This window comes from Paenibacillus sp. B46(2026) (assembly GCF_056786355.1).
On record NZ_CM165907.1, the window covers coordinates 1 to 115,343 of the forward strand.

A 115,343-nucleotide genomic window follows, 5' to 3' on the forward strand; every position below is an offset into this window, starting at 1 on the left:
GTGGACAGCCATACTTCTGATTTATGGCAGCAAATTTTATCAATCATACAAAACAAACTCAGCAAACCCAGCTTTGACACCTGGTTCAAGGCAACCAAAGCAACGAAGCTGAATGACCGTTCAATCGTCATTTCCGCGCCAACTACGTTTGCCGTCGAATGGCTGGAGAGCCGTTACACCAAATTGGTTGGCTCGACGGTATACGAGTTGCTTGGCAAACAAGTCGATGTGAAATTTGTCATCGAAGAGAACAAGCCTGCTGAACCGGACCCGCAACTGCCGGCACCAACACCTACAGTTGTACAGGAAGAAGCGGTACTCAGCATGCTGAATCCGAAATATACGTTCGATACATTTGTCATCGGGCCGGGCAACCGTTTTGCCCATGCCGCATCGCTGGCGGTCGCTGAAGCGCCCGCCAAAGCTTACAATCCTCTCTTTCTGTATGGAGGAGTAGGTCTCGGTAAAACTCACTTGATGCATGCAATCGGACATTACGTTCTGGAGCATGATCCGGGCAGCAAAGTCGTTTATTTGTCGTCTGAGAAATTCACGAACGAATTCATTAACTCGATCCGTGACAACCGCGGGGAGAGCTTCCGTAACAAATACCGGAGCGTCGATATTCTGCTCATTGATGATATTCAGTTCTTGGCGGGAAAAGAATCGACACAAGAGGAATTTTTCCATACGTTTAATGCGCTGCATGAGGAACGGAAACAGATCATCATCTCCAGCGACAGACCCCCGAAGGAAATTCCGACACTGGAAGAACGACTTCGTTCTCGCTTTGAATGGGGGTTAATTACGGATATCCAGCCTCCAGATCTGGAGACACGGATCGCTATTTTGCGTAAGAAAGCACGTGCGGAAAACCTGGATATTCCGAATGAAGCGATGATGTATATCGCCAACCAGATTGACACCAACATCCGTGAACTGGAAGGTGCACTGATTCGCGTTGTTGCTTATTCTTCGCTGACTAATCAAGATGTAACCACTCATCTGGCAGCTGAAGCACTGAAGGATATTATTCCTTCCAGTCGTCCCAAAATGATCACTATTCATGACATCCAACAAAAGGTCGGCGAGTACTATAGCCTTAAGCTTGAAGATTTCAAAGCACGGAAACGGACCAAGGCAGTTGCTTTCCCAAGACAGATTGCCATGTATCTCTCTCGTGAACTGACAGACTTTTCTCTGCCCAAAATCGGGGAAGCATTCGGAGGACGAGATCACACCACTGTCATACATGCTCACGAAAAAATCTCCCAAGCGATTAAAAACGATCAGGATCTCTATAAAGTTATCAACAACTTAACCGAAAAAATAAAGAATCCAACCTGAACAAGTCCCAAGCCTATGCACAACGTATACACATGTGGATAGGCTTGGGTGTACGGGTTTATACCCACTTATCCACATATTCAGTGCCCCTATTACTATTATTACTAAAAAGAACTTAAAGATATCATCTCCAAAATAGCCATTTCGGAGCTTAGCCTTCGGCCTTTGAAAAACACCTTTTAACACCCCAACACCCAAAAAATCAGCTAGGAGTGAAACCATGAAAATCAGCATAATGAAAAACTACTTAAACGATTCCATACAGCAAGTATCCAAAGCGATCTCGAGCCGTACAACGATTCCGATCCTGAGCGGTATCAAATTCGACGTGAATCATCAAGGTGTAACGTTGACAGCAAGTGACACCGATATATCCATTCAATCCTTCATCCCGCTTGAAGATGGAGATAAAAGCGTAGTTCAGGTAGATCAACCGGGCAGTGTAGTTTTGCCAGCCAAGTTTTTCGTGGAGATCATCAAGAAGCTGCCATCGCAAGAAGTGCACATGGAAGTCAAAGAGAACTTCAACACCTTTATCTCCGCAGGTGCTACCGAGATTCAACTGGTAGGTCTTGATCCGGAAGAATTCCCGGTACTGCCAAGCATCGAAGAAAACCAAACGGTCTCCATTCCAGGAGATTTGCTGAAAAATATGATCAAACAAACCGTCTTCTCCATTTCCACACATGAGACCACTCCAATCCTGACAGGTGTACTCTGGAGTTTGGGTGACAACGAATTGAAATTTGTGGCAACAGACCGTCACCGTCTTGCTACTCGATCAGCAATGCTGGATAATGCAGAAGGTATCCGCTTCAACAACGTGGTCATTTCGGGTAAAACGCTGAACGAACTCAGCAAAATTGTTCCGGATCAAAATACCCTTGTGGATATCGTTGTTGCAGATAACCAGGTCCTGTTCAAAATCGACCGTGTATTGTTCTACTCCCGTATTTTGGATGGAACATATCCGGATACTTCTAGAATTATTCCAACGTCATACAAAACAGAACTTGTTTTAGATACAAAAAAATTAAGTGAATCCATCGACCGGGCTTATTTGCTGTCGCGTGAAGAGAAAACCAACATCGTGCGTATGCAAACCATGGATTCGGGATCTGTTGAAATTTCTTCAAGCTCTTCCGAGCTAGGTAAAGTAAGAGAAGAAATCGAACCTGCCGAGTTTACAGGAGATCCGTTAAAAATCTCGTTCAACTCCAAATACATGCTGGATGTGCTGAAAGTTGTTGAAAGTGAGCAGCTGATGATCGCTTTTACAGGAGTTATGAGTCCAATCATCTTGAAACCGCTGGATGACAGTCACAGCCTATACGTGATATTGCCATATCGGACGACCAACTAACGAAAGGAAGATCACAGTGAACCAAGTTACGATTCGTACGGAATATATTAAGCTTGATCAATTTTTGAAACTGGCTGATTGCATCCCAACTGGAGGTATGGCCAAAGCCCTGCTTCAGGAAGGTCTTGTACGTGTGAATAAAGAGCCTGAGGAACGCCGGGGACGTAAGTTATACCCTGGGGATATCGTTGAAGTGGACGGAGAAGGCACATTCGAAGTTGCTGCAGAATAAGAAGACCAGTTCGATCCTGCTGCCTCCTGACGGACGGGATAAAAGGGAGGTTACCGCGTGTTTGTGAACAGCATTGATCTGCAGAATTTCCGCAATTATGAACATCTGAGACTGGATTCTTTTGGTCCCGTAAACTTGTTGATTGGGCAAAATGCCCAAGGCAAGACCAATCTTGCAGAGGCGATTTTTGTACTCGCACTCACCAAGAGCCACCGTACATCCCGTGACAAGGAGTTAATCCGTTTCGGTGAGGAACGTGCCAGACTTGCAGCAGAGGTCGACAAAAAGTACGGATCGGTCAAGCTTGAACTATCTTTGTCGCAACAAGGCAAAAAAGCAAAAATTAACGGCCTGGAGCAGCGCAAGTTAAGTGATTTTGTCGGAGCGCTCAATGTCGTGATGTTTGCACCGGAGGATCTGGAGATTGTAAAAGGCACACCGGGGGTCCGCCGCCGGTTTCTTGACATGGAGATCGGGCAGGTAGCACCAGGTTACCTGTATCACCTGCAGCAATACCAAAAAGTGCTCGTCCAACGAAACAATTTGCTTAAGCAGCTTTGGGGACAAGGGGCATCAGCCCAGACGATGCTTGAGGTGTGGAACGAACAACTGGTCGAGCATGGTGTTAAAATCGTCAAAAAAAGGAAACAATTCATAAAGAAACTGCAAAAGTGGGCAGAAACGATTCATCAGGGGATCACCGGAGGCGGAGAAGTCTTGCGGCTGGCCTACCTTCCGTCCTTCAGCGAAGCGGCTGAAGAAGATGAAGCTGTCTTAATGGACCAATTTATGATAAAATTATCACAAATGAAAGAGCAGGAGATTCGCCGAGGCACAACCCTTAGTGGGCCGCATCGGGATGACCTGTCCTTTTTCATTAACGATCGGGAAGTACAAACATATGGCTCGCAGGGGCAGCAGCGCACAACAGCGTTGTCCCTTAAACTTGCGGAAATTGAACTGATTCATGAAGAAATCGGAGAATATCCAGTTCTGTTGCTGGACGATGTCCTGTCCGAGCTGGACCCTTTTCGCCAGACGCAGCTGATCGAAACGTTCCAGAGCAAGGTGCAAACCTTTATTACGGCTACGGGGATTGAGAGCCTGAACGTTGACAAGCTCAAAGATGCCAGTATTTATCACGTTCATGCCGGACAGGTTGAACGCTAAGGAGTGAGGGCTTATGTACATTCATCTGGGCGGTGAGAAGATCATCCGTTCTTCCGAATTGGTCGCTATTTTTGATATATCGATTGAAAAATCCTCAAAGATCTCCAAGCAGTATGTCACGCATGCCGAGCAGGAAAAAACAGTGGAACACATCGGCGAAGAGGAAGCCAAGTCCATTGTGGTGACCAAAAACATTGTGTACTACTCGCCTATTTCCTCAGCTACGCTGAAGAAGCGGGCTCACATTTTTCCTGATCTCTAGCGTTTGTGTGGCATAAAGGTGTGTCTTTTGCTGATTGTCTTTAATTTGGACAGCTGGCTGAAATGAAGGACGTTGCCTGTTTCAGCAAACATTCTTAGTTAACGCATATTTACGATATTGAATCTATAGAAGTAGGTGAAAGGCATGTCTATGAATCAACCGTCATATGATGCGAATGAAATTCAGGTCCTTGAAGGATTGGAAGCGGTACGGAAGCGTCCGGGGATGTATATCGGTTCCACCAGTTCCAAGGGCCTGCATCATCTGGTCTGGGAAGTAGTGGACAACAGTATCGACGAGGCGCTTGCAGGTTACTGTGACCACATTGAGGTCAGTATCCATGAAGACAACAGCGTGACTGTAGTCGATAACGGTCGGGGTATTCCTGTCGGCGAACATACCAAAATGAAACGTCCTGCACTTGAGGTAGTTATGACTGTCCTCCACGCAGGGGGGAAATTTGGCGGCGGCGGATATAAAGTATCCGGTGGTTTGCATGGTGTCGGTGTATCCGTTGTGAATGCTCTCTCTGAAAAAGTGGTTGTAACGGTTAAACGTGAGGGACATATCTACCAACAGGAATATCGCCGTGGAGCTCCACAGTATGACCTGAAAGTAATCGGTACAACTGACGAAACGGGAACAACAGTTAGGTTCCATCCAGACCCTGAAATTTTCACGGAAACGAGAGTTTATGAATATGACATCTTGCTTGCCCGTATTCGTGAGCTGGCGTTCCTGAATAAGGGCATTGGTCTTACATTGACGGATGAGCGTACGGGTGCAACCAACTCGTTCCTGTACGAAGGCGGCATTATTGAATATGTCTCCTTCCTCAACCAGAAGCGCGAAGTACTGCATGAAAATCCAATTTACGTCGAAGGTTCCAGAGACAACATCCAGGTGGAAGTTGCGCTGCAATACAATGACAACTACACCGAGAATATCTATTCCTTCGCGAACAATATCAACACGCATGAGGGCGGAACCCATGAATCAGGTTTTAAGAGTGCCCTTACACGGATCATCAATGACTACGCCCGTAAGGCAGGGGTAATCAAAGACAGCACGGGGAACCTTTCCGGGGACGATGTGCGTGAAGGTTTGACGGCTATTATTTCGGTCAAGATTCCAGAACCGCAATTTGAAGGACAGACGAAGACCAAGCTGGGCAACAGCGAAGTGCGTGGGATTGTCGAATCCTTGTTTGCCGAGAAACTGCAGGAGTTCCTGGAAGAGAATCCTTCCGTATCCCGTCGCATTTTGGAAAAAGGTCTGCAAGCAGCACGTGCTCGTGAAGCGGCCCGTAAAGCCCGGGAACTGACACGTCGCAAAGGTGCACTGGAAGTAAGCTCTCTTCCAGGTAAACTGGCCGACTGTTCATCCAAGGATGCTTCAATCAGCGAATTGTACATCGTCGAAGGTGACTCTGCAGGCGGATCAGCTAAGCAAGGTCGGGATCGACATTTCCAGGCGATTTTGCCGCTCCGTGGTAAGATTCTGAACGTGGAAAAAGCTCGTCTGGACCGGATCTTGGGTAATGCGGAGATTAGAGCGATTATTACGGCGATGGGTACAGGTATTGGTGATGACTTCGATATTGCCAAAGCCCGCTATCACAAAATCATTTTGATGACAGATGCCGACGTCGATGGTGCTCATATCCGAACACTGCTTCTGACATTCCTGTATCGGTACATGCGTAAAATCATTGAGGCTGGTTATGTATACATTGCGCAGCCGCCATTGTTCAAGATTGAGCGTAACAAAGTGATTCGCTACGCTGGTTCCGAGAAAGAGCGTGATGAAATTATTGCAAGTCTCGGTGAAAATGCGAAGTTCAACGTTCAGCGTTACAAAGGTCTCGGTGAGATGAATGCCGGACAATTGTGGGAAACAACGATGGATCCGGAGAGTCGGACTATGATGCAAGTATCGATTAATGATGCCATCCTTGCTGATACCATGTTTGACACCCTGATGGGGGATAACGTTGAACCGCGTCGTGACTTTATCCAGGAAAATGCGAAATACGTGAAAAACCTCGACATTTAACATATTCGAAGAGGCGCCTGCGAGGGCGCCTTTTTATATTAGGGGAAGTATGGAATAGGGAAGGCAGTAGACATAGACTTCCGTATCCCTTTGTTATCTGCGAACACGTTTTTTGGCAGACGAGGCCTGTGCTTTAGGGGATGGACGAGAGGTTCTAACCTTTTTGGAGGGTAAACGACCGTAGGCAATCGCATAACGTTTGATCTTCCGGTATGCCTCCTTGTCCGGTAATAAGCCAAAGGCATAAATGCCTGGCAGTGTGTTGACTTCAAGAATCCAGGGACGCCCTGCTTCGTCTAGCGCAATATCAATACCAATCTCTTTGAGTCTTGGAAATGATGTTTGCAATTGCACAGCGGTATGAATACCTAAGCGGTACAGCTCAGTGCGAAGTTTTTTGAAGTCCTCCTGGTGAAGATGGGGGAGTACGAGTTCTTCAAACGTGGCCAATCGCCCACCGCCATGAATGTTGGTGATGATTTTGCCCGGCGCAGCAACACGTCCAAGCACACCTGTTGTTTCCCAGTTGTGTTGCAGATTTTTTTGAGTTAACACACGCAAGTCAAAAGGCAAATCTCCATGCTTCATCAGCGAGATTCCCTGTTGAATGATATAATCACGTTCCTGAATGCGATCATTCAGTGCTCGTTCGAGTTCGTCCAGGGAATGAAATGATCTCTCCTCTGTACCGTATTGGAGTTGATATGTTGTTGTGAGATAGGTAGATCTGGAGGTAACAGCACTTGCTTCGGGTTCATCAGCCAGGTTCCGATCATTGGTTTCTTCCGAAACCTCTGCATCTGTGGTGGAATCTTCGGAATTAACAACAGGTTGGTATAAACGGGTTGTTTTCACCCGCATAACGCCATTACCGTAAGTACCACGGTCCGGTTTGATATAGTTGGACTCAAATAATTCAGTCATTCGTTCCAGAGTTTGACGGCTATATTTTCGGGTCACTGGGATATATTCATTCACAATGCGACTGCGTTGTAACACAGCTGTTTTGGCCCATTTACTGGAGACGCGTTGGATACCCAAGATTCATCAGTCCTTTCATGTTTTGCTCAGTTCTAAAGAGGGAAAGACACGGAGAAATCAAAGGACAAGAGACGATTTCAGTGGTATAATAGAGAAATATGGCGTTTTGTGCGATGAGCTGCACAATTTGCAGTTTGATCGTAGGACGGGAATGGCTTTAGCCTCGGTAGGCACAGTACATATGCCGTTTTTCTAGCATTGTATGTGCAATTGGGGAGGAAGGCAGGGCGTATCCCCAGACACGCAGAAGTTCCCGGAAGAAAGGCTATTGCCCAGCGGACGTTTAATTGTGTAACTTTTGTGAAAGTAATATAATAAAGAGTAGCGTTCTTGCGCGGTTTTAGCCTTGTTAGGCTTTTCACATATAATCAATTTTTTTGTATGACGGAATGGAACGTTTGTTGAAGGACAAGAAGGAGGTCCAGCATGGCGGAAGAAATGAACTCTCAGATTACAGATCGGGATATAGGCGTCGAGATGCGTGAATCGTTTATGGATTATGCGATGAGCATCATCGTTAGCCGTGCCTTACCTGACGTGCGTGATGGATTGAAGCCGGTTCACCGGCGTATTCTGTACGCGATGTCAGAGCTCGGCATGACACCCGATAAACCACATAAAAAATCAGCCAGAATCGTCGGCGAAGTTATCGGTAAGTATCACCCACACGGTGACTCTGCTGTTTACGAGACGATGGTACGGATGGCACAGGATTTCTCCCTGCGTTATATGCATGTAGATGGACATGGTAACTTTGGATCGGTCGATGGTGATATGGCAGCAGCCATGCGTTACACCGAAGCACGTTTGTCCAAGATTGCTATGGAAATGCTCAGAGATATCAACAAGGATACGATTGACTTCCAGCCAAACTATGACGGTGAAGAACATGAACCAATCGTTCTGCCTGCTCGTTTTCCTAACTTGCTTGTCAATGGGGTCGGCGGAATCGCGGTAGGTATGGCCACCAATATTCCTCCTCATAATCTGGGCGAGGTCATTGATGGTGTACAGGCCATGATTCAAAATCCGGACATTACATCCATGGAGCTCATGGATTACATTCAAGGACCAGACTTCCCTACGTCCGGCTACATTTTGGGCCGCTCAGGCATTCGCCAGGCGTATCAGACCGGACGTGGTTCCGTAACGATGCGGGCTAAAACCAACATCGAAGAGAACAACAACAAGGCGCGAATTATCGTTACGGAGCTGCCTTATCAGGTAAATAAGGCGAGACTCGTTGAGAAAATCGCCGAGTTGGTACGTGATAAAAAGATTGATGGCATTACAGACCTGCGTGATGAGTCTGACCGTAACGGCATGCGCGTTGTAATTGAACTCCGCAGAGACGTGAATCCGGGGGTTGTTCTGAACAACTTGTACAAACATACATCGATGCAATCCACTTTCGGGATTAACATGCTTGCGATTGTAAATAAAGAGCCTAAAATTCTGAACCTGCGTGAAGTGTTGTATCACTATCTGCAGCATCAGATCGAGGTTATTCGCAGACGTACGCAGTTTGAACTGAAAAAGGCTGAAGCTCGTGCACACATTCTGGAAGGCTTGCGTATTGCACTGGATCATATCGATGAGATAATTACGTTGATTCGCTCATCCAGTAATGCGGATGCAGCCAGAGAAGGTTTGATTGAGCGTTTCTCACTCAGTCATGATCAGGCTCAAGCTATTCTCGATATGCGTCTGCAACGCCTTACAGGTTTGGAACGTGAACGTATTGAGAACGAATATAACGAACTGATGGTCAAAATCAGGGAGTATCGTGAAATTTTGGCCAATGAGCATCTCGTACTTGAGATTATCAGTACGGAGTTGCAAGAGATTCGCGACCGCTTTAGCGATGATCGCCGTACAGAGATTACTGTAGGTGAAGAAAGTATTCTGGATGAAGACCTGATTCCGCGTGAAGAGGTTATCATCACGATTACCCATACAGGCTACGTGAAACGTCTGCCGGTATCCACATACCGCAGCCAGAAGCGTGGTGGGCGTGGGGTTGTGGGGATGGACACCAAAGATACCGACTTCGTTGAGCATCTGTTTGTGACCAACTCTCACAATTACCTCATGTTCTTCACAGACAAAGGTAAAGTGTATCGTCTCAAAGCTTACGAGATTCCAGAGCTTGGACGTACCGCACGTGGAACGCCGATTATCAACCTGATCCAGATTGAGCAGGGCGAATCGGTCAATGCCGTAATTCCGGTTCAGGAATTCGAAAGTGACAGATACTTGTTCTTTGCTACCCGCCAAGGGGTTGTGAAGAAGACGCCACTTGAGGATTACACCAATATTCGCAAAGGCGGCCTGATCGGTATTTCCTTGCGTGATGATGATATCCTGATTGATGTTAAGCTGACCGATGGACAGCAAGAGATCATTATGGGTACAGCTCACGGAATGTCCATCCGATTCTCGGAAGGTAACGTACGTTCCATGGGACGTAGTGCAACCGGGGTTAAAGGGATCACATTGGATGAACAGGATGCCGTTATTGGTATGGATGTAGTCGATAAAGAGCTTGATGTTCTGATCGTTACAGCCAAAGGTTACGGTAAACGTACACCTGTCAGTGATTATCGGATGCAGACTCGTGGCGGTAAAGGGATCAAGACCATTAATGTTACAGAGAAGAACGGTGCAGTAGTCAGCCTCAAAATGGTTAAAACTGAAGAGGATCTGATGATTATCACATCTAGCGGTACTTTGATCCGGATGAGCATGGAAGGCATATCCACTATGGGTCGATACACGCAGGGTGTGAAACTGATTCATATTCGTGACGAGGATTCCGTAGCTACAGTCAGCCGAATTGACAAAAATGAAGAAGAACCAGACGACGAATTGCTTGAAGGCTCGGAAGGCGGGGATTCCCAAGCTCCTGCGGTAAGCCTAGAAGAAGGCACCGTTGCTGACGCTGAAGTTGAGGGCGACGATTCTGGTTCGGAAGCATAAGATAAAATTTTCTAAAGACCAATCTCTTGGTGATTGGAACAAGATTTTAAAGGGCTCCTACTGGGGGCCCTTTTGTTGTATAAAGGAATGTCCATCTTTCCTTCCTCAGAATCTGGGATGTACAGCCTGATTTTTGAGTAATATAATGGGAAATATCAAGAAAAACCGGGACTATGGTCTTGTTTTGTTATTAACATAGAAGAACGATGAGCGAGGGGAATCAACATGGGATTAATCACCCTGTCAGAGGTCAAACCAGGACTCAAACTTGGGAGTGATGTACAAACGCTTCGCGGCAACGTCCTGCTTCAGAAGGGCAAAGTCATTTTACCTAAGGATATGGAAGTGCTCAGAGCTTTTATGATTCACCAGGTGGATATTGAACAAGAAAGAACGGTAGCGGGCAGTACAGGCACCAAAGGTGCAGTTGCGTCCGCAGGAAGTACAGCAAGTGAGAAGAATGGGGAACCGGCAGGTAAGGCAGGAAACACCGTCACAGCTTCTGCAGCAACGTCTCTACAGGATGAGTATGAGAAGATGGTCGGATTAACCAAAAGTGCATTCCTGTCCTCTCTCGCGGCTGAATTGCCTGTATATGAGTTGCGTACACAGTTGGAGGCTTTATTTGTACATCTCAAACAATATAATCTGCTTACCTTTAGTCCACGAGTAATGAAAGAACATGATTATGTATATCACCATGCTGTACTGAGCGCGATCACATCGTATCAACTGGCTCAATGGATGGATCTCCCCTCCAAGGATTGGATGCAAGTTGCTTTTGCAGGCTTGTTCCATGATATTGGCAACAACAAAGTAGATCCACAGATTCTTCATAAACCATCCACGTTGACAGTTACAGAGCAGGAAGAGATCCGGCAGCATACTAAATATGGCTATCAGATTCTTAAACAGGCAAAGGCCATTAATGAGGGAGCTAGACTTGCAGCCTTGCAGCATCATGAAAAAGTTGATGGATCGGGATACCCATTGCAGCTTAGCGGAACGCAGATTCATATCTACGCCAAAATTGTAGCTATCGCTGATATTTTCCACGCCATGACGCTGGAGAAGATCTACCGCAAGGCACAATCACCGTATCTAGTCCTGGAACAGATCCAGAGTGAAGCGTTTGGGAAATTAGACCCCGCAATTGTAAGTGTATTTGTTCAACGGTCAACCCAGATCCATAATGGCATCCGAGTAAAACTCAGCAATAATCAAATTGGGGAGATTGTATTCTCTGATCGAGATCATCCTACACGGCCAATGGTGTCGGTAGAAGGAACCATCATTAACCTAATGCAACAAAGGCAGCTTCACATTCAAGAGGTTATTGGTTAACTATAAATACTAGAGCAGCTTGATGAGAGGGTCTTTCTTTTATAGAGGGGCCTTTTTATGTGAGATAAAAGTGGTAATGTAGATATATCACAAAGATTATAGAAAAATTTATAATCACCAAAAAAAGACTTGCAATGTAGATCTGTACATGGTATATTCTAATTCCGGCCAAGAAAACACGGTTCACACGGTGCGGCAAGCGAAACGGATAAGCTTCGAAAGAAACTTAAAAAAAGAGCTTGCAAAGTTGGTTCGGAAGTGTTATGATATAAAAGTTGCTGATGTGAACAACGCTCGGTAACGAAATGAGTTTGATCTTTGAAAACTGAACAACGAGTGAGTAAACATTCTGCTTGCAGAATGAACGCGAAAGTTTGAGACAAGCCTTGGCTTGAATCGACTGGAGCACAAATGAGATTTTTAATCTCGTCAGATTCAAAATGAGCTTATCGCTCTTTTCAATTTATTGGAGAGTTTGATCCTGGCTCAGGACGAACGCTGGCGGCATGCCTAATACATGCAAGTCGAGCGGAGTTGATAGGAAGCTTGCTTCCTTGATGCTTAGCGGCGGACGGGTGAGTAACACGTAGGCAACCTGCCCTCAAGTTTGGGACAACTACCGGAAACGGTAGCTAATACCGAATAGTTGTTTTCTTCGCCTGAAGAGAACTGGAAAGACGGAGCAATCTGTCACTTGGGGATGGGCCTGCGGCGCATTAGCTAGTTGGTGGGGTAACGGCTCACCAAGGCGACGATGCGTAGCCGACCTGAGAGGGTGATCGGCCACACTGGGACTGAGACACGGCCCAGACTCCTACGGGAGGCAGCAGTAGGGAATCTTCCGCAATGGGCGAAAGCCTGACGGAGCAATGCCGCGTGAGTGATGAAGGTTTTCGGATCGTAAAGCTCTGTTGCCAGGGAAGAACGCTTGGGAGAGTAACTGCTCTCAAGGTGACGGTACCTGAGAAGAAAGCCCCGGCTAACTACGTGCCAGCAGCCGCGGTAATACGTAGGGGGCAAGCGTTGTCCGGAATTATTGGGCGTAAAGCGCGCGCAGGCGGTCATTTAAGTCTGGTGTTTAATCCCGGGGCTCAACCCCGGATCGCACTGGAAACTGGGTGACTTGAGTGCAGAAGAGGAGAGTGGAATTCCACGTGTAGCGGTGAAATGCGTAGATATGTGGAGGAACACCAGTGGCGAAGGCGACTCTCTGGGCTGTAACTGACGCTGAGGCGCGAAAGCGTGGGGAGCAAACAGGATTAGATACCCTGGTAGTCCACGCCGTAAACGATGAGTGCTAGGTGTTAGGGGTTTCGATACCCTTGGTGCCGAAGTTAACACATTAAGCACTCCGCCTGGGGAGTACGGTCGCAAGACTGAAACTCAAAGGAATTGACGGGGACCCGCACAAGCAGTGGAGTATGTGGTTTAATTCGAAGCAACGCGAAGAACCTTACCAGGTCTTGACATCCCTCTGACCGGTACAGAGATGTACCTTTCCTTCGGGACAGAGGAGACAGGTGGTGCATGGTTGTCGTCAGCTCGTGTCGTGAGATGTTGGGTTAAGTCCCGCAACGAGCGCAACCCTTATATTTAGTTGCCAGCACTTCGGGTGGGCACTCTAGATAGACTGCCGGTGACAAACCGGAGGAAGGTGGGGATGACGTCAAATCATCATGCCCCTTATGACCTGGGCTACACACGTACTACAATGGCCGGTACAACGGGCTGCGAAATCGCGAGATGGAGCCAATCCCAACAAAGCCGGTCTCAGTTCGGATTGCAGGCTGCAACTCGCCTGCATGAAGTCGGAATTGCTAGTAATCGCGGATCAGCATGCCGCGGTGAATACGTTCCCGGGTCTTGTACACACCGCCCGTCACACCACGAGAGTTTATAACACCCGAAGTCGGTGGGGTAACCGCAAGGAGCCAGCCGCCGAAGGTGGGATAGATGATTGGGGTGAAGTCGTAACAAGGTAGCCGTATCGGAAGGTGCGGCTGGATCACCTCCTTTCTATGGAGAATCGTTTCCTGTAACGGAAACATTCAAATCAGCGGGTTCTAAGAACCTGCGACAGCGATTCATTTCGGTCCATCACTTCGGTGTGGATGAAATGAAGAGCACAACACTCACTCGTTGCTCAGTTTTGAGAGCTCAAACTCTCAAACAGCTTGCGTTTGCATGGAGCTTGTTCTTTGAAAACTAGATATCGAAACGAAACAAACGCGAATTAGAACATTCCTTTTTAGCTGAACTTGTGTTAAAACAAGTTTCAATAAAAACGGTAGATTGCTGGAGCGAGTGATCGAAATGGAGCGACTTTTGGATTTGGACGCAGTCCAAACCAAGCGGAGCGACAGCTCGAACACGAGCGCAATGGTTAAGCTACTAAGAGCACACGGAGGATGCCTAGGCGCTAGGAGCCGATGAAGGACGTGGCGAACAACGAAACTGCCTCGGGGAGCTGTAAGCAAGCTTTGATCCGGGGGTGTCCGAATGGGGAAACCCAGCTGGGGTAATTTCCAGTTACTCACAACTGAATACATAGGTTGTGCAGAGGCATACCAGGGGAACTGAAACATCTAAGTACCCTGAGGAAGAGAAAACAATAGTGATTCCGTCAGTAGCGGCGAGCGAACGCGGAGAAGCCCAAACCAGAGAGCTTGCTCTCTGGGGTTGTGGGACGTCTCACATGGAGTTACAAAGGAACCGGTTAAGCGAAGAGGTCTGGAAAGGCCCGCCAAAGAAGGTAAAAGCCCTGTAATTGAAAGTTGGTTCCCTCCGAGACGGATCCCGAGTAGTGCGGGGCACGTGAAACCCCGTATGAATCCGGCAGGACCATCTGCCAAGGCTAAATACTTCCTAGCGACCGATAGTGAAGCAGTACCGTGAGGGAAAGGTGAAAAGCACCCCGGAAGGGGAGTGAAATAGAACCTGAAACCGTGTGCTTACAAAAAGTCAGAGCCCGTTTTAGGGGTGATGGCGTGCCTTTTGTAGAATGAACCGGCGAGTTACGTTCCCGTGCAAGGTTAAGGTGAAGAGCCGGAGCCGCAGCGAAAGCGAGTCTGAATAGGGCGAGTGAGTACGTGGACGTAGACCCGAAACCGGGTGATCTACCCCTGTCCAGGGTGAAGGTGCGGTAACACGCACTGGAGGCCCGAACCCACGCATGTTGAAAAATGCGGGGATGAGGTGGGGGTAGCGGAGAAATTCCAATCGAACTCGGAGATAGCTGGTTCTCCCCGAAATAGCTTTAGGGCTAGCCTCGGAAAACAGAGTCGTGGAGGTAGAGCACTGATTGGGTGCGGGGCCCGCAAGGGTTACCAAGCTCAGTCAAACTCCGAATGCCATAGACTTACTTCCGGGAGTCAGACAGTGAGTGCTAAGATCCATTGTCAAAAGGGAAACAGCCCAGACCATCAGCTAAGGTCCCCAAGTGTGTGTTAAGTGGGAAAGGATGTGGAGTTGCACAGACAACCAGGATGTTGGCTTAGAAGCAGCCATCATTGAAAGAGTGCGTAATAGCTCACTGGTCGAGTGACTCTGCGCCGAAAATGTAACGGGGCTAAACACACCACCGAAGCTATGGCTTGATGCTTTGCATCAGGGGTAGGGGAGCGTTGTGTTGGGGTTGAAGGTGTACCGTAAGGAGCGCTGGACACAACACAAGTGAGAATGCCGGTATGAGTAACGAAAAGATCAGTGAGAATCTGATCCGCCGAAAGCCTAAGGGTTCCTGAGGAAGGCTCGTCCGCTCAGGGTAAGTCGGGACCTAAGGCGAGGCCGAAAGGCGTAGTCGAAGGACAACAGGTCGAAATTCCTGTACCACCGTAAGCCGTTATGAGCAATGGGGGGACGCAGTAGGGTAGTGACGCGGACTGATGGATGTCCGTCTAAGCAGTAAGGCTGATGTGTAGGCAAATCCGCACATCGTAAGGCTGAGCTGTGATGGGGAGTGAAAATTACAGTAGCGAAGGTCATGATCTCACACTGCCAAGAAAAGCCTCTAGCCAGGTGATGGTGCCCGTACCGCAAACCGACACAGGTAGGCGAGAAGAGTATTCTAAGGCGCGCGGAAGAACTCTCGTTAAGGAACTCGGCAAAATGACCCCGTAACTTCGGGAGAAGGGGTGCCCCGGTAGTGTGAATAGCACGAGGGGGCCGCAGTGAAAAGGCCCAAGCGACTGTTTAGCAAAAACACAGGTCTGTGCGAAGCCGTAAGGCGAAGTATACGGGCTGACGCCTGCCCGGTGCTGGAAGGTTAAGGGGAGTGGTTAGGGACTCGTCCCGAAGCTGTGAACCGAAGCCCCAGTAAACGGCGGCCGTAACTATAACGGTCCTAAGGTAGCGAAATTCCTTGTCAGGTAAATTCTGACCCGCACGAATGGCGTAACGACTTGGGCGCTGTCTCAACGAGAGATCCGGTGAAATTTTAATACCTGTGAAGATGCAGGTTACCCGCGACAAGACGGAAAGACCCCATGGAGCTTTACTGCAGCTTGATATTGAATTTGGGTACGATCTGTACAGGATAGGTGGGAGCCTTTGAAGCAGGAGCGCCAGCTTCTGTGGAGGCAACGTTGGGATACCACCCTGATCGTATCTAGGTTCTAACCTGGTACCGTAAACCGGTGCGGGGACAGTGTCAGGTGGGCAGTTTGACTGGGGCGGTCGCCTCCTAAAGAGTAACGGAGGCGCCCAAAGGTTCCCTCAGAATGGTTGGAAATCATTCGAAGAGTGCAAAGGCATAAGGGAGCTTGACTGCGAGACCTACAAGTCGAGCAGGGACGAAAGTCGGGCTTAGTGATCCGGTGGTACCGCATGGAAGGGCCATCGCTCAACGGATAAAAGCTACCCTGGGGATAACAGGCTTATCTCCCCCAAGAGTCCACATCGACGGGGAGGTTTGGCACCTCGATGTCGGCTCATCGCATCCTGGGGCTGAAGTAGGTCCCAAGGGTTGGGCTGTTCGCCCATTAAAGCGGTACGCGAGCTGGGTTCAGAACGTCGTGAGACAGTTCGGTCCCTATCTGTCGTGGGCGTAGGAAATTTGAGAGGAGCTGTCCTTAGTACGAGAGGACCGGGATGGACGTACCGCTGGTGTACCAGTTGTTCCGCCAGGAGCACCGCTGGGTAGCTATGTACGGAAGGGATAAACGCTGAAAGCATCTAAGCGTGAAGCCCCCCTCAAGATGAGATTTCCCAGTATGTAAGACCCCTTGAAGACGACGAGGTAGATAGGCTGGGGGTGGAAGTGCAGCAATGCATGGAGCTGACCAGTACTAATCGGTCGAGGGCTTATCCAAATATGCAAGTTGTAATTCGCAGGTTTCGTTTCGAATCTAGTTTTCAGAGAACAACCACTCTGATATGTAAGCTAAGCTATGCGTTTGGTGGCGATGGCGGAGGGGTTCCACACGTACCCATCCCGAACACGACCGTTAAGCCCTCTAGCGCCGATGGTACTTGGACCGCAGGGTCCTGGGAGAGTAGGACGCCGCCAAGCAAAGAACCACTGCCGATGTTATTCGGTAGTGGTTTTTATTTGTGTATAAAGAATAAATTCAATGAGCGGAAGCTTTAACATGATCGTCAATTGAAGGTAACATTTTTGTTACGGATAACATCGGTAAAACCAGTATAATAGGACTATGTTAAATATGCTAAAAGTACCTGACCACAGAGCTGGAATGTGCAGCTGTGAAAAGGAGGGTGTGTGTGTTAAGTTGGCGGAGACTTGGACTACAATCATTTCTGTTGCTTTGTCTGACAGTTGTTCTGGCAGGATGCGGTGAAGCTTCAGGAGCTGTATGGACTTCATATGAAGGTGCGGTTAACGAGAAGAGTTTTCCGGTGCCTAAAGTAGCGAATAAATCTGACCAGTCCGAAAACAATTCGGATATGGATTATGTTCGATATACGCTGTCTGGTATTAGTGAAAGTACTAGTTTGCCTGAGGTATATCTAGACGAGATCAAAAGCTGGGGTTGGACAGAGAGGCAAGCCAAGGGTACATCCAATGAATCCAGTACCTTGCGTGTATTTGCAAAGGAAGGACATACTGTGCATTTAGCGGTACATGATGGTTCCTTTACACTAATGGTTCCTAGAAGTGATGCTACTCAAACGAAAGTTAAATCATTGGATGAAGATGATTAAGCTACTGCGAGTATGGTTGGTATGAATAATTAACGCTGTGATGTTCCTTATATAGTAAGCTCCCGTGTACTTGATCGGGGGCTTTTTGTTATTTTGCGGAAGTAGGCTTTAGTATTGATGGGAATACCTATCGCGTAATGCGCAGGAGAAGCTATAAAAGGTACAGAGGATTTGGAGTAGACATTGTCGTACAGAAAAGCAGATATGTGTTGCTTGATCTCTAGGGGAGTGCTGAGTTTTAAAGGTGAGGTAGAGATATAGGGAAGTAGAGTTTTAAGTTTTATAAAGGTATTCTGAGGTAATGAATGGCTGGTGGAAACGGCTTAACCAGAAGGGATCGAGCTCAGACTGACCAAGAGATCGTTTAAAGGTGTAAGATATACAAGATAACTGGGTCATGAGATATGGAGAAGCGGAGAAAAAGATGAGGAGGAGTGAAGCCAGGCGTGGGGATAACATATTTAACTATACCCATGCTGTGGATAAGGAAAGAGAGGGGGAAGACAAATAAATGTTATCCACAGTGGATAACATTTATTTGAACATATAAGGCTGAGTTAATAGAGGATACGAGTAACATGGCTTTGTATCAGAATATCCGAAGGGCTCAGCCATTATGTATTACAGGTAAGTGAGATACAGTTACTATTGGATGAACGAAGGATAATTATTGCAGATAGTATGAAACATCTTGTTCATTCAATTTGATGAGTCCATCTTTGCGCTCGCGGGAGAGTACCATTACAACATATAAGCGAGGGCCCAGCAACCACAAATGCCAGAAGATCAGCGAGAGGGTGAAGGACAAGGGTGACCATATCAAACATACTGTAATGATACATAGTCCAATCCAGCTCATGTTTAGGTGTACCCGGACAAACATGCGGAAGCTGAAATGCTGATCAGGGATATAACCTAACCAGGGCATACGCAGATTCCAGCGCCACCGTTTGGCATAAGAGGTACGGACCAGAAGTAATATGGTTCGGGCGATGACATAATGAATCCAGATGGTGATTGGGCCTGCCAGTACAAAAAAGAAGAGGCCAGTCCAGGAGAATGCGAGTAGATTGAATAAGAGCATGATGACCGGCAGACACAGATAGCTATAGATGACACTACGGGCGATAGCCTTTTTTTTCAGAAGCCGGTATTGATAAAATGTTGCTTTATTCTCCGGTTCGGCGATCATACGATTATATATCCTCCTTCGGATTCACGTTTGTGTGGGGCAGGTATTCATTTTTCTTACACGTGTAAAAGGGAATGAATCATGTATGTATATATGAACCTTGTATCTCACGCCATGACGATTGTACAAGATATTGAGATTCGACGGAGCTTATCTCAGTATACTCCCGAATGCAAGGACTGTCAGGCTTTGATATCGTTATCATGTATTATATATCGGCTGAGATTCCAAGTTTTTTTAAGAAAATTTGAATATAAGTTTTAAGTCAGACCAAGGCATACGTGATTTAGAGGGAAATGCGATGGAATGCAGGATAACTGTGTAGACATAAGCAAGTAAATGCTTTTGTAAGAAGCATGAATGTATTTTTCGGTACAGACACCCAAGAGGGGGTGAGCGAATATATATATTTTATAGAAAGAAAGCACTATGAAAATGTTTAAAATAATAGAAACTGTGCAATACTGATAGTAAATGTAAAACAAGGTGGGATGGTTCATGGAAGAACATGCCGAACACACATGTATTATCTGCGAGCAAAGAAAAAGAGAAGGCATTTTTATTGTATCTGAATTCATATGTGACGCTTGTGAAGCAGAAATGGTTCATACCGATGCGCAGGATGCCAAGTACAATTATTTTATCAATCAGATGAAACAGATTTGGGTGCAAAAAAACGCATAATCAATGTTGCTATAGAAGTAGAAGTTAGAACATCGCAATGATGCTGATGTTTGTAGAGGCCCAATGGGCCTTTTTCTGTTTCTAGGAGAGATCGTCTTGTCTCCCATCTAAGGAAGGCGTATGCTGATATAATGATATGGATAGTTTACAGTAGAGCATGTGGAGATGGGGAAGAAAGACGCTCCTTAGATTAGGAAACATTTTGGAACGCATCGGGCTCACATTATATATGTACAGGATGGTTATTTCATGGATCATAAAACTAAATCAAGTAGAGCCCCTTTATATGAAGCGTTGCTTGCGTATCGTGATTCGAAGCAGCGTTCTTTTCATGTGCCTGGGCATAAGAATGGACAAGCTTACCGACATTTGGTGGAAGAAGCAGAATCAGAACAACCTCCCGTTAAGGAAATCGTTGATGAGAAACACCAGCACAACGGAGAGATTCACAACGGTGCAGGAGAGATTGTTAACCAAAGGGTAGAGCAATTCAGTTCAATGGAGGAACATGGGGCTGATCTGGAGAGCGGGAAACGTTTTGGTGACGAAGGGAATCAGTCGGAAATAGGATTGGTACCGGTTCGTTCATTTCTGGAGATGATGGAGATGGATATTACGGAGATTACGGGTACCGATGATTTGCATCATCCTGAAGGTGTGATCCAGGAAGCACAGGAGCTTGCTGCAGATTGTTTTGGAGCGGAGGAGAGTTTCTTCCTTGTGGGAGGCAGCACGGCAGGTAATCTGTCCTTATTACTCACCGTGTGCGATGAGCCGAACAGTATTGTACTGGTGCAGCGGAATGTACACAAGTCCGTTATTCACGGGTTAATGCTGGCAGGCGCAAGAGCTGTATTTCTGGAGCCGTGGGTTGATCCTGTGTCTGGACTTGCGGTCATGCCGTCGGTGGAGACGGTTCAGGCTGCTGTCCAGTCCTATCCTGAGGCAAAGGGAGTGCTAGTCACGTTGCCCAATTATTACGGCATGGGTGCTGATCTGACACCCATTGCCAAGATGTGCCACGATGCTGGCATGCCACTGCTCGTGGATGAAGCGCATGGCGCGCATTATGGGCAGCATCCGGAGCTGCCTGTCTCTGCACTGTCATGCGGAGCAGACGGTGTAGTGCAGTCGACGCATAAGATGCTGACGGCCTTCACCATGGGTGCCATGCTGCACATTCAGGGGCCACGGTTAAACCGGTCCCTGTTAAGGCAGCGCCTGGCCATGGTGCAAAGCTCAAGCCCATCATACCCGGTGATGGCTTCGCTCGATCTGGCGCGCCGCCTGCTGCACGTGCAGGGCGCGGACACGTTCACGGCGGGGCTCGCCGCCGTAAACGCCTTTAAGCGCGGCCTCGCGGAGCTGCCGCGCTTTCAGTTGCTACAGCCTGCACAGCCGCTGCAGCAAGAACCGCCAGCCGGAACAGCGAAGCCGGCTGGCATGCCCGTGTCCGCTGCACAGCAGACACGGGAGGGCCTGACCGCGGCGGCGATGCTATCTGCCGCGGGGTATACCGCTCATGACCCATTCAAGGCCGTCATCTATGACGGCACAGGGGTGCAGAGCGGTTATGGGCTACAGCAGCAGCTGGAAGCATGCGGCTGTGTGCCTGAGATGAGCGACGAACGGTACGTCGTCTTGCTCTTCAGCCTGGGCTCAACGGTGCAAGATGCTCAGCACCTGTTGCAGGCTTTACACCATATCAGCTCTGCCAATGGGCATGAGCAGGTCCAATCCAATGGAGAGCCATCTCAACAGCTTACAAAAGGCTCCGCGCAATATATTTCCACGTGGAACAATTTACAAGAAAACACACGCTACTCGGAACCGATCTCCTTTACACTGCAACCGATTGTGGAGACGGATACGATCAATGTTCCAATAGAAGAAAGTGCGGGCTGTCGATCAGCTGAGATGGTTGTCCCATACCCTCCAGGGATTCCGCTTGTCTATCCGGGTGAACGTATGAGTCCAACAATGGTGGAACGTATACAACTTCTGCGTGATGAAGGAGCAAAGTTTCACGGGATATCAGATGCATCTCTACAGGTATTGAAGGTCATGAAGGATTGAAAGGAAATCATGCAAATCTGAATTGCATTCAGCAATAGGTAGTCTATATGACCAATACGGATAGCAATTATCGGACCCTACACATGTGAGGGTCTCTTGGTCATTACTCTAATTGCTATTAGTGGAAAAATCATTTACAAGTACGGAGAGGCCAGAAGAAATCTGAAAAAGCGAAGCGTGCGCCTAAAAGCTTTATGGAAGAAAGCTGCATCGAAAGCATACGCTTATACCCGGATTTTCCCTTTTAGAAAAGGGAATCGAAAAATCTGGGGATAACAGCGATTGGAAGGTTATTCTGTCATCGTAGTGCCTGTGTAAATAATCTTTAGTTCAACTTATATAGATAGACATAAGAAAGAAGGGAACACTTTGGGGATTCCACTAAAAAAATATACAGGAATAGTTCTGCAAGTTTTGTTGATGTACGGTTTTTATTGGATTGGAAACTTGATTCAAGCTGTATTACATCTGCCGTTAACAGGTAGTATTGTGGGCATGCTGGTATTGTTTATCACCATTCAACTGGGATGGATCAAAATGAGCTGGGGAGAAGAAGGGTCGACGTGGCTTCAATCTCATCTGCAATTGTTGTTCATCCCACCTACTGTGGGCATTATTAATCATTTTGATTTTTTTCGAGTCAACACATTGTTATTGGTCCTGGGTTTGATCGTTAGCACATTAATCACATGTCTGATATCTGCCAAATTAAGTGAGTGGCTCATGACATGGAGATCGTCTCATTCAGGTAAAAAGGAGGCGATCACTTGTCAGCATTCATCCTCGGAATTGTAATGATCGCGCTAACCATCGCTGTATATATTCCAGCCACTCGTCTATATAAAAGATTGAAATGGCCGATACTTATGCCTGTACTCACAACGACTGCCATACTGATTCTGATCTTGGTGATTTCCGGTATAAAGCTGGATACGTACATGCTGGGTGGCAAATGGATACAAGAACTTTTAGGCCCAGCAGTTGTATCTCTCGCTTTTCCCTTGTCCAGACATCTGCATGTGCTGAAGCAAAACATCATTCCAATTGTGGGTGGAACGATCGGTGGCAGTATTACAGGTATCGCCACAGGTGCCTTAATCGCGATTCTGCTTGGCTATCCTCAAGAGATGGTCATCGCTTTATTGCCAAAATCCGTGACAACTCCTGTCGCTATTCAACTTGCTAATCAGGTTGGAGGGAATGCCTCATTCACATCGCTGTTTGTGATGATTGCAGGTTTCTCAGGGATATTACTGGGGCCAATGCTCTTGAAATGGTCCAAAGTCCGCAGTAAACATGCCTATGGAATCGGACTGGGTTCAGCATCTCATGCCCTCGGTATGGCAAGGTCTTTCGAATATGGAGAGAATGCGGTGGCTCTCAGTTCGGTATCCATGATTGTCAGTGCCATTGCCGGATCAATTATGCTTCCATTATGGGTATGGATCATCTACGGTTGAAGGCTTTACTTTGTTGTTCATGTTGGAGTAACCGCTGACCTATAGTATTATAGAAAGAAAACAAGCTTGTATGATCTTGGTTTTATTATTACGTACCGATATAGCTGTAGCTATACACCTCTGGGCGGGGTATATCATATCCTGTAGCAAGAGGGGTCTAAGCATATTCATTACAGCAGCAATAGATGCAATTATCGACATAGAAAGCAGGGAAGCATATGCAGGGCAGAGGTAAATTCATTACGCTGGAAGGGGGAGAGGGTTCCGGTAAAACGACGATGATCGGTAGAATAGGCTCTTATTTTGAAGAACGGGGTATACCTTACGTAGTTACGCGAGAGCCTGGCGGAATTGAGATTGCGGAGAAAATACGTTCAATTATCCTGGACCCTCTTCATACGGCAATGGATACTCGAACCGAAGCACTATTGTATGCAGCTGCACGCAGACAGCATCTGGCGGAGAAGGTAGAGCCTGCACTGAGAGCTGGAAAAGCAGTCATCTGTGACCGATTTGTCGATAGCAGTCTGGTCTATCAAGGATACGCCCGTGGACTCGGGATAGAGAATGTATGGGCCATTAATCGCTTTGCGATCGGTGATCTCATGCCGGATGTGACCTTATATCTGGACATCGAGCCTGAAGTGGGGCTTGCTCGGATTGACGCTCATGATGGCCGCGAAGTGAACCGTCTGGATCTGGAAAACCTGGAGTTTCACCGTAAAGTGCGAGAGGGTTACTTCCTATTAAAAGAGCAGTTCCCGGAACGGATCAGGGTTATCGATGCTTCCATGAAACAGGAGGATGTCTTGGCAGCAATGATTTTGTCGCTGGAGACAGGGATTTTGAAGGATTTTGACGAGTAATTGTCTAATATATAGACAGGGCATTTAATAAAGGTGCTTATTCTAAAGGAGGTTATGCAGGATGAAACTGATTGTTGCGATTATACAGGATAAAGACAGCAACCGATTATCCAGCGCATTGGTCAAAGCAAACTTTCGGGCAACGAAGCTTGCCAGTACGGGCGGATTTTTGAAGGCAGGCAACACGACGTTTATGATCGGTGTCGATGATGGTCAAGTCGAATCCGTAATGAACGTCATTCGCAGCAGCTGTAAGGTTCGTGAACAGCTCGTGACTCCGGTCACACCGATGAGTGGAACAACCGACTCTTACCTGCCGCTACCTGTTGAAGTTCAAGTAGGTGGAGCTACTGTATTTGTTCTCCCGGTAGATCGCTTCGAACATTTCTAATTAAACTTATTGCATGGATCCCATTGATCCCATGAGGGTCTTTCATTTTCGATAGCATGTTGGAAACGATGGATGCAAGGAGATTTAAACAGAGTTCGTGCGTGCCTCTTACGGAACGCCTTTCTTGATGAGAAGAATTAGCACACTCTTTCCGGATGAGCATTTCCAGTGAGGAATGGTTCATTTCGGAAAGAGGTTGACTACAAACAACAAGTCCTTGATGGTGATGTATATCTACCATTATATATAGAGTGTGATCAGCATATATAAAAGCCTCATCCTCGCACAGGCGCAACGCGCACTGTGCTGATGGGCGATTGGCTAACTATGATAGAAAGCGGGCGTATCCATGAAAATCAATCCTGGATTCAGGCCGATTCAGAGCGGAATCAGTTCTACTGATACAGGTTCCAAACCGGTCCAATCCAAAAATTTCTCTGATATGATGAATCACCAGGGAGAACGAGCCTCACAAGCTGAACTGAATCGCCGGTTTAGTGAGATCCAGCTTCAGGGCGATCGCTTGGCACGTTCCATGACGATTCGTGAGCTGAAGGCGTATAAGCAACTGGTTAAAAGGTTTCTGGAAGAGACCGTTCGTCGCGGTGTATCCATGAAAGAGACAAGGGGTTGGGATCGTCGTGGCAGAGGCAAGCGGTACAAGCTGATTGATGAAATTGACTCCGCTCTGTTATCCATGGCTGATGAATTGCTGGATACAGAAGAAGGAAAAATCTCTCTATTACAACAAGTAGGCGAAATTCGGGGGATGCTTATTAATTTAAGCTTCTGAGGAGGAAGTATGTCCTTTCAACAGATTATGGGTCAACAGGCGGCCAAGCAAATGTTACAGAGTAGTTTGAGACGTCAGGCAATAAGTCATGCATATTTATTCAGCGGGCCATCTGGTAGCGGGCAACGGAAGACGGCAATTACCTTTGCCAAGGCGATATTCTGTACAGAGCTTGATGATGACGCATGTGGGCAGTGTCTTGAATGTCGTAAGGTGGATCATGGTAACCATCCGGATCTAACCATGCTTGCACCAGATGGAAACAACATTAAAATAGATCAAATCCGGGATCTGCAGCGTATCTTTTCATACCGATCAGAGGCAGGCCATCCCAAAGTATATATTATAGAACAAGCCGAGAAAATGACGGTGCAGGCAGCGAACAGTTTGCTGAAGTTTCTGGAGGAACCACAGGTACCCGCAGTCGGCATCCTGATTACAGATAATGGACAGGCCATGTTGCCTACGATCCGCTCACGTTCCCAATTGGTGCCGTTCAGCGCACTGAATCCGGAGGAGATGTTGCAATCTCTGATCGAGGAAGGGCACCCTGCCAATCTGGCTCGGTCTGCCGTCCATTTAGCGTCAGGATTGGAAGCATGTAGAGAAATTCTCCAGCAGAATTGGTTTGCAGAAATTAGAAACGTAATGTTACAATTAGGGAAGGAGTCCCTGGGTAGAGGAAGTACATCATTGATCTCTGCACAGCAGAAGCTTTTTAAAACCGGACTCTCTGAACACCTGGACATGCTGCTTAGTTTGTTCCATCTATGGTTTAGGGACATGCTGTATGTTCAGTACGATAGGCATGAACATATCGTTTTTATAGATCAGTTAGACATGCTATCTCAGTTGGCACATACCCGCAGCACAGAGCAGTGGGTCTCCTATATGGATATGGCCGCAGCATGCAGAAAAAAATTGCGTTTCAATGTCAATGGCCAGCTTTGTCTGGAGCAATTTTTGATCGGTTTGGCATAAGACTGGGAGAGGGCAGCGTCAGCTCCAATCATATGCAAACGGTTATAACTTCGGCCGGTTCCCTAAGAAGACGGGGCTTCAGACGAAGTGGGGTTGGCTTACAAGGGGGTTAATTTTTTGTACAGTGTAGTGGGTGTCCGTTTCAAAAAAGCGGGCAAAATTTATTACTTCGATCCCCTGGACCTTCCCATTGAGAAAGAAAACTGCGTTATCGTGGAAACAGCGCGGGGGGTAGAGTACGGTAAGGTTGTCGTTGGTAAGAAGGAAGTGGGCGAGTCCGATGTGGTGTTGCCGCTGAAGAAAGTCATCCGCGTTGCGGGCGAAACAGATGCCCGTGTGGTTGATGAGAACAAGCGTGCAGCCAAGGAAGCATTCGGTACTTGTTTAAATAAAATCAAAGACCATGGCCTCAAAATGAAGCTGGTCGATGTGGAATTTACGTTTGATCGCAATAAAATCATATTTTATTTTACAGCTGAAGGAAGGGTCGATTTCCGGGAGCTGGTCAAGGATCTGGCAAGCATATTCCGGACACGAATCGAGCTGAGACAGATTGGTGTACGTGATGAAGCGAAGATGCTTGGCGGAATCGGACCTTGCGGCCGTGTGTTGTGTTGTTCTTCCTGGCTGGGAGACTTTGAGCCGGTATCAATCAAGATGGCTAAAGATCAGAGCCTGTCACTGAATCCGACGAAAATTTCAGGGTTGTGTGGAAGACTCATGTGCTGTCTGAAATTTGAGCATGATAACTATGAAAGTGTGAGAGAAGAACTGCCGGCTGTAGGCAAACTGGTCGTCACCTCATTGGGTGAAGGAAAAGTTGTCGGAATTAATGCCGGTAGCCGCACAGTCCATGTTCAACTGTTCGACATCAGTAAAGTCAAAGAACTTCCGCTGGATGACGTCGTTATCAAGTAAACCATAAAGGTTGCTTCGGGGTGGAAACTTGGAAAAGAAAAATCTGTTTACGCACATTCATGAAATGGAAACCCAATTGGGTCAGTTGCACGGTGATTTAGGAGAGTTAAAAATGATTGTGAAGGAGCTGCTTGAGGATAATCAGCGGCTTACCATCGAGAATGAGCAGTTACGCAAACTGCTCAAACGTGAGGCACAGGCAGACCTGCCTATCTCGGCAGCACTCGCTCCTGTAGCCAGACCCGCAGGTCCGGCTACAGGAGAAGATGTCGTGGGTGAAGGGTATGATAATCTGGCCCGGTTGTATCACGAAGGCTTCCATATCTGCAACGTCTATTATGGACATCTGCGGACGGAAGGCGATTGTCTGTTCTGCCTGTCTTTTTTGAATAAATGAAGTGACCGTAGGGATCCCCTACGGTTTTTTTTCAAGGTTACAAACCTAAAGATAATGAACATGAGATATAGAATACCGGAGGATGAGCGTAACATATGGAAGTAAATGAAGTAGTGTTACATGAGTCAGAGCGGATTGATGATCTGCTCTCTCATGATCTGAGAATCATTCAAAGTGATGAAGTATTCAGTTTTTCAATGGATGCGGTATTGTTGGCTCGGTTTGCTTCCGTACCCAAACGGGGGCGTGTACTAGATTTGTGTACAGGTAATGGAGTAGTTCCTATTTTACTTACAACGCGCACGCAGGCTAGTCTGGAAGGGATTGAGATTCAGCCACGTTTGGCTGATATGGCTCGTCGCAGTGTGCAATTAAATGCACTGGACGAATCGATTATGATTCGTGAGGGTGATTTGCGTGAACTGGTAAAAGAAACGGGTCACGCTGTCTATGATGCAATAACGGTTAATCCTCCATACATGCCTCTAAATGGCAGTGATCTCAAGATGAACACACATCAGGCAATGGCACGTCATGAGATTGGATGTACCCTGGAAGAAGTGATCCAGGCTTGCAGTCGACTTGTACGTAATGGCGGCAAAGTATCAATGGTTCATCGTCCACAGCGCCTTGGCGAGATTATCTCGCTAATGCGCGAATATAAGCTGGAGCCAAAACGGATTCGGATGGTACATCCCCGTGCTCATCTGGAAGCCAATATGGTGTTAATTGAAGGGATGAAAGATGGTAAACCCGAAGTAAGGATGCTTCCTCCACTCATTGTCTACAATGAAGAGGGGAAATACTGTGAAGAGATTATGGATATTTATTATGGCCAGCAACATGCTGAGCGTACTACGAAAGGAGGACTATAGATGACTTTGCATATTCAGAAAAGTTATGCGGAGCAGCCTGAAGGATCAGGCAAGCTATATCTGGTTGGAACACCCATTGGTAATCTGGAGGATATGACCTTCCGAGCCATCAAGACATTGCAGAGTTGTGACATCATTGCAGCAGAAGATACACGCCAGACCCGAAAGCTGCTCACTCATTATGAAATTACACCTTCGATGCTGTTTAGTTATCATGAGCATAATAAGGGGGCGAGTGGACCTGAACTGATACGCTATATAATAGAAGGAAAAAATTTGGCACTCGTCAGTGATGCCGGTCTGCCGGCCATTTCGGACCCTGGTTCCGACCTTGTACAGCTTGCACTGGAAGCCGGAATAACGGTCATTCCCATCCCTGGACCCAATGCTGCTTTGTCTGCTCTGATCGTGTCCGGATTACCGACGGAGCGTTTTACATTCGGCGGCTTTTTGCCGCGGGAGAAAAAGGACATGCGAAAAGTGCTGGAGGCTTTTGACGAATCCAACGGGACTTTGTTATTTTATGAATCACCTCACCGTATACGAAAAACATTAGTCCATCTCGAAGAAATTCTGGGTGATCGTTCGATTGTTCTGGCTCGTGAGCTTACCAAGCGTCATGAGGAATTCGCAAGGGGTACTGTGAAGGAATCCATAGACTGGCTTGAAGAGCATCCGCCACTTGGTGAGTACTGTTTGCTGGTAGAAGGCATTAAGGAAGAGGAGCGTAAGGCTGAGCGCGAAGCATGGTGGCAACTCATGTCACTCGCGGATCATGTCAGCCATTATGAGGGAGAAGGACATAATCGCAAAGATGCAATGAAAAAAACGGCAAACGATCGTGGTCTGACGAAGCGCGATGTATATAATGCGTTAATCGAATAGCGAATCTGATCTCCAACATGAATGGAACATTAAAAAGAACAGAGTGGTTTAAAATCATTCCAAACGAATTTCACCACTCTCTCCTTGGTGGAGTGTTACAGACTCATTTTGGGGAATGGAACCCATAACAGGGAAAAAAATACCTTCCACGGTGGAATTCACACCGGGAAGGCCATTAAGGAATATGAAAAAGGTTAGAAATAACATTTTAGATAAGTCCAGTATACCTGTAATTTTTTATTTTGCTACAGGTGCAGGGATTTCGGAAATACATTCGTTACAAACAATTTTACCTTTGAAGTAAGTAACGTTCTCTGCATTACCACAGAAGATGCAAGCAGGCTCGTATTTTTTCAACATGATGCGCTCGCCGTCAACATAGATTTCCAGAGCATCTTTTTCACCAATACCGAGCGTACGGCGCAATTCAATTGGAATAACTACCCGTCCCAGTTCATCCACTTTTCTTACAATACCTGTTGATTTCATCATTATAATCAGTGCTCCTCTCAGCTAACTATCATTGTCATTATTCGACATTATTTTATGTTTTATGATACCCATCATACCAACGATTCCCAAATCAGTCAACCTTAAAATTAGCTTAAAATTAGGGCTGTTTTTCCTAAGGTTAATGGTGGTAAGGGATTGCAAGCTGTTTTTCGTATTTAAACATCAATGTCAGCTTTGTCGATTTGGAAAACGACAAAACCACCTTATTCGACATTATTCGTCATATTATGTCGAATCTTTGGTGATTCGTAGAGGTCAAAGCGTTAATATAAAAGAAATTAAAGGAGTGAGTCGATATGGAACAACGTCTAACGGAAGAGAAAGTGTTTAAAGATCCGGTACATAATTATATCCACGTGCAAGATCCGATTATATGGGAGTTAATCAATACCCCGGAATTTCAGCGGTTACGCCGGATTCGTCAGTTGGGGACTTCTTACCTTACCTTTCATGGAGCAGAGCACAGTCGTTTCTCACATTCACTGGGTGTTTATGAAATTACACGCAAGATCATCTCTCAATTTGAAAGAAGCCATTATTCAGATTGGCCAAAGGATGAAAAGATTGTAGCTCTGTGCGCAGCTCTACTTCATGATCTCGGGCATGGGCCGTTTTCTCATTCCATCGAGGAAGCTTTTGACATGAATCATGAAGATTGGACTTGTCGCATCATTACAGGTGATACCGAAGTAGGGGCAATCTTAAGACGGTATGCTCCTGATTTTCCTGAGAAAGTAGCTTCTGTGATTCAAAAGACGTATGAGCAGCCCATTGTGGTCAATCTGGTGACTAGCCCTCTTGATGCGGACCGAATGGATTATTTGCTCAGGGATGCTTACTTTACGGGAGTAAATTATGGCACGATCGATCTTGATCGTATCCTTCGCATGCTGCGCCCTTACCATGGGCGAATTGTAGTCAAGGAATCAGGCATGCATGCTGTGGAGGATTATTTAATGTCTCGGTACCAGATGTATTGGCAGATTTACTTTCATCCGGTAACCCGTAGTTCCGAAATTATATTGCGGCAAATATTCAAGCGAGCGAAAACACTCATAGAGGAAGGTTTTCAATTCCTCTTCATGATTGATCCACTTCCTCAATTATTTGAAGGAGAACTATCGGTAGATGAATATTTGCAGTTGGACGAAGCCTTGATTCAGACGGCATTTGCGCAGTGGCGCAAGGAGGACGATACTGTTCTGAGTGAGTTATGCGAACGTTTCATGGATCGCAAGTTATATAAGTATGTAGAGCTTGAACAGACCGACTTGACAATGATGGAAGAGATTCGGGAAGCTTTTGTCCAGGCAGGTCTCAATCCCGAATATGATCTGGAAATTGATTTTCCGTCGGATAATCCGTATGATGTGTTTCGTCCGGATGAATCCACGGATAAGCAGATTCTTCTGCTCGATCGACAGGACAAGTTACATGAGTTGTCAGAAGTATCCGACATTGTCCGTTCCATCAGTGGGCTGCATCGGGGAAAACATCATTTGTATTACCCGCAAAACAAGGTGGATGCGATTATTCACGAATTACCGTCCCATATACGCCCCTATTTCTTGTAATGATGAGGGTACAACTTGGTGAAAACTTCGAGTTCAAAAGACTTTCTAAAAGAGCTATTTTTCATGATACAGTAATCTGCTTTAATGGGCAGTATATGTAGATCGACATAATTTTGTAAATGAAAACATGTAGAATCATCTCAATCAGCCATATATAGATCAGAATATCTGTACATCTTCTATATATTGTAGTTGTGAAGCAATGAATGTATTGATGGTAATATACAGATTCCCCAAAATGTTTTATCTATGAAGCAATGAAATATTGAATTTTACACATTAAATTTTTAAACAAAGATAGTCGTTAGTTCGACATGAAGGGAGATACAAATATGATGCTGTTCGACACACATACACATCTGGATGCACCACAATTCGACGAGGACCGCGAGGACATGATTCAGCGTGCTGTGGATGCAGGAGTTGGTCGCATGATCAATATTGGCTTTAACCGGGAGACGATTCCAACCACAATGAAACTCGCTGAAACGTATGACTTTATATATGCAGTTGTAGGGTGGCATCCAGTAGATGCGATCACAATGCAGGAGGGCGATTTGGAGTGGATTGCGTCTTTATGCAAGCATGAAAAAGTGGTTGCAATCGGTGAGATTGGATTGGATTATCACTGGGATACTTCACCGAAGGAAATACAGCATCGCGTATTACGACAACAAATTGCTTTGGCACGTGAAGTGAACATGCCGATTGTCATCCATAATCGGGATGCGCACGAGGATATTATAAGAATTTTGCGTGAAGAGAAAGCGGGCGAGGTTGGTGGTGTGATGCACTCGTTCTCAGGCAGCTGGGAAACCGCAAAAAGTTGTCTCGATATGGGCTTCCATCTGTCCTTCGGAGGTCCGATCACATTCAAAAATGCAAAACAGCCCAAAGAGGTGCTGGCGAAGGTTCCGATGGACCGGTTTTTCATTGAAACAGATGCTCCATATTTGACACCTCATCCGTATCGCGGGAAACGAAATGAGACAGCGCATGTACGTCTGGTTGCAGAGGCAGCTGCGGAAATTAAAGGCATTTCGGTAGAGGAAATTGCTGCAATAACGACCAAAAATGCCATGGAACGATTTGGGATTCGTTAAAAAAACGAGCAAATCATGTGAAAAAGGGAGTTAAGCGGAGGTAATTTGCTCTTTGATCCAAATAAATCAAGAATATTACAATATTTTAACCAAATATTCAGAAAAACGTACTTGATCAACGCTTTACAACATGCATCAAAACAGGATATCATCTTTTCAGTGAATTGTTGTGCGGAAAATTGGACAGATGTTCGGGGGATGAACAAAGGGACACTTTCCGATGAAACAACATTACTTTCATGAATCAGTCTCGCTGAGTCTCCGTTAACGGAGAGCGGGGGAACCAATAAGGCTTAAACAGCGGTGTATTTAGCTGCTGCGCATCATTCGCTGACCCAAAAGCAGCGAAAGGAATTGCGAAGCCATATTTGATTTCTTCTTTGGGTCTCGGGGTGAATTCAAGGGCGTCCGCCATGAGCGGGTGACCTAAGATAGGGCGGCTCTCTTTCGCCCGAATCCGACAGCTAACCTCGCAAGCGGAAAAAGAGAGGCAACCTCGTGCATGAATTTCCGATATTCAGAATCATTCGGAAGCCACGAAAGAGTTCCTCTTACACTCTTTCTTTGGCTTTTTTGTTTTTGAATAAAAGAAATGTTGTCATCATACGGTAGGTATTCAGGAGGATGACATCATGTTGCGAAGATGGATTCATGGTGCAGAACCGGATTATGTTGGTCCGATCTGTGTTCTGTAGAAAATTTGGTATAGTCACGTCAAAGACATCATGCATTACTTTAGACGACGAGGCTATGAAGGAGGACGGAGAAGTGGGCACATTCCAACCAGAAGAGACCCATGAGTCACGATCATCCAGTAAGTCTTTCGCGTTGCGGTGGAAGCATGAGAACATGCGTCAAATGGCATTGATCGCGATTTTCTCAATTGCGCTTACAATCATGATCTTGTTAGTCGTTTACGGTCAGGCCGGGAAACAAATTTCACTGGTTATTGATGGCAAAGCTCAGGTGGTAGAGACTCGTACAGGAATGCTTCAGGAAATGCTGGAGGAGCAGTCGATCACAGTCAGCCCTCACGATAAGGTATCCATGTCCATGAATGGGGCGATTACAGATGGAGACCGAATCGTTATTGAGCGGGCCGTTCCAGTTAACATTACGGCAGACGGAGACACCAAGACTCTGTATACAACCGATTCATCGGTAGAAGATGCAATTCAAAAATCAGGTATTCAAGTTGAAAGTAATGATAAAGTGTATCCGGCGCTTGGAACTGCCATCAAAGCGGATATGAAGATCCGTGTAGTGCGCGTAACAAAGCGTACAGTGAATGTAGAGCAACCGATCGCTTACAAAGTAATTAAAACGGCTGACCCTAGCTTGTACAAAGGGGATAACCGTGTCGTTGTGAACGGCAAAGAAGGCACACTTGTACAGCACATCGAAAAGGTATTTCAGGATGGAGAATTGGTCTCCAAAAAAATGGTCGGCAAATCTGTCGCGAATAATCGTGTAGATAAAGTGATCGCTGTCGGCACCAAAGCAAAACCGATCGTGAAAGAACCTGAGATTCAGACCGTATCGGCTCAAACTTCAACAACCAAAAAGGCTACAACAACGAACTCGAAGAAAACATCTGCCTCGGGCAGCAAAGTAATTACCGTATCCGGCACTTCTTTTAAATACTCCAAAGTACTTAAAAATGTATCCATGACTGCCTACTCTTCCGAAGAGCCTGGCATTGGTACAAAAACAGCTTCCGGTACTCGTGTAACGGAAGGGCGCACCATTGCGGTTGATCCCAAAGTCATTCCAATTGGCTGGTGGGTATATATCGAAGGTCTGGGATTCCGTCGTGCGGAAGACACAGGCGGTGCCATTAAAGGCAACAAAATTGATGTATATTATGACAGTGTGAAGCATGCCCTGAATTTTGGACGCAAGAAAGGCAAGACGGTCTACGTGATCGGTCCGGTGAAGCCGGAAGCGAACTAAAATCGTTTTACTTTGAAATGGGAATGCTATAAAATAGTTGCATGAATGATTCATGCGGAATATGCGGCGGAGGAGTCTGAAATCAGTCTCCCCCGCCGTTTGGCAGAGAAGAGGATATTCCTCTTCTTTTTGCGTTAGAAAGGAAGAAATGGAACATGATAAAAGAAGTCATTGTGGTGGAAGGCCGTGACGATACGGTAGCCATCCGTCGGGCCGTGGAAGCCGATACAATAGAAACAGGTGGATCAGCAATCAACCAACGCATTCTGAAGCGGATTGCGCTTGCTCAGGAGAGACGGGGAGTCATTGTACTGACAGATCCGGATCATGCTGGCGAACGCATTCGTAAAATTATTGCGAATAAGGTCCCTGGCTGCAAGCATGCCTTCATTCCGGAAGCTGATGCAACGCGCAAAGGGGACATAGGGGTGGAGAATGCCTCACCGGAGGCGATCCGTCATGCTCTGGCGCGCGTACATACTTCATACGAAGGTGCTACGAGCCTGATCGATTGGGAGGACCTGATCGCGGCAGGACTTATCGTGCATCCGCAGGCTGCTGCACGTCGCATGGAGATGGGCAATCTGCTGGGCATCGGTTATTGTAACGGTAAGCAGTTCCACAAACGTCTCAGTGTATTTCAGATTACACGGGAAGAGTTCTCTACAGCATTAGCGCAAATTGAACGTGAAGGATTGTGAGCATATGAAAGACATGGAAGAGACGATAGAAATTGCAACGCCCAAGCGTACGAAAGAGATTATTCAAAGACACGGATTCTCATTCAAGAAAAGTCTGGGTCAGAACTTTCTGATCGATCAAAATATACTGAACAAAATCGTTAATGCAGCCGATCTGGACGAGTCCAAGGGCGCATTAGAGATCGGGCCGGGTATTGGAGCCCTTACGGAGCGACTGGCTCGGGTAGCCGGTCCTGTCACAGCCGTAGAGATTGACCAGCGCTTGATCCCCATCCTGGGAGAAGTGATGCAGCCCTATTCGAATGTACGTGTTCATCATGGGGATGTGCTGAAGCTTGATCTGGCTGAGTTGTTTAATACGGATTTTGCATCCGTGGACAAAGTCAGTGTTGTGGCTAACCTGCCTTACTATGTAACGACCCCAATCATGATGAAACTGCTGGAAGAGAAGCTGCCGGTAGACAGCATTGTTGTCATGATCCAAAAAGAAGTGGCTGAACGCATGGCTGCTGCACCGGGATCAAAAGATTACGGCAGTCTGAGCATCGCAGTTCAGTACTACAGTATGCCGGAGCTTGTGTGTATTGTGCCTCCTACGGTCTTCATTCCGCAACCTAATGTGGAATCAGCTGTCATTAAGCTGAAAGTGCGTGAGCAACCGCCAGTGGAGATCCCGGATGAAGCACACTACTTCGAAGTGGTACAGGCTTCTTTTGCCCAGCGGAGAAAAACAATCTCAAACAACTTGAAGGCTCGCTTCTTCACAAAGGAGAACCGGGAACAGGCAGACATTCTGCTGGAGCAGGCAGGTATTCAACCGTCCCGACGTGGAGAGACGTTGAGTCTGCAGGAGTATGCCACACTCAGCACCGTAATGTGGGAAGCAGGGGTACGTGCAGCGCTGTAAAATTTGAATGAACCAAACCGGGTCTCTGCCCATACGATGGGGTAGAGGTGATTACGTTGATGAATATCGGAGACTTGGTCGTTCGGAAGTCATACGGCGGCGATGTGACTTTTCGGGTGGAAGGCCTCCAGTTGGATGCTGCGGTCATTAAAGGGACTGAGTTCCGGCTGATTGCCGATTCCCCGGTGGACGATTTGATACAGGTTCCCTACGAACCGCAAAGCGCCAAGACCAGACAGGCGCATGTTAAGGCACATCAGACCCTTTCACGCCTGCAGCAGAATCGCATGGAACAGGCAGAGCGTTTCCGGGAAGGCCTGGTGCAGGATTGGTCTGCCCAGCAGGAACCGGCTTATTTTGAAATGCCTGGCAAGGTGCTTCATCTGGATGGAGATCCGAATTATTTGAAAAAAAGCATGGATCTCTATGAACAACTTCGTGTTCCCGCGGAGGGACAGTATGTTCATGAATCCGCAATGGCAGATACCTTATACCGTTTATTACCTAAAGTACGTCCGGATATCGTCGTCATTACGGGTCATGATGGGGTGTTAAAGACGCGTCAGCCTTATGACTTATATAGTCTTGGTAGCTACAAAAACTCGCAAAATTTTGTGGCGGCCATTCAGGTGGCCAGACAGTATGAACGTCATCTGGACGCACTCACCATTGTGGCAGGGGCCTGTCAGTCCCATTTTGAGGCACTGCTGCGCGCTGGAGCGAACTTTGCCAGTTCTCCGGGCAGAATTCTCATTCATGCGCTTGATCCGGTCTATGTGGCAGCAAAGGCCGCCTTCACATCTGTTCGGGATACAGTTAACATGACCGATGTTCTACACAATACCATCAGTGGTAGCCAAGGCGTGGGTGGAGTGGAGACACGTGGGAGTTACCGGGTAGGTCTGCCAGGATTGAATGATTTATCCACGTTAAAAGTGAACCCATCTGCGGTCTGATGTAGGCCATTTAAAGTCCCAATTTGGGGCTTTTTTTGTTTGTGAAAAAAATTATTGACAACAACTTTTTGATGCTGATATAATGATTAGTTTTGATTTGACAATGACTGTAAAATCCGGTATAATGGACAAGAAAAGAGGTGGTCGTCGACAATGGCTAAAAACACGCTGTTGGATATCAAACGCAATCTCGACGCACATATTGGTCAGAAAATTATGTTGCGGGCTAATGGTGGCCGCCGTAAGACCATTGAGCGTACGGGTGTATTGGAAGAAACGTACCCTTCTGTTTTTATTGTTAAGCTTGATGAGGAACAAGAAACTTTCAAGCGAGTATCTTATAGTTATGCGGATATACTTACGGAATCGGTGGAAGTCATGGTTTATGACCCGGGCAGCCAGACGCATAACTCCTACATGGAGACGTAAGTATCGATTTACAGGCGATTCGCCCCACAAGGCGGATCGCTTTTTTGTTTTTTTACAAAACCACTAATTCGCCCTCTAAGGTAAACCATGCACACTTAGGAATGAGCGAGGAACGGTCGCGGCATACTATTTGAACAGGTGAAGGAACAGTTTCTTAAGCATTAGGCAGGAAACTGAACTTGGCCTGGAGGTATGTTGTCTAAAGCGTGAACGGACTCATCACATCATGATGGATACTAAGGAGGAGGATGGTTCATGAGTCGGAGAAGAAGTGTCATGTCAGAGGATCTGAAGAATGAACTAGCGAAAGACCTGGGTTTCTATGATACGGTCCAACAGGAAGGCTGGGGCGGGATCAAAGCCAAGGATGCAGGAAACATGGTAAAACGTGCAATTCAACTTGCGGAACAGGCTGCGCGTAAATCTTAATCCGGTTCCATCAGATTGAAAAGCGGGGAAATCCTTCAGGAATAACCCCGCTTTTTCCCCATAGATGCGGAATAGAAATGACTTGACAGCCCCATTTTGATATAATATGTTAAGTTGTCTTAGGGAAAAGGTGAGGACGGGTGAACGCCTTGAAAATTTACGAAAAAGCGCCTGCTAAAATTAATTTGATGCTGGACGTTTTACATAAAAGAAGCGATGGATTCCATGAAGTTGAAATGATCATGACCATGGTCGATCTGGCCGATCGGCTGGAAATGTCGGAACTGCCGCGAGATACGATTTTCATCTCCAGTCAGGCAGGGTATATTCCACTGGATGAGAAAAATTTGGCTTTTCAGGCAGCCCGGCTTATTAAGGAGCGCTATAACGTGCGCACGGGTGTTCATATTCATCTGGACAAAAAGATTCCAGTTGCAGCTGGACTTGCAGGCGGTAGCAGTGATGCAGCAGCAGCTCTGCGTGGATTGAACCGTCTCTGGCGGCTCAATATACCGGATCACGAACTACAGAAGCTTGGAGCTGAACTCGGTTCGGATGTTCCATTCTGTATCACAGGAGGGACAGCGCTCGCTACAGGACGTGGTGAGAAATTGACGCCCATGCCTAATCCTCCGCAATGCTGGGTTATTCTGGCCAAGCCGCCTATTAATGTGTCTACAGCCGATGTATACGGACGGTTCCGTAGTGACAAGATCGTTCGGCATCCGAGTGCGGCGAAAATGGAGCAGGCCATTCGTGACCAATCATTTACGGATGTATGTAACCAGATGGGCAATGTGCTTGAAGATGTAACGTTGAAGCTGTATCCGGAAGTTCAGCATCTCAAGGATGCCATGATTCGTCTGGGTGCAGACGGTGTGCTGATGTCAGGCAGTGGTCCAACGGTATTTGGTCTGGTATCGAAAGAATCCAAGGTTGCCCGGATATACAATGGTCTGCGTGGCTTCTGCAAAGAAGTGTACGCTGTACGTATGTTGACGTGAAATTCGCTTTTATAATGTACAAACACGTATAAAGGTGGTATATTTTTAAATAATTATTCGGATTTAGATGTTTCCGTGATCGTGAGGATGGATCTCTGTGAAGAAGTTAAAACGAAGCGCAAGGCTGGTTGAAATGACGCAATACTTATTGTCCAGACCACATACGGTTATTCCGCTCACCACATTTGCCGAACGCTATGGAGCCGCGAAATCTTCCATTAGTGAAGATTTGGCGATTATCAAGGAAGTGTTCGAAGAAGGTGGGTCAGGAGAACTGAATACACTGGCTGGAGCAGCCGGGGGAGTTAGATGGATTCCGAAGGTGTCGCGAGAACTGGCATTGGCATTTGCAGAGCGACTCTCGACCCAGCTCGCTCAGCCTGATCGGATTTTGCCTGGAGAATACCTGTACATGTCTGATCTGCTCGGACAGCCCGCATTGATGAATGAAGCCGGCAAGATCTTTGCAACGGCCTTTGGCAATATGAATATTGATGTGGTTATGACGGTAGAAACCAAGGGAATTCCACTGGCTTATGCGACCGGAGCCCAGCTCAACCTGCCTGTTGTGCTCGTACGCAGGGACCATCAGGCTACAGAAGGATCGGCCGTAAGTATCAATTATGTATCGGGGTCCCATAAAAGTCTGCATACCATGTCCCTGTCTCGCAGGGCGATGCGTGAGCACTCCAGAGTACTTATTGTGGATGACTTCATGAAGGCTGGGGGTACGGTGCAAGGAATGATCGATCTTTTGGCCGAGTTTAATGCTACGGTAGCCGGGGTAGGGGTACTGGTGGAATCTGGTTCTGTGGATTCAGAAGAACGCCTGCTAACAGATTACGTATCACTGGCTAAGCTAACAGCAGTTGATGCCAAGAGCAGACACATTTCCGTGAAGCCTGGCAACTATTTTGACCTGTAGAAAGATGACGAATTTTATGTCGGGAAAGGTTCTTTTCCATCGACCTGGCACTAACATTGTCGAATTGTGTATTAAATAAAAAAATTCCTGAAATTAGGAAATTTTTGTGGTTATAAAAGAAGGAGTTCGTATAGGCTGTGTGGAATTATACACCAAGTTCTGATGGAAAAAGGTGGTGAACACACACATGCAAATTACGGATGTCAGACTCCGCCGTGTTAACTCGGAGGGGAGAATGAAGGCTATCGCATCCATTACCATCGATAACGAATTCGTCGTTCATGACATTCGTGTCATTGATGGTAACAACGGAATGTTTGTTGCTATGCCGAGCAAGCGGACTCCTGACGGAGAGTTCCGTGATATCGCCCACCCGATCTCTTCCGGTACTCGTGAGAAGATTCAGGCAGCAGTTTTGACTGAATATGATCGCGCAGCAACTGAGGAAGAAGTCATTGAAGAAGGTGCCTGAGAACATTATTGGGGTTCGAAGGAAAAGAGAGCCATGTCTTATGGCTCTCTTTTCTTTTTGACCGGAATAAGATATATTCAGTATTGAGTTTATTAGCAGAGAACAAAAAGCGCATCGTGCGCTTGGTGGCAGGGCGGCATCTTAGGAATCATTGGGATTCGGTTAAGCTCGCAGGTACACGGCGTATACATATAGGTCACGATTCGTTGGTGTCCGCGTTGTTACGTGTGATTACAGAGACAGCAGGCGATGAACAAGACCGGTTTAAGCCGGCTGAACGATACTCATTGGATATTAGGTAAGCAATGAACTTCAATGGGATTTTCAGAACAGGAGGTCGTTAATTTTGAAACGAATGGCAATCGTTCTTGCCGCAGGGCAAGGGAAACGAATGAAATCAAAATTGTACAAAGTACTGCATCCCGTATGCGGTAAACCTATGGTTGGACATGTGCTGGATGCAGCACTCAGCGCAGGCGTTGAACGCAGTGTAGTTGTAGTCGGTCATGGTGCCGAAGCGGTGCAGTCATTTTTGGGTTCCAGAGCGGAGTACGCACTTCAGGCGGAACAACTGGGAACAGGTCATGCAGTGAAGCAGGTTAAATCGTTGCTTGGCGGCGAAACAGGATCTACAATTGTAGTCTGTGGAGATACACCGCTTGTGACCAGTGAGACGTTGGAAGGTCTGATGAAGCTCCATGAGAGTAGCGGAGCAGCAGCGACGGTTCTTACGGCTCAGTTGGACAATCCCAAAGGCTACGGCCGAGTGATTCGCGGAGAAGATGGGTCTGTACAACGGATTGTGGAACAAAAGGATTGCACGGAGCAGGAAGATGCTGTGAATGAGATTAACACAGGCACATACTGTTTCGATAATGCCAAATTGTTCGCTGCCTTGGAAAAAGTGACGAACCAGAACGCTCAGGGAGAGTATTATCTCACAGACGTGGTTGGCATTTTCCGCAATGATGGAGAAGTCGTTGAGGCTTACATGTCAGATGACATCGCAGAATCCATCGGGGTTAATGACCGACTCGCACTTTCGCAAGCCGAAGCCTTCATGCGTGAACGTCTCGCCGTACGTCATATGTTGAACGGTGTTACGATCATTGATCCGTCATCGACATATATCGGAGCGGATGTTACGATTGGATCAGATACGGTATTGTATCCGGGGACGATCCTCAAAGGCAACACTTCCATTGGGGAAGCATGTCATATTGGTCCTCAGGCAGATGTGGAAGACAGCGTTATTCAGGATGGAGTTACGATTAAACATTCGGTGTTATCGAATGCCGAGGTTGGTTCTGATGCAACGGTTGGTCCATTTGCTAATTTGCGACCAGGGACTAAACTAGGTCGCAACGTAAAAATTGGTGACTTTGTTGAAGTGAAAAATGCTACAATTGATGAAGGATCCAAAGTATCTCATCTCAGTTATATTGGGGATGCCAAGGTAGGGAAAAACGTAAATGTTGGATGCGGGGCAATAACTGTCAATTATGATGGTTATAATAAAGCTGTGACAACGATTGAAGATGATGCTTTTGTAGGCAGCAACGTCAATCTGATCGCACCGATTACGGTAGGAAAAGGCGCTTATGTGGTTGCTGGCTCCACCGTTACCCATTCTGTTCCCGAGAATGATCTGGCCATTGCTCGTCCACGTCAGGAGAATAAACCTGGTTATGCGGAGAAGATTCGCGGACGTGCCAAAGTCAAGAAACAAAATGCCAAATCCCAATAAGGGGTTTTGATAACAAGATTGCCTCCCGAATACCGGGAGGTGCCGACATGTCGCAGACGCTTATAGATTCCAATGAACCAGCACGGAGGGTTTTTATTTTATGACTTATTTTGATTCGAAATTAAAAATATTTACTTGCAATTCTAACCCCAAGCTCGCCCATCAAATTGCTGATTATATCGGGATTCCTATGGGTGAATCTCATACAACCAGCTTTAGTGATGGTGAGATTCAAGTGAAACTCTCCGAGAGTGTTCGGGGTTGTCACGTCTACATCGTGCAGTCCACTTGCTTGCCGGTTAATGACAACCTGATGGAGATGCTCGTTATGATCGATGCACTTAAACGAGCATCTGCCAAGACGATTAACGTCGTTATTCCTTATTATGGCTATGCAAGACAGGATCGCAAGGCACGTTCGCGTGACCCGATTACAGCGAAACTGGTTGCCAACCTCATCGAAAAAGCGGGTGCAACCCGTGTCATCGCGATGGACCTGCATGCAATGCAGATTCAGGGATTCTTCGACATTCCGGTCGATCATTTGCTCGGAGTGCCGATTTTGGCTCAATATTTCCGGTCGAAACAGATTGAAAATCCAGTTGTTGTGTCGCCTGACCACGGTGGCGTAGTACGCGCACGTAAACTGGCTGATTTCCTGAATGCACCTCTTGCGATTATCGACAAGCGTCGTCCTGAGCCGAATGTCAGCGAAGTGATGAACATTATCGGTAACATCGAGGGTAAAACAGCCATTCTGATTGATGACATTATTGACACGGCAGGAACAATTGTACTGGGAGCGAATGCTCTGATGGAAGGCGGCGTAAAAGAAGTATACGCATGCTGTACTCACCCTGTATTGTCCGGACCTGCGATGGAACGTTTGGAGAATGCACCATTGAAGGAAGTCATCGTAACGGATACCATTCCAATTACGCATGCTAATCCGACAAGCAAACTCAAAGTGTTGTCTGTAGCGCCTTTGCTCGGAGAAGCCATTATCCGGGTTCATGAGGAATTGTCAATCAGCAAGCTGTTTGAAATTGAATAAGGATGTCTGCATAAAGTAGTAGAGGGGTTACGTTTTCCGGTTCAACGGAAAATGTAACCCCTGTCGGCGTGCCGTTTTATTAAAAGTGAAACAGACGCTGGTCAGTCCATATAAGTTTGAACTACTAATTTACACAATAACGGAGAGGGCAGAAAAGATCTGAAGAAGCGAAGCGTTCGCCTTTATCACCGGATTTTCCCTTTGAAAAGGGAATCAAAAAATCTGGGGATAACAGCGATCGGAAGATGTTTCTGCACGCGCAGTGATCCAGTGTAAAATGGTTCGTTCATCTTATATGGTTAATACCCGGGGCGGGAGATAAATCGGAAACGACGCCGATGAAAAAGCGTGTTGGCAATTTCGACGAATTGATTATCGAAACGTGTGATGAGACCAATCTCAATATGGGTGTCGCGGTCGTATACCTGTACAGGTACGTGATATTCGAGATGATAGATAAAATCGCTATGTTGAGTCAGTTGTCCGTTGTCTTCGCGCAAAACCCGCTCACCTTCCTGGGTTGATGAAATAATAACTGTGAATACTACAGTAAATCAGAACTTTACTTTCCTGATATTATATGAAATATAACATTCGAAGTCTATGCCTCACCTCAGGCTAATCCGAAGGAGGGAACAAGATGAAGTGGATTGTCGGACTTGGAAATCCAGGCTCGAACTATGCCAAAACCCGTCATAATATCGGTTTTATGGCACTGGATCGGTTGGCAGATCGTCATAGTATCTCCATTACACAGAGTAAATGTAAGGCGCTGATTGGAGAAGGCAACATTGGCGGCGTGAAAACCGTGCTGATCAAACCAATGACCTATATGAACTTGTCTGGTGAATCGGTTCGAGCATATATGGATTTTTATAAAGTTAGTCTTGAAGATCTGATTGTTGTGTACGACGACATGGATACAGAGATTGGCAAAGTCAGATTGCGTTACCAAGGCAGTGCAGGCGGACATAATGGGATCAAGTCCATTATTCAGCATACCGGTACACAGCAGTTTAACCGGGTACGCATGGGGATATCCCGGCCTGAACCAGGACATGCCATTGTCGACTATGTACTGTCGACATTTATGAAGAAAGAAAAGGAAGCCCTTGAGCAGACCCTTGAGCAAACGTGTGATGCCTTGGAGCATAGCTTGACCCATACGTTTGAACAAACAATGGCGAAGTTCAACGGTTAATTCTGTAAGCCATACTGGTAAATTGATCAAAAAAGACGGGTTCGATTCAGCCCATACTGGACATACTGGACGTATAAACCATGTTCAGGAGGCATAAACATGTCAGTAAATTACGTATGTCGGCATTGCCGTACCTTTATTGGACGAATCGATTCTGCCCGGATAACGGAAGTAGAGCTCGGCTTTCATTTCTTGACCCCCGACGAGCGGAGGGATATAATAGCGTATAATTCCGGTGGTGACATTACCGTTCGGATTACATGTGATTACTGCAAGGAAGCCCTGGAGCACAATCCGGAGCTTAGCCTGCTCGCGAGTCCGCTTCAGTAGACATCGCCTGTAACAGGATCGAATGACAGTTGAGGGCGGTTGCGTAATAACGCTCCACCTTTTATAGCCTTGGCAGCCTGCTGAGGCTTCTTTTCAGTTGGAATGAAAGCCAGCGCTATCTCGAATCAGGCTCAGCCACATCAACAGATGTGGCAATGTTGCGAGTAATCCTTTATGATGAAACAGGACAAAAAGGAATTTGTATCCATTTTAATAGTGATGCTACGCGTATGCGTGAGATAATCAAGTAAGTTATAAGAGAGGTGCCCCTTTTGTTACAAGCACTTATACAGGCTTTTTCCAAAGATCCGGACTTCGGGTCCATTACAGCCGGAATCAAGTCCGGCATGAAAGAGCAATTGGTCTCCGGTTTGTCCGGTTCAGCGCGTCAGATTATGCTGGCTGCTCTGCATCAGGAAATGAACCGACCATTGCTCGTAGTAACGCATAATATGTTTTCAGCTCAAAAAATTGCAGAAGATTTACAGGAAGCGCTTTCACCTGATCAGGTGTTGATCTATCCTGCCAACGAACTTGTCGCTGCTGAAGCTGCTGTTTCCAGCCCGGAAACATTGGGTCAGCGTATTGATGTGTTGGTCCGCTGCGCCCAGGGATTCAGGGGCGTTGTTGTTATTCCTTTTTCCGGCGTAAGACGTTATGTTCCGCTTCCGGAAGTGATGGCCAATGCTAGAATTTTGATTAAACAGGGCAACACACTTCAACTGGATTCCTTCCTGCTGGAGATGGTAAAGCTCGGATACGAGCGTGTGGAGCGCGTAGAATCTCGTGGTGAGATGAGTGTACGCGGAGGCATCATCGATTTCTATCCGGTTACTTCATCGATCGCGTATCGAGTGGAGTTATTTGATGACGAAATCGACTCCATTCGGACATTTGACCCAGCCGATCAGCGTTCAATTGAACGGATTGAAGAGATTACGGTTCTGCCATGCAAGGAGTTAATCGCAGATCGTGAACGGATGGAAAAGGCTGCGGATGCAGCTGCCCTTTTGCTGGACCAACAGCTGGAGAAAATGACGGACCGGCAGGCGAAGCTGCGTCTTCGTGAAGAAATTCACCGGGAGATCGAGCTTTTGCGGGAACACGTGTATTTCTCCGAAATGTATAAATATATTTCTCCGCTCTATCCGGAGAACAAAACGATCTACGACTACATGCCAGAAGATACCATGCTTGTCCTCGATGAGCCTGCCAGACTATCGGAGACATCGAAACAGCTGGACCGTGATGAATCGGAGTGGAACCTGCATTTGATGCAAAACGGAAAAACACTTCCGGATCTTACATTATCCGCAGACGGAGATGAACTCTTGTATGAGCGTCCATTCCAGACGCTGTTTATGTCGATCTTTTTGCGTCAGGTTCCACACACCCAGCCACAAAACATTCTGAACTTTATCAGTCGTGGCATGCAGGATTTCCATGGGCAGATGAATGTACTGAAGGCAGAGATGGAGCGTTGGCAGAAGGCCGGCGTTCAAGTGCTCATGCTGGCGAACGGTGAGGAACGACTGGATCGGATGCGCCGGGTACTGATGGACTATGATATTCCAGAGCCAGAGATGATGATCGGTAACTTGCAAACGGGATTTGAAATGCCGTCCATTCATTTGGCTGTCGTGACCGAGGGCGAGATGTTCTCGCAAAAACAGCGTAAAGTACGCAAACCGATTCGAAATGTAGATAATGCTGAACGGATCAAATCCTATAGCGAGCTAAAAGTGGGCGATTATGTCGTTCACCAGAACCACGGGATTGGTAAGTACCTTGGGATCGGCACCCTCGAGGTTGGCGGTATTCATAAGGACTACATGCATATTCTCTATGCGGGTGGAGACAAACTGTCTGTACCTATTGAGCAGATCGATCTGATTCAGAAATATGTTGGTTCCGAAGAGAAAGAACCGAAAATATACAAGCTGGGTGGCAACGAGTGGACACGGGTTAAAAATAAAGTCCGCACATCCGTACAGGATATTGCTGATGATCTGATCAAGCTGTATGCAGAGCGTCAGACCTCCAAAGGGTTTGGATTCGACAAGGATTCTGCGGAACAGCAGGAGTTTGAGGACATGTTTCCTTACGATGAGACACGTGATCAGGTGCGTGCGATCGAAGAAATCAAGAAGGACATGGAACAAAACCGTCCAATGGACCGTTTATTGTGTGGGGATGTTGGTTACGGCAAAACCGAGGTGGCTATTCGTGCTGCGTTCAAAGCAGCAATTGAAGGCAAACAGGTGGCTGTACTCGTGCCGACAACGATTTTGGCACAGCAACATTTTGAGACATTCCGTGAGCGGTTCTCCGGTTATCCGTTCAACATTCATGTGCTGAGCCGTTTCCGCTCCCGCAAAGAGCAGAATGAAACAGCCAAAGGCATCAAGGCAGGCACAGTGGATATTGTGATCGGGACGCATCGATTGCTGTCACAGGATCTGGTGTTCAAGGACCTGGGACTGCTCATTGTCGACGAAGAACAACGTTTCGGAGTAACCCATAAGGAAAAACTGAAGAAGCTGAAAACGAATGTAGACGTGCTGACGCTGACGGCAACGCCGATTCCGCGTACGCTTCATATGTCCATGCTGGGTGTGCGTGATCTGTCCGTTATTGAGACTCCGCCAGAGAATCGTTTCCCGGTACAGACTTATGTGGTTGAACATAGCCAGGCGCTTGTACGCGAAGCTATTGAGCGTGAGCTGGCACGTGGTGGTCAGGTGTATTACCTCTACAACCGTGTTCAGGGAATTCAGGAGATGGCAGCCGAAATTTCTGAACTTGTGCCTGAAGCCAAAGTTGGTGTGGGACATGGTCAGATGTCGGAAACCGAGCTGGAGAAGACGATTCTGGACTTCCTGGATGGTGAATATGACGTGCTTGTGAGCACAAGTATCATCGAGACCGGGGTAGATATTCCAAACGTAAATACGCTGATCGTACATGATGCAGATAAAATGGGGCTCTCCCAGTTGTATCAGCTGCGCGGACGGGTGGGTCGTTCCAACCGTATTGCGTATGCGTATTTTACGTACCAACGGGACAAAGTGCTTACTGAAGTTGCCGAGAAACGTCTGCAATCGATTAAAGAATTCACCGAACTGGGTTCGGGATTCAAAATCGCCATGCGTGACTTGTCGATCCGTGGTGCGGGAAATCTGCTAGGAGCAGAGCAGCATGGCTTCATCGCTTCCGTTGGGTTCGATCTGTATTCCCAGATGCTCGCCGAGGAGATCAACAAACGTAAAGTTACGATGCTTGGCGAGGAGCCGGTACCTTCCGACCAGTGGAATACAACCCTGGATCTCAGTATCGATGCTTACTTGCCGTCCGATTATATTTATGACAGTATTCAGAAGATTGAGATCTACAAAAAAGTGGCGGTCATTGCCTCCTTCGACGATGCGATGGAATTGGAAGACGAATTGGTTGACCGATTCGGTGATCTTCCAGAGGCCGTCATTAACTTGCTGGCTGTTGCGCGGATGAAAGTATACGGCAAAATCTATGGTGTTGAGTCCATTTCCCAACGCGGTGAGGACATTACTGTGAAGTTCTATGAAGGGCGTGAACGTGCCTTTGAACTTTCGAAAATCGCGCACATTGGAAATCAGTTCGAAAGACGTGTACAATTTGAACAAGGACCCCATATGCTGATTCACGCTAAAGGCAAGGGGCTTGGGGATAAGCAACTGATGGAGCTGGTAGAGAAAGTTCTGGAGTCCATGAAGACTGCTTTTAAATCAAAGGGGGAACTAAAGGATGTTACCAAAGTATAAAAAAGTAGGAAAAGTACTGTCTGTGAGCATGGTCGCAGTACTGTCCTTATCATTGCTTGCTGCTTGCGGCAAGAAGGAAGAAGCGAAAGCACCGGAATCGACAGATACGAGTGCTGTAGTCGCTACGTATGATGGTGGTACCATTACAGCCAATGAATTCGACATGGAGCAACGTGTTATGAAATTCCTGTATCCGGAATATGCGCAAATGATGGATATGGACGATTTCAAGGAGTACCTGGTGAAACAGGAAGTTGCTTATGAATATCTGAGTGGCAAAGCAAGTGAAGAAGCCAAAACAGCAGGTGCCAAAACAGCAACCGAGCAATTCGATAAAATGAAAGCCTCTGTTCAGGCAGATCAATGGACTGAGATGCTGAAAGCTCAGAACCTGACAGACGATAACATTAAAGACTACATGACTCGGATCATGACGGTAATCAAAGACAAGGAAACAGGCGTTACGGAAGATGCCATCAAGGCTGAGTTTGAGAAAAACAAAGATCAATTCACAACGGCGTCCGTTCGTCACGTGCTGATTAACTTCACAGATCCAAAAACGCAAAAAGAGCGTAAAAAAGAAGATGCACTGAAGATTGCAAAAGAAGTAAAAACCAAGTTGGATGGTGGAGCTGATTTTGCTAAAATTGCAAAAGAATATTCCGAAGATCCAGGTTCTGCTGAAAAAGGTGGACTGTATGAAGAAACACCTGTAGGCAGCTGGGTAGATGCGTTTAAAGAAGCTGCAAAAACGTTGCCACTGAACAAAATCAGTGATCCGGTTGAAACAGAGTACGGTTACCACATCATGAAAGTGGAAGCTCGTACAGAAGCGGACTTCGCCAAATTGACGGCTGAACAAAAAGAAAGCCTGAAGAGCCAATTGGCAGCTGCTGAGATCGATACGTTCATGCAAAATGAATTGGACAAAATCGTAAAAGAAGTCAAACTGCCAAAAACAGAAAAAGCTGAAGAAGGTACGACTGAAGGCACAACGGGTACAGGAACTGAAGGAGAGAAAACAACCGAACCAACAACGGATGACTCCACAGGTACGGATACCAAGACTGACCAAGGTACGACTGGAACAGATAAAGATGCAACGACAGATGAAGGTACAAGCAGTAAGTAATATGGCTGTGTTAGCATATTTAAAGGGTTAAATCTGCCTGAATGAATGCTATGTACTACGTATATATGGACAACCATACAGAGAAGCAAGGGGAGGACTTAGGACCTCCTTCTTGCTTCTTCTTGTATTTATTCAAGCTGTATGGGTATATGGCCGCCTTCTTCGAAAGTTACACAACTATATTCTCCGAAGCATGTATAAGGAAATGGGAACAGATGAATACTATGGTCAAGATATCACACTAAACGTTCTGGGACTTTCCTCTACCCATTAAGGAACAGTAGTTGAAAAATCTTCTCGAGAAAGTGGGGCAACATGTGAAATGAAAGCTACTGGTATTGTCCGCCGTATAGATGACCTTGGTCGTGTGGTCATTCCAAAAGAAATCCGCCGTACGTTACGTATTCGTGAAGGTGATCCACTGGAAATTTTCGTGGACCGTGATGGAGAAGTTATCCTTAAAAAATATTCGCCAATTGGTGAGCTTGGTGATTTTGCCAAAGAATATGCAGAATCCCTGTATGAGAGTACAGGCCATGTAACGATGATCTCTGACCGGGATACCATTATCACGGTAGCAGGCGGCTCCAAGAAAGAATATTTGGACAAGCAGGTGGGTCAACTGTTGGAAGGTTGTATGGAAAACAGAAAGACCATTTTGGAAACAAACAACGGTTCTTATGAGCTTAGCAAAGATCATGACGAGACGTTATCCTCTTTTGTTATTGCACCGATTATCTCGGGTGGTGACCCCATCGGAACGGTTATCCTTTTCAATAAGGATGAATCGGTGAAGATGTCTCAGATGGAAGTGAAGATGTCTGAGACGGCTGCTGGTTTCCTTGGCAAGCAAATGGAACAATAGACCGCAGATCAACTCCTGGTGCCCTGTTTTGGGCATACGGGAGTTTTTGCTTTTTAAGGGATAAAGAAGTTGATCCAGATGATTGTGATGGGGAGGGTTAGTCTGTGTGCCTTCAGGCAGGTATAATAGAAAAGTATGCTTAAAATATGTGTTCAAAAAGAACGATTTTCAGTACCGAAGAGATGGGATGAAGCGGACTTTTTGAACAACCTCTTAAAGGATTAGAACACAGGGACATACGCGGGAGGGAATTATGAAACAGCCGTCTACAGGCTCAAGACTGCTACAGGGTGCATTTGTACTTGGGCTTGCCGCCATTATCTCTAAAATTATTGGTGCTTTTCAGAAGATTCCGCTGCAGAATCTGGGGGGAGACGGTGTATTTGGCATCTACAATACGGTGTATCCGTTATATATGCTCATTATCACGCTTGCTGCTGCAGGACTGCCTCTGGCCGTATCCAAATTCGTAGCAGAACAGAATGCACTCGGAAGACCAGACGAGAGCAGAAGGATTATCCGATTATCTTCAGTGTTGCTCGGGGGAATTGGACTGGTCATGGGGCTATTAATGTATGCAGGTGCGCCGATGATCGCTGATCTGATTGGCAATCGCCATGTGGTTCCATCGATTCGCGCAGCTTCCTGGGCTTTGTTGTTTGTACCAGTGATGACAGGGCTACGTGGATATTTTCAGGGTTTGCAACAGATGGTACCGACAGCCGTATCGCAAGTGGTGGAGCAGACGATTCGTGTCACGGTCATGATTGTTCTGCTTCTGTGGTTGATGAGGCGGGATGCTTCGCTCGAAACCATCGCTGCTGGCGCCATGATGGGCTCCGTTGCCGGCGGAATGATTGGACTGCTAACCATGTTAGGGTATGTGGTTCGACATCGGCGGAAAGGCACGGAAGTGGTCACCGAACAATTGGATTCGGAATGGAGCAGTAAAGGCGGAGAGGTTGGATCAGATCGTCATGAGCGTCAGGAGAATAGACCGGTTACGCTGCAGAAGAAAACTGTGGATGCTGTTAAGCCCGCTCGTGCAGAACGGCCACGATCCAACGGGGAATGGATCAGGACGTTGCTCATGTATGCTATTCCGGTCTGTCTCGGGTCGCTGGCCGTACCGCTGATGAATCTGGTGGATACCTTCACTGTTCCACGGCTGCTGCGGGGAGAAGGATTGGATGAGATTCAGTCGATGGTTTCCTTCGGTATCTACAACCGTGGATTGCCGCTGGTTCAACTGGTGACGATGCTAGCCACGTCACTATCTGTGTTGTTTATTCCGGCGATGGCGGAAGCCCGGTTAAAGGGCGGGCCAGAAGCCGTCCGGCAGCAAGCAGGCCTCGCGCTGCGCTGGTTCTGGTTGATCGGCCTGGCGGCGTCCGCGGGTCTGGCGGTGCTGGCGGAGCCGATCAACCGCATGCTGTACGGAGATGCCGCAGGCACCGAAGCACTGCGGTACATGGCGCTGACGGCTGCGGGCAGCACCGTCAGCATTATTGCGGCGGCGCTGCTGCAAGGCCTCGGCGCCGTGCGCGCACCCGCGTTCAGCATGCTGGCCGCCGCAGGCGTCAAGGCGCTGCTGAACGTCATGCTTGTGCCGGCGCTGGGCATCAGCGGCGCGGCCCTGGCAGGCGCAGTCGCCTACATGCTGGCGGCTGGCCTGAATGTGGCGCTGCTGGCGCGACTTGTCGCCCTGCGCCCTGCCCCTGGCGCCGTCCTGGCGAAGCCGGCGCTGGTGATCGCCGCCATGAGTCTGGCGGCGGTAGGCACGGCCTGGGCCGCCGAAGCGGTGCTCGGCGGCATGGGTATTGCGGCCGACCGCAGGCTGGCCGCGATGGGCGTGAGCCTGCTGGGCATTGCCGCAGGCTCGGCCGTGTTCTTGCTGGCGGCGGCCCGGATAGGGCTGCTGACCGCCGCGGAGCTGGCGGCTGTGCCCAAGTTGGGGCCTCGCCTTGCCAAGCTGCTGCACAGACTGCGTGTGCTGCGCTAGCTCCATTCACACGGTGCTACTGCATGTAGCACCGAGAATATGCAATTATAGGATATCGAACGATTCTGGTATAATACGTGTAATTAGTCCTGTTCAGGCACGATGAATCAGTGAGTCTGGACAGGATAGACCGGATGGAGGTTTACATAATGAGTGCAGCTTTAACCGTAGTGGGTCTTGGATCTGGAGATGCAGATCAACTGACCGTAGGTATTATCAAAAAAATGAAACATGCAGCTATGCTGTATGTACGTACCCTGGATCATCCCGTATTGAATGATCTGCAACAAGAGGGGCTGGAGATGACATCATTTGATGCCATCTATGAGGCGAAGTCCTCCTTCCCCGAAGTGTATGATGAGATCGCGAACCAACTGCTAGAAGCCGCTCGCAAGGGTGAGGCCGGAACGGAGATTGTGTACGCTGTACCCGGTCATCCGATGGTAGCAGAAGCAAGTGTACGCCTGCTCAAAGAACGTTGTCCGCAGATGGGTATTTCATTGCGTGTCATGGGTGGAGAGAGCTTCCTGGACGAAGCCTTTATCCGGCTTGGATTCGACCCGATTGAAGGTTTTCAACTCCTGGACGCCAGCAGCCTGAACACAGAACTGGTACAACCACAACTACATACGTTGATCGGACAAGTCTACGATGTGTTCACTGCTTCGGATGTGAAGCTGTGCCTGATGGAGGTCTACCCGGATGATTATCCGGTATTTGTTGGTCACGCGCTGGGTGTACAGGGCCAGGAGGTCATTCACAAGATTCCATTGCACGAACTGGACCGGATCGAAGGGTACGGCAATCTTTCACTGATCTATGTACCGAAGAACACCGATGATGCCCTGCGTCGCCGTTCCTTTGCGCGTTTGCATGAGATCGTCAATATTCTTCGCAGTCCGGGTGGCTGTCCATGGGATCAGGAACAGACGCATCAATCCATTCGCAAAAACCTGATTGAAGAGACCTATGAAGTCATTGAGACAATCGACGAAGATGACCCCGACCATATGAAAGAAGAGCTGGGTGATCTGCTGCTGCAGATTTTATTGCATTCCCAGATGGAAGAAGAGGTTGGCACATTCAATGTGTATGATGTCATCGAAGGCTTGAACGATAAGCTGATTTTCCGTCATCCACACGTTTTTGGTGATCATCAGGCAGAAGATGCGAATGAAGCTCTTCAGAACTGGGAACAGATGAAGGCAGAGGAGAAGAAGCGCAAGGGCCAGGATCAGGAGAAGGTTTCCGTGCTGGACGGCATACCGCGTGACTTGCCTGCATTGATGAAGGGATACAAGCTACAGAAGAAAGCAGCCAAAGTGGGCTTTGACTGGGATGATGTTGAAGGTGTGTTTGCCAAGATCGAGGAAGAACTGGCGGAGTTGAAAGAATCGGTGCAACAAGGTCAGTCTGCGGAAGAACGGAAGCTCGAACTGGGCGATTTATTATTCGCAGCCGCGAACGTCGCTAGATTCATCGATACAGACCCGGAAGAGGCACTTGCTGCGACAAACCGCAAGTTCGTTGGACGGTTCCAGTTCATTGAGGAGCGTCTGCGTGAACAGGGGAGAACGCCAGCAGATAGTAATGTAGAAGAGATGGAGCAATTCTGGCAGGATGCGAAGAAGGCAGGATTATAACAGGTTCAGTTTTCTGGGAAATGACCGATAACCGTATTCCATTCATGCTATGCAGTGTGTTATGATGATACGAACATGTGTTCATCTGTGTAAACTTGGGTTGGTGTTTAGCTACGGATGGTTTCGGGTACTGGTCTTAGACTGTTCCCTGCGGACCATCGACAAAAAGCTAAAAAAAGTCGCGGACCAAGGCAGGATTTCAGATGCCAAGCCAGAATACATGTGTAGTGACCTAACGCGAATCAGCGGCAATCGATGTATTGTCAGGAATCGCAGATACTTTTTTTTCAATTTGGGAGGCTTTTAAAAATGAACAAAACAGATCTGATTAACAACATTTCAACCAAAAGTGGTTTGACTAAAAAAGACGTTGAGTCCGTATTAAACGGCTTTTTGGGAGAAATTACAGATGCGCTTGCCAGCGGAGACAAAGTACAATTGATCGGCTTTGGCACTTTTGAGACCCGCAAACGTTCCGGTCGTACCGGACGTAACCCACAAACAGGGAATGAAATCGTGATTCCTGAGTCCACTGTTCCTGCATTCAAAGCAGGCAACAAACTTAAAGAAGCCGTAAAATAATGCGTCTTGATAAATTCCTGAAGGTCTCCCGGCTAATCAAACGCCGCACTGTGGCCAAGGACGTCTCTGAACAGGGACGTGTTCTGGTGAACGGACGTGAAGCAAAGCCCAGCGCCGCTGTTAAAGTAGGCGATGAGCTGACGGTTCAGTTCGGTCAGAAACTGGTCACCGTGAAGGTGGAACGAATTGCCGAGAGCACCAAGAAGGATGAGGCGAGCAGCCTCTACACCTTGGTTAAGGAAGAGCCGATCGCCAAGGATAACGGGATGAACTGGTAACAGTACATCTGATATGATTGTATATTCATTCAATGCAAGTTGAATCGAAACGTCCTCCTGTAACCGGGAAGGGCGTTTTTGTTTTCACCAGATAGCGGGTTATTTGTTCAACAACGCTGGTTCTATTCCAACCCCCACACCCATAAGCTAGGTGTAAGAAGGAGGGGTACATGCCATGGTTGAGCACGGTAAGGCCAAACAGCATCATCTGAGCATGCAGAATCGGAAACTGCTGGATCTAACGGGTGTCTCCAACGTGGAGAGCTTCGACAGTGAGGAATTTTTGCTGCAGACTGAACTTGGGCATCTGACCATCCGGGGGCACAATTTACATATCAAAAACCTGAGCCTGGAGGAAGGTCTGTTATCCATTGAAGGCACAGTCAGTTCGCTCCAATATCTGGACCCCGGTTCCCAGTCCAAAAACAGTAAAGGCCTGTTTGGCAAGATGTTCCGATGAGTCCGGATACTCAATGGATCACATTGATGTGGATGCTTACTTCGGGGGTCGTGATGGGAATGGCCTATGACAGTTACCGGGTACTGTCCGGACAGCTGCGGTTTCCGAGATGGAGTATTCACACGCTCGATCTGTTGTACTGGGTTGCTTCCGCGCTGTTCGTTTTTCGGATGCTATACGCCGGAAACCACGGACAGTTGCGGTTTTATGTCTTTTTGGGGCTGATTATAGGGGTTTGCTTCTATTTTTGGCTTTTAAGTGTTACAACCCAGCGTTTTGTGGTAATGTTAATTAAACTCGCAAGAACGCTGATTCATTGGTGTGGACATATCCTTAACATCCTGATCGTTATGCCGGCTAAGGGGATCTATAAGTTAATTCGCGTATTATTAGGTTTTGTAATTGCGATACTAATATTCCTGGGCAAGCTGGTGCTGCAATGTTTGGTACCTTTCGGCAAGTTGTTCCGCTGGATGTTTAGGCCGCTCCTGAGACATTGGGTAACGCCGCATTGGATGATCCGTGTGGGTACAAAAATTGCAGCGATGTGGAAACGCTGGTTTTAAGGAGGTCTGATAATGGGTAAAACACCTGTGGGCAGATCTAAGGCTCCAACTAACCAAGGAAAATCTGCCGGTGCACGAAGGCGCCTCATGCTTTGGATGACGTTTATGATTGTATTTGTAGTATGGGCAGGATATACATTCCTTGTGCAGAATGCACAAATTTCGGACAAGAGTTCTCATCTGGCTACTCAGCAAGCTTCAAAGGAAGATACGTTGAAGAAGCTGGAGCAGTTGAAGTACGAAGTCAGCCGGTTGAATGACCCAGAATACATAGGACAGCTGGCACGAAAAAAAGGATATTATCTTCCTGAGGAAACGCCGATCCAGGTTGAAGAGTCAGGGAACTGATGGAATTCGGTCCATTACCGAGCTAGGTTTGTTATCCGTGTGTCTGAAGCCGTTAAACCGGAAAAAATAGGCTCTCTGATGGGGTAGTGTTCAGTTGACCTTGGTTTATGGCATAAGGTATAATTACATTAGCGCAGCATTGATTTTGGCATTCAAAAAATCGGGTTGTATATTTTTAAGGGAGGATCATTTTATTCTATGGCAATTGAAGTGGGCACCAAGTTAGAGGGCAAGGTGACAGGAATCACGCATTTTGGAGCATTTGTGGATCTGTCAGGAGGTGTCACGGGTCTCGTTCACATCTCGGAAATCGCCGACAATTACGTCAAAGATGTCAACGATCACCTGAAGCTGAATGACCTCGTTACAGTGAAGGTTATCAACGTTGACAAGGATGGCAAGATCGGACTTTCCATTAAGCAAGCTGTTGACAAACCGGTTGAGCAACAAACACAATCCAGACCCCCGAGAGCTCCCAGACCGGAACGCAGTGGAGGAGATCGCGAACGATTCAGCGGCGGAGGCCCAAGTGGTGGCCAAGGTCGTGGTGGTGGCGGCGGTGGATTTAACCGTGGTGACCGCGGAGGCCGTTCTTTCAAGCCCGCAGCAGGCAAACCTTCATTTGAGGATAAAATGTCACGCTTCCTGAAAGATAGTGAAGAGCGGATCTCTTCGCTTAAGAAGAACACAGAAGGCAAACGTGGAGGCCGCGGAGCCAAGCGTGTGTAATCTGTCTCAACCTGATCTAAACATATAAGTAAAACCGTTAGCCCATGGGCTAACGGTTTTTTGCGTTTGCGTTTACTTTTGCAGATGAGCGGTGGAATAGCTTTTTTTGTAAGGTGAAGCTCCATATCCCCAGTTTTTCTGCACGGCAAAATGGAACTATAAGAACATTTGTCGTCTACCATTTTTTACCGACAGGTTTCCGTGGCATTCCACAGCTATCCTGCTCAAATGATGGCGAGACCAAACCATCTCCGGTTCAAAATCAGACATTCCGATTGTCGGAATCAAGTAGGAGAATGAATGAAACCACAACAAGGCCGGGGGTTTCGCTCCACCGCGCCAGGCTCGTTTCTTTTGTCGTAAACTTTTTGGACCCTGCCCACCTATTCTGACAAACTACGTCTTCTAATCTATCTATAATCAGAACCATCGAGAACGAAACACGAAAATTCAAATTAATCGAATGGGGTGCCTTGAGGATGATGGAAAAGTGGAATGTCATTCAATTTCCGGGAATGAAAGCAGGTAAAGGAGGTACGGAAGCTCGGGAGGAGCTGTCGGTACGTCTGAAACAATGGCTTGGCTCCCGCAAGGCTGTCCAGATGGTTGCTTCCCGCAAATGGGTACTGCTGCTCACGTTTATGGGATTTCTGCTCGGAAAGGCGATGATTCTGAATGAGTTATCTCCCTTTGCCATTGCCTACTTCGCCGTAATTGCTTTCATGCGCAGGGATTACATCATACCGGTAGGAGCTGCTCTACTCGCAGGCAGTCTCTTTGCACCGTTTCCAGTACCGCTTATTGTCGCATCGGAGATCGCCATCTTCTATCTGCTCTTCCGGGGACTGGAGTCATATGATCGTGCTGAATTATCTTATGCGCCGACGATGGTGTTTACCACTACATTTATGGTCAAATTATTCGCCGTCGTGATCGGGCCGTCTTTCAGCTGGTACGCCATGCTGATGCTCACGATGGATTCCGTATTAAGTTTCGTGCTCACGCTTGTTTTTATACAAGCCATCCCGATCTTCACCTACCGCAAAAAAAAGTTCAACCTAAAGAACGAGGAGATCCTCTGCCTGATCATATTGCTCGCTTCCGTTATGACGGGAGCCGTAGGCTGGACAATTCAGTCCTTGTCCGTCGAGCATATGCTCTCCCGTTATCTCATTCTGATCTTTGCGCTGGTGGGCGGAGCCCCCCTCGGAGCTTCGGTTGGGGTCATTACCGGCTTGATTCTGAGTCTGGCTGACATGTCAGCGGTGTATCAGATGAGCCTGCTTGCTTTTGCCGGAATGCTGGCGGGTATGCTTCGAGAGGGCAAACGTGCGGGGGTTGCGTTGGGCATGCTATTGGGTTCGTCCATTCTCTCCATATACTTGGGCGGTCCAGGTGATGTGATGAATTCATTATGGGAGACCTGTGCAGCTATCGTACTATTCATGTTGACACCTAAGAGCCTGCTGACGGCGATATCCAAATATGTACCGGGTACGCAGGATCATACGAAGTCCCAGCATGAGTATGCCAAACGTATACGAGATATCACGGCAGAGCGGGTAACCCGGTTCTCGCAGGTATTCCGTCAATTGTCACGCAGCTTTGATCAGATGTCCGGTGCGGGGGAGCCGGTACAGAAAGAAGGTGGAATGGATCATTTCATGAATGCGGTTGCCGAGGGCACATGTGCAAGCTGCTTCAAGCGTGCGCAATGCTGGGATGCGAAGTTTATTCAAACCTACAAATATATGACGGACGTGATGAGCACCATTGAAGGGAATCCGGAGATATCAGGCAAGCAGATTCCAGTGGAATGGAACAGGGTGTGTGCGAAACCGGAAGAGGTCCTTGAAGTCATGCGTGCCCAGTATGGGTTGCATCAACATAATATGCAATGGAAGCGCCAGATTATCGATAGCAGGCAGCTGGTTGCAGAGCAATTGTCCGGTGTATCTCAGGTCATGGAGGACCTGGCAAAAGAAATTCAGCGGGAAAGTGAGGAGATGGTGCAACAGGAGGAACAGATTCGGGACGCACTGGAGTCACTGGGGCTGTCCATTCACTCCATTGAGATCATCAATCTGGAAGCGGGCAATGTGGAAATTGAGATTGTACATGCATACACACGCGGATTCGATGAATGCCGGAAAATGATTGCTCCGCTGATCTCGGATGTATTGGACGAGCATATCGCCGTCTTGCATGAAACCATGACCGATCCTCGTCAGGGACTGGCAACCGTCACATTTGGTTCGGCCAAAACCTTCGAGGTCACCACGGGTGTTGCTGCTGCTGCCAAAGGGGGAGATGTGATGTCAGGGGACAGCTTTAGCACGGTTGAGTTAGGCAATGGTACATTCGCGGTGGCGCTTAGTGATGGAATGGGCAATGGGGAACGGGCACGCATGGAGAGCAGTGCAGCTCTGAATATACTGGAACAGTTATTACAGTCGGGCATGGACGAGAAACTGGCGATCAAATCCGTGAACTCCGTTCTGATGCTGCGCTCACCTGAAGAGATGTATGCTACAGTCGATATGGCGCTGATTGATGAGTATACGGCGGAGACAACTTTTATGAAGATCGGATCAACACCAAGTTTTATCAAACGTGGACAGGAGGTTATTCAAGTCTCAGCCAGCAATTTGCCAATCGGTATTATTAAGGATATTGAAGTGGATCTGGTGACGGTACAGCTTCAGCCAGGGGACATTCTGATCATGATGACGGATGGCATCTATGATGCACCGGGGTATGCGGTGAACAAAGAGTTATGGATGAAACGGCTCATTCAAGAGATTGATACAGAAGATCCACAAGATTTGGCTGATTGTCTGCTTGAGAGTGTCATAAGATATCAGCAGCATGAAATTTTGGATGATATGACCGTTGTTGTTGGAAAAGTAGAGCATTTCCGCCCTGAATGGGCCACACTGCGTGTGCCTGGCATCAACCGGATGGAACGTCCACGGACTGTCAGTTAATTGCATATTCTTCTGTTTGAAGTCTCTTCATTCTGGCAATGCTAGTCATAGAGTTGGAGAGTAACGAATAACGGAGGGATATCGGATGAAACAAATCTTATTGATCACCGACGGTTGTTCCAATGTAGGACCAAGTCCGGTGCTGGCAGCGGCCGAAGCGCAGGAAGAGGGGATTACGGTTAATGTGGTTGGCGTGATTGATTATGGAACTATTGGTGAGCTGGGCAGCCGGGAGATTGAGGATATTGCCAGAGCCGGAGGTGGAATCAGCCAGATTGTAGGTACACGGCAGCTTGCCCATACCATGCAGATGATGACAAGGAAAACGGTGGTTCAGACGATTCAGCAGGCGGTTAATAGAGAGTTAACACAAATTTTGGGAGAGAAGGAGCCCAAAACGGTAACCGATCTGGAACCCGCACAACGCGCCCGGGTCGTGGAAGTGATGGATGATATGGCTGAAACTACAGCGTTACAGGTTATACTGCTGATTGACGTAAGTGCCAGCATGAAGCCCAAACTGGCTGCAGTAGAAGAAGGTATTCGCGATTTAATGCTAAGTTTGCAGGCGCGTATAGGTCAGAGCAAGCTTGCCGTATTTCATTTTCCGGGACGACACAGTGGAGAAGATGCGGTAATGGATATTGACTGGACAACGGATCCAGGCCGTGTTCGGTCCCTGTTTGGACGTTTGCAGATGAAGGGTGCAACGCCAACAGGTCCTGCAATTCAGAAGGTGATTGATTTTTACCGTTATGGTACACTGGAGGAACAGCAGGAAATAGAAGGGAACTATCGCATTGAAAGAGAAGGGATGCTCGGTGACAACGTTGTCTGACGCCTCTTTCCCGCCAGGAACAGTGGTTACAGGGAAATGGAATCGCAGTCGTTACACGATTCGGAAGCTACTGGGCAAAGGAGCCAATGGCATCGTTTTTCTTGTCCAACGGGGTGAAAATGGCAAACATTACGCGCTTAAAATGGGATTTGACCCAGTTGATCTGCAGTCTGAAGTCAATGTGCTCAAATCTTTTCAACTACAGCGTAATCATGAGGCCCTTCGGCAGAGCGGCATTCCTTCCTATCTTAAAGATGTGGATGATTATGCCGTTCGTGGCCGGGATATTCCCTTTTATGTGATGCGTTACGTTCGAGGTGAGGCTCTTCATCACTTCATTCGGCATCAGGGGACAGACTGGACACTTCTGGTTGGACTTAGACTCTTGCAGAAGCTGGCACAGTTGCATCAGGCGGGATGGGTGTTCGGTGATCTCAAGCCTCAGAATGTTTTGGTATCGGAATATGGACATGTGGAATTGATCGACTACGGCGGAGTTACGTCTATTGGTCGAAGCGTCAAGCAGTTCACCGAATGGTATGATCGAGGCTTCTGGAATGCGGGCAGCCGTACAGCAGATGGTACCTATGATGTGTTTGCTTTTGCATTATTGTTGATTCATGTACTTGAAGCAGATGCGCTCAAGGCACTGGCAGCAGAAGGATTACCGCAACTGCGAAGTGTGAATCAGCTCGTAGCGCTGGTGGAGCGCAGTGAACGACTGGGTCCTTTTCGCAATTGGACGATTCAGGCATTACGAGGTCAGTTTCGTGATGCAGGTCATGCGGCACAAGGGTGGAAGGAAATGATGGCGCGTCCCACGCCTCTTCGCCGTCGTTCCAAGAGTACAACACCGCGCTGGCTTAAGAACGCATTCGCTGTATCTGTGATATTACTTATTGGAGTGCTCATCTATGCACTCGTTTCTAATCTGTGAGAGTGCATATACATAACGCAAGGAATGAGGAACAGGTATGGAGGCTTTACGCTGGAACATGCTGGTGAAGAACGTGCTGGATGCAGCGGAAGAGCATCAGTTATGGGTTCCCGGGGATCGGATTGTCGTCGCAGTATCGGGCGGGCCGGACTCGGTGGCTTTTTTGCATATCATGCATGAGATCAGCAAGCGGCATGTCCCGCTTGAATTGATCTGTGCCCATGTGCATCATGGTTTCCGGACCGAATCTGATGATGAAGCGGAGAAAATGATGGAACTGGCACAGCAGCTTGGGATTGCATTTGAATGGACCAAGGCCGATGTTCCTTCATATATGGAGCTGACGGGTCAAGGACCACAGGAGGCGGCCCGCAACAAGCGATATGCCTTTCTGCACGAAGTAGCTACCCAATATAATGCGGCAAGCATCGCTTTGGCACATCATGCGGATGATCAGGCGGAGACGGTCATGCTTCATTTGCTCCGTGGAACCGGCTTGTCGGGACTCGCAGGAATGAAGTTTAAAAGACGAGAAAAAAATGTGGAACTTATTCGTCCATGCCTTCGTATAAACAAGACAGACCTTGTAGAAGCTTGTAATACCCAGGGTTTTATGTATTTCAATGATGAGAGCAACGCCCTGCGTAAATATCGGCGTAATGCCATTCGCTTGGATGTGCTTCCTTTTTTGGGGCAGTATAATGGACAACTCACGCCGTCATTGAATCGGCTTGCCGAAATTGTGGGTGATGAAGACGATTTCATGGAGCAGAGTGCATATGACACATACAGGTGTCTAGTGCAGGTGAACGGCGGAAGGCAAACCTTTGAGGTGCCTTCCTTCTTGAAGTTACATGTCGCTTTACAACGAAGGTTGATTAAACTAATATTGAATTATCTGCCTTTGGACAGTGATTTTGTCGACTTTACCCGTATAGAAACCATTCGACGCAAGGTCATGGAGACCCATGTGTCGACCTGGAGCCTGGATATAGGACAGACACTCGCCTGCACTCGGGAGTATAATCTGATTTCTTTTGGCATACGGACGGACGTACAGGATCAATCTTACGAGTATCGTCTTGCGCAATGGAGTGGAACTTATGAGCTTTCACTCACCCCAATCAACCGGTATATTCGGTTGATGACGGTGAGTCCCGAGGACTATCATGTACCGGAATCGGCGGATCAAGCCGCGTTTGATGCGGATCAACTGCTTATGCCGCTGGTTGTGCGTTCACGGTTACCTGGAGATACCATGAAAGTAATGGGATTAAACGGAAGCAAAAAGGTGAAAAATATTTTCATCGATGAGAAAATCCCCCCATCTGTCCGTCCACGTATTCCTGTGGTATGTGATGGAGCAGGTCATATCATCTGGTTACCGGGTGTTCGACGGTCCAATGTGGCTCCTGTCAGGGAGGGCACTTCCGCAATCCTGTACATGACTGTAGGCGATTCAGCGATTCAGGGGTAGTGGTTATGGTTCAGGTAAGGCTTTCATAGTATAACTTAGGAGGTTCGCACAGTTGCAGAACGACATTCAGGAAGTATTGATCAGTGAAGAAGAAATTCAGAGTAAAGTCAAGGAATTAGGCGCAACACTAAGTGCCGAATATGCAAACCGCAATCCTTTGGTCATTTGTGTGCTCAAGGGTGCGTTTATATTTATGGCTGATTTGGTTAAAAACATAACGGTACCTGTCGAAATGGATTTTATGGCGGTATCCAGTTACGGCGCTTCCACCAAGTCATCAGGTGTTGTCAAAATCATTAAGGATCTGGATGTGTCCGTTGAAGGACGGGAAGTTCTGATTGTCGAAGATATTATCGACAGCGGACTCACACTCAGCTATCTGATTGAACTGCTAGAAAACCGCGGTGCCGAATCGGTGCGTGTGGTTACGCTGTTCGACAAGCCTTCAGGCCGTAAAGTTGAGTTGGAAGCTCATTATACAGGCTTTGACATTCCTGACGCGTTCATCGTTGGTTACGGTTTGGATTTTGCGGAGAAGTACCGGAACCTGCCCTATATCGGGATTTTGAAGCCGGAAGTATACACTAGCTAATATCCTGCCCGACCCAAGCCTTGAGCTGTTCATGGCTTCTGTTGAGAAGCCATGTCGGGCTATGTTAAAATAATTAAAGTGTCTCGAGAGGAGGTAGGGGATGAATCGGTTCATCCGGAATTCTGGTTTTTATTTGATTCTTTTTTTAGTTGTGGTGGGGATAGTCCAGTTCGTCAGCAATGGCGGCGAAGCCACCGATAATCCTAGATATGATCAGTTGCGTGCAGCGATCAAAGCCAACAATGTCTCTGAATTGACGGTTCAATTCAACGGTCAAACGTATCTCGTGACCGGTCAATACAAGAAGGCACCTGATGGCGCCAAATCAGAAAATTTCTCAACGTATATTCCTCCTACGGATGAGGCAATTAGTGAGCTTGTAGCTGCAAGTGAAACTAACAATTTCCAATATCATCAGGAGCCAATGAAAGGTGACAGCATCTGGTTGACGTTGCTGACTTCCTTTATTCCTTTGATCATTATGTTCCTGCTGTTCTTCTTCCTGTTTAATCAGGCTCAAGGCGGCGGCGGTAAAGTAATGAACTTTGGTAAAAGCCGTGCTCGTCTCTATAACGAAGAGAAGAAGCGGGTTACATTTGAAGATGTTGCGGGTGCTGACGAAGAGAAACAGGAACTTGTTGAGGTTGTAGATTTCCTCAAGGATCCTCGGAAATTCGCAGCAGTAGGTGCACGGATTCCTAAGGGCGTATTGCTCGTAGGGCCTCCAGGTACCGGTAAAACATTGCTCGCTCGTGCCGTAGCCGGTGAAGCGGGTGTACCATTCTTCACTATTTCAGGTTCCGACTTCGTGGAAATGTTCGTCGGTGTCGGTGCATCACGTGTACGTGATTTGTTCGAAAATGCGAAGAAAAATGCCCCATGTATCATCTTTATCGATGAGATTGATGCTGTAGGGCGTCAGCGTGGTGCTGGTCTCGGTGGTGGTCACGATGAACGTGAACAGACACTCAACCAGTTGCTCGTTGAGATGGACGGATTCGGAGTTAACGAAGGTATTATCATCATAGCAGCAACGAACCGTGCAGATATTTTGGACCCTGCCTTGCTGCGTCCAGGACGTTTTGACCGTCAAATTACGGTTGACCGCCCTGATGTAAGAGGTCGTGAAGCTGTCCTGAAAGTACATTCCCGTAATAAACCACTGACCAAAGATGTGAAGATGGATATTATCGCGAAGCGTACAACAGGTTTCTCTGGTGCAGATTTGGAAAATCTCTTGAACGAAGCGGCATTGCTTGCAGCACGTCGTAACCGTAAAGATATTTCGATGAAAGAAGTTGACGAAGCGATTGACCGTGTCATCGTAGGTACGGAGAAGAAAAGCCGTGTCATCAGTGATCGCGAGAAACGAATCGTTGCTTATCACGAAGCAGGTCATACCATTGTAGGATACTTCCTCGAACATGCTGATATGGTACATAAAGTGACCATTATTCCGCGCGGACGTGCGGGTGGATATGTAATCATGTTGCCAAAAGAAGACCGTATGCTGGTTACCAAACAGGAACTGTTGGATAAAGTAACCGGACTCCTCGGAGGTCGTGTAGCTGAAGAATTGTTCATCGGAGAAATTGGTACTGGTGCATACAGTGACTTCCAGCAAGCGACAGGTATTGTTCGCAGCATGGTTATGGAATACGGTATGAGTGAGAAATTGGGACCTATGCAATTCGGAAGTTCACAAGGACAGGTATTCCTTGGTCGGGATATCGGTCATGAACAGAATTACTCGGATTCCATCGCTTATGAGATTGATCAGGAAATGCAACGCTTTATCAATGATTGTTACGAGAAATGTAAGGACTTGCTCGTTAAACATTCAAAAGAGATGCATCTGATCGCTCAAACTTTGCTTGAGGTTGAGACTTTGGAAATGGATCAGATCAAGCAATTGATCGAGACAGGTTCGTTAACGCCAAAAGCAGAGAATGACAATGATGGTGAAGGTACGCCAACTGAAGGCGGAGAGCCAATCATCGACAACATCGGTGATGTGCGTGTCCGCATTCAAGGTAAAGATGAAACGCCTGAGCCACCAGCCGGAGATATTCCAAACGAAGCTCCGAATCTGGAAAAGGGTAATAACAACAACCCGGATGATGGCGGAACGAAGCCAACGTCTTAATGCATAATACATCTGGCTATGGTAGCAGGTGAAATCAAGAGAGCCCTCGGGCTCTCTTTTTTTGTCCATTATTTTAAAAGAGGATAGATAAAGATAAACGGGAGTTAGATGGCGATCCAGTTAGCAAACGGGTGGTTACAGCGCTGTTCTGGACCTTTTTCATTTATTGACAGAGTCGTGAACGTTGTGTAAATTAGTTGTTAAACCGCTTGTGATTCGTTTCTCAAGCGAAGATAACGACTTAGGTTAGCCCTACGAAACAGCGCATGACGCTGTCCCGATAAAGGAGAGGATCACAGGTGGAAGCTCTGGCTTTAGAGCGCAAGGCTGAGATGAACCGCGAGCTACGTGAGCGGCTGATGGAATTGAAGAAGGAACGTAATGCCATTATTCTTGCCCATTATTATCAACGTGATGAGGTCCAGGAGGTTGCTGACTTCCGTGGAGACTCGTTTCTGTTAGCCCAGAAGGCAGCACAAACCGATGCGGATGTGATCGTTTTCTGTGGTGTTCATTTTATGGGTGAAAGCGCTAAAATTCTGGCGCCGAACAAAACAGTTATTATCCCGGATGAGCGTGCGGGTTGCCCGATGGCAGATATGGTGAATGTGGATGGACTACGCAAATTGAAGGCACAACACCCTAACGCCAAGGTGGTTACTTATATCAATTCCTCGGCTGAGATTAAGGCAGAAACTGACATCTGTTGTACTTCAGCGAATGCGGTCCGGGTTATTCAATCAGTGGATTCCGACGAAATTATCTGGGTACCGGATAAAAACCTGGGACATTATGTGCAGCAGCATACAGACAAGAAAATGATTATCTGGGAAGGTTACTGCAACACTCATGATATGCTCACAGTCAAAGATGTGGTGGAGATGAGAGCCAAGCATCCGAATGCAGAGTTTGTTGTCCATCCAGAGTGTCGCCCTGAGGTTGTAGAAATGGGTGATTTTGTAGGCAGTACAACAGCCATTCTGGAGTATTGCAAAAATTCATCAGCGAAGGAATTTATCGTAGGTACCGAAGATGGTACAGGATATCAGCTTCGTCTGGATAGTCCGGATAAACAGTTCCATTTTGCTACCAAGTTCCTCGTATGTCCCAACATGAAAGTTAACAACTTGAAGAAACTGGTGAAATGCCTGGAAACGATGAAGCCGCAAATCTACGTGCCACCGGCCGTTGCCGACAAAGCCAGAGAATCACTAGAGCGCATGTTGTTGGTAAAGTAGGTGCGCTACTCTTGCTCCAAGACAGGTGAATAACATGATACCGCAATATTTAGTTGATTTTGATCTATCTGCGCTACCCATGGTAGAGACGGATGTACTGGTTATAGGCTCAGGGATTGCCGGTTTGTTTACTGCCATTAAGGCAAGTGAACAACAACGTGTATTAATGATCACGAAGAAGTCATTACTTGAAAGTAACACCAGATATGCGCAGGGAGGCATTGCTGCGGTTATCGCTGAGGATGATTCACCTGCTTACCACTTGCAGGACACACTTGTTGCAGGAGCGGGCTTATGCCGCTCCGAGGCGGTAGAGGTATTGGTGAATGAGGGTCCGGACGGAGTGAAGGAACTGATTCGTTTGGGCACTTTGTTTGATCTGGAGAACGGCGAGTTGGCGTTGACGCAGGAAGGTGCGCATAGCCACCGCCGTATTTTGCATGCCAACGGGGATGCAACGGGATATGAGATTGTACGTGCGCTTGCTGTCGAAGTGAATGAGCATCCCGGGATTGAAGTATGGGATGAGCATTTTGTGGTTGACCTGATTACAGATCGAGATCGAGGGGAATGCATTGGGGCTCTGGTTCAGAAGGATGACGGATCGCAAGTGTTCGTAAAGGCACAGGCAACCGTTCTTTGCTCTGGTGGGGCAGGACAACTGTACCGATACACGACGAATCCGGATGTAGCTACTGCCGATGGTGTAGCCATGGCCTACCGGGCTGGGGCTATCGTTCGTGACATGGAATTTATCCAATTCCACCCCACCTCTCTTTGTTACCCGGGGGCCCCACGTTTCCTTGTGTCAGAAGCAGTACGCGGCGAAGGAGCATATTTGCGCAATGTGAAGGGCGAACGCTTCATGGATCGTTATCATGCCCAGCTTGAACTGGCACCACGCGATATCGTGGCACGAGCGATTGTTAGTGAGATGGAATCCACCAACAGTACCTTTGTGTATCTGGACATTACACATGAACAGCCAGAGATGATCAAGCATCGGTTCCCTACCATATATGAGACTTGTATGCGTTATGGATTGGACATGACAACGGACTGGATTCCCGTTGCACCTGCTGCCCATTACATGATGGGTGGAGTGAAAACCGATCTTAGTGGAGAGAGCAGCATCTCCCGGTTATTTGCTTGTGGCGAGGTGTCTTCTACAGGAGTGCACGGAGCTAACCGCCTGGCAAGCAACTCTTTATCAGAAGCGATTGTATTTGGGCGGAGAATTGTTGATCGTATTCAATCTCTTCCTCCGCTTGGTTTATTACAAGTAAGAGGGGCTGCGCCTTCATCTGTGGACATGAATAGCAAGATCAATAAGATCATGGAAGAACAAAAGCCGGTATCCGAAAGACGCTTACGATTACAGAAAATGATGGTTCGTCAGGTAGGCTTGCGCCGGAATGGTGAGGACCTGCAGAAGGCTATGGACAAGCTGCAACAGGAATTGCAATTTTTTGATCAGACACTCACCCATAAGGAAGAGCTGGAGTATGCTAACCTTCTGACCTGTGCCTGGTTAGTTACCAGCGGAGCATTACACCGCGAGGAGAGTCGGGGAGCTCACTATCGTGAGGATTTCCCGGCACGTGATGATGTCGTGTGGCAGAAGCATAGTCTGCAGCAGCGAGAACAAGCGATTGTGGAGGAATTGATGTCATGATACTGAACCGATATAATGATGGACTTATCGAATCGATCAAAAACTGGCTTCGTGAAGATGTTGGCGCAGGTGACGTTACAACGAGTGTGACGATCCCAGCAGGCAACCAATCCAAGGCCATTATACACGCTAAAGATAATGGTATTATTGCAGGCATGACCGTAGCCGAACTTGTATTTCAGGTGGTCGATCCTGAACTTGTATTTACACCGAAGGTAACAGACGGAGACAAGGTTACCCATGGAACAATTCTGGCCGAGGTAGAGGGGAGTACTCACTCACTGCTTACGGGTGAGCGACTGGCACTTAACTTGTTGCAACGTATGTCGGGAATAGCTACTCGTACACGTGCCTATGTGGATGTGCTGGATGGCCTTGAAACAAGGCTGGTGGATACACGTAAGACAACGCCGGGTCATCGGTTACTTGAGAAATACGCGGTGCGCGTGGGTGGCGGAGCGAATCATCGATTTGGACTGTACGATGCTGTTATGATTAAGGATAACCACATTAAGGGTGCAGGCGGAATTACCGAAGCGGTACAGCGTGCACGAACCGTTATTCCACATACGATGACGATCGAAGTGGAGACTGAAAATCTGGAGCAAGTTAGAGAAGCCTTGCAAGCCGGTGCAGATATCATTATGCTGGATAACATGCATCCAGAGCGGATGCGTGAAGCAGTTGAACTTATTCGTGAACAGGCTCCTCATGTGAAGGTTGAAGCATCCGGTAACGTGTCCCTTCAGACCATTCGTGGTATTGCAGAGAGTGGTGTGGATGTAATTTCGGTTGGCAGGTTAACCTATTCCTTTGAGAGCCTGGATATTAGTCTGGATTTAAATGAAAAGAAAGAGGGGTGAACCTCTTTGATTCTAGTTGTAGACGTGGGGAACAGCAATATGGTGCTCGGCGTATATCAAGGCCGGGAATTGCTGCACCACTTTCGTCTGAGTACATCCCGTCAGTCAACAGTGGATGAATACGGCGTATTGATTTATAATTTATTTCATATGTCCGGCATCAGGGCAAGTGACATCGAAGGTGTCATCATCTCATCTGTGGTTCCGCCACTGGTGAATGTAATCGAAGCGATGTGTGAGAAATATGTAGGCAAAAAACCGTTACTCGTTGGGCCTGGTATCAAAACCGGCCTGAACCTGCGATATGAGAATCCACGTGAAGTGGGTGCAGATCGTATTGTTAATGCAGTAGCAGCCGTTGAGAAGTATGGCGGCCCTCTCGTCGTGGTCGATTTTGGTACTGCGACGACCTTTGACTGTATTGACGAGAAAGGTCATTACCTGGGGGGAGCTATTGTACCTGGCATTCACATTGCCACCGAAGCGCTATATGAGCGGGCATCCAAGCTGCCTCGTATTGAGCTGGAGAAACCCAAGAAGGTGATTGGTCGTAATACTATTCATGCGATGCAAGCAGGCATTATATTTGGCTATGCAGGGCAGGTAGATGGTATTGTAGAGCGTATTCGCGAAGAAATGGGAGCCAGGCCCAGAGTTATTGCAACGGGTGGTCTCGCTACACTGATTGCAGAAGAAACCCGTAGTATAGAGGAAGTTGATCCGCTGCTTACGCTTGAAGGGCTGCGTATTATATATGAGCGGAACCGGGAAAGGTGAGCTTAGAGACGGCATACAGCGGGCTGAGATTACAGCTTAAGTGTTGTGCCGTTTTTTTCTGTGTTACGACTATTATGGCGATACGCCAAAGGAGGCTGAATGACTTGGAAAACAACAACAAGCATGATCGGTTAATTCGTGGTACAGCAATGAATGGAAAGGTAAGAGCCTTTGCTGTCCAGACTACGGAACTGGTTGAGGAACTACGCAGAAGACACGATACGTTTCCCACGGCTACAGCTGCCATGGGGCGTACGGTTACAACAGCGGCCATTATGGGTGCAATGCTCAAAGGTGATGAAAAGCTAACGATACAAGTCAACGGAGATGGTCCAATTGGACAGATTGTAGCCGATGCCAATGCCAAAGGCGAGGTGCGGGGGTATGTTTCTAATCCACACGTACATCTGCCAAGCAATAGTATGGGCAAACTGGACGTAGCAGGCGCGGTTGGAACCGAAGGTTTTATTAACATAACCAAGGATTTGGGACTGAAAGAGCCATACCGTGGCAGTGTGCCAATTATTTCAGGAGAACTTGGCGAAGACTTTACGTACTATTTTGCCCAATCGGAGCAGACACCTTCTGCTGTAGGGGTAGGTGTACTCGTCGATACGGATAATTCCGTTATTGTCGCAGGTGGATTCATTATGCAACTGTTGCCGGGTTTGACAGATCCAGAGATCACGGCGATCGAAAATGCCATTGGCGCGTTGCCGCCAGTGACGACGTTGCTGGATCAGGGACTTGAGCTGGAAGAGTTGCTTCGCCGGTTACTGCCAGATGTCCAGGTGATGGAAGGGTTGGATATTCAATTTAGCTGTGAGTGTTCACGTGAGCGGGTAGAGAAGACGTTAATCAGCTTGGGCCAATCCGAAATGGAACAGCTAATTGAAGAAGAGGGCCGAGCTGAAGTGATTTGCCAATTCTGTAATGAAGCTTACGAGTTTAACAAAGAACAACTTGAGACCATCCTAGAGCAAGCCAAGAACTGATCTATGCGGGGACGGGATGCGGAATGACAAGACAGGAAAAAGGGTTGTGGACGGCTGTAATTGTCTTGACGCTGGGCATGCTGGTCATGGGTACGGTGATGGCTATGCATGGTCTCAGACAGGGCAAAGATGAGGCAGATGCATCCCATGATGCCAATACGGAAGAAGGAAGCACCGTAGCGACAATCAACGGAGAAGTCATCACGGACAAGGAGTGGACCGACGCGCTGAAAAAACGTTACGGCAGTGAGTTGTTACTCCAGATGCTGAATCGTAAAGCTGTATATGCCGAAGCAATTGAACGCAAGCTGATCGTCACTCCCCAAGAGATCGCAAGGGAACTGGCTGCCGGGATGGAGGGGTACGATTCAGAAAAATCGTATTTTGACGAAATGAAGTCCCAATTAGGCCTGTCAAAACAGGAGCTTGAGTTGGAAGCCGGATACAGGCTGCTGCTTGAGAAAATTGCCACGATCGGCATACAGATCAAAGATGCAGATATTGAGCATTACTGGACCGAACACCGTGAGGATTACGTTTCTCCTGAGAAATATGATTTGTCCATCATCGTAGTGAAGGAAGAAGAGGAAGCGGATTCCTTACTGGATGCGTTGGAAAATGGTGAAGACTTTGAAGAAGCTGCTCGCAGGCTATCGACAGACAGCTTCTCTCGTGATGCTGGTGGGAGGCTGGGATGGATTGAACGGAATGATCCATTCCAGCCTGAAGAAATTCTTCAACTCGCTGCGGAACTGGATGTTGACGATATTGCCGGTCCAGTTCGAGTAGAGGAAGGCTATGTTATTATCAGACTCAATGATATAGAAGAACGCCAAGTGCAATCGGCTGAAGAAGTTCGTGAGGAAATTCGAATGCAGCTGGCTCTGAGTCAGGCTGATCCGTTACCGCAGGTGGAGCAAATGCTGCGTAACAAGTATGAAGCCGTGATCCTGTCCGAGATTCCTGCCTCCTGAATTCCATTCGCAAGGATTGTCTCGTACTGCTGCATCTTGATAAAAGTACTCTGTCTGCGGTCCTAGGGCCTAAGGCAGAGTATTTTTTTGAGTACTCATATTGACAATAAGGGTTAACGTTGATAAGATGAAAATAATCAAATACCCACTCGTTTACTCGGATATAAAAGATTTACTTATGAACAAAGAAACTTTCGGAAACCTCCGCCCTGTCTAGAAATCTTATCAGCAAGGGATTGGATTAACAGGATTTCCGCAGTTCTTCTATAACATCCAGAGGCTATCGGCCGCACAGTATAAAGTAACAGACTTAAGTATTACTCATCCCACTAAGGAGGGCATTCATATGGCTAAAGTAGTTAATAACGTAACAGAACTCATCGGAGGTACTCCGCTTGTTCGTCTGAATCGTATTGTACCTGAAGGCAGTGCTGAAATACTCGTGAAGCTGGAGTATCAGAATCCAGGTTCAAGCGTGAAAGACCGTATCGCAATTAGTATTGTGGAAGAAGCGGAAAAAGAAGGCAAGCTGAAACCAGGTGATACTATTATCGAAGCAACAAGTGGTAACACGGGAATTGGACTCGCGATGGTGGCTGCAGCCAAAGGCTACAAGTCTGTTATTGTAATGCCTGAGACGATGAGCTTGGAGCGTCGCAACTTGCTTCGTGCATATGGTGCTGAGCTTGTACTTACACCGGGAGCCGAAGGTATGAATGGTGCTGTTAAAAAAGCCGAAGAATTGTTGAAGGAAAATCCATCCTATTTCATGGCAGAGCAATTTAAAAATAAAGCCAACGTGAAGATCCACCGTGAAACGACTGGCCCTGAGATTGTTGAAGCGATCCAATCTGTGGGTGGTACGTTGGATGCTTTTGTTGCAGGAATCGGTACAGGTGGAACAATCACAGGTACAGGTGAAGTGCTGAAAGAAGCTTTCCCTGGCGTTAAAATTGTTGCAGTTGAACCAGCAGCTTCGCCAATTCTGGCGGGTGGCAAACCAGGACCTCATAAGATTCAGGGGATTGGTGCCAACTTTATCCCTGAGATTCTGGATCAGGAGATCTATGATGAGATCATTCACATTGAGAATGATGATGCATTCGAGACGGCTCGTCAGGTAGCGAAGGAAGAGGGCATTCTGTCCGGGATCTCTTCCGGTGCAGCGATCCGCGCAGGTCTTCAGGTTGCAAAACAGCTGGGTGCAGGCAAACGCGTTGTCGTAATCGTGCCAAGTAATGGCGAACGTTACCTCAGCACACCACTTTACAACTTCGAAGCCTAAGCCTATAAATGTTAAAATTAATCCTCCTTGCCCGCACGACGGGTATGGAGGATTTTTGGTGTAATGCTTTTAAAAGGGGCGGCGCTTTAGTATACTATCAGACAATAGAACTAGCGACAGATGGAGGGCGGCACACCGCAATGACACACCTGATGACAACATACGCTGACTGGCTGGAATGGGCTGGACAAGGCTGGACCATGATGCCCTATATCACGAAGTCGGATGAGGGGCCGTATCATGGCGGTTTACCGTTATCGTGGGAGGCAGCCTGGCAGCAGGCGTCACCATATGCAATTGTGCTGGAGAATGGCAAAGGCGGGAGATATACATTTCTGGGGCTAGACCCCGTTTCCGTGATTTCCGGTAAGGGTCAGGAAGCGATTATTCATGATATGACGCAAGGAACCACCTCGACGGACAGCGGCAAGCCGCTTGATGTATTGAAGAGATGGACTGCCCCGTATAGCGCACCCAAGGTTAATGGGGCTCCAGACTTTGGGGGTGGATACGCAGGTTATCTCAGCTACGATGTAGCAAGATCATTGGAGAAGCTTCCAGTCTTGGCTGAAGATAATCCGGCTCTGCCGGATTATTGGTGGATGCGTTTTGAAGAAATATGGGCGTACGACCATCATCAACAGGCACTTTTCTGCATGGTTCATCTGGCTATAGAGCCTAATCAGAACGAAACCGATATCCGTAGCCTATATGCAGCGGCAGAAGCACGAGCGACAGCGATGCAGCAACGTTGGCTTCATATTATGGGGGCTGCACAGGCCGAGGAACAACAACAGGCACTGGAACGTCGCAATAAGCGGGTCAATCGCACCCCGCAGCCAGAAGATGCGGAAAGGGAATCCGAAGGGTGGGAAACCTCCTTTCCACAGGAGGACTTCGAACAAGCTGTACGCACGGTACAGGAATATATCAGGCAGGGTGATGTGTTCCAGGTGAATCTGTCCTTGAGACAAGAAAAACGGCTTCATTCGAGTGCTGAGCATATTTATGAATGGCTGCGCTTAGTGAATCCATCACCATATATGGCCATGCTGCGCAGTCCTGATTTTCAACTGGTAAGCGGATCTCCTGAACTTCTGGTGAAGGTGGAGAATGGCAAAGTCAGTGCACGTCCCATCGCAGGGACCCGAAGAAGGGGCCGTGATGAAGCAGAGGATAAGGCTATGGCGGATGAACTGCTCAGCAGTGAGAAGGAACGGGCGGAGCATATTATGCTCGTCGATCTCGAACGTAACGATATCGGACGCATTGCAGCTTACGGTTCGGTTCATGTGCCTGAATTGATGACCATCGAGAAGTATTCCCATGTCATGCATCTCGTTTCTCAAGTGGAAGGCAGGCTGGCAGAAGGGTTATCGGTATTTGATGTGATTGCTGCGACATTCCCGGGTGGAACGATTACAGGAGCGCCCAAAGTCCGCACCATGGAGATTATTGAGGAGCTTGAGCCTGTTCGGCGTGGACCTTATACGGGTTCCATCGGGTGGATGGATTACAGTGGGAATATGGAATTGAACATTGTCATTCGTACGCTTGCCATCAAGGATGGTATTGGCTATGTACAGGCTGGTGCAGGGATTGTCATTGATTCCGATCCATATCGGGAATACAAGGAATGCCGCAACAAAGCAAGAGCGATGATGAGAGCTGTGAACTACAGCGAGGAAGCGGAAGCGAACAGAGCTGTCGAACAAGACCAAGCGGAACGAACGAAGCTGTTAAAATAAATTAAAATGAAGCAACCGTCACTTGCGTTGACGGAAGATGAGGAGGAGCAGGCATATGATACTGGTTATCGATAATTACGATTCCTTCACGTACAACCTGGTTCAATATCTGGGTGAACTGGGTGAGACGGTGGAAGTTCGCCGCAACGATGAGATTGATCTGGCAGGTATAGAGGCACTGGCACCTGATCATATTCTGATCTCTCCGGGCCCGTGTACACCGAACGAAGCGGGCATTAGCCTGGCAGTCATCGATCACTTCAAAGGAAGCATCCCGATCTTTGGTGTGTGTCTGGGTCATCAGTCCATTGGACAAGCGTTTGGCGGTAATGTCATTCGTGCGGAGCGCATGATGCACGGCAAAACATCCGAGATGCACCACAATGGAACATCGGTATTTGCCGGATTGCCATCTCCCTTTACAGCTACCCGTTATCACTCCCTGATTGTGGAGCGTAGCAGCTTGCCTGACTGCCTGGAGATTACAGCGGAGACAGCTGAAGGTGAGATTATGGGTCTGCGCCACAAAGAATATGCGATTGAAGGTGTTCAGTTCCACCCGGAATCCATTATTACAGACCACGGACATCAGATGCTTCGCAACTTCTTGTCCCAACAAGTGAAGGTATAACATGCAATATGCCGCGATAAACGGAGAGTTGGTCAATATGGCGGCGGCCGTGGTTCCTGTAACGGATCACGGCTTTTTGTACGGACTTGGATTGTTTGAGACGTTTCGAACGTATCAGGGCGCCCCTTATTTGCTGGAACGGCATTTGGAGCGTATGGCTTCAGGTTGTGAGGAACTGGGCATTCCTTTTACAACGACCGCGGCAGAGGTGACGGATTGGATTCAACGGTTGATGCATGCGAACGGACTCCAGGATGCGTACGTGCGTTATACAGTATCAGCAGGTGAAGCACCGCTAGGCTTACCTTCTGGTGACTATTCGAAGCCAAATCATATCGTACTGGCAAAAGCATTACCTGAACCTTCTCCCTCTTTATATGAGAGCGGCAAAATACTTCAACGGTTGTCTACGCCACGCAACACACCCGAAGGAGAAGTGCGGTTCAAGTCACTGCATTACATGAACAGTATTCTGGCGAAACGGGAGCTGAACGGGTACGGGCAGTATGTACAGGGTGCGGAAGGGTTACAATTAACCCGGGATGGTTATATAGCGGAAGGGATCGTCAGCAATGTATTTTGGGTACGGGAAAAAGTGCTCTACACGCCAGCGCTCTCAACCGGCATTCTGCCGGGCATCACTAGAGCTGTGGTAATGGAGATTGCCTCTCAGCAAGAATTCGCCTGCATCGAAACCCTAGCTACTTGGGAGGACCTCCTTCAAGCAGATGAAATATTTCTAACAGGCTCTGTTGCAGAATTGGTTCCGGTTACGACTCTGCGGGATCGGGGCGGAGCAGAAACGACAATAAGCAACGGACATATAGGCCCAGTTACAGCAGTCCTTCTGGGTATGTACCGGCAGAAAGCGGGGTATACTTCATGACACTCACACCGATCATCTATGAACGAAAATATGCATGGGGGCCAGCTGAGTTGAAGCTGGGTGCAAGAACACAGATTATGGGCATTCTTAACGTCACGCCTGACTCGTTCTCGGATGGTGGACGTTATACCAACGTGGAGCGGGCGGTTGCCCATGCCAAGCAGATGATGGAAGACGGGGCGGACCTGATTGATATCGGCGGGGAGTCTACCCGACCCGGATCAGAGGTTGTCAACGCCGATGAAGAGCTTAGCCGGATTATTCCTGTTATTGAAGCATTGCATCAGCAAGCCCCGCATATTCCGATATCGGTAGACACGTATAAAGCCGATGTTGCGCGTCAGGCCATTCTGGCCGGTGCCCATATCATTAATGATGTGTGGGGTGCAAAGGCCGACCCAGACATGGCTCGTACAGCAGCGGAACTGGGGTGTCCCATCATTCTGATGCATAATCGGCAGGATCGGAATTACACCGATTATTTAAGTGATGTCGTCAGCGATGTGCAGGAGAGTATACAGATTGCGCTGGAAGCCGGCGTGAAAGCAGATCAGATTATCATGGACCCGGGTATTGGTTTTGTGAAGGATATAAAGGAAAATCTGGCGCTCATGTCATCTCTCGGTTTGCTCAATGAAATGGGTTACCCGGTTCTGCTAGCCACCTCGCGCAAAAGATTCATCCAGAACACCCTGGATGTTGGTGCGGATGATGCGCTGGAAGGAACGGCTGCGACCGTTGCATTTGGCATCGCCCAAGGCTGCCAGATGGTTCGGGTTCACGATGTGAAGCTGATTCGGCGGACGGCAGACATGTGCGATGCCATGTTATATGCTTCTCCGGGTCTACGGAGGAAATAATGCTGGCGGGTCCGAGTGACCCGTCTAGTGGAAGCGTAACGTTTTTCAAAGGCAAAGCAAAAAGATATCTTCAAATAGAGGACTATTTCAATATATATAGAGGGCAGGCGGATCGTATGGATAGAATGGTATTGCACCGTATGGAGTATTACGGATATCATGGCGTTTTTGCAGAAGAACGGAAGCTGGGGCAGCGGTATTATATTGATCTGGAGATTGATATGGACCTCAGTGAGGCTGGACGCAACGATGATCTGACCAAAACGATTAATTATGCGGAGATCCATGAGCTGGTAAAACAGATTGTGGAGAATAAATCATTCCAGTTAATTGAAGCTTTGGGCGAACATATTGCATCTTCTTTACTAGACACTTATACTATTATCAATGCATTGACAGTCAAGGTGACGAAGCCACATCCGCCATTCGATATTCATTTTGAGGGCGTAACGGTAGAGCTTCGCCGCACAAGAAAGTGAGAACCGATCATGATTGCACATTCGACCTCTGAATCTTCAGAGGCTTATATTGCTTTAGGGGCCAATTTGGGTGACCGGGAACAGACGCTGCTTGAAGCATTGTCTTTGCTGGATGAACACCCTCATATATCCGTTCTGCGTTGTTCTGCACTATATGAGACGGAGCCTGTAGGATATGTAGATCAGCCTGCGTTTCTGAATATGGCAGTCGCCGTACAGGTGATGCTGACACCGGAGCAGTTGCTCACGGAATTACTGGATATCGAGAACCGGCTCGGACGTGTTCGTGATATTCGCTGGGGACCGCGTACCGTTGATCTGGATTTGCTCTGGATGCACGGTGAGACGCGAGATACTGAATTACTTCAATTGCCTCATCCCCGTATGGGTGAACGGGCCTTTGTGCTGGTGCCGCTGTCGGATATCGTGCCGGAGGGCGAGGAGTCAGGTTTGTATACCTTTGTACACTCATCGTTGTCTGTACTGGATGGAAAGGATGGAATACAGCTTTGGAAAACATGCAATTGGCCAATCGAATCCGGGCATTCCGGAAGCTGAAAGGTTTAACACAACATGAACTTGCTGCAGAGACAGGCATCTCGCTAGCCATTCTGGGAACCATTGAGCGGGGAAACCGTAAGGTATCACAGCAAGAGCTGGATCGAATTGCTGGAGTGCTGGCAATCAGTATCGAGGAGTTACAGGGCAGGTAGGAGCGTTTCGTTTTCGTCATGTTACAACAACAAAGACACTAATCGATCTTTAATCGTTGATTTATACAGAATTAAAAAAGGAGTGGAACGACTACCGTGCTTAACATTGGTGGCATTGAAATGAAAAACCAGGTCGTACTTGCGCCGATGGCTGGCGTATGTAATCCGGCTTTTCGTTTGATCGCAAAAGAATTCGGAACAGGCCTCGTATGCGCGGAGATGGTAAGTGGCAAAGCCATCGTGCATGGCAACCAGCGCACACGTGAGATGCTGTTTGTAGATGAGCGTGAGAAACCGCTCAGCCTTCAGATTTTTGGGGGAGATCGTGATTCCCTCGTAGAAGCAGCCAAAATCGTGGACCAAGAAACCAATGCAGACATCATCGACATCAACATGGGGTGCCCTGTGCCAAAAGTGACGAAATGTGATGCGGGTGCGCGTTGGTTGCTTGATCCAAACAAAATCTACGAGATGGTATCCGCTGTAGTGGACGCAGTTGATAAGCCAGTGACGGTCAAGATGCGTATTGGCTGGGATAACGAGCATATCTTCGCAGTTGAGAATGCGCTCGCGGTTGAACGTGCTGGTGGACAGGCGGTAAGTGTACACGGCCGTACGCGTGAGCAACTATACACAGGCACAGCTGACTGGTCACACATCAAGGATGTAAAAGAGGCTGTTTCTATTCCAGTGATCGGCAATGGCGATGTCCATACACCAGAGGATGCACGCCGTATGCTGGATGAAACGGGTTGTGACGGAGTTATGATCGGTCGTGCCGCCCTGGGTAATCCATGGATGCTGTATCGTACCATTCAATACTTAAGCACGGGTGAATTGCTTCCTGACCCGAATGGCGAAGAGAAGATTCGTGTTGCCATCCTGCATATGGATCGCCTGATCGCATTGAAGAATGAGACGGTTGCCGTACGCGAGATGCGTAAACATCTGGCTTGGTATTTGAAAGGCTTGAAAGGATCTGCTCGCATCAAGGACGTTATTATGGAAGGTACCAAGCGGGATGAGATGGTACAGATTCTGGAGAACTTTGTGGGTCAGCTGAAAAGCGAAGGTAATTTGGAATCAGAACCGGTAATCGCCGGAAATGCATCTTAATCATAGACGCATCTTTAAAACGTTTACAGCTATAGGGGACGTAACATTGACTTTTCAAGATCGTTCCCCTATAATTTCTCAGTATAAATTCGCCATGTGCGTTAATAAGGCTATTGCATCAGGAGGAATATTCTATTTCTCTGGAGAACTTCATATAGTTTTGAAGATGTATGCGGGCGGAGCTCTGTAATAAGCACTGATTCCGTTGCCGTACAATCAAATTTATTCCCATGACAGGAGAATCGGTTGAGATGAGCGACAAGGAAGTTATCCTTACACCAGAAGGACTCAAGAAGCTGGAAGAAGAATTGGAAACATTGAAATCAGTGAAGCGCCGCGAAGTGGCTGAACGGATTAAGGTAGCCATCGGGTATGGAGATATCAGTGAGAACTCTGAATACGAAGATGCCAAGAACGAACAGGCTTTCATTGAAGGTCGTATTATTACTTTGGAGAAAATGCTTCGGAATGCACGCATTATTAACAGTGATGAGATTGACACCGATGTCGTGAGTGTAGGTGCAACAGTTACTGTGGAAGATTTGGAATTTGGTGATATCACAGAATATACAATTGTAGGTTCTGCTGAATCTAACCCGCTTCAGAACAAGATCTCAAACGAAAGCCCTGTTGGTAAAGCGATCCTGGGCAAGAAAAATGGTACAGTTGTTGATGTAAGTGTGCCTGCTGGCGTAATTCAATATAAAATTGTAGATATTAAAAAGCTATAGTAACGAAGCAGTTGGGCACGGTAAACAAAAGCTTCCCTAGGGAAGCTTTTTCAACATTTGAGGAAGAGTGTCCTCACGGGATGCCTGCAATGCAAATAAGGAGATGAATACAGATCATGACGGATGAAGTCTTGAATCAGGAAACCGAACTTAGCGAGCTTTTACAAATTCGCCGTGACAAATTGGACGAGCTCCGCAAATTGGGAATCGACCCTTTTGGCCAAAAATACGTACGTACCGAAGAAGCCGGCTCCATTCTGAAGAAGTATGAAGAACTGACCAAGGAAGAGCTGGAAGAGAAGCACATCGAAGTCAGTATTGCCGGACGGATTATGGCGAAGCGGGGAATGGGTAAAGCAAGCTTCGCACATATTCAGGACCTGAGCGGCAGAATCCAGATCTATGTTCGTCAGGATACCGTGTCTGAAGACAAGTATGCGGCATTCACCTTGCTGGACCTTGGCGATATCGTTGGGGTAACTGGCGTGATCTTTAAGACCAAAACAGGTGAAACTTCTGTCAAAGTTACAGATCTTGAAGTGTTGTCCAAATCGCTCTATCCGCTTCCGGATAAATTCCATGGTCTAACGGACGTAGAGCTGCGCTACCGTCAGCGTTATGTTGACCTGATCATGAGCCCGGACGTACAACAGACCTTTATCGCACGTTCCAAAATCATTCAATCGATGCGTCGTTACCTGGATTCCCTTGGATATCTGGAAGTGGAAACACCTACGTTGCATACCATTGCAGGAGGAGCCGCAGCACGTCCATTCATCACGCATCATAATGCGCTGGATATGGAACTGTACATGCGGATTGCGATTGAACTTCACCTGAAACGTCTGATTGTAGGTGGACTGGAGAAGGTATACGAAATCGGTCGTGTATATCGGAACGAAGGTATGTCCACACGTCATAATCCGGAGTTCACGATGATTGAATTGTATGAGGCATATGCCGACTACAAGGACATTATGCAATTGACGGAGAACCTGGTTGCTCATATTGCCCAGGAAGTACTGGGTACGCAAGTGATCCAGTATGGAGATTATGAAGTCGATCTTACACCGCAGTGGCGTCGTGTTACGATGGTGGATGCAGTTAAGGAAGTTGTGGGCGTAGACTTCTCCGTACACATGACGGATGAGGAAGCACATAGCTTGGCGAAGGAACATAAAGTTCCGGTTGAAAAACATATGACATTCGGTCATATTTTGAACGCGTTCTTTGAAGAGTTTGTGGAAGAGACGTTGATTCAACCGACTTTCATTACGGGACACCCGCTTGAGATTTCACCTCTGGCGAAGAAAAACGACGTAGACCCGCGCTTCACGGATCGCTTCGAGTTGTTCATCGTTGGACGCGAGCATGCGAATGCGTTCACAGAGCTGAATGATCCGATCGATCAGCGCCAGCGCTTTGAAGCACAGATGCTGGAGAAAGAGCATGGGAACGACGAGGCTCATGAGATGGATGACGACTTCATCCGTGCACTCGAATATGGTATGCCACCGACAGGTGGACTTGGAATCGGAGTTGATCGCCTGATCATGCTGCTGACCAATTCTCCTTCGATTCGTGACGTACTGCTCTTCCCGCACATGCGCCCTCGTACGCAAGATTAAAATAAGGAACGTATGATCGTTCATAATAGAAGAGGAACCTGCCGTTCAGTATGATGCTGGGGCAAGTTCCTCTTTAGGTTTACATAGGCGGATTTATTTAGTTTAACCTGTTCGTATTTTGTTAAAAGAGGTGCCCTTCATGAAGTTCAGGCTTCACTTTGCCAAATTCTTATCCCCTCCATTAATCCTGGTCGGCGGTTTTTTGCTTATTATTGCGATTGGAACAGGGCTTCTCATGTTGCCGATCTCTAACCAAAGCGGTGAGCATTTGGCTTTTATTGACGCGCTCTTTACATCAACCTCTGCGGCATGTGTGACTGGATTGGTCGTTGTGGATGTAGGGACGACGTTTAATTTGTTTGGTCAGATCGTCATTATGGTGTTAATGCAGCTCGGTGGACTCGGCTTCATGACTATGGCTACTCTCTTTGCGCTAGTATTGGGTAAGCGAATCTCGCTCAAGGACAGGCTATTGCTCAAAGAAGCCATAAATGCAGATAGTATGGAGGGGATTGTACGCATTATCCGCAAGGTGTTGATTTTCTCTGTTACCATTGAAGGGGTGGCTGCTGTCATACTGGCGCTACGTTGGGCAACGGAGATGCCATTTGGTCAGGCTGTATACTATGGAATATTTCATTCCGTTTCACTGTTTAATAATGGCGGATTTGATCTGTTTGGCAATAGCTTTCAATACTACACTGGAGACTGGATATTCAATGTGACCGCTTCTGTGCTCGTTGTCTCTGGTGGACTCGGATTTGTTGTATTGAATGACCTGTTTGAGTATCGCAAACGCCGTCGCCTGTCCCTGCAGTCCAAACTGGTGCTGGCTGTATCGGGAGCGCTGATCGGTATAGGAGCGATTGTGTTGTTTGTTTTCGAATTCACCAATGGACATACGCTGGCTTCGCTCACCTGGAGCGAGAAGATATATGCATCCTTCTTCCAGTCTGTCTCTACACGTTCTTCCGGAACAAGTACAATCGATATCACGGAGATGAGGCAGGCTACCCAGTTCTTTTTCATCCTGTTGATGTTTATTGGAGCTTCACCGGGATCGACCGGGGGCGGAATCAAGACGACTACATTCCTGATTATGATTGGTGCAGTGTATGCCATGATTCGGGGGAATAAGGACATCGTCTTTTTTCGCCAACGTGTTCCGAAGGAGCTTCTTATGAGAGCATTGACCATTATCATGGTTTCTCTGATCATATTCATGATCGTGGTGATGCTCCTGCTTACGACAGAGGATGCGCCATTCCTTTCACTGATGTTTGAAGCTGCATCGGCAATTGGTACCGTGGGGCTTTCCGTGGGAGTCACTCATGAATTGACCAATTGGGGAAAAATCATTATTACCTTTACCATGTTTGTAGGTCGGATTGGGCCATTAACTATCGCGTATGCCCTACGTCCGCGCAAAGAGAAGAAACTGTATCGTCATCCGGAGGGCCGGATCATTATCGGATAAAAAGAAAACCGTCAGACATACGTTGTGACTAACTCCTGTTATCGTAGAAGGCCTTAGTCACAACGTATGTTACTGCGTTTTTTTTTTTTTGTTTAACGACACAAGGAAGCAAGATGCAAAGTGAGAACATCGTCCATGAGCTTGCCATTCATCTGATCCGGTCTAAGCACGGTATGTATGCCTAAGCCATCCACCAGTGCATACAATCTCTCGATCTCCAGCTCTTTGTCCAGATCAGGTCTGGAGAGACCGAGCTTAATCAGGTAGGTGATAACAGAACCTACAGCTTGTCTAAGTTCATCATACACGGTATTAGCAAGTTCTTTCAGTGTGGGGTCGGTTTTCGATCTGGCTGTAAAAGCGTACCACACCTCCATTTCGGCCAGTTTTTCTTCCGTGTTTGGTAAGAATTCGAGCAATAGGCATTTCATATTGTCCATGGGAGAGCCGGTAAAGGACATTTGTTGGACTCGATGTGATACCCGTTCGGATACCAGATTCATGGCATATAGTAGTAGTTCCGACTGAGTAGAAAAGTAGTGACGCATCGAACCGACCGAAATTCCAGCTTCTTCAGCGATATTCCGAACAGAGGCTTGTTCCATGCCATCTCTTCGTATAATACGCCATGCTGCCTCGGCTACGAGCATACGCTGTTTATCGTGATCAACAATTTTAGGCATAAGTGTATTATATCACTGTTGATTATTATAATACAAACGTGCTAAATTATATTTAATACATTTGTATCATAAAAGGAGGGGCTGAGATGATTGGTTATTTCATTATAGGTTGTGAGATTGCCTTTTGGGTGTTTGTGTTTGCGGGTCTGAGTGTCAGGTATCTTCTTGGCATGAAGCGGTTAGGTATCGGTTTGTTAATGGCGACGCCGGTTGTCGATCTGTTATTGTTGGTAGCTACAGTTATGGATCTGCAGCGAGGAGCTACAGCAAGCATGATTCATGGTATTGCTGCGGTGTATATAGGAGTAAGCATTGCTTATGGCCATCAGATGATCGCTTGGGCGGATCGATATTTTCTATATTGGTTCAAGGGTGGAGAGAATCCTCGCAGCAACAAGTTATATGGCAGAGAACATGCGAGTCGTGAGCGTAGTGGATGGTTTAGACATCTATTGGCTTGGATTATAGGAAGTGCATTTCTATTCGCCATGATATGGTGGATTGGTGATGCTGAACGTACAGACGTCTTCTATAATCTGATTAAAGTGTGGGGAATGATACTCGGTATCGATTTTTTGATAAGCTTTAGCTATAGTCTATGGCCACGAAAGGTTCCAGTCGGGAATGTTAAACAATAATAAGATAGACGGATGTGCATACGAACTCGCTAAATAGGGAGATTACCGTATGTACGTCCGGATGAGATCAACCCGAATGTTAATATAGGTTCAAAAAAAGACTTGCAATGTAGATCTGTAGATGGTATATTCTAATTCCGGCCAAGAAAACACGGTATATACGGTGCGGCAAGCGAAACGGATAAGCTTCGAAAAGAACTTAAAAAAAGAGCTTGCAAAGTTGGTTCGGAAGTGTTATGATATAAAAGTTGCTGAAGAGAACGAAATTCGGTAACAAAACAAGTTTGATCTTTGAAAACTGAACAACGAGTGAGTAAACATTCTGCTTGCAGAATGAACGCGAAAGTTGGAGACAAGCCTTGGCTTGGATCGACTGGAGCACAAATGAGATGTTTAATCTCGTCAGATTCAAAATGAGCTTATCGCTCTTTTCAATTTATTGGAGAGTTTGATCCTGGCTCAGGACGAACGCTGGCGGCATGCCTAATACATGCAAGTCGAGCGGAGTTGATAGGAAGCTTGCTTCCTGGATACTTAGCGGCGGACGGGTGAGTAACACGTAGGCAACCTGCCCTCAAGTTTGGGACAACTACCGGAAACGGTAGCTAATACCGAATAGTTGTTTTCTTCGCCTGAAGAGAACTGGAAAGACGGAGCAATCTGTCACTTGGGGATGGGCCTGCGGCGCATTAGCTAGTTGGTGGGGTAACGGCTCACCAAGGCGACGATGCGTAGCCGACCTGAGAGGGTGATCGGCCACACTGGGACTGAGACACGGCCCAGACTCCTACGGGAGGCAGCAGTAGGGAATCTTCCGCAATGGGCGAAAGCCTGACGGAGCAATGCCGCGTGAGTGATGAAGGTTTTCGGATCGTAAAGCTCTGTTGCCAGGGAAGAACGCTTGGGAGAGTAACTGCTCTCAAGGTGACGGTACCTGAGAAGAAAGCCCCGGCTAACTACGTGCCAGCAGCCGCGGTAATACGTAGGGGGCAAGCGTTGTCCGGAATTATTGGGCGTAAAGCGCGCGCAGGCGGTCATTTAAGTCTGGTGTTTAATCCCGGGGCTCAACCCCGGATCGCACTGGAAACTGGGTGACTTGAGTGCAGAAGAGGAGAGTGGAATTCCACGTGTAGCGGTGAAATGCGTAGATATGTGGAGGAACACCAGTGGCGAAGGCGACTCTCTGGGCTGTAACTGACGCTGAGGCGCGAAAGCGTGGGGAGCAAACAGGATTAGATACCCTGGTAGTCCACGCCGTAAACGATGAGTGCTAGGTGTTAGGGGTTTCGATACCCTTGGTGCCGAAGTTAACACATTAAGCACTCCGCCTGGGGAGTACGGTCGCAAGACTGAAACTCAAAGGAATTGACGGGGACCCGCACAAGCAGTGGAGTATGTGGTTTAATTCGAAGCAACGCGAAGAACCTTACCAGGTCTTGACATCCCTCTGATCGAATCAGAGATGGTTCTTTCCTTCGGGACAGAGGAGACAGGTGGTGCATGGTTGTCGTCAGCTCGTGTCGTGAGATGTTGGGTTAAGTCCCGCAACGAGCGCAACCCTTATATTTAGTTGCCAGCACTTCGGGTGGGCACTCTAGATAGACTGCCGGTGACAAACCGGAGGAAGGTGGGGATGACGTCAAATCATCATGCCCCTTATGACCTGGGCTACACACGTACTACAATGGCCGGTACAACGGGCTGCGAAATCGCGAGATGGAGCCAATCCCAACAAAGCCGGTCTCAGTTCGGATTGCAGGCTGCAACTCGCCTGCATGAAGTCGGAATTGCTAGTAATCGCGGATCAGCATGCCGCGGTGAATACGTTCCCGGGTCTTGTACACACCGCCCGTCACACCACGAGAGTTTATAACACCCGAAGTCGGTGGGGTAACCGCAAGGAGCCAGCCGCCGAAGGTGGGATAGATGATTGGGGTGAAGTCGTAACAAGGTAGCCGTATCGGAAGGTGCGGCTGGATCACCTCCTTTCTATGGAGAATCGTTTCCTGTAACGGAAACATTCAAATCAGCAGGTTCTAAGAACCTGCGACAGCAATTCATTTCGGTCCATCACTTCGGTGTGGGTGAAATGAAGAGCACAACACTCACTCGTTGCTCAGTTTTGAGAGCTCAAACTCTCAAACAGCTTGCTTTTGCATGGAGCTTGTTCTTTGAAAACTAGATATCGAAACGAAACAAACGCGAATTAGAACATTCCTTTTTAGCTGAACTTGTGCAAACAAGTTTCAATAAAAACGGTAGTTAATTGCTTTTGCGATGGTATTGGATGGGAGCGACTTTTGGCTTTGCGCAAGCAAAACAAGGGAAGCGAGCAGTCAAAACCGGAGCAATATGGTTAAGCTACTAAGAGCACACGGAGGATGCCTAGGCGCTAGGAGCCGATGAAGGACGTGGCGAACAACGAAACTGCCTCGGGGAGCTGTAAGCAAGCTTTGATCCGGGGGTGTCCGAATGGGGAAACCCAGCTGGGGTAATTTCCAGTTACTCACAACTGAATACATAGGTTGTGCAGAGGCATACCAGGGGAACTGAAACATCTAAGTACCCTGAGGAAGAGAAAACAATAGTGATTCCGTCAGTAGCGGCGAGCGAACGCGGAGAAGCCCAAACCAGAGAGCTTGCTCTCTGGGGTTGTGGGACGTCTCACATGGAGTTACAAAGGAACCGGTTAAGCGAAGAGGTCTGGAAAGGCCCGCCAAAGAAGGTAAAAGCCCTGTAATTGAAAGTTGGTTCCCTCCGAGACGGATCCCGAGTAGTGCGGGGCACGTGAAACCCCGTATGAATCCGGCAGGACCATCTGCCAAGGCTAAATACTTCCTAGCGACCGATAGTGAAGCAGTACCGTGAGGGAAAGGTGAAAAGCACCCCGGAAGGGGAGTGAAATAGAACCTGAAACCGTGTGCTTACAAAAAGTCAGAGCCCGTTTTAGGGGTGATGGCGTGCCTTTTGTAGAATGAACCGGCGAGTTACGTTCCCGTGCAAGGTTAAGGTGAAGAGCCGGAGCCGCAGCGAAAGCGAGTCTGAATAGGGCGAGTGAGTACGTGGACGTAGACCCGAAACCGGGTGATCTACCCCTGTCCAGGGTGAAGGTGCGGTAACACGCACTGGAGGCCCGAACCCACGCATGTTGAAAAATGCGGGGATGAGGTGGGGGTAGCGGAGAAATTCCAATCGAACTCGGAGATAGCTGGTTCTCCCCGAAATAGCTTTAGGGCTAGCCTCGGAAAACAGAGTCGTGGAGGTAGAGCACTGATTGGGTGCGGGGCCCGCAAGGGTTACCAAGCTCAGTCAAACTCCGAATGCCATAGACTTACTTCCGGGAGTCAGACAGTGAGTGCTAAGATCCATTGTCAAAAGGGAAACAGCCCAGACCATCAGCTAAGGTCCCCAAGTGTGTGTTAAGTGGGAAAGGATGTGGAGTTGCACAGACAACCAGGATGTTGGCTTAGAAGCAGCCATCATTGAAAGAGTGCGTAATAGCTCACTGGTCGAGTGACTCTGCGCCGAAAATGTAACGGGGCTAAACACACCACCGAAGCTATGGCTTGATGCTTTGCATCAGGGGTAGGGGAGCGTTGTATAAGGGTTGAAGGTGTACCGTAAGGAGCGCTGGACATTATACAAGTGAGAATGCCGGTATGAGTAACGAAAAGATCAGTGAGAATCTGATCCGCCGAAAGCCTAAGGGTTCCTGAGGAAGGCTCGTCCGCTCAGGGTAAGTCGGGACCTAAGGCGAGGCCGAAAGGCGTAGTCGAAGGACAACAGGTCGAAATTCCTGTACCACCGTAAGCCGTTATGAGCAATGGGGGGACGCAGTAGGGTAGTGACGCGGACTGATGGATGTCCGTCTAAGCAGTAAGGCTGATGTGTAGGCAAATCCGCACATCGTAAGGCTGAGCTGTGATGGGGAGTGAAAATTACAGTAGCGAAGGTCATGATCTCACACTGCCAAGAAAAGCCTCTAGCCAGGTGATGGTGCCCGTACCGCAAACCGACACAGGTAGGCGAGAAGAGTATTCTAAGGCGCGCGGAAGAACTCTCGTTAAGGAACTCGGCAAAATGACCCCGTAACTTCGGGAGAAGGGGTGCCCCGGTAGTGTGAATAGCACGAGGGGGCCGCAGTGAAAAGGCCCAAGCGACTGTTTAGCAAAAACACAGGTCTGTGCGAAGCCGTAAGGCGAAGTATACGGGCTGACGCCTGCCCGGTGCTGGAAGGTTAAGGGGAGTGGTTAGGGACTCGTCCCGAAGCTGTGAACCGAAGCCCCAGTAAACGGCGGCCGTAACTATAACGGTCCTAAGGTAGCGAAATTCCTTGTCAGGTAAATTCTGACCCGCACGAATGGCGTAACGACTTGGGCGCTGTCTCAACGAGAGATCCGGTGAAATTTTAATACCTGTGAAGATGCAGGTTACCCGCGACAAGACGGAAAGACCCCATGGAGCTTTACTGCAGCTTGATATTGAATTTGGGTACGATCTGTACAGGATAGGTGGGAGCCTTTGAAACGTGAGCGCCAGCTTGCGTGGAGGCAACGTTGGGATACCACCCTGATCGTATCTAGGTTCTAACCTGGTACCGTAAACCGGTGCGGGGACAGTGTCAGGTGGGCAGTTTGACTGGGGCGGTCGCCTCCTAAAGAGTAACGGAGGCGCCCAAAGGTTCCCTCAGAATGGTTGGAAATCATTCGAAGAGTGCAAAGGCATAAGGGAGCTTGACTGCGAGACCTACAAGTCGAGCAGGGACGAAAGTCGGGCTTAGTGATCCGGTGGTACCGCATGGAAGGGCCATCGCTCAACGGATAAAAGCTACCCTGGGGATAACAGGCTTATCTCCCCCAAGAGTCCACATCGACGGGGAGGTTTGGCACCTCGATGTCGGCTCATCGCATCCTGGGGCTGAAGTAGGTCCCAAGGGTTGGGCTGTTCGCCCATTAAAGCGGTACGCGAGCTGGGTTCAGAACGTCGTGAGACAGTTCGGTCCCTATCTGTCGTGGGCGTAGGAAATTTGAGAGGAGCTGTCCTTAGTACGAGAGGACCGGGATGGACGTACCGCTGGTGTACCAGTTGTTCCGCCAGGAGCACCGCTGGGTAGCTATGTACGGAAGGGATAAACGCTGAAAGCATCTAAGCGTGAAGCCCCCCTCAAGATGAGATTTCCCAGTATGTAAGACCCCTTGAAGACGACGAGGTAGATAGGCTGGGGGTGGAAGTGCAGCAATGCATGGAGCTGACCAGTACTAATCGGTCGAGGGCTTATCCAATAGCAAGTTCTAAATTGCATGTTTCGTTTCGAATCTAGTTTTCAGAGAACAACCACTCTGAAATGTAAGCTAAGCTATGCGTTTGGTGGCGATGGCGGAGGGGTTCCACACGTACCCATCCCGAACACGACCGTTAAGCCCTCTAGCGCCGATGGTACTTGGACCGCAGGGTCCTGGGAGAGTAGGACGCCGCCAAGCAAAGAACCACTGCCGATGTTATTCGGTGGTGGTTTTTATTATGTTGTTATAATATACAGTATAGGATTAAAATGCAGATTGTATTTGGGAATTTAACAGCACAATAGTATGTATAAAGATAACGTTATTCGATACGAATTGACGTTTTTTTGTCGTAATATCTACACTTGTCCGCTCTAGAAAAACAGTTGTGTTCATCAGGCAATACACCTGATATAACCAAGTACTTTTCCTTGACAGTCTAAATATCGCTTTGCTAAGATGGCAATAATAAATTTTTCAGAAAACGTATTTTCGGCGTGAAATACAGCCTGGAATCTTCGGGTTTTGGACCGTAAAGCTGAGCAAACATAAGGAGGAACACTTGCGTGTGGGAAGATAAATTTGGTAAGGAAGGCCTCACCTTTGATGATGTATTGCTAGTGCCACGGAAATCCGAGACACTGCCTAAAGAAGTAGATGTATCTATTCGTTTGAGCGATAGTGTAAAGTTAAACATTCCTTTAATCAGTGCGGGTATGGATACGGTAACTGAAGCGACATTGGCTATTGCCATTGCACGTGAAGGCGGTATCGGTATTATCCATAAAAATATGTCGGTTGAACAACAGGCAGAAGAAGTAGATCGAGTTAAACGTTCGGAGAGTGGTGTAATTACAAATCCGTTCTCACTGACAGCAGATCACCTGGTATCTGATGCTGAAGCAGTTATGGCGAAATATCGGATCTCCGGTGTACCTATTATTGAAGGAGATCAGAAGCTGGTTGGTATTTTGACCAACCGTGATTTGCGTTTTATCCATGATTACGGCATCAAAATTAGTGAAGTCATGACTCGTGAGAATCTGGTTACAGCTCCTGTAGGCACTACACTGCAAGAAGCTGAGGGTATCCTTCAGAAGCACAAGATTGAAAAACTTCCATTAGTTGATGAGACGAACACGTTGAAAGGTCTTATCACCATTAAAGATATTGAAAAAGCCATTCAATTCCCTCATGCAGCCAAAGATGCCCAAGGCCGTTTGTTGGTTGGTGCAGCGATTGGTATCTCCAAAGATACATTTGAACGTGCAGATGCTTTGGTACAGGCTGGTGTTGACTTGATTACGGTAGACTCGGCTCATGGACACCATATCAATATCATTGAAGCTGTACGTCAGCTTCGTGAACGTTTCCCTAGCCTGACCATCGTTGCAGGTAACGTCGCTACTGGCGCAGCAACTCGTGACCTGATCGAAGCAGGGGCTTCAGTGGTCAAAGTGGGTATTGGCCCAGGGTCGATTTGTACAACACGTGTTATCGCTGGTATTGGTGTACCTCAAGTAACTGCAGTATACGATTGTGCAACAGTGGCACGCGAATATGGAGTTCCGATTATTGCGGATGGCGGAATTAAATATTCTGGTGAAATTACGAAGGCACTGGCTGCAGGAGCACACGCAGTTATGCTGGGAAGTTTGTTTGCCGGCACAGCGGAAAGCCCAGGGGAAACTGAGATCTTCCAAGGACGTAGCTACAAAGTTTATCGCGGTATGGGTTCAATGGCTGCAATGAAACAAGGTAGTAAAGATCGTTATTTCCAAGATGATGATAAGAAACTGGTTCCGGAAGGAATCGAAGGTCGTGTCGCTTACAAAGGACCATTGTCTGATACGATCCACCAACTGATTGGTGGTCTGCGTTCGGGTATGGGATACTGTGGTACAAGCAACTTGGAGCAGCTTCGTAACGATACGGGCTTTATCCGAATTACAGGTGCGGGACTGCGCGAAAGTCATCCCCATGATGTACAGATTACCAAAGAAGCACCTAACTACTCGTTGTAATCGGAAGAGAGTTAATTATTTCCAGGACAGGCTCGGTGATTTTCACCGGGTCTGTCTTTTTTTGCAGATACCCCTGTGATAGAATAGAACAAGCGGTGACGATCCAAGGTTGGATTAAGGCGTTGCGGCGGCTATTTGACGTGAATCTATGAATATGGTTTTGAAAAGCAAACGGAATGCCAGAAAAGACTGGCAGTTAAACAGAAGCGCGGACGTCCTTTTACATAAGCATTCGCAAAAGGCGGACTAAGTGACAATCGATAACGAACTTTAGGAGCAATTAATATTGCTTGTTCGATATAGCGCATATACCACACATTCCATACATCTATATACAGGCTAGGGAATAAGAAAATTGCAGCTTAAGCTGCACTGAAGCATATAACCATGCTTTGGATCGAAGGGAGTATTCATCATTGAAAGCCAAACACATGAATAAAAAGAAACGCCAAATGCTCAAAAAGAGCGTAGCCTCGGTAATGCTAATTAACATGCTCTGTATGTCTGCAGTAATGCCGGTCATGGCTGCTGCGAATAACTCCGGTCAGGTTCTGACTGCTACGGCAACAACAACAAAAACTGAGAAAGCAGTGCAGATTCCTGGGGTAGATTCACTCGGGCTTGAAGTTAGAGCAGCAGTACTGATGGAGGCTTCAACCGGACAAGTTCTGATGTCTATCGACGCGGATAAAGCCATGCCGCCTGCAAGTATGACCAAGATGATGACGGAGTACATTGTTGCAGAGCAAGTCAAACAAGGAAAAGTCAGCTGGGACGAAGTTGTAACAGTGAAAAGGAATGCTGCACAAAATGTCGGATCACGTATCTTCCTGGCGGAAGGCGACCAGCACACAGTCAAGGATCTCTATATTGCTATGGCTGTTGGCTCTGCCAACGATGCTACGGTAGCTTTGGCTGAACATGTTGCAGGTTCTGAAGAAGCTTTCGTGAAAATGATGAATGATGAAGCGAAGCGTATGGGAATGAAGGATACGTTCTTCATTAACTCTTCGGGTCTGGATCGAGCAGATATGCCTGCTGACTTCCGCCCGGCGGAAGATAAGGAAACAGTGATGTCGGCACTGGATGCTGCGATTCTGTGCCGATATATCATTATGGATCACCCGGACTACAAAGAATTCACAACCATTCAATCTTACAAGTTCCGTCCTAATGATAAAGCTCCAATCATCAATTACAACTGGATGCTGGAAGCGAATAAAAATATAACCAATTTCAAAAGCTATGCCTATGAAGGTCTCGACGGAATGAAAACAGGCCATACCACGAATGCGGGTAATAACTTCACGGGTACGGCGGAGCGTAATGGTATGCGTCTGATCAGTGTTGTTATGGGTACTGATTCGGAATCTGCACGTTTCAGAGAAACCAAAAAGGTACTGGACTATGGATTTAACAACTTTGAAGTGAAACAGGCTGTTGCAGGCAAGACCAAAGTGACGGGCTGGGAAGCTGTACCTTTGAAAAAAGGGAAAGAAACGACCGTTCCAGTCGTAACAGATAATGCGGTAAGTTTCGTTGTTCCCAAAGGTACTCAAAACCTGGATGTGACGTTCAAAGCGAACGTAACTGAGGCTGACAAGCTGGTAGCACCAATCAAGGCAGGTACAAAGGTTGGTACGGTAACGTACACGTATAAAGCGGATGGAATTGAGCCTCAGGAAAAAACAGTGAACTTGATTACTGCTGAAGAGGCTGATAAAGGCGGATGGTTCCGTCTGTTCTTCCGTGCTGTAAAGGATTTCTTCGTGGATCTCTTTGACGGAATCAAAAACCTGTTTTAACCAATAGCGTATTTCACAAAAAAGAGTATGATCATGGTTTTAATGTTAATGTTGATGTTGCTAATCACTGACAAAATGCAAGTTATTCCGACCGGATGGATTGTATATTTACAATTTTTCCGGTAAAATATCAAGTTAGAATTCTACGTATGATGATGTAAATAAGTCTATTGTTCTTTTACTTGGGAGAGCGGGTTAACCGTTATATTCAAGGCAATGGACGACACATGCATTACGGGCCGAAGTGTCTAAGAATCTTGGAGCAGCGATGAAAGGCATTGAGATTTCCAAACTTGAACCTTCTGAGCGTATGCAAGATCCGGCTGGTAAGAGAAGGGGAATGTTCATATGAAGATCGGCGTTTTAGCACTTCAGGGAGCTGTCACAGAGCATATTCGGAGTATTGAACGTGCCGGAGCAGAAGGTGTGGCAATCAAACAGGTTCAGCAATTAGAGGACTTGGACGGTCTTATCCTTCCTGGCGGGGAAAGCACGACGATCGGTAAACTGATGCGCAAGTACGGGTTTATGGATGCCATTAGATCGTTCGCTGCTGAGGGCAAACCGGTATTTGGTACCTGTGCTGGTTTGATCGTTATGGCCAAACACATTACAGGGCAAGAAGAGGCTCATTTGGAGCTAATGGATATGACTGTATCTCGAAATGCATTTGGACGGCAGAGAGAAAGTTTTGAGACAGACTTGCCAGTCAAAGGCATTGAAGAAACGGTAAGGGCAGTGTTTATCCGGGCACCCTTAATTGAGAGTGTTGGAGACCAGGTGGAGGTACTCTCCACATACAAAGATGAGATTGTTACTGCGCGCCAGGGACATTTGCTGGCTTGCTCCTATCATCCGGAGTTGACGGATGACTATCGTCTGCATGCTTATTTTGTAGACATGGCCAAATCCTACAGACCCTCGGTAGACCCTAAATAAAGCATGATGTACAACCTATGATCTCCCGGTCATCGGATCACCTCCCCAGAAGCCTTGTAAGGCCGCTGGTTGGCAGTTGCATCTGAACGGATGCCTGATGTTGCTTGTATCTGCTTCAAAGCGGGAATCGCAGCGGAGGGTGACACCTGGAACATAGGTTGTTTTTTTGGTTACGGGGTCCGATAAGTATATAGTAAGGTATACACAGTAGAGTTATGAGATTTGATTAAACATAAAGCTTCACTTCGTGGGGTTATTTAGGAGGGTTATATCATGCTTGATGTGAAAATATTGCGGAATGAGTATGCACGTGTAGAAGAAGCATTGACTAACCGTGGCAAATCGCTGGATCTTGTCGCTGGATTTACGGAAATGGATGCCAAGCGTCGGGAATTGCTTCAAGAGAGTGAAACGCTGAAGAGTCGTCGGAATACGGTATCTGGTGAAGTTGCCAGACTGAAGAAGAACCGTGAGAATGCAGACGAACTGATTGTGGAGATGCGTGAAGTCTCTGACCGAATCAAAGCCATGGACGAAGAAGTTCGTGAACTCGAAGTGAAGATCAATGATCTTACAATGGCGATTCCGAATATTCCTAACGAAAGTGTACCTATTGGAGCTTCTGAAGACGACAATGTTGAGATTCGTCGCTGGGAAGAGCCCAAGTCATTTACTTTTGCACCAAAAGCACACTGGGAAATTGCACAGGATCTCGATATCCTCGATTTTGAAGCAGCTGCCAAAGTAACAGGTTCCCGTTTTACCTTTTATAAAGGGCTGGGAGCACGTCTGGAACGTGCATTGATCAACTTCATGATGGATTTGCACAGTGATCAGCATGGATATGAGGAGATCTTGCCTCCATATATCGTCAATCGGGACAGCCTGTTTGGAACGGGTCAACTGCCTAAGTTCGAAGAAGATCTGTTCAAGTTGAAAGATACTGAATATTATCTGATTCCTACCGCTGAAGTTCCGGTAACGAACTACCATCGCGAAGAGATTCTGAATATAGATCAATTGCCTAAGCACTTTGTGGCATACAGCTCTTGTTTCCGTTCTGAAGCTGGTTCGGCTGGACGGGATACACGTGGGTTGATTCGTCAGCATCAATTCAACAAAGTAGAGTTACTGAAGCTTTCTACTCCAGAGACATCATATGAAGAGCTGGAGCAAATGACACAAAATGCGGAGCGTGTGCTTCAATTATTGGGCTTGCCATATCGCGTTCTAACACTTTGTACCGCAGATATGGGCTTCACTTCAGCTAAAACGTATGATATTGAAGTGTGGTTACCTGAGAGCGACACCTATCGTGAAATTTCTTCCTGCTCTAACTGTGAGGACTTCCAGGCACGACGTGCCAATATCCGTTTCCGCAGAGAGCCAAAAGCCAAACCGGAATTTGTGCATACATTGAACGGGTCAGGATTGGCCGTTGGACGGACGGTAGCCGCTATTCTGGAGAACTATCAACAGGAAGATGGTACGGTAGTCATTCCTGAAGCATTGCGTCCTTATATGGGCGGCATCAGTGTGATTGCACGTCGTTCTTAAGAGTGAGTTAACGATTCACATATCAAAAAGAATACCAATCCCGTCCGTCATTTCTGAATGGCGGATGGGAAGGTATTGTATATCTAAATCCGCGATCTGAACTAAATTTTGAATAGCGATATAAAAAAGGTTGCATCTTCATATCTAATTGTGGTATGATACTTTTCGTGGCAAGTTTATAAAAGTTAATTCCCTGGAGAGGTACCGAAGCGGTCATAACGGGGCGGTCTTGAAAACCGTTAGGGGGCAACTCCACGTGGGTTCGAATCCCACCCTCTCCGCCATACTACACTTATAACAAGGATTCGAGCGATCTCGCTCGAATCCTTTTTTGCGTTGTGAGTTTGTTCAACGTAGTGAGCATACAGGTTGGTGACCGATGTATACGTTGCTTAGTACAACGCTATATTTTGAATAAGGCTGTTATGTATAAAAACATCCTCATCGCCGCACTTTATAGGAGTGGAGGTGGTAAGATGAACCGCGAGTTAAACATCGATCAGACAGAGCTTGTGGGGGCCTGGCAAGAACGTTTGCCTCAAGTCCTGAATGTTGGAGACCAGGCTCAGGTAATGGCCGATGAAGCCGATCAGCAGGCTATTCGGATACACATTGCTACAGCAGGGCACGAGATGTACTCTTTTGATTTCAAATGTGCATATGTCGATTCCCGTGAAGTTAGTGTACAGCTGATTGATGTGGAACGTGATGGACGAACGACAGATGAGCGTACAGAACCGATTCAGGAACTGGCTCACGATTATACAAGGCACATTCATGAATGCGCCCAGTCGTTACAATCCCAGACGAGATAATAGCCTGAAATCCGAAGGAGTGAACTCAATTGACCAAAGCCAAAGCGGGAGTAGACAAAAACCTGCAAAATGTAGTCGATGATCTGGAGCAGCCAGCCGTAAACAGTCATCATGCTCAGCAGATTCAGCAAGATATTAATGATCGCCGTCATCAGGATGCACTGAATCATGATAAAACGGAAGATAGGGACCCATCCCATTCCTAAACCAATGATGAGGGGGCAATAATATGAGCAAACCGAAAACAATTCCCGTACCGGAAGCGCAAGCATCCGAACAGCATCATCATTCATCCAAACGCTCTTCCATGCAGGAGCCATTATCCGGTTCCAAAAAAGTTAAAAATCAAAACCACGTGGATCATTTGAATCCTCAAGGTTAATAGAAGAAACAGATTTACAGCAAAAGTCCCTTGTTACCTAACAGGGGGCTTTTGCGTATTCATACATATATAAAGACAGGCACATGGTTATTCCCAAAGCTGGCATAGGTCTTTGTAGCCATTTTAAAGAGGAAAGATCACATTTTTCCCAAATTAGGTTTCGGTATCTGGTGATATGGTATATCATTGAGATTGAATTACTTTTTTGGGGTTATCACGAGAGGAGAGAAACAAATGACTAAACGTATGGGGGCGCTTCTTCTTACGTTGCTGTTGACCGTATCTATGGCACTGACAGCATGTAGCAGCAAGCAGGAACCAAAAGAGGCATTGAAGACGGCTGCGGCCAATGCTTCCAAATTGACTTCGTATGAAATGAGTTCCAACTTTACAATTAATGAATTGAGCTATAAACCTGGGGATGCTTCACAAACTGATCCTACTATGACTCAGTTTATGAGCATGCTTAAGGATGCTCAATTGAATGTAACGGGTGTATACCAGAGTGAGCCAATGCAGACAGAGATGACTGTTGGCATCGAGCTTAAAGGCGACATGGGTATGACCTTTAACATTCCAATGGTGATGACGGCAGAGAAACTCTATGTGAAAGTGCCGAATATTCCATTCTTCCCGATTCCCGAGAACGTTGTTAACAAGTTCCTGGAGCTGGATCTGAAAGAATTGGCTGAGCAAGAGGGCACAGAATGGAACCCGGATGCTATGGACGCAGCCAAAACGCAAAAGCTGAGCAACGAAGTAATGGACGCAGTGCTGAGCGAGTACGATCAAGCTAAATTCTTCAAAAACCTAGACACCAAAGATGCACAACTTCCTGAAGGTGTAGATGCGAAGCAGGTTGTACAATTCTCGGTGAATAATGACAATGTTAAAGAAGCGGTTACTGTACTGGTAACAAAAGCTATGCCTAAAGTATTGGATATTCTGTCCAAAGAGGAATATCGTGAAATGCTGCAAATGGATCAGGCTGATATCGACAAAGCTAAAGAAGATCTGAAGATCACTGAGGCAGATCAGGCTGAAATGGCTAAGGACCTGGACAAATTGAAAGATGTTCTGACAATTAACCAATTCAACATCGATTTCGCATTGGACAAAAACGACTTCCCGGTATATCAAAAGATGGTCGCTGATGTGCTGATCAAGCCGGAAGATACGAAAGACGAAGTGAAATTGGCATTTACCGGTTCCAATACGTACACCAAGATTAACGAAAAAGCAGCATTCAAAATCAACATCCCTACGGGCGATGACGTAATTACTATGCAAGAGTTCGAAGAACTGATGAACGCTTCATACGGATACTAATCTCGCTGAGTTCAAACCGTCTGTGATTCAAGTGAAGGATAATCTCCTTCCGCTTGGGTACAGGCGGTTTTTTTTGTTACACAGCGTAAGAGGGGATATCCGCAAAATAATTGATCTTTGATTTTGAATTGTGGCTGGTGATATCTATACAAATAAAACCGCACTCTCTCCTACATAACTAGGGTAGTGCGGTTTTGTACATTAAATTTGTATAATGTTAAATTGGGAATACAGACAGCTTAATGGGGAAGCTTCTAAATCAATTAATTCGTAAGTTCGTCCAAGTCTTCAGCAATTACAGCATAGATCTGATGATCCTGATATTTGCCGTTGATCTTGAGATATTTGCGAGCAGTACCTTCAAACTGGAATCCATTCTTCTCTAGTACGCGCTGTGAACCTTTATTGGAGGGTAATACCGCAGCCTGAACCCGGTTTAACTTCAGCGCACGGAAGCCATAAGCTACGGCCAGTTTAACCGCTGCTGTCATTCGTCCACCGCCCTGATAATCCGGATGGATGAAGTAACCCATGTCAGCATAATTGGCAACGCCCAATACCACATTGTTGAGACTTACTTGTCCAATCAGCAGGCTGTCTTTAATGGTATAGATTCCAAATTGATATCCCGTACCCTCTTCTGCTGCCTTGACCCGATCCTGAATCCGCCGAGTCTGAGCATCCAGTGTATAGAAATCATCCTCTCGCACAGGTTCTACGGCTTGATATGGGATGCGTGTGATCTGAATGAGATCCAGATAGGATTGTGTATCCTGGGGTGTGAGCAACCGAAGGCTTATGCCATTGGCTGTATCATAGAGTGTTAGTGCCATTGCAGCAGACTTCCTTTCCAATTGGGATGTTCGTAGTGCTATATGAATTGAACTAAAGAATATTTACACTTGCCACTCCGATGACAGAACAACCTTCCGATCGCTGTTATTCCCCGATTTTTCGATTCTATATTATAGAAGTGGAAATCTGGGGATAAAGGCGAACGCGTTGCTTCTTCAGGTTATTTCTGTCCTCTACGTTCTCGTGTAAATGTTTAGTTTCAATTTATATAGTTTACTTTTATTTTTGGCGCAGACGTCTGAAGAATTGAGTCAGCATCGTGGAGCATTCAGGCTGAAGAATATCCGGAACAACCTCGGTACGATGGTTAAAACGAGGCTCCTGTAGCAGATTCATCAGTGTACCTGCGCAGCCTGCCTTGGGATCAGCTGTACCATAGATTACGCGGGGGACTCTGGATTGCACAATTGCACCTGCACACATTGGACAGGGTTCCAGAGTGACGTACAGAGCACAATCCAGTAAACGCCAAGCTCCAATGGTCTCGCTGGCCTGACGGATAGCTACCATCTCCGCGTGGGCAGTGGAATCCAGCGTAGTTTCACGCAAATTATATCCTCGACCAATGATTTGGTTATTTTGTACAATTACAGCGCCAATCGGAACTTCTCCAAGAGCCTCGGCTTTGTAGGCCTCGGCAATGGCCTCTCGCATCCAATGCTCATGCTGAGCCTCCTCGGATAAATGTGAAAGGTCGGGCTGGTGAGAATGGTCAGTCATATACAATATAACTCCTTCCAAAAGCGTTTATTCAGCGAACAAGTATTCGGGTTGTTAACATGTTGTGTATAAATCTGTGGACAACCACACGGTTGCTCACATAGTTATAAACAAACTATCCACAAGCCTGTGGATTTGTGGATAAATATAGTGATTAATTTCATTGTAGAGTCCAAAAAGGCAAAAAACAACGAATTTCGAGCTTTTCAGCCAATCGGTAACTTTTGGACGGAGGTCAATTATCCTTTTCAAAAAGACATACAAGCGTTATGATGGAGATAGGTTTTGCCATATATCGCCAGAGGGTACAAGCCGAGAGGTGAACAAAAAAGTTGTCTATTAAAACGAAATTATCCATGATTATGTCGTGCTCAGCGCTGGTGATTTTAGTGTTGAATATCGCATTGAGTTATTATACTACAGAAGAGAATCTGCGGCAGGACAGTGAAAACAAGATGGTGCTCACTGCGAAGCAGATTGCAATTGCTGTCGAACAGAACCAATACAGTTCGGATTATGTAAAACGACAGATTGGAAACAATCTGTGGCTTGCGGCCGTAATGGCGGCGGAAGAACTGGACCCGGATATTAATAATATCACAAATGAAGAACTTGTTCGCATGAGTCAAAAGGTCGGCGTCTCGCATATTTCGTTGATGGAGCAGACGGATGATGACATTGTGGTTAGTCGCTCTTCAGATCCGAGAGAGATCGGACTGTCCACCAAATCCATGACCTATTGGTATCAGGCATTTAAGCAGTTGTTTGAAAAACAACAGGTGACGATTCCCCAAGGGCAGAAGTTGGATCATTTCTGGTCAGATGGATTCGAGTATTCTACATCCAGTCCTTCGGATATTGATATCTGGGGTTACTACCATGATGGAAAGAGAAACTACATAATCAATCCCTTCTATAATAATACGGAAGTTGATGACTATGTGAAAATCTCTAGTCCGGATGAGATTTTGAATAAAATTCGTGAGGTCAATCCCTCCATTCTGGAGATTACAGGCATCAATCCGTTGACTTTCGGCAGCCCGAACATGGGTGATGACGGAAGAGATTCGAACTTTAGCAAGTTGAATAACAGACCGATTCGTTTTGGTACATACCAGTATGGTTCTACGGATGAGGATCATCGTGCTGTGGTGCGCGCCATTCGAACAGGGCAAAATGTATCTTTTGTCAGTGAAACGCACGAACAGAAGGTACTGAAGAGTTTTATTCCCATTTTCACACCCAATCAGTCTTCCTATGTCATCAGTATTGTCATGGACTATAAACAAATATCCTCCATGGTATCTGAGCAGTTGGTGAGCCATGCCTCAATATCGTTGGTTTTGCTGGAGATCGTGATCTTTGGCAGCTATCTGCTCGCAGGGTATATTACGCGTCCGATCCAATCCATACTGGGCAAAGTGAATGAGGTAGCGGATGGGCACTTTGATTTCCGTCTGAAAGTACGGAGGAAGGATGAGCTTGGCCAGCTGGCCAACCGTATTAATGCCATGATTCGCAATCTCGGCCATTATACGAGCCGCCTGAAACAGATGTATGAAGAGAATCGGGCGGTTAAAGAGCATCTGGAGTCCATCATCAATCAGACGGCTGATGCCATTCACATTACGGATCTTGAAGGGAAAGTGCTACGGGTTAACCGGGCGTTTGAACAATTATATGGTTTTCGAAGTCGTGAGGTGGAAGGTCGTAACCTGAAGATCATCCCGCCAGAGGCAGAGGAAGAAATGAAACGTCAGCATGCCCAACTCGTTGAGGGGATGTCCATTACGTCCAACGAAACCACCTGGATGAAGAAGGATGGGACCCGGGTAGAGGTCAGTGTCAGTACGGCTCCGGTACGAGACGAGGCTGGAGAGATTACCGCGCTCATTAGTGTCTCCAGGGACATTACAAGTCGTAACAGGATGGAAGAGCTGCTCAGACGCTCTGAGAAACTAACAACGGTGGGCCAGCTTGCAGCGGGTGTAGCACATGAGATTCGTAATCCACTGACCACACTGCGCGGGTTCCTGCAGCTCCAGCAGGAGAGCAATAAGCTGAATCATCGTCATCTGGATCTGATGTTATCGGAGCTGGATCGCATCAACCTTATAGTCGGTGAGTTTTTGATTCTGGCGAAACCGCAGGCAGTTCATTTTCAGAATCGGGATATTCGTTTTATTCTTGGTGATGTCATCTCGTTGCTGGATAGTCAGGCACATCTGCATGGTGTAGAATTTGTACTGCGTGCCTCATCCGATTCGGCTATGGTACACTGTGAAGAGAACCAGTTGAAGCAGGTATTTATCAATTTGCTGAAAAATGGCATGGAGGCCATGCCAAATGGAGGAAGCATCCATATTAAGCTCAAGCATGACGAACAGCTGAATCGCGTCAGAATTGAGATCAAGGATGAAGGGATTGGTATCCCCGAAGAGATGATGCCCAAACTTGGGGAGCCTTTCTTTACAAACAAAGAGTCTGGAACAGGGCTTGGTCTTATGGTCAGTCAACGCATTATTCAATCACATAAGGGCATGATGGATATTAAAAGCGTCATGAACAAGGGAACAACGGTTATTATTGAACTACCTGCATCCGAGCAACAACCGGAAGTTATTGAGGTAGATCAGGTAACGGATGAATCACTTACAGATGAAGAGAAATAGATGAGGTGAGATTACCTTTTGCGTATTAATAAATTTATTAGTGAAACTGGTTACTGCTCCCGGCGTGAAGCAGACAAGTTGGTGGATAGCGGTCAGGTGACGATTAATGGAGTTAAGGCTGAACTGGGCAGTCAGGCAGAAGAAGGCGACGATGTACGAATCAATGGCAAGCCGATCAAGGAAAAGAGAAAACACGTATATATTGCCCTGAATAAACCGGTTGGGATCACAAGTACAACCGAGCAGCATATTCAGGGGAATATCGTTGATTTTGTCGGGCACGATGAACGTATCTTTCCAATTGGACGCCTGGATAAGGACTCAGAAGGTTTGATCCTGATGACTAATGACGGAGATATCGTTAACCGGATTCTTAGAGCAGAAGGACGCCATGAGAAAGAGTATATCGTCACTGTTGATCGAACTGTAACCCCGAGTTTCCTTAGAGGTATGAGCACTGGGGTGAAGATCCTGGGTGAGATGACCCTGCCTTGTACCGTGACCCGGATGACGGATCGAGTATTCCGTATCATCCTGACTGAAGGAAAGAACCGTCAGATCCGGCGCATGTGTAGTGCCTTTGGCTACGAGGTTCGTAAGTTGAAGCGGGTTCGGATCATGAACATTCATCTTGGAGAAATGGCGACAGGTTCTTGGAGAGAGCTTACCGCCGCCGAAAAGGCCGAGCTGGGCGGTCGAATCGACTATTCATTGGAATAGTCGATTCGACTTTGACTAATTAACCGATTGAGGCTCTGCTTCCCGTAAGGGAGTGCAGGGCTTTTTGGTGAAGCCATATATAAACTAAAAAGACCGTTCTCCTTGTATCTGGAGAACGGTCTTTGGTTAATGAATCACTGCAGGCTTCTAGTTTCCTTCGCCTACGGCTTTTACATTTGTATTGTTACTTTGATACTTCCGAATGATAGATACCTCTACACGGCGATTCTGTGCCCGTCCGGTATTGGTGTCATTGCTGGCAATCGGGTGATACTCTCCATAACCACTTGGTGTGAATTTGGAAGGGTCCAATTGCGTGTTCAGCAACAGGATTTTCAGGAAGTTGAGCGCACGGTCTGCACTCAGATCCCAGTTATCCTTATATTGGTTGTTCGAAATGGGAATATTATCGGTATGACCGGATACAACCACTTCATATTCAGGGAACTCCTGCAGCATGCTTGAAATTGCTTTGGCCAGGGATCGTGATTCAGGCTTCACATCTGCTCGGCCTGAGGAGAACAGGGCATTATCACTGATCGTGATCTTCAATTCAGACTGATTCAGCTTGGTATTCAGCTGGTCCGAAAGTCCGTTCTTCGAGATATACTGGTCAAGCCGTTTCTTGAGCTTCTCCAGATCTTCTTGTTCTTTTTGAGCCATCTGTGCATCCGTTATCTGAGCTGGTGTTTTCTTGGTGATTTCTGTAGGTTCTTGTTTGTTCTTACCCAAATCGGCACCTGGCGTATCCGGATTCATGGACGTATGATCCAGAACACCGGAGCCTCCATTCAATGCACTGCTTAGTGCGGAAGCCATCTGCTCAAACTTGGCTGCATCGAGTGAACTCATGGAGAACAACGTGATAAACAGGGCAAGCAACAAGGTCATCAAGTCAGAATAGGGAAGCAACCAGCTCTCGTCTATATGTTCTTCATGTGGTTCGTGCTTTTTAGCCTTTTTCACCTGATGATCCCTCCTTCTCTTCCAATTGTTTACGTTCGGAAGGTGTCAGGAATACGGATAACTTTTGGTTGATGGCGATGGTGGATACACCAGACTGTATGGATAACAATCCTTCAACCATCATCAGCTTGATCTCCATTTCTTGCTTGGACATCCGCTTCAGCTTGTTAGACATCGGGTGCCATAACACGTAACCACTAAATATACCAAGGAGTGTTGCGATAAACGCTGCCGCAATCGCATGGGAGAGTTTCTCCATGTCACTGAGATCGGCAAGTGCTGCGATGAGACCTACAACGGCCCCGAGAACCCCGAGCGTTGGTGCGTACATCCCCGCCTGAGCGAAGATCAAGGCACCGCCACGGTGGCGCTCCTCTGTAGCGTGAATATCTTCCATGAGTACATCACTTACAAATTCCTGATCGTTGCCGTCGATAATCATACGCATACCGCCACGAAGGAACTGATCGTCAATCTCTTCTACTTTTGATTCCAGTGCAAGCAAACCTTCACGACGGGTAGTGGAAGCCCAATCCATAAACGTGCCGATCAGAGACACTCGATCAATAAGTACTTGATTTTTGAAAATAATCCCGAAAAGCTTAGGGATTTTCTTAACTTCAGACATCGGAAATGCAATAAAGATGGTTCCTGCCGTACCAACAAAGATAATAACGTAGGCTGCTGGATTGTTAACCAGGTTGATTAAGGGCGCACCCTTCAGGAACATACCGAGTACAAGGGAGACCAGCCCAAAAACTAGTCCAATAATCGTTGAAATGTTCATCATACACCTCATCCATGAGATAAAATTGAATCCTTTCAAGCGGCTGTATTCGGGCTTCCAGACGAATTTTTGGCCGCAATCCGTTCAATGTTAGGCATTCCTTACGGTTGCTAAAACAGTTAAAACGGTCATATATAGTATTTATCGACCAGAAGGCCTTTTTTTTTAAGGGCTATTTTCAGGTATAATAAGATCAAATCCGCTCCTTAGGGGCCGAATAGGAGTGAAAAGCCAATGGGCGTAAAGCATGGACGGGATTATGAAGGAATTTTGACAGATTTGACAACGGCACTCGGACGTATACCGGATCGGTATGTTTTCTTTGAAATGGACTCGGAAGAGTGGGAGAGACTAGGGGCGCCTGAGCAACTTGAAGTGGATGAGGCGTTGGCGGAGGATCTGTTCTATGCACTGGGTGAAGAGTCTGTCATCCCGGTTGGAAGTGGAGTAGTCATCCATGATAAGGATCAGCACCGCATTCATATTTTGATCGGGGAAGAAGAGTTGACGTTTGTGCCGTTAATTTAGTGCGTGTACATGTCCTCAAAGCCTTACGGTTATTGGATCTATGCCATTCAGTTGATTGGATTTTGAAGCTTGTCCGTGGTAAGATGTTAGTCGTGAAATGGGCCAACTGCATGGCAGTTAGCCTGGCCTTGAGGTTGCTGTAGATCGCACCGAAGGTGTCGGTGGTTATACGGACATCCGTCTGTAATGTACCATCTTATGGGGAGGAAGATAACGCATGGTTTTTTCGCAAGAGGAAGTCGAAGCTCATCTGGGAAGGCTGGAAGGCTGGGAACTGGAAGAGGGACGGTGGATTGTACGCAAATTCGTGTTTTCCAACTACATGAAAGGGATTGCATTTGTGGATGAGGTCGCTGCGATCTCGGAAGCATTCAATCATCATCCTTTTATTACGATTGACTATACAACGGTTACGCTGCGTCTCACGTCATGGGATGCGGGCGGTATTACATCTGTAGATATTAAGGAAGCAGGACAGTATAACGAAGCTTATGACAAAATGAGGTCGGAATAACGAGTTCGGTTATTATCGCACGGCGGAAGTGAGTGAACCATACATGTCAGACTATAATCAGAAACAACCTCTTATTGCTGTCGTAGGCAGTCTCAATATGGATCTCGTGGTGAAGACAGACACGATTCCGGAAGAGGGAGAGACGGTGAGTGGTGAGGAGCTGCATTATCTCGCTGGTGGCAAAGGGGCGAACCAGGCTGTTGCCGCTGCGCGTCTGGGTGGACAGACCACGATGATTGGTGCGGTGGGGTCGGACGGTTTTGGCGAACGTCTACTGCACAGTCTGACGGAAAGTGGTGCAGATGCCTCGCAGGTTCGCATATTGGAAGACACGGTTACAGGGACGGCTTCCATTTGGCTCTCTAGGGGAGACAATCGGATTATTGTTATTCCCGGCGCGAATGGACAAGTTGTGCCTGCGATGCTGGAGGAGGCGGATACGGTAAAAAGCCTGACTGCAGCCGCAGCGGTGCTGCTGCAGCTGGAGATCCCGCTGCCAGCGGTCACCCGCGCCGCTGAACTGGCGGCTGAAGGCAGCGCACTGGTGGTGCTCAACCCGGCTCCCGCGGTGCCGGGTCTGCCCCAGGAGCTCCTGCGGTGCGTCGACGTAGTCACGCCGAACCGCAGTGAGCTTGCCGTGCTTACCGGCCGGGATCATCTCCGGCCGGAAGACCTGGATGCGGCGGTCGCAGAGCTCGCCGCATCCCTCGGGGCCGCTGTCGTCACGACGCTCGGCCCCGAGGGGGCAGTGTACGCGGCGGCGCCTGGTGGCCGCGTACAAGCAGGGCGTGCCGGCGCATGCCGTGCGCCCGGCTACGCCGTAAGCGCCGTCGATACGACCGGCGCTGGCGATTGCTTCAACGGCGCGCTGGCGGTAGCCCTCGCGCGCGGTGAGACTTTGGACGCGTCCGTAGGCTTCGCCATGGGAGCGGCCGCGTTATCCGTGACGAAGCTCGGCGCCCAGTCCGGGATGCCGTCCGCACGTGAAGTCGAGGCCTTTCTGGCCGAGCACGCGCCAGATGCTCAATAATCTGCATAACAAAGAGGCGCCTATTCTCCCAAAAGGGGATTAGGCGCCTCTTCGTTATGCGTATACAGAGATTATTTCTTCTCTGACAGCCACATGGCGATATTGGCAATCTCTTCATCCTGCAGTTTGCCCTTAAAGGCAGGCATGCCGCCACCTTTACCTTTGACAATCGTAGAATAGATCTTCTCCAGATCATCCTGGCTGCCGATGTTTGCCAGAGCAGGTCCTACGCCACCCTGAAGCTGATCCCCGTGGCAGGAGATACAATTGGCTTTGACCAGTGCTTCAGCCTGTCCGGCATCCAATGTTACTTCCGGCATGGTTGGCTTGGCTTCTTCAGCCACTTCTTCTTTCCCTGGAAGCGTAAACATTAAAACAATAGCTAAAGCGCATGCTGCAAAAAATACTCCGCTCATGATCCATTTGTGCATCCCTTATGTCCCCTCCAGAATGAAAGATCATCTAACCTGAAACTATCCATATCATTATAACGGAACCTGTACTGACATCATAGCATTTTGTGGGAATTTTTTGAACTAATCACATAACAAGGGGCAGATTTGGTTGTTTTGCAATGGATTCTAACCGCGAGGCCCTTCATAAACCATACAGTGAAAGGGCTTCAAGCCGCTTGGGGTCTGTCGTTCGTATGTATCCTGGGTGACAAATCCACTCTTCAGATAGACTTGAATGGCACGAGCATTCCAAGTGAGTACTTCCAGATCAATCTCATTCGTGGGATTTCGGCGAATAGCTTCCTGTACAATGGCAGTGACAAAAGCTGTCCCTTGACCCTGACCACACAGCTCTGGATGCATGCCAAGGCCAATCCGGGTTACCCCTTGAAGTGGGAAGTATTGAGCAAACCCACATATACGATCGTTCTGATCCAGGACGATCGCATATTGCTCCTGCCGCAGCTGTGAATCTCCGAATTCCACTTCCAGAGCTTTCATCTGCTCCCAGGGGAGCCAACTGTAGATATTGTAAGGCGGATCATACTGCCAACTGCAGATAAGCTCCGCATGTTCTTCTCGCATGGGTACAACGTGAAACGTCACAGGGGTTTCCTTCATACACCTGCATGCTCCTTTCCTTGAAACAGAACTCTTTGTCCACTCTACAAAAGAGATGTTCATTTAGCAAGTCTTCCTTCCCAAGAAAAAAAATGAAACAAAAGTTCCAGTAATTCCGTTTATATTATAACGGGATGGGTAAAAACATCATAAGGGCACGGACAAACGAACGCAAAGTAAAGCTGTTGATGTCGCAGGATATGCCTTGTGTGTTACTTGCAACGTGAACAGGGAAAGAAGCACAAAAAAACCGCCGGATACATTCCTGCGGAGAATGTACCGGGCGGTTCTGTTGTGCTTCTTATTTCGTTCCAGTATGGTTAATGGTTACAGCATTATGTTGCTCAGCTTGTCCCTAGTCAAGGGCCAGTGATTCATATGCGTCCGTGCTCATAATCCGTTTAGCGCCAACATAACGATTGGCCCAGTAGTTTTCACTCAATGCACTGATCGTAACACCTTTGGAAGAAGAGGAGTGTGCGAACTTTCCATCCCCTACAAAGATTCCTACATGGGATACGCCTTTGCCTGTTGTATTAAAGAACACCAGATCGCCAGCTCTCATTTCCATGCGGGATACGGAATCGCCCATGTCGAATTGGGAACTGGATTGGCGTGCCAAATCAATACCCAACTTGTCGAATACATACCGTGTAAATCCGGAGCAGTCAAAGCCGTTAAGCGTTGTTCCCCCACTTTTGTATGTAGTTCCCATTGCTGAATCAATTACTGTGTCCATCTTTGAATCTGCGAATGCGCTACCTGCACCAAGTGATAAAGCGAATGTGATGCTAAGTACAGCTGCGGTTAATTTCTTCTTGAACAAGAGATATTCCCCTTCCAATGCCTGCGAGGTTAGCTTAAGGATTCGGTTGAAGGTCCCCTATGATCCCTCTGTAGCAAGATCAATTCACCCATAACTGGTTCCCCCGCTTCCCAGGTGCCAGGAATTTGGCTATGCTAGTTATGCACCTGCGAAATCAAGAAATGACGATTTAATTTTAAGTAGTTACAAATATGAATGTAAAGATTACAAAGTTGTTACTAAAAACTCACTGGGATTATTGTAACAGAGGAGTACCAGTTTGGCAACGTTTAGCAACAAATTTAGCAAAAAAAACCTCGACCTTTGACGGGGAAAGGTTGAGGTTTGCCTATTTATGAGTACTTATTAGGCCATGAGTTTAACATGCGATGGTAACAATTTTTAAACTATCTGCTCTAACCTTTGGATGTTTTGGACTGCCATAAGCGAAAATGGGCGCATATTTTCCACAGGCTCATTAGACATCTGGCAAGAGGATACGTCTGTTGTAGTATAAGTCCGGTGAGTCCTGTTAGTAACCATGAGACTGAAGTGAATGCCCCGAAGATAAGCAGATGAATTCCGCCGAGTAACAGTGCAATGCCAATCACGGTGATGAGATGACGTAGTGCAATCCAGAGTGCTTTGAGGGTACCGTGAGCCCCGCCTTCTCCTTCCGGTGCGGAAATACCGAACTGCATGTAGAGCAGGACGTGATGGATAACCCAGCCATATATGATCCAGGCAGCTACATAAGGTATGCCGGGCAAGAGTAATTGAAGGGAATGAAATCCGTCCATTAGAATTGAGTACAGCTTCGGTACGAGCCAGTAGGCGGGCAGAAGTATCAATAATGTACGTATGGTGTGGAGCAGCAGCATCGGTTTCCACAGATTTTTGATTCCGCGGACAAATGGAATGCGCTCTTCTGTACTATTATAGTGCTGAAGCGAGTAGAGCAGTCCTGCCTGAATGAGGGGGCTGATCAACATGCGAACCAGCAGCATAGCCCCCAGGATCCACAGATAACGATGAACCTCCGGATGGGTGGACAGGTTAAGTTGGCTTTCCATTTTGAATAAAAGCGTACTCAACTCCCCGGCATCGGGGTCAGGATAGCGCAGGAGCAGTGGGATGACCGCCGATTGAACCATTCGGTAGAGGAAATATCCCCATATAAGTTGATAGAGAAATAAGAGAGCTGCAATGAACATATGCTGACGGACGAGAAACCAGCCTTCACGTATTTTTGCTTTCACCGTATCCACCTCACCATGACAGACCTCCGAATATGGCTTCTATTAGTTTGGTTACACTCATGCTCCAGCGGGACTTCGCCCGCTCATCCAGTCCGGATTTCAGAAAATTATTCATATGGCGGTTCTCCAGCACGATCGTGTACAGGGGATCGGTCATGGCCCAGGAAACAGGGGATGTGTGAGTTGATTTATAGGTGATGCGATCTCCTTTTCCATTCCATTGCTTGGTGAGGATATGCCCATCTTCAAAAGCAATGCGAACAGGAACGGCGTTGTAATCACTACCTTTTTTCACGATTGTCACGGAAGACTCGTACAATGTTTGGCCGTCTTTTTGCACGGGTATAACACGAATATCCTCTACAGCAAAATCAGCCATTCCGTTACCATAGATGTATTGATCAAAATAATCAGACCAGGAAGTGCGGGTTACTTGCTCTACAACTTTCTGAAAATCAGCTGATGTGGGGTGTTTGAAGCGGTACTTCTTCACATAGGTAGAGAGAATGCGTTCCATCGTTTTCGCACCGACTTGATGTTCTATACCGAGCAATACAAGTTTGCCACGTGTGTAGACGTTGGCTGCGTACTCATTCTGTGAATCGAACTTCCAGGATTCCTGCGTTAATGATGAAGGAGACGTAATCAGGCCCGATTGTACCGGCAGGTTCGGGATCAGTCCATATTCCTGCTCCATCAGTTTGTCCTCCGCATAAGAGGTGAACCCTTCATCCAGCCAAGCTTCTTCGAATTCGTTACTGGCAACCATGCCGTAGAAGTATTGATGGCCAATCTCGTGAACTACGGTACGTTCCAGATCATAGCCTGGCGTGGTATCATCCGCACCAAAGGCTGTGATTAGCGTGGGATATTCCATACCTCCGGCACCGTTCCCTGTTTTGGGTGGAACAACGATGGATAAGGTCGCGTAAGGATATGGACCAAACCATTTGCTATAATTGGCTAGTGCGGCCTTCGCGGCATGGAAATATCGTTCTTTCAGATCCTGATGAGCAGGATCCAGGTACAGCTTGATTCGTACACCAGGAACATTGGGGGCAGAGAAGGGTTCCTCGGCGTAGACAAAATCGGGTGAGGCTGCCCAGGCGAAATCATGCACATCATCGGCATAGAATTGATAGACTTTCTCTCCATTCTTCACTACAGCTTGCTGCGTTGGAAATCCGGTAGCCGCCACTTTGTATGTTTCAGGCACCCGAATACGCACACTATATATACCGAAGTCGGCGTAGAACTCTGAATTGCCGTGGTATTGGTGCAGATTCCAGCCTTCCGTTGTTCGTCCGCGCCTGCCCACAGGTTCATAGGCACTTAATTTGGGAAACCATTGACCGGCCATGACAAAATCATCAGCGGTTCCCATCCGTGCAAAAATTTTCGGCAGATTCACTTCGAACCGGGTGTGGAGCGTGATGCTTTCCCCGCCTTTGACGGGTTTGGGCAAGCGTACTTTAATGAGGGTGGTATCCTTGATGTTTCCGTCATCTGGCTGCACATACTGCATCCGGTGCAGCAGAGAGAGCCCGTCCGCCGTTTTCATTTCGGTAATGTTCATGGACCCATAGCCATTGGCAGGCATGACATCACCCCGAAGCGTTCCACCGGATTCTTTCATAAAGGTGGTGTCAGCAGAAGAGAAGGCGTTGGGATACATATGAAAATATAGTTCGCTGACGGTTTTTTTACCTGGATGTGTCCAGGTGATCGTCTGAGTCCCTTTCAATACGTTCCCTTCGGCCAGTTTCACATCCATGTGATACTCCACAACACGGTTGCTGTACACTTCGGCGGTAGGGGTCTGTACACTTTCTGGAGGTGCTGGGGTTGGGGCTATTGCCTTGGGCTTGCCCGATTCGGGGGCGAGTACTGGCAATTCGGAATGAGTTGAGCGATTATAACCCAGAGTGATCCATATCCCTCCGGCAAGTACACACAGGGCCAGGGATGCGGTGAGCCAGCTCTTGGCGCGTCGTGGAATCATCGTTAAATACCTCCCGTTGACAAGCATCTACAGCATGTATATGTTTGCAATGGGCCAATTATTAGTTAAAATATTTGTATCAACCCTTGGAGGCTATAAACATGGACCAAAACGAGCAAAATGGCAAAAAACAGATTGCCTTGAATATCGTTAGTGCAAAAAGCAAGCATAAAGGCTTCGGTGCAGGCTCCATTGATCTGAATAACCTTTCCCCGGTCATTATTGATAATGGCGAAGCCAAGATCGATATCGGTGCGATGCATGCGAAGAGCAAAGTGGAACGCAATATCAAGTTCTCTACCAATCGTGAAGATGTGCCCAACGGACGCCAAGTATGGCTGGTGTGGGTAGCTGTCGATCGCACGGAGGAAGGCCAACTGTATGGTGGAGCAACCGCTTGTGAGATGTGGATTGATACAGAAGCAAGACGTGGGTGGAAACTGCTGGCGGAACATGTGAATCGCATGGACTATGCCTTGAAGCGTCGCTTCATGCTGGATGAGCTTGGACCCGAAGCTCGAGCTGCACTTAAGACGTTGCTGATCTCACACAACGAAGAATGGTGGAATGCTTCTCCGGATGTATTGAAGGAAGCACTGGCCTAAGGCAGATCATTCAATACAGTGTAAAAGCAAAAAAAGTAAAAGGCCCCTTGACCGGAAAGTTCGGTTCGGGGCCTTTTGCGTGTACGTTAACGGTATTCATCGAACTGAATAATTATGAGTTTTCTTTGAAGTGGAATTTCCAAATGTCTATTTTAATCAGGGAGCGGGAGCGACGTAATTAAGTCATCTCGTGTTTTCGTCATTCAACCCACCAACGTTTGAAGTCACTCCACCAGGAATGCTTCTCTTCCTGGATGCCTTGTTGATTATCTACCTGACGGGCTTTCTGGTCCTCTCCTGGATCCGAATCATCCGTCGTGCCATGACATACTTCTGTCGGTTCAGTACCATCAATAAAGACTTCCAGTCGCTTCTCTTCACAACCGTTTCCTGCCAGCTTGCCAGATTCCGGGTCAATATAGACACTTACAACATGATCAGGCACGGTGAAAATTTTGGGTGGTACGCTTGCAAGTGCCTGTTCTGTGAACTGGGCAAAGATTGGTGCCGCCCGGCGGCCATCCGAAGTCGAGATGGCTTTGCCTTGGTCGTACCCAACCCATACAGCGGTGGAGAGCTCGGGTGTGAACCCAACCAGCCAGGCATCCGTATTGGTCGTCCCTGTTTTCCCGGCTACCGGACGTTTGATGGCGGCAGATACCCGGTTACCCGTTCCCCCATTTTCGAATACACTTTCCATCAAACGAGTCAGTACATAAGCTGCCGCAGGTTCCACCACGGTCTCAGCCTTGGTTTGAGGCGATTCATAGAGTACACGTCCTGCTGCATCCGTTACTTGCAGAATAGCGACAGGTGGTGTCCGTTGTCCACCAGCAGCAATGACGGAAAAGGCCGACGCCATCTCCAGCGGACTGACAGGTGAGGTTCCCAGGGCAAGGGAAGGCACAGGGCTCAGGTTGCTTGTAATGCCGAGGTTTTTCGCCATGCTCACAACCTGCTCAGGGCCGATCTGCATAATGGTATTCACCGCATAGATATTGTCTGAAGCGGCGATCGCCTGCCTAAGATCAATCTCACCCAGATATTTGTCTCCAAAGTTGCCAGGTTTATAGGTTTTGCGGTCATTGTCATAATGAAACAGGGTGGGTTCACTGTTAAAC

The 115,343-nt window shown here is 47.4% G+C and carries 102 protein-coding genes, 1 tRNA gene, 6 rRNA genes and 2 riboswitches (1 of these 111 running past the window's edge); of the genes, 94 read left to right on the forward strand and 15 right to left on the reverse strand.

All coding sequences use genetic code 11. The annotated features are described in order from the left end of the window. The 6 genes from dnaA (at position 1) to gyrB (ending at position 6,429) form a co-directional block, all read left to right on the forward strand. Complete coding sequence (gene dnaA / locus AC1S8V_RS00005; RefSeq protein ID WP_036611990.1) at positions 1–1,347, forward strand: chromosomal replication initiator protein DnaA; 1,347 nt, start codon at positions 1–3, stop codon at positions 1,345–1,347. 220 nt (positions 1,348–1,567) lie between these two features. Continuing rightward, positions 1,568–2,710, forward strand: coding sequence for a DNA polymerase III subunit beta (dnaN, locus tag AC1S8V_RS00010; protein ID WP_017691408.1), 1,143 nt, complete (start codon positions 1,568–1,570; stop codon positions 2,708–2,710). 16 nt (positions 2,711–2,726) lie between these two features. Then, positions 2,727–2,942 carry a S4 domain-containing protein YaaA gene (gene yaaA, locus AC1S8V_RS00015; protein WP_036611994.1) on the forward strand — a complete coding sequence of 72 codons (216 nt, stop codon included), beginning with the start codon at positions 2,727–2,729 and terminating at the stop codon, positions 2,940–2,942. 57 nt (positions 2,943–2,999) lie between these two features. Further along, entirely contained in the window at positions 3,000–4,112 is a 1,113-nt protein-coding gene (gene recF, locus AC1S8V_RS00020; protein ID WP_076216624.1) for a DNA replication/repair protein RecF, read from the forward strand. 13 nt (positions 4,113–4,125) lie between these two features. Beyond that, entirely contained in the window at positions 4,126–4,374 is a 249-nt protein-coding gene (remB, locus tag AC1S8V_RS00025) for an extracellular matrix regulator RemB (protein ID WP_017691405.1), read from the forward strand. Positions 4,375–4,518: 144 nt separating this feature from the next. Beyond that, complete coding sequence (gene gyrB, locus AC1S8V_RS00030; RefSeq protein WP_482071975.1) at positions 4,519–6,429, forward strand: DNA topoisomerase (ATP-hydrolyzing) subunit B; 1,911 nt, start codon at positions 4,519–4,521, stop codon at positions 6,427–6,429. Between the two features lie 93 nt (positions 6,430–6,522). On the opposite strand, the gene AC1S8V_RS00035 is transcribed toward gyrB, so the two are convergent. Then, the gene (locus AC1S8V_RS00035; protein ID WP_482071976.1) at positions 6,523–7,470 is read right to left on the reverse strand and encodes a YheC/YheD family protein; all 948 of its coding nucleotides are present in this window, start codon (positions 7,468–7,470) and stop codon (positions 6,523–6,525) included. 426 nt (positions 7,471–7,896) lie between these two features. Here AC1S8V_RS00035 and gyrA point away from each other — a divergent pair, with 426 nt between their 5' ends. The 6 genes from gyrA (at position 7,897) to AC1S8V_RS00065 (ending at position 17,955) form a co-directional block, all read left to right on the forward strand. Then, a complete protein-coding gene (gene gyrA / locus AC1S8V_RS00040; protein WP_482071977.1) occupies positions 7,897–10,449 on the forward strand; it encodes a DNA gyrase subunit A in 2,553 nt (850 codons plus the stop codon). A gap of 225 nt (positions 10,450–10,674) precedes the next feature. After that, a complete protein-coding gene (locus tag AC1S8V_RS00045; RefSeq protein WP_482071978.1) occupies positions 10,675–11,793 on the forward strand; it encodes an HD-GYP domain-containing protein in 1,119 nt (372 codons plus the stop codon). Between the two features lie 463 nt (positions 11,794–12,256). Continuing rightward, a 16S ribosomal RNA gene (locus AC1S8V_RS00050) occupies positions 12,257–13,809 on the forward strand. A 365-nt stretch (positions 13,810–14,174) separates the two neighbouring features. After that, positions 14,175–17,102: ribosomal RNA gene (locus AC1S8V_RS00055) — 23S ribosomal RNA — on the forward strand. 83 nt (positions 17,103–17,185) lie between these two features. Then, positions 17,186–17,302, forward strand: a 5S ribosomal RNA gene (gene rrf, locus AC1S8V_RS00060). Together the 16S, 23S and 5S rRNA genes form the textbook arrangement of a ribosomal RNA operon. 212 nt (positions 17,303–17,514) lie before the next feature. Then, positions 17,515–17,955: a hypothetical protein gene (locus tag AC1S8V_RS00065; RefSeq protein ID WP_482071979.1), complete on the forward strand. Its 441-nt coding sequence runs from the start codon at positions 17,515–17,517 to the stop codon at positions 17,953–17,955. 667 nt (positions 17,956–18,622) lie between these two features. On the opposite strand, the gene AC1S8V_RS00070 is transcribed toward AC1S8V_RS00065, so the two are convergent. Then, positions 18,623–19,147 (reverse strand): hypothetical protein, encoded by a 525-nt coding sequence (locus tag AC1S8V_RS00070; protein ID WP_076216777.1) that lies wholly within the window; start codon positions 19,145–19,147, stop codon positions 18,623–18,625. 498 nt (positions 19,148–19,645) lie between these two features. Here AC1S8V_RS00070 and AC1S8V_RS00075 point away from each other — a divergent pair, with 498 nt between their 5' ends. The 12 genes from AC1S8V_RS00075 to rsmI all read left to right on the forward strand — a co-directional run bounded on the left by AC1S8V_RS00075 (position 19,646) and on the right by rsmI (position 29,473). Beyond that, entirely contained in the window at positions 19,646–19,831 is a 186-nt protein-coding gene (locus AC1S8V_RS00075) for a sigma factor G inhibitor Gin (RefSeq protein WP_145326511.1), read from the forward strand. 249 nt (positions 19,832–20,080) lie between these two features. Then, on the forward strand, positions 20,081–21,907 hold the full coding sequence (locus tag AC1S8V_RS00080; protein WP_482071980.1) for an aminotransferase class I/II-fold pyridoxal phosphate-dependent enzyme: 1,827 nt from the start codon (positions 20,081–20,083) through the stop codon (positions 21,905–21,907). 420 nt (positions 21,908–22,327) lie between these two features. Further along, positions 22,328–22,702, forward strand: a complete 375-nt coding sequence (locus tag AC1S8V_RS00085; protein WP_482074354.1) for a CidA/LrgA family protein — start codon at positions 22,328–22,330, stop codon at positions 22,700–22,702. Further along, positions 22,675–23,367 (forward strand): LrgB family protein, encoded by a 693-nt coding sequence (locus AC1S8V_RS00090; RefSeq protein ID WP_482071981.1) that lies wholly within the window; start codon positions 22,675–22,677, stop codon positions 23,365–23,367. The genes AC1S8V_RS00085 and AC1S8V_RS00090 overlap by 28 nt, the downstream gene beginning before the upstream one ends. 218 nt (positions 23,368–23,585) lie before the next feature. Then, entirely contained in the window at positions 23,586–24,233 is a 648-nt protein-coding gene (gene tmk, locus AC1S8V_RS00095) for a dTMP kinase (protein ID WP_482071982.1), read from the forward strand. A gap of 61 nt (positions 24,234–24,294) precedes the next feature. Continuing rightward, positions 24,295–24,624: a cyclic di-AMP receptor DarA gene (locus tag AC1S8V_RS00100; RefSeq protein WP_017691391.1), complete on the forward strand. Its 330-nt coding sequence runs from the start codon at positions 24,295–24,297 to the stop codon at positions 24,622–24,624. Positions 24,625–24,973: 349 nt separating this feature from the next. Then, the gene (locus AC1S8V_RS00105; protein WP_482071983.1) at positions 24,974–25,417 is read left to right on the forward strand and encodes a YaaR family protein; all 444 of its coding nucleotides are present in this window, start codon (positions 24,974–24,976) and stop codon (positions 25,415–25,417) included. A 9-nt stretch (positions 25,418–25,426) separates the two neighbouring features. Continuing rightward, a complete protein-coding gene (holB, locus tag AC1S8V_RS00110; protein WP_482071984.1) occupies positions 25,427–26,398 on the forward strand; it encodes a DNA polymerase III subunit delta' in 972 nt (323 codons plus the stop codon). Between the two features lie 117 nt (positions 26,399–26,515). After that, on the forward strand, positions 26,516–27,316 hold the full coding sequence (locus AC1S8V_RS00115; RefSeq protein ID WP_053778939.1) for a PSP1 domain-containing protein: 801 nt from the start codon (positions 26,516–26,518) through the stop codon (positions 27,314–27,316). Between the two features lie 28 nt (positions 27,317–27,344). Further along, positions 27,345–27,713, forward strand: coding sequence for a DNA replication initiation control protein YabA (yabA, locus tag AC1S8V_RS00120; RefSeq protein ID WP_482071985.1), 369 nt, complete (start codon positions 27,345–27,347; stop codon positions 27,711–27,713). A 95-nt stretch (positions 27,714–27,808) separates the two neighbouring features. Further along, positions 27,809–28,588 carry a tRNA1(Val) (adenine(37)-N6)-methyltransferase gene (locus AC1S8V_RS00125; protein WP_482071986.1) on the forward strand — a complete coding sequence of 260 codons (780 nt, stop codon included), beginning with the start codon at positions 27,809–27,811 and terminating at the stop codon, positions 28,586–28,588. Then, on the forward strand, positions 28,589–29,473 hold the full coding sequence (gene rsmI / locus AC1S8V_RS00130) for a 16S rRNA (cytidine(1402)-2'-O)-methyltransferase (protein WP_482071987.1): 885 nt from the start codon (positions 28,589–28,591) through the stop codon (positions 29,471–29,473). It begins immediately after the preceding gene. A 237-nt stretch (positions 29,474–29,710) separates the two neighbouring features. Here rsmI and AC1S8V_RS00135 read toward each other — a convergent pair whose 3' ends face one another. Further along, positions 29,711–29,965 (reverse strand): AbrB/MazE/SpoVT family DNA-binding domain-containing protein, encoded by a 255-nt coding sequence (locus AC1S8V_RS00135; RefSeq protein ID WP_017691383.1) that lies wholly within the window; start codon positions 29,963–29,965, stop codon positions 29,711–29,713. Between the two features lie 317 nt (positions 29,966–30,282). On the opposite strand from AC1S8V_RS00135, the gene AC1S8V_RS00140 reads away from it, so the two are divergent. The 14 genes from AC1S8V_RS00140 (at position 30,283) to AC1S8V_RS00205 (ending at position 43,240) form a co-directional block, all read left to right on the forward strand. After that, entirely contained in the window at positions 30,283–31,560 is a 1,278-nt protein-coding gene (locus AC1S8V_RS00140) for an HD domain-containing protein (protein WP_482071988.1), read from the forward strand. 332 nt (positions 31,561–31,892) lie between these two features. Beyond that, positions 31,893–32,663, forward strand: coding sequence for a TatD family hydrolase (locus AC1S8V_RS00145; protein WP_482071989.1), 771 nt, complete (start codon positions 31,893–31,895; stop codon positions 32,661–32,663). A gap of 241 nt (positions 32,664–32,904) precedes the next feature. Further along, positions 32,905–33,158: riboswitch (cyclic di-AMP (ydaO/yuaA leader) on the forward strand. Between the two features lie 273 nt (positions 33,159–33,431). After that, positions 33,432–34,616, forward strand: coding sequence for a ubiquitin-like domain-containing protein (locus AC1S8V_RS00150; RefSeq protein ID WP_482071990.1), 1,185 nt, complete (start codon positions 33,432–33,434; stop codon positions 34,614–34,616). Positions 34,617–34,771: 155 nt separating this feature from the next. Next, the gene (rnmV, locus tag AC1S8V_RS00155; RefSeq protein WP_482071991.1) at positions 34,772–35,317 is read left to right on the forward strand and encodes a ribonuclease M5; all 546 of its coding nucleotides are present in this window, start codon (positions 34,772–34,774) and stop codon (positions 35,315–35,317) included. Between the two features lie 4 nt (positions 35,318–35,321). After that, positions 35,322–36,224 (forward strand): 16S rRNA (adenine(1518)-N(6)/adenine(1519)-N(6))-dimethyltransferase RsmA, encoded by a 903-nt coding sequence (rsmA, locus tag AC1S8V_RS00160; protein WP_272907837.1) that lies wholly within the window; start codon positions 35,322–35,324, stop codon positions 36,222–36,224. Positions 36,225–36,283: 59 nt separating this feature from the next. Beyond that, the gene (gene yabG / locus AC1S8V_RS00165) at positions 36,284–37,180 is read left to right on the forward strand and encodes a sporulation peptidase YabG (RefSeq protein WP_482071992.1); all 897 of its coding nucleotides are present in this window, start codon (positions 36,284–36,286) and stop codon (positions 37,178–37,180) included. 153 nt (positions 37,181–37,333) lie between these two features. Continuing rightward, positions 37,334–37,609, forward strand: coding sequence for a biofilm formation stimulator Veg (gene veg, locus AC1S8V_RS00170; RefSeq protein WP_482071993.1), 276 nt, complete (start codon positions 37,334–37,336; stop codon positions 37,607–37,609). A 255-nt stretch (positions 37,610–37,864) separates the two neighbouring features. After that, complete coding sequence (locus AC1S8V_RS00175; RefSeq protein WP_186328011.1) at positions 37,865–38,038, forward strand: small, acid-soluble spore protein, alpha/beta type; 174 nt, start codon at positions 37,865–37,867, stop codon at positions 38,036–38,038. Between the two features lie 149 nt (positions 38,039–38,187). Beyond that, complete coding sequence (ispE, locus tag AC1S8V_RS00180; protein ID WP_482071994.1) at positions 38,188–39,042, forward strand: 4-(cytidine 5'-diphospho)-2-C-methyl-D-erythritol kinase; 855 nt, start codon at positions 38,188–38,190, stop codon at positions 39,040–39,042. Between the two features lie 97 nt (positions 39,043–39,139). Then, positions 39,140–39,967 carry a pur operon repressor gene (purR, locus tag AC1S8V_RS00185; protein WP_145326525.1) on the forward strand — a complete coding sequence of 276 codons (828 nt, stop codon included), beginning with the start codon at positions 39,140–39,142 and terminating at the stop codon, positions 39,965–39,967. 187 nt (positions 39,968–40,154) lie between these two features. Further along, positions 40,155–40,439 carry a septation regulator SpoVG gene (gene spoVG / locus AC1S8V_RS00190; protein ID WP_017691372.1) on the forward strand — a complete coding sequence of 95 codons (285 nt, stop codon included), beginning with the start codon at positions 40,155–40,157 and terminating at the stop codon, positions 40,437–40,439. 83 nt (positions 40,440–40,522) lie between these two features. After that, positions 40,523–40,741 carry a hypothetical protein gene (locus tag AC1S8V_RS00195; RefSeq protein ID WP_482071995.1) on the forward strand — a complete coding sequence of 73 codons (219 nt, stop codon included), beginning with the start codon at positions 40,523–40,525 and terminating at the stop codon, positions 40,739–40,741. Between the two features lie 53 nt (positions 40,742–40,794). After that, entirely contained in the window at positions 40,795–42,186 is a 1,392-nt protein-coding gene (glmU, locus tag AC1S8V_RS00200) for a bifunctional UDP-N-acetylglucosamine diphosphorylase/glucosamine-1-phosphate N-acetyltransferase GlmU (RefSeq protein WP_482074355.1), read from the forward strand. A 100-nt stretch (positions 42,187–42,286) separates the two neighbouring features. Beyond that, positions 42,287–43,240, forward strand: coding sequence for a ribose-phosphate diphosphokinase (locus AC1S8V_RS00205; protein ID WP_017691370.1), 954 nt, complete (start codon positions 42,287–42,289; stop codon positions 43,238–43,240). Positions 43,241–43,539: 299 nt separating this feature from the next. On the opposite strand, the gene AC1S8V_RS00210 is transcribed toward AC1S8V_RS00205, so the two are convergent. Next, positions 43,540–43,740, reverse strand: coding sequence for a hypothetical protein (locus tag AC1S8V_RS00210; RefSeq protein ID WP_076216763.1), 201 nt, complete (start codon positions 43,738–43,740; stop codon positions 43,540–43,542). 140 nt (positions 43,741–43,880) lie between these two features. Between AC1S8V_RS00210 and pth the strand changes: the two genes are divergently transcribed. The 37 genes from pth to AC1S8V_RS00395 all read left to right on the forward strand — a co-directional run bounded on the left by pth (position 43,881) and on the right by AC1S8V_RS00395 (position 84,229). Further along, entirely contained in the window at positions 43,881–44,441 is a 561-nt protein-coding gene (pth, locus tag AC1S8V_RS00215; RefSeq protein WP_482071996.1) for an aminoacyl-tRNA hydrolase, read from the forward strand. Between the two features lie 99 nt (positions 44,442–44,540). Then, the gene (gene fin, locus AC1S8V_RS00220) at positions 44,541–44,771 is read left to right on the forward strand and encodes an anti-sigma-F factor Fin (protein WP_017691368.1); all 231 of its coding nucleotides are present in this window, start codon (positions 44,541–44,543) and stop codon (positions 44,769–44,771) included. A gap of 272 nt (positions 44,772–45,043) precedes the next feature. After that, complete coding sequence (gene mfd / locus AC1S8V_RS00225; protein WP_482071997.1) at positions 45,044–48,571, forward strand: transcription-repair coupling factor; 3,528 nt, start codon at positions 45,044–45,046, stop codon at positions 48,569–48,571. Then, entirely contained in the window at positions 48,555–49,703 is a 1,149-nt protein-coding gene (locus AC1S8V_RS00230; protein ID WP_482071998.1) for a peptidylprolyl isomerase, read from the forward strand. Before mfd ends, AC1S8V_RS00230 begins: the two co-directional genes overlap by 17 nt. A gap of 322 nt (positions 49,704–50,025) precedes the next feature. Beyond that, complete coding sequence (gene spoVT / locus AC1S8V_RS00235) at positions 50,026–50,568, forward strand: stage V sporulation protein T (RefSeq protein ID WP_036606123.1); 543 nt, start codon at positions 50,026–50,028, stop codon at positions 50,566–50,568. A 253-nt stretch (positions 50,569–50,821) separates the two neighbouring features. Beyond that, positions 50,822–52,570 (forward strand): putative polysaccharide biosynthesis protein, encoded by a 1,749-nt coding sequence (locus AC1S8V_RS00240; protein WP_482071999.1) that lies wholly within the window; start codon positions 50,822–50,824, stop codon positions 52,568–52,570. Between the two features lie 149 nt (positions 52,571–52,719). Then, positions 52,720–54,213, forward strand: coding sequence for a bifunctional methyltransferase/pyrophosphohydrolase YabN (yabN, locus tag AC1S8V_RS00245; protein WP_482072000.1), 1,494 nt, complete (start codon positions 52,720–52,722; stop codon positions 54,211–54,213). A 309-nt stretch (positions 54,214–54,522) separates the two neighbouring features. After that, positions 54,523–54,795, forward strand: a complete 273-nt coding sequence (locus AC1S8V_RS00250; protein WP_017691362.1) for an HU family DNA-binding protein — start codon at positions 54,523–54,525, stop codon at positions 54,793–54,795. Then, positions 54,795–55,073: an RNA-binding S4 domain-containing protein gene (locus tag AC1S8V_RS00255; RefSeq protein ID WP_036606120.1), complete on the forward strand. Its 279-nt coding sequence runs from the start codon at positions 54,795–54,797 to the stop codon at positions 55,071–55,073. The genes AC1S8V_RS00250 and AC1S8V_RS00255 overlap by 1 nt, the downstream gene beginning before the upstream one ends. 175 nt (positions 55,074–55,248) lie before the next feature. Further along, on the forward strand, positions 55,249–55,533 hold the full coding sequence (gene yabP, locus AC1S8V_RS00260; RefSeq protein WP_056697424.1) for a sporulation protein YabP: 285 nt from the start codon (positions 55,249–55,251) through the stop codon (positions 55,531–55,533). Then, positions 55,530–56,099, forward strand: a complete 570-nt coding sequence (gene yabQ, locus AC1S8V_RS00265; protein ID WP_482072001.1) for a spore cortex biosynthesis protein YabQ — start codon at positions 55,530–55,532, stop codon at positions 56,097–56,099. Before yabP ends, yabQ begins: the two co-directional genes overlap by 4 nt. A 12-nt stretch (positions 56,100–56,111) precedes the next feature. Next, positions 56,112–56,447, forward strand: a complete 336-nt coding sequence (locus tag AC1S8V_RS00270; protein ID WP_458124811.1) for an FtsB family cell division protein — start codon at positions 56,112–56,114, stop codon at positions 56,445–56,447. Between the two features lie 198 nt (positions 56,448–56,645). Beyond that, the gene (locus AC1S8V_RS00275; RefSeq protein ID WP_017691357.1) at positions 56,646–57,176 is read left to right on the forward strand and encodes a S1 domain-containing RNA-binding protein; all 531 of its coding nucleotides are present in this window, start codon (positions 56,646–56,648) and stop codon (positions 57,174–57,176) included. A gap of 479 nt (positions 57,177–57,655) precedes the next feature. Continuing rightward, positions 57,656–60,163, forward strand: a complete 2,508-nt coding sequence (spoIIE, locus tag AC1S8V_RS00280) for a stage II sporulation protein E (protein WP_482072002.1) — start codon at positions 57,656–57,658, stop codon at positions 60,161–60,163. An 85-nt stretch (positions 60,164–60,248) separates the two neighbouring features. Beyond that, the gene (locus AC1S8V_RS00285; RefSeq protein WP_482072003.1) at positions 60,249–61,001 is read left to right on the forward strand and encodes a VWA domain-containing protein; all 753 of its coding nucleotides are present in this window, start codon (positions 60,249–60,251) and stop codon (positions 60,999–61,001) included. Beyond that, positions 60,985–61,938, forward strand: coding sequence for a serine/threonine protein kinase (locus AC1S8V_RS00290; RefSeq protein ID WP_482072004.1), 954 nt, complete (start codon positions 60,985–60,987; stop codon positions 61,936–61,938). Before AC1S8V_RS00285 ends, AC1S8V_RS00290 begins: the two co-directional genes overlap by 17 nt. A 37-nt stretch (positions 61,939–61,975) precedes the next feature. Beyond that, entirely contained in the window at positions 61,976–63,415 is a 1,440-nt protein-coding gene (gene tilS / locus AC1S8V_RS00295; RefSeq protein WP_482072005.1) for a tRNA lysidine(34) synthetase TilS, read from the forward strand. Positions 63,416–63,467: 52 nt separating this feature from the next. Further along, positions 63,468–64,007: a hypoxanthine phosphoribosyltransferase gene (gene hpt / locus AC1S8V_RS00300; RefSeq protein ID WP_458124815.1), complete on the forward strand. Its 540-nt coding sequence runs from the start codon at positions 63,468–63,470 to the stop codon at positions 64,005–64,007. 100 nt (positions 64,008–64,107) lie between these two features. Continuing rightward, positions 64,108–66,153 carry an ATP-dependent zinc metalloprotease FtsH gene (gene ftsH / locus AC1S8V_RS00305; protein ID WP_482072006.1) on the forward strand — a complete coding sequence of 682 codons (2,046 nt, stop codon included), beginning with the start codon at positions 64,108–64,110 and terminating at the stop codon, positions 66,151–66,153. Positions 66,154–66,452: 299 nt separating this feature from the next. Further along, positions 66,453–67,391 (forward strand): quinolinate synthase NadA, encoded by a 939-nt coding sequence (nadA, locus tag AC1S8V_RS00310; protein ID WP_017691350.1) that lies wholly within the window; start codon positions 66,453–66,455, stop codon positions 67,389–67,391. A gap of 34 nt (positions 67,392–67,425) precedes the next feature. After that, positions 67,426–69,066 carry an L-aspartate oxidase gene (nadB, locus tag AC1S8V_RS00315; RefSeq protein ID WP_482072007.1) on the forward strand — a complete coding sequence of 547 codons (1,641 nt, stop codon included), beginning with the start codon at positions 67,426–67,428 and terminating at the stop codon, positions 69,064–69,066. Beyond that, complete coding sequence (gene nadC / locus AC1S8V_RS00320; protein ID WP_482072008.1) at positions 69,063–69,929, forward strand: carboxylating nicotinate-nucleotide diphosphorylase; 867 nt, start codon at positions 69,063–69,065, stop codon at positions 69,927–69,929. The genes nadB and nadC overlap by 4 nt, the downstream gene beginning before the upstream one ends. Positions 69,930–69,935: 6 nt before the next feature. Continuing rightward, positions 69,936–70,706 carry a type III pantothenate kinase gene (locus AC1S8V_RS00325; RefSeq protein ID WP_482072009.1) on the forward strand — a complete coding sequence of 257 codons (771 nt, stop codon included), beginning with the start codon at positions 69,936–69,938 and terminating at the stop codon, positions 70,704–70,706. A 74-nt stretch (positions 70,707–70,780) separates the two neighbouring features. Beyond that, a complete protein-coding gene (gene hslO, locus AC1S8V_RS00330; protein ID WP_482072010.1) occupies positions 70,781–71,701 on the forward strand; it encodes an Hsp33 family molecular chaperone HslO in 921 nt (306 codons plus the stop codon). Positions 71,702–71,724: 23 nt separating this feature from the next. After that, positions 71,725–72,675: a peptidyl-prolyl cis-trans isomerase gene (locus AC1S8V_RS00335; RefSeq protein ID WP_482072011.1), complete on the forward strand. Its 951-nt coding sequence runs from the start codon at positions 71,725–71,727 to the stop codon at positions 72,673–72,675. A gap of 346 nt (positions 72,676–73,021) precedes the next feature. Further along, positions 73,022–73,960, forward strand: coding sequence for a cysteine synthase A (gene cysK / locus AC1S8V_RS00340; protein ID WP_482072012.1), 939 nt, complete (start codon positions 73,022–73,024; stop codon positions 73,958–73,960). A 140-nt stretch (positions 73,961–74,100) separates the two neighbouring features. Beyond that, on the forward strand, positions 74,101–75,708 hold the full coding sequence (locus AC1S8V_RS00345) for an anthranilate synthase component I family protein (RefSeq protein ID WP_482072013.1): 1,608 nt from the start codon (positions 74,101–74,103) through the stop codon (positions 75,706–75,708). 55 nt (positions 75,709–75,763) lie between these two features. Next, entirely contained in the window at positions 75,764–76,339 is a 576-nt protein-coding gene (gene pabA, locus AC1S8V_RS00350; protein WP_036606106.1) for an aminodeoxychorismate/anthranilate synthase component II, read from the forward strand. A 1-nt stretch (position 76,340) separates the two neighbouring features. After that, a complete protein-coding gene (locus tag AC1S8V_RS00355; protein WP_482072014.1) occupies positions 76,341–77,225 on the forward strand; it encodes an aminotransferase class IV in 885 nt (294 codons plus the stop codon). Next, positions 77,222–78,085 carry a dihydropteroate synthase gene (folP, locus tag AC1S8V_RS00360; protein WP_482072015.1) on the forward strand — a complete coding sequence of 288 codons (864 nt, stop codon included), beginning with the start codon at positions 77,222–77,224 and terminating at the stop codon, positions 78,083–78,085. Before AC1S8V_RS00355 ends, folP begins: the two co-directional genes overlap by 4 nt. A gap of 116 nt (positions 78,086–78,201) precedes the next feature. Beyond that, positions 78,202–78,564 (forward strand): dihydroneopterin aldolase, encoded by a 363-nt coding sequence (gene folB / locus AC1S8V_RS00365; protein WP_062838071.1) that lies wholly within the window; start codon positions 78,202–78,204, stop codon positions 78,562–78,564. A 9-nt stretch (positions 78,565–78,573) separates the two neighbouring features. Beyond that, positions 78,574–79,122 carry a 2-amino-4-hydroxy-6-hydroxymethyldihydropteridine diphosphokinase gene (folK, locus tag AC1S8V_RS00370; RefSeq protein ID WP_482072016.1) on the forward strand — a complete coding sequence of 183 codons (549 nt, stop codon included), beginning with the start codon at positions 78,574–78,576 and terminating at the stop codon, positions 79,120–79,122. Continuing rightward, a complete protein-coding gene (locus AC1S8V_RS00375) occupies positions 79,083–79,277 on the forward strand; it encodes a helix-turn-helix domain-containing protein (protein WP_440131322.1) in 195 nt (64 codons plus the stop codon). Before folK ends, AC1S8V_RS00375 begins: the two co-directional genes overlap by 40 nt. Positions 79,278–79,373: 96 nt before the next feature. After that, a complete protein-coding gene (gene dusB / locus AC1S8V_RS00380) occupies positions 79,374–80,393 on the forward strand; it encodes a tRNA dihydrouridine synthase DusB (RefSeq protein WP_482072017.1) in 1,020 nt (339 codons plus the stop codon). A gap of 251 nt (positions 80,394–80,644) precedes the next feature. Beyond that, complete coding sequence (gene greA, locus AC1S8V_RS00385; RefSeq protein WP_076216743.1) at positions 80,645–81,124, forward strand: transcription elongation factor GreA; 480 nt, start codon at positions 80,645–80,647, stop codon at positions 81,122–81,124. 116 nt (positions 81,125–81,240) lie between these two features. Beyond that, positions 81,241–82,752, forward strand: a complete 1,512-nt coding sequence (gene lysS, locus AC1S8V_RS00390) for a lysine--tRNA ligase (RefSeq protein ID WP_482072018.1) — start codon at positions 81,241–81,243, stop codon at positions 82,750–82,752. A 139-nt stretch (positions 82,753–82,891) separates the two neighbouring features. Continuing rightward, positions 82,892–84,229 (forward strand): TrkH family potassium uptake protein, encoded by a 1,338-nt coding sequence (locus AC1S8V_RS00395; RefSeq protein ID WP_482072019.1) that lies wholly within the window; start codon positions 82,892–82,894, stop codon positions 84,227–84,229. 92 nt (positions 84,230–84,321) lie between these two features. Here AC1S8V_RS00395 and AC1S8V_RS00400 read toward each other — a convergent pair whose 3' ends face one another. Beyond that, complete coding sequence (locus AC1S8V_RS00400; protein ID WP_482072020.1) at positions 84,322–84,912, reverse strand: TetR/AcrR family transcriptional regulator; 591 nt, start codon at positions 84,910–84,912, stop codon at positions 84,322–84,324. Between the two features lie 86 nt (positions 84,913–84,998). Between AC1S8V_RS00400 and AC1S8V_RS00405 the strand changes: the two genes are divergently transcribed. The 13 genes from AC1S8V_RS00405 (at position 84,999) to AC1S8V_RS00465 (ending at position 99,683) form a co-directional block, all read left to right on the forward strand. Next, positions 84,999–85,550 (forward strand): hypothetical protein, encoded by a 552-nt coding sequence (locus AC1S8V_RS00405; RefSeq protein ID WP_482072021.1) that lies wholly within the window; start codon positions 84,999–85,001, stop codon positions 85,548–85,550. Between the two features lie 436 nt (positions 85,551–85,986). Further along, positions 85,987–87,539: ribosomal RNA gene (locus AC1S8V_RS00410) — 16S ribosomal RNA — on the forward strand. Positions 87,540–87,904: 365 nt separating this feature from the next. After that, a 23S ribosomal RNA gene (locus AC1S8V_RS00415) occupies positions 87,905–90,832 on the forward strand. 81 nt (positions 90,833–90,913) lie between these two features. Next, positions 90,914–91,030 (forward strand): 5S ribosomal RNA (gene rrf / locus AC1S8V_RS00420). Positions 91,031–91,398: 368 nt separating this feature from the next. Continuing rightward, entirely contained in the window at positions 91,399–92,856 is a 1,458-nt protein-coding gene (guaB, locus tag AC1S8V_RS00425; RefSeq protein ID WP_062838151.1) for an IMP dehydrogenase, read from the forward strand. 416 nt (positions 92,857–93,272) lie between these two features. Continuing rightward, entirely contained in the window at positions 93,273–94,661 is a 1,389-nt protein-coding gene (locus AC1S8V_RS00430) for a D-alanyl-D-alanine carboxypeptidase family protein (RefSeq protein ID WP_482072022.1), read from the forward strand. A gap of 348 nt (positions 94,662–95,009) precedes the next feature. Beyond that, a complete protein-coding gene (gene pdxT / locus AC1S8V_RS00435) occupies positions 95,010–95,600 on the forward strand; it encodes a pyridoxal 5'-phosphate synthase glutaminase subunit PdxT (protein ID WP_482072023.1) in 591 nt (196 codons plus the stop codon). Between the two features lie 273 nt (positions 95,601–95,873). Continuing rightward, positions 95,874–97,157 carry a serine--tRNA ligase gene (gene serS, locus AC1S8V_RS00440; RefSeq protein WP_482072024.1) on the forward strand — a complete coding sequence of 428 codons (1,284 nt, stop codon included), beginning with the start codon at positions 95,874–95,876 and terminating at the stop codon, positions 97,155–97,157. A 195-nt stretch (positions 97,158–97,352) separates the two neighbouring features. Continuing rightward, a tRNA-Ser gene (locus AC1S8V_RS00445) sits at positions 97,353–97,441 on the forward strand. 192 nt (positions 97,442–97,633) lie between these two features. After that, positions 97,634–97,972 carry a hypothetical protein gene (locus tag AC1S8V_RS00450; RefSeq protein WP_036607297.1) on the forward strand — a complete coding sequence of 113 codons (339 nt, stop codon included), beginning with the start codon at positions 97,634–97,636 and terminating at the stop codon, positions 97,970–97,972. A gap of 29 nt (positions 97,973–98,001) precedes the next feature. Further along, the gene (locus AC1S8V_RS00455) at positions 98,002–98,178 is read left to right on the forward strand and encodes a hypothetical protein (protein ID WP_017691325.1); all 177 of its coding nucleotides are present in this window, start codon (positions 98,002–98,004) and stop codon (positions 98,176–98,178) included. A gap of 23 nt (positions 98,179–98,201) precedes the next feature. After that, the gene (locus AC1S8V_RS00460; RefSeq protein WP_145326589.1) at positions 98,202–98,354 is read left to right on the forward strand and encodes a small acid-soluble spore protein P; all 153 of its coding nucleotides are present in this window, start codon (positions 98,202–98,204) and stop codon (positions 98,352–98,354) included. A 234-nt stretch (positions 98,355–98,588) separates the two neighbouring features. Then, positions 98,589–99,683, forward strand: a complete 1,095-nt coding sequence (locus tag AC1S8V_RS00465) for a hypothetical protein (RefSeq protein ID WP_482072025.1) — start codon at positions 98,589–98,591, stop codon at positions 99,681–99,683. 263 nt (positions 99,684–99,946) lie between these two features. On the opposite strand, the gene AC1S8V_RS00470 is transcribed toward AC1S8V_RS00465, so the two are convergent. Next, positions 99,947–100,516, reverse strand: a complete 570-nt coding sequence (locus tag AC1S8V_RS00470) for a GNAT family N-acetyltransferase (RefSeq protein ID WP_482072026.1) — start codon at positions 100,514–100,516, stop codon at positions 99,947–99,949. A gap of 241 nt (positions 100,517–100,757) precedes the next feature. Next, positions 100,758–101,258, reverse strand: coding sequence for a tRNA adenosine(34) deaminase TadA (gene tadA, locus AC1S8V_RS00475; protein ID WP_482072027.1), 501 nt, complete (start codon positions 101,256–101,258; stop codon positions 100,758–100,760). A gap of 332 nt (positions 101,259–101,590) precedes the next feature. Here tadA and AC1S8V_RS00480 point away from each other — a divergent pair, with 332 nt between their 5' ends. After that, complete coding sequence (locus AC1S8V_RS00480) at positions 101,591–103,930, forward strand: ATP-binding protein (RefSeq protein ID WP_482072028.1); 2,340 nt, start codon at positions 101,591–101,593, stop codon at positions 103,928–103,930. An 18-nt stretch (positions 103,931–103,948) separates the two neighbouring features. Next, positions 103,949–104,650, forward strand: coding sequence for a 23S rRNA pseudouridine(2604) synthase RluF (gene rluF / locus AC1S8V_RS00485; protein WP_482072029.1), 702 nt, complete (start codon positions 103,949–103,951; stop codon positions 104,648–104,650). 147 nt (positions 104,651–104,797) lie between these two features. Here rluF and motB read toward each other — a convergent pair whose 3' ends face one another. Both motB and motA read right to left on the reverse strand, forming a co-directional pair. Beyond that, complete coding sequence (gene motB / locus AC1S8V_RS00490; RefSeq protein ID WP_482072030.1) at positions 104,798–105,616, reverse strand: flagellar motor protein MotB; 819 nt, start codon at positions 105,614–105,616, stop codon at positions 104,798–104,800. Next, positions 105,603–106,403 carry a flagellar motor stator protein MotA gene (gene motA / locus AC1S8V_RS00495; protein WP_017691317.1) on the reverse strand — a complete coding sequence of 267 codons (801 nt, stop codon included), beginning with the start codon at positions 106,401–106,403 and terminating at the stop codon, positions 105,603–105,605. The genes motB and motA overlap by 14 nt, the downstream gene beginning before the upstream one ends. Before the next feature lie 234 nt (positions 106,404–106,637). Between motA and AC1S8V_RS00500 the strand changes: the two genes are divergently transcribed. The 3 genes from AC1S8V_RS00500 (at position 106,638) to rbsK (ending at position 108,475) form a co-directional block, all read left to right on the forward strand. Next, a complete protein-coding gene (locus tag AC1S8V_RS00500; protein WP_145326597.1) occupies positions 106,638–106,931 on the forward strand; it encodes a hypothetical protein in 294 nt (97 codons plus the stop codon). Positions 106,932–107,148: 217 nt separating this feature from the next. After that, positions 107,149–107,445, forward strand: a complete 297-nt coding sequence (locus tag AC1S8V_RS00505) for a 4a-hydroxytetrahydrobiopterin dehydratase (RefSeq protein ID WP_062838136.1) — start codon at positions 107,149–107,151, stop codon at positions 107,443–107,445. 43 nt (positions 107,446–107,488) lie between these two features. Further along, positions 107,489–108,475: a ribokinase gene (rbsK, locus tag AC1S8V_RS00510; protein ID WP_482072031.1), complete on the forward strand. Its 987-nt coding sequence runs from the start codon at positions 107,489–107,491 to the stop codon at positions 108,473–108,475. 71 nt (positions 108,476–108,546) lie between these two features. On the opposite strand, the gene AC1S8V_RS00515 is transcribed toward rbsK, so the two are convergent. The 5 genes from AC1S8V_RS00515 to AC1S8V_RS00535 form a co-directional block, all read right to left on the reverse strand. Further along, positions 108,547–108,906, reverse strand: a complete 360-nt coding sequence (locus tag AC1S8V_RS00515) for a c-type cytochrome (RefSeq protein ID WP_215079029.1) — start codon at positions 108,904–108,906, stop codon at positions 108,547–108,549. A 150-nt stretch (positions 108,907–109,056) separates the two neighbouring features. Further along, positions 109,057–109,551 (reverse strand): GNAT family N-acetyltransferase, encoded by a 495-nt coding sequence (locus AC1S8V_RS00520; protein ID WP_482072032.1) that lies wholly within the window; start codon positions 109,549–109,551, stop codon positions 109,057–109,059. Between the two features lie 355 nt (positions 109,552–109,906). Then, positions 109,907–110,377: a C40 family peptidase gene (locus AC1S8V_RS00525; RefSeq protein ID WP_036607285.1), complete on the reverse strand. Its 471-nt coding sequence runs from the start codon at positions 110,375–110,377 to the stop codon at positions 109,907–109,909. Between the two features lie 3 nt (positions 110,378–110,380). After that, positions 110,381–110,518: riboswitch (cyclic di-AMP (ydaO/yuaA leader) on the reverse strand. 254 nt (positions 110,519–110,772) lie between these two features. Further along, positions 110,773–111,615, reverse strand: a complete 843-nt coding sequence (locus AC1S8V_RS00530) for a hypothetical protein (protein WP_482072033.1) — start codon at positions 111,613–111,615, stop codon at positions 110,773–110,775. 10 nt (positions 111,616–111,625) lie between these two features. Beyond that, positions 111,626–113,617, reverse strand: a complete 1,992-nt coding sequence (locus tag AC1S8V_RS00535) for a M1 family metallopeptidase (protein ID WP_482072034.1) — start codon at positions 113,615–113,617, stop codon at positions 111,626–111,628. Between the two features lie 101 nt (positions 113,618–113,718). Between AC1S8V_RS00535 and AC1S8V_RS00540 the strand changes: the two genes are divergently transcribed. Further along, a complete protein-coding gene (locus tag AC1S8V_RS00540) occupies positions 113,719–114,222 on the forward strand; it encodes a YwhD family protein (protein WP_076217003.1) in 504 nt (167 codons plus the stop codon). A 199-nt stretch (positions 114,223–114,421) separates the two neighbouring features. On the opposite strand, the gene AC1S8V_RS00545 is transcribed toward AC1S8V_RS00540, so the two are convergent. Next, positions 114,422–115,343: the 3' portion of a transglycosylase domain-containing protein gene (locus tag AC1S8V_RS00545; protein WP_482072035.1), read on the reverse strand. The gene runs 1,157 nt beyond the window's last position; only the last 922 of its 2,079 coding nucleotides appear in the window; its start codon lies off the right edge, out of view; its stop codon occupies positions 114,422–114,424.

Bases quoted from the DNA above. Each gene is read 5' to 3' on its own strand.
- dnaN (WP_017691408.1), top strand. From the start codon at position 1,568: ATGAAAATCAGCATAATGAAAAACTACTTAAACGATTCCATACAGCAA.
- remB (WP_017691405.1), top strand. From the start codon at position 4,126: ATGTACATTCATCTGGGCGGTGAGAAGATCATCCGTTCTTCCGAATTG.
- gyrB (WP_482071975.1), top strand. From the start codon at position 4,519: ATGTCTATGAATCAACCGTCATATGATGCGAATGAAATTCAGGTCCTT.
- gyrA (WP_482071977.1), top strand. From the start codon at position 7,897: ATGGCGGAAGAAATGAACTCTCAGATTACAGATCGGGATATAGGCGTC.
- AC1S8V_RS00045 (WP_482071978.1), top strand. From the start codon at position 10,675: ATGGGATTAATCACCCTGTCAGAGGTCAAACCAGGACTCAAACTTGGG.
- AC1S8V_RS00070 (WP_076216777.1), bottom strand. From the start codon at position 19,147: ATGATCGCCGAACCGGAGAATAAAGCAACATTTTATCAATACCGGCTT.
- AC1S8V_RS00075 (WP_145326511.1), top strand. From the start codon at position 19,646: ATGGAAGAACATGCCGAACACACATGTATTATCTGCGAGCAAAGAAAA.
- AC1S8V_RS00080 (WP_482071980.1), top strand. From the start codon at position 20,081: ATGGATCATAAAACTAAATCAAGTAGAGCCCCTTTATATGAAGCGTTG.
- AC1S8V_RS00085 (WP_482074354.1), top strand. From the start codon at position 22,328: ATGTACGGTTTTTATTGGATTGGAAACTTGATTCAAGCTGTATTACAT.
- tmk (WP_482071982.1), top strand. From the start codon at position 23,586: ATGCAGGGCAGAGGTAAATTCATTACGCTGGAAGGGGGAGAGGGTTCC.
- AC1S8V_RS00100 (WP_017691391.1), top strand. From the start codon at position 24,295: ATGAAACTGATTGTTGCGATTATACAGGATAAAGACAGCAACCGATTA.
- AC1S8V_RS00105 (WP_482071983.1), top strand. From the start codon at position 24,974: ATGAAAATCAATCCTGGATTCAGGCCGATTCAGAGCGGAATCAGTTCT.
- holB (WP_482071984.1), top strand. From the start codon at position 25,427: ATGTCCTTTCAACAGATTATGGGTCAACAGGCGGCCAAGCAAATGTTA.
- AC1S8V_RS00125 (WP_482071986.1), top strand. From the start codon at position 27,809: ATGGAAGTAAATGAAGTAGTGTTACATGAGTCAGAGCGGATTGATGAT.
- rsmI (WP_482071987.1), top strand. From the start codon at position 28,589: ATGACTTTGCATATTCAGAAAAGTTATGCGGAGCAGCCTGAAGGATCA.
- AC1S8V_RS00135 (WP_017691383.1), bottom strand. From the start codon at position 29,965: ATGATGAAATCAACAGGTATTGTAAGAAAAGTGGATGAACTGGGACGG.
- AC1S8V_RS00140 (WP_482071988.1), top strand. From the start codon at position 30,283: ATGGAACAACGTCTAACGGAAGAGAAAGTGTTTAAAGATCCGGTACAT.
- AC1S8V_RS00145 (WP_482071989.1), top strand. From the start codon at position 31,893: ATGATGCTGTTCGACACACATACACATCTGGATGCACCACAATTCGAC.
- rnmV (WP_482071991.1), top strand. From the start codon at position 34,772: ATGATAAAAGAAGTCATTGTGGTGGAAGGCCGTGACGATACGGTAGCC.
- rsmA (WP_272907837.1), top strand. From the start codon at position 35,322: ATGAAAGACATGGAAGAGACGATAGAAATTGCAACGCCCAAGCGTACG.
- yabG (WP_482071992.1), top strand. From the start codon at position 36,284: ATGAATATCGGAGACTTGGTCGTTCGGAAGTCATACGGCGGCGATGTG.
- veg (WP_482071993.1), top strand. From the start codon at position 37,334: ATGGCTAAAAACACGCTGTTGGATATCAAACGCAATCTCGACGCACAT.
- AC1S8V_RS00175 (WP_186328011.1), top strand. From the start codon at position 37,865: ATGAGTCGGAGAAGAAGTGTCATGTCAGAGGATCTGAAGAATGAACTA.
- spoVG (WP_017691372.1), top strand. From the start codon at position 40,155: ATGCAAATTACGGATGTCAGACTCCGCCGTGTTAACTCGGAGGGGAGA.
- glmU (WP_482074355.1), top strand. From the start codon at position 40,795: ATGGCAATCGTTCTTGCCGCAGGGCAAGGGAAACGAATGAAATCAAAA.
- AC1S8V_RS00205 (WP_017691370.1), top strand. From the start codon at position 42,287: ATGACTTATTTTGATTCGAAATTAAAAATATTTACTTGCAATTCTAAC.
- pth (WP_482071996.1), top strand. From the start codon at position 43,881: ATGAAGTGGATTGTCGGACTTGGAAATCCAGGCTCGAACTATGCCAAA.
- fin (WP_017691368.1), top strand. From the start codon at position 44,541: ATGTCAGTAAATTACGTATGTCGGCATTGCCGTACCTTTATTGGACGA.
- AC1S8V_RS00230 (WP_482071998.1), top strand. From the start codon at position 48,555: ATGTTACCAAAGTATAAAAAAGTAGGAAAAGTACTGTCTGTGAGCATG.
- spoVT (WP_036606123.1), top strand. From the start codon at position 50,026: ATGAAAGCTACTGGTATTGTCCGCCGTATAGATGACCTTGGTCGTGTG.
- AC1S8V_RS00240 (WP_482071999.1), top strand. From the start codon at position 50,822: ATGAAACAGCCGTCTACAGGCTCAAGACTGCTACAGGGTGCATTTGTA.
- yabN (WP_482072000.1), top strand. From the start codon at position 52,720: ATGAGTGCAGCTTTAACCGTAGTGGGTCTTGGATCTGGAGATGCAGAT.
- AC1S8V_RS00250 (WP_017691362.1), top strand. From the start codon at position 54,523: ATGAACAAAACAGATCTGATTAACAACATTTCAACCAAAAGTGGTTTG.
- AC1S8V_RS00255 (WP_036606120.1), top strand. From the start codon at position 54,795: ATGCGTCTTGATAAATTCCTGAAGGTCTCCCGGCTAATCAAACGCCGC.
- yabP (WP_056697424.1), top strand. From the start codon at position 55,249: ATGGTTGAGCACGGTAAGGCCAAACAGCATCATCTGAGCATGCAGAAT.
- yabQ (WP_482072001.1), top strand. From the start codon at position 55,530: ATGAGTCCGGATACTCAATGGATCACATTGATGTGGATGCTTACTTCG.
- AC1S8V_RS00270 (WP_458124811.1), top strand. From the start codon at position 56,112: ATGGGTAAAACACCTGTGGGCAGATCTAAGGCTCCAACTAACCAAGGA.
- AC1S8V_RS00275 (WP_017691357.1), top strand. From the start codon at position 56,646: ATGGCAATTGAAGTGGGCACCAAGTTAGAGGGCAAGGTGACAGGAATC.
- spoIIE (WP_482072002.1), top strand. From the start codon at position 57,656: ATGATGGAAAAGTGGAATGTCATTCAATTTCCGGGAATGAAAGCAGGT.
- AC1S8V_RS00285 (WP_482072003.1), top strand. From the start codon at position 60,249: ATGAAACAAATCTTATTGATCACCGACGGTTGTTCCAATGTAGGACCA.
- tilS (WP_482072005.1), top strand. From the start codon at position 61,976: ATGGAGGCTTTACGCTGGAACATGCTGGTGAAGAACGTGCTGGATGCA.
- ftsH (WP_482072006.1), top strand. From the start codon at position 64,108: ATGAATCGGTTCATCCGGAATTCTGGTTTTTATTTGATTCTTTTTTTA.
- nadB (WP_482072007.1), top strand. From the start codon at position 67,426: ATGATACCGCAATATTTAGTTGATTTTGATCTATCTGCGCTACCCATG.
- nadC (WP_482072008.1), top strand. From the start codon at position 69,063: ATGATACTGAACCGATATAATGATGGACTTATCGAATCGATCAAAAAC.
- hslO (WP_482072010.1), top strand. From the start codon at position 70,781: ATGGCGATACGCCAAAGGAGGCTGAATGACTTGGAAAACAACAACAAG.
- AC1S8V_RS00335 (WP_482072011.1), top strand. From the start codon at position 71,725: ATGACAAGACAGGAAAAAGGGTTGTGGACGGCTGTAATTGTCTTGACG.
- cysK (WP_482072012.1), top strand. From the start codon at position 73,022: ATGGCTAAAGTAGTTAATAACGTAACAGAACTCATCGGAGGTACTCCG.
- AC1S8V_RS00345 (WP_482072013.1), top strand. From the start codon at position 74,101: ATGACACACCTGATGACAACATACGCTGACTGGCTGGAATGGGCTGGA.
- pabA (WP_036606106.1), top strand. From the start codon at position 75,764: ATGATACTGGTTATCGATAATTACGATTCCTTCACGTACAACCTGGTT.
- AC1S8V_RS00355 (WP_482072014.1), top strand. From the start codon at position 76,341: ATGCAATATGCCGCGATAAACGGAGAGTTGGTCAATATGGCGGCGGCC.
- folP (WP_482072015.1), top strand. From the start codon at position 77,222: ATGACACTCACACCGATCATCTATGAACGAAAATATGCATGGGGGCCA.
- folB (WP_062838071.1), top strand. From the start codon at position 78,202: ATGGATAGAATGGTATTGCACCGTATGGAGTATTACGGATATCATGGC.
- folK (WP_482072016.1), top strand. From the start codon at position 78,574: ATGATTGCACATTCGACCTCTGAATCTTCAGAGGCTTATATTGCTTTA.
- AC1S8V_RS00375 (WP_440131322.1), top strand. From the start codon at position 79,083: ATGCAATTGGCCAATCGAATCCGGGCATTCCGGAAGCTGAAAGGTTTA.
- greA (WP_076216743.1), top strand. From the start codon at position 80,645: ATGAGCGACAAGGAAGTTATCCTTACACCAGAAGGACTCAAGAAGCTG.
- lysS (WP_482072018.1), top strand. From the start codon at position 81,241: ATGACGGATGAAGTCTTGAATCAGGAAACCGAACTTAGCGAGCTTTTA.
- AC1S8V_RS00395 (WP_482072019.1), top strand. From the start codon at position 82,892: ATGAAGTTCAGGCTTCACTTTGCCAAATTCTTATCCCCTCCATTAATC.
- AC1S8V_RS00400 (WP_482072020.1), bottom strand. From the start codon at position 84,912: ATGCCTAAAATTGTTGATCACGATAAACAGCGTATGCTCGTAGCCGAG.
- AC1S8V_RS00405 (WP_482072021.1), top strand. From the start codon at position 84,999: ATGATTGGTTATTTCATTATAGGTTGTGAGATTGCCTTTTGGGTGTTT.
- pdxT (WP_482072023.1), top strand. From the start codon at position 95,010: ATGAAGATCGGCGTTTTAGCACTTCAGGGAGCTGTCACAGAGCATATT.
- serS (WP_482072024.1), top strand. From the start codon at position 95,874: ATGCTTGATGTGAAAATATTGCGGAATGAGTATGCACGTGTAGAAGAA.
- AC1S8V_RS00450 (WP_036607297.1), top strand. From the start codon at position 97,634: ATGAACCGCGAGTTAAACATCGATCAGACAGAGCTTGTGGGGGCCTGG.
- AC1S8V_RS00460 (WP_145326589.1), top strand. From the start codon at position 98,202: ATGAGCAAACCGAAAACAATTCCCGTACCGGAAGCGCAAGCATCCGAA.
- AC1S8V_RS00465 (WP_482072025.1), top strand. From the start codon at position 98,589: ATGACTAAACGTATGGGGGCGCTTCTTCTTACGTTGCTGTTGACCGTA.
- AC1S8V_RS00470 (WP_482072026.1), bottom strand. From the start codon at position 100,516: ATGGCACTAACACTCTATGATACAGCCAATGGCATAAGCCTTCGGTTG.
- tadA (WP_482072027.1), bottom strand. From the start codon at position 101,258: ATGACTGACCATTCTCACCAGCCCGACCTTTCACATTTATCCGAGGAG.
- motA (WP_017691317.1), bottom strand. From the start codon at position 106,403: ATGAACATTTCAACGATTATTGGACTAGTTTTTGGGCTGGTCTCCCTT.
- AC1S8V_RS00500 (WP_145326597.1), top strand. From the start codon at position 106,638: ATGGGCGTAAAGCATGGACGGGATTATGAAGGAATTTTGACAGATTTG.
- AC1S8V_RS00505 (WP_062838136.1), top strand. From the start codon at position 107,149: ATGGTTTTTTCGCAAGAGGAAGTCGAAGCTCATCTGGGAAGGCTGGAA.
- rbsK (WP_482072031.1), top strand. From the start codon at position 107,489: ATGTCAGACTATAATCAGAAACAACCTCTTATTGCTGTCGTAGGCAGT.
- AC1S8V_RS00515 (WP_215079029.1), bottom strand. From the start codon at position 108,906: ATGCACAAATGGATCATGAGCGGAGTATTTTTTGCAGCATGCGCTTTA.
- AC1S8V_RS00520 (WP_482072032.1), bottom strand. From the start codon at position 109,551: ATGAAGGAAACCCCTGTGACGTTTCACGTTGTACCCATGCGAGAAGAA.
- AC1S8V_RS00535 (WP_482072034.1), bottom strand. From the start codon at position 113,617: ATGATTCCACGACGCGCCAAGAGCTGGCTCACCGCATCCCTGGCCCTG.
- AC1S8V_RS00540 (WP_076217003.1), top strand. From the start codon at position 113,719: ATGGACCAAAACGAGCAAAATGGCAAAAAACAGATTGCCTTGAATATC.